General features: G+C 70.8%; 120 protein-coding genes (1 of these 120 cut by a window edge). 69 read left to right on the top strand and 51 right to left on the bottom strand.

The window, feature by feature from the left end; genetic code table 11:
- Positions 1–155 precede the first annotated feature (155 nt).
- The 13 genes from ACQPZX_RS46905 (at position 156) to ACQPZX_RS46845 (ending at position 11549) form a co-directional block, all read left to right on the top strand.
- Positions 156–440, top strand: coding sequence for a flagellar FlbD family protein (locus tag ACQPZX_RS46905; protein WP_433371164.1), 285 nt, complete (start codon positions 156–158; stop codon positions 438–440).
- A complete protein-coding gene (locus tag ACQPZX_RS46900; protein WP_433371162.1) occupies positions 440–1231 on the top strand; it encodes a flagellar motor protein in 792 nt (263 codons plus the stop codon). Before ACQPZX_RS46905 ends, ACQPZX_RS46900 begins: the two co-directional genes overlap by 1 nt.
- An 87-nt stretch (positions 1232–1318) precedes the next feature.
- Positions 1319–2281, top strand: a complete 963-nt coding sequence (locus tag ACQPZX_RS46895; protein WP_433371160.1) for an OmpA family protein — start codon at positions 1319–1321, stop codon at positions 2279–2281.
- Between the two features lie 14 nt (positions 2282–2295).
- Complete coding sequence (locus ACQPZX_RS46890) at positions 2296–2754, top strand: flagellar basal body-associated FliL family protein (RefSeq protein ID WP_433371158.1); 459 nt, start codon at positions 2296–2298, stop codon at positions 2752–2754.
- Positions 2755–2866: 112 nt separating this feature from the next.
- Complete coding sequence (locus ACQPZX_RS46885) at positions 2867–3814, top strand: flagellar motor switch protein FliM (RefSeq protein ID WP_433371155.1); 948 nt, start codon at positions 2867–2869, stop codon at positions 3812–3814.
- A complete protein-coding gene (gene fliN / locus ACQPZX_RS46880; protein WP_433371152.1) occupies positions 3811–4557 on the top strand; it encodes a flagellar motor switch protein FliN in 747 nt (248 codons plus the stop codon). The genes ACQPZX_RS46885 and fliN overlap by 4 nt, the downstream gene beginning before the upstream one ends.
- A gap of 11 nt (positions 4558–4568) precedes the next feature.
- Complete coding sequence (locus ACQPZX_RS46875) at positions 4569–4946, top strand: FliO/MopB family protein (RefSeq protein ID WP_433371149.1); 378 nt, start codon at positions 4569–4571, stop codon at positions 4944–4946.
- Positions 4947–4950: 4 nt separating this feature from the next.
- Positions 4951–5799 (top strand): flagellar type III secretion system pore protein FliP, encoded by an 849-nt coding sequence (gene fliP, locus ACQPZX_RS46870; protein ID WP_433371147.1) that lies wholly within the window; start codon positions 4951–4953, stop codon positions 5797–5799.
- Positions 5796–6560: a flagellar biosynthetic protein FliR gene (locus tag ACQPZX_RS46865; protein WP_433371145.1), complete on the top strand. Its 765-nt coding sequence runs from the start codon at positions 5796–5798 to the stop codon at positions 6558–6560. The genes fliP and ACQPZX_RS46865 overlap by 4 nt, the downstream gene beginning before the upstream one ends.
- A gap of 16 nt (positions 6561–6576) precedes the next feature.
- Positions 6577–7668 carry an EscU/YscU/HrcU family type III secretion system export apparatus switch protein gene (locus ACQPZX_RS46860; RefSeq protein WP_433371142.1) on the top strand — a complete coding sequence of 364 codons (1092 nt, stop codon included), beginning with the start codon at positions 6577–6579 and terminating at the stop codon, positions 7666–7668.
- A gap of 92 nt (positions 7669–7760) precedes the next feature.
- Positions 7761–9803: a flagellar biosynthesis protein FlhA gene (locus tag ACQPZX_RS46855; protein WP_433371139.1), complete on the top strand. Its 2043-nt coding sequence runs from the start codon at positions 7761–7763 to the stop codon at positions 9801–9803.
- Positions 9781–11301: a hypothetical protein gene (locus ACQPZX_RS46850; protein WP_433371136.1), complete on the top strand. Its 1521-nt coding sequence runs from the start codon at positions 9781–9783 to the stop codon at positions 11299–11301. Before ACQPZX_RS46855 ends, ACQPZX_RS46850 begins: the two co-directional genes overlap by 23 nt.
- Positions 11298–11549: a hypothetical protein gene (locus ACQPZX_RS46845; RefSeq protein WP_433371133.1), complete on the top strand. Its 252-nt coding sequence runs from the start codon at positions 11298–11300 to the stop codon at positions 11547–11549. Before ACQPZX_RS46850 ends, ACQPZX_RS46845 begins: the two co-directional genes overlap by 4 nt.
- A 45-nt stretch (positions 11550–11594) precedes the next feature.
- Here the strand turns inward: ACQPZX_RS46845 and ACQPZX_RS46840 are convergent, their stop codons facing one another.
- The 14 genes from ACQPZX_RS46840 to ACQPZX_RS46775 form a co-directional block, all read right to left on the bottom strand.
- Entirely contained in the window at positions 11595–13685 is a 2091-nt protein-coding gene (locus tag ACQPZX_RS46840; protein ID WP_433371130.1) for a flagellar hook-length control protein FliK, read from the bottom strand.
- A gap of 34 nt (positions 13686–13719) precedes the next feature.
- On the bottom strand, positions 13720–14727 hold the full coding sequence (locus ACQPZX_RS46835) for a transglycosylase SLT domain-containing protein (RefSeq protein WP_433371127.1): 1008 nt from the start codon (positions 14725–14727) through the stop codon (positions 13720–13722).
- Positions 14724–15176, bottom strand: a complete 453-nt coding sequence (locus ACQPZX_RS46830) for a cell envelope biogenesis protein TolA (RefSeq protein ID WP_433371125.1) — start codon at positions 15174–15176, stop codon at positions 14724–14726. The genes ACQPZX_RS46835 and ACQPZX_RS46830 overlap by 4 nt, the downstream gene beginning before the upstream one ends.
- A gap of 105 nt (positions 15177–15281) precedes the next feature.
- The gene (locus ACQPZX_RS46825; RefSeq protein WP_433371122.1) at positions 15282–16589 is read right to left on the bottom strand and encodes a FliI/YscN family ATPase; all 1308 of its coding nucleotides are present in this window, start codon (positions 16587–16589) and stop codon (positions 15282–15284) included.
- A 16-nt stretch (positions 16590–16605) separates the two neighbouring features.
- A complete protein-coding gene (locus ACQPZX_RS46820) occupies positions 16606–17286 on the bottom strand; it encodes a FliH/SctL family protein (RefSeq protein ID WP_433371119.1) in 681 nt (226 codons plus the stop codon).
- Complete coding sequence (gene fliG / locus ACQPZX_RS46815; protein ID WP_433371116.1) at positions 17270–18295, bottom strand: flagellar motor switch protein FliG; 1026 nt, start codon at positions 18293–18295, stop codon at positions 17270–17272. Before fliG ends, ACQPZX_RS46820 begins: the two co-directional genes overlap by 17 nt.
- Positions 18296–18386: 91 nt before the next feature.
- Complete coding sequence (gene fliF, locus ACQPZX_RS46810) at positions 18387–20003, bottom strand: flagellar basal-body MS-ring/collar protein FliF (RefSeq protein ID WP_433371113.1); 1617 nt, start codon at positions 20001–20003, stop codon at positions 18387–18389.
- A gap of 1 nt (position 20004) precedes the next feature.
- The gene (fliE, locus tag ACQPZX_RS46805) at positions 20005–20340 is read right to left on the bottom strand and encodes a flagellar hook-basal body complex protein FliE (RefSeq protein ID WP_433371110.1); all 336 of its coding nucleotides are present in this window, start codon (positions 20338–20340) and stop codon (positions 20005–20007) included.
- Between the two features lie 11 nt (positions 20341–20351).
- Positions 20352–20744 (bottom strand): flagellar basal body rod protein FlgC, encoded by a 393-nt coding sequence (locus tag ACQPZX_RS46800; RefSeq protein ID WP_433371107.1) that lies wholly within the window; start codon positions 20742–20744, stop codon positions 20352–20354.
- A 3-nt stretch (positions 20745–20747) separates the two neighbouring features.
- Positions 20748–21095, bottom strand: a complete 348-nt coding sequence (locus ACQPZX_RS46795; RefSeq protein WP_433371104.1) for a flagellar basal body rod protein FlgB — start codon at positions 21093–21095, stop codon at positions 20748–20750.
- Positions 21096–21273: 178 nt separating this feature from the next.
- Positions 21274–21594 carry a hypothetical protein gene (locus ACQPZX_RS46790; protein WP_433371102.1) on the bottom strand — a complete coding sequence of 107 codons (321 nt, stop codon included), beginning with the start codon at positions 21592–21594 and terminating at the stop codon, positions 21274–21276.
- A 4-nt stretch (positions 21595–21598) separates the two neighbouring features.
- Positions 21599–21979, bottom strand: a complete 381-nt coding sequence (gene fliS, locus ACQPZX_RS46785) for a flagellar export chaperone FliS (RefSeq protein ID WP_433371099.1) — start codon at positions 21977–21979, stop codon at positions 21599–21601.
- Between the two features lie 39 nt (positions 21980–22018).
- The gene (fliD, locus tag ACQPZX_RS46780; RefSeq protein WP_433371096.1) at positions 22019–23440 is read right to left on the bottom strand and encodes a flagellar filament capping protein FliD; all 1422 of its coding nucleotides are present in this window, start codon (positions 23438–23440) and stop codon (positions 22019–22021) included.
- A gap of 116 nt (positions 23441–23556) precedes the next feature.
- Entirely contained in the window at positions 23557–24843 is a 1287-nt protein-coding gene (locus ACQPZX_RS46775) for a flagellin (RefSeq protein ID WP_433371093.1), read from the bottom strand.
- Positions 24844–25098: 255 nt separating this feature from the next.
- Here ACQPZX_RS46775 and ACQPZX_RS46770 point away from each other — a divergent pair, with 255 nt between their 5' ends.
- The 8 genes from ACQPZX_RS46770 (at position 25099) to ACQPZX_RS46735 (ending at position 32029) form a co-directional block, all read left to right on the top strand.
- Positions 25099–25584 (top strand): flagellar protein FlgN, encoded by a 486-nt coding sequence (locus ACQPZX_RS46770; protein WP_433371090.1) that lies wholly within the window; start codon positions 25099–25101, stop codon positions 25582–25584.
- Positions 25584–26987, top strand: coding sequence for a flagellar hook-associated protein FlgK (gene flgK, locus ACQPZX_RS46765; protein ID WP_433371087.1), 1404 nt, complete (start codon positions 25584–25586; stop codon positions 26985–26987). Before ACQPZX_RS46770 ends, flgK begins: the two co-directional genes overlap by 1 nt.
- Before the next feature lie 14 nt (positions 26988–27001).
- Complete coding sequence (gene flgL / locus ACQPZX_RS46760; RefSeq protein ID WP_433371084.1) at positions 27002–27913, top strand: flagellar hook-associated protein FlgL; 912 nt, start codon at positions 27002–27004, stop codon at positions 27911–27913.
- Between the two features lie 2 nt (positions 27914–27915).
- Positions 27916–28353 carry a flagellar assembly protein FliW gene (gene fliW, locus ACQPZX_RS46755; protein WP_433371082.1) on the top strand — a complete coding sequence of 146 codons (438 nt, stop codon included), beginning with the start codon at positions 27916–27918 and terminating at the stop codon, positions 28351–28353.
- An 85-nt stretch (positions 28354–28438) separates the two neighbouring features.
- Entirely contained in the window at positions 28439–28675 is a 237-nt protein-coding gene (gene csrA, locus ACQPZX_RS46750) for a carbon storage regulator CsrA (protein ID WP_020513012.1), read from the top strand.
- A 31-nt stretch (positions 28676–28706) separates the two neighbouring features.
- Positions 28707–30266, top strand: a complete 1560-nt coding sequence (locus ACQPZX_RS46745) for a methyl-accepting chemotaxis protein (RefSeq protein WP_433371078.1) — start codon at positions 28707–28709, stop codon at positions 30264–30266.
- A gap of 102 nt (positions 30267–30368) precedes the next feature.
- Entirely contained in the window at positions 30369–31094 is a 726-nt protein-coding gene (locus tag ACQPZX_RS46740) for a hydrolase (RefSeq protein WP_433371075.1), read from the top strand.
- Positions 31095–31171: 77 nt separating this feature from the next.
- Positions 31172–32029: an SRPBCC family protein gene (locus tag ACQPZX_RS46735; RefSeq protein WP_433371073.1), complete on the top strand. Its 858-nt coding sequence runs from the start codon at positions 31172–31174 to the stop codon at positions 32027–32029.
- Here ACQPZX_RS46735 and ACQPZX_RS46730 read toward each other — a convergent pair.
- Entirely contained in the window at positions 32026–33771 is a 1746-nt protein-coding gene (locus ACQPZX_RS46730) for a PAS domain-containing sensor histidine kinase (RefSeq protein WP_433371070.1), read from the bottom strand. The genes ACQPZX_RS46735 and ACQPZX_RS46730 overlap by 4 nt on opposite strands.
- Before the next feature lie 77 nt (positions 33772–33848).
- The gene (locus ACQPZX_RS46725; protein WP_433371067.1) at positions 33849–34061 is read right to left on the bottom strand and encodes a DUF7455 domain-containing protein; all 213 of its coding nucleotides are present in this window, start codon (positions 34059–34061) and stop codon (positions 33849–33851) included.
- 248 nt (positions 34062–34309) lie between these two features.
- Between ACQPZX_RS46725 and ACQPZX_RS46720 the strand changes: the two genes are divergently transcribed.
- The 3 genes from ACQPZX_RS46720 to ACQPZX_RS46710 all read left to right on the top strand — a co-directional run bounded on the left by ACQPZX_RS46720 (position 34310) and on the right by ACQPZX_RS46710 (position 37795).
- A complete protein-coding gene (locus ACQPZX_RS46720) occupies positions 34310–35536 on the top strand; it encodes a S8 family peptidase (protein ID WP_433371064.1) in 1227 nt (408 codons plus the stop codon).
- An 81-nt stretch (positions 35537–35617) separates the two neighbouring features.
- Positions 35618–36022 (top strand): response regulator, encoded by a 405-nt coding sequence (locus ACQPZX_RS46715; protein ID WP_433371062.1) that lies wholly within the window; start codon positions 35618–35620, stop codon positions 36020–36022.
- A gap of 171 nt (positions 36023–36193) precedes the next feature.
- A complete protein-coding gene (locus tag ACQPZX_RS46710; protein ID WP_433371059.1) occupies positions 36194–37795 on the top strand; it encodes a DNRLRE domain-containing protein in 1602 nt (533 codons plus the stop codon).
- A 6-nt stretch (positions 37796–37801) separates the two neighbouring features.
- On the opposite strand, the gene ACQPZX_RS46705 is transcribed toward ACQPZX_RS46710, so the two are convergent.
- Together ACQPZX_RS46705 and ACQPZX_RS46700 are read right to left on the bottom strand one after the other, a co-directional pair.
- A complete protein-coding gene (locus ACQPZX_RS46705) occupies positions 37802–38602 on the bottom strand; it encodes a class I SAM-dependent methyltransferase (protein ID WP_433371056.1) in 801 nt (266 codons plus the stop codon).
- Positions 38599–39351, bottom strand: coding sequence for an SDR family oxidoreductase (locus ACQPZX_RS46700; protein ID WP_433371054.1), 753 nt, complete (start codon positions 39349–39351; stop codon positions 38599–38601). The genes ACQPZX_RS46705 and ACQPZX_RS46700 overlap by 4 nt, the downstream gene beginning before the upstream one ends.
- 130 nt (positions 39352–39481) lie before the next feature.
- Here ACQPZX_RS46700 and mshA point away from each other — a divergent pair, with 130 nt between their 5' ends.
- Together mshA and ACQPZX_RS46690 are read left to right on the top strand one after the other, a co-directional pair.
- On the top strand, positions 39482–40750 hold the full coding sequence (gene mshA, locus ACQPZX_RS46695) for a D-inositol-3-phosphate glycosyltransferase (protein WP_433371051.1): 1269 nt from the start codon (positions 39482–39484) through the stop codon (positions 40748–40750).
- Positions 40744–41223 (top strand): YbjN domain-containing protein, encoded by a 480-nt coding sequence (locus ACQPZX_RS46690; RefSeq protein WP_433371049.1) that lies wholly within the window; start codon positions 40744–40746, stop codon positions 41221–41223. The genes mshA and ACQPZX_RS46690 overlap by 7 nt, the downstream gene beginning before the upstream one ends.
- A 322-nt stretch (positions 41224–41545) precedes the next feature.
- Here the strand turns inward: ACQPZX_RS46690 and ACQPZX_RS46685 are convergent, their stop codons facing one another.
- Positions 41546–42781, bottom strand: coding sequence for an MDR family MFS transporter (locus ACQPZX_RS46685; RefSeq protein WP_433371046.1), 1236 nt, complete (start codon positions 42779–42781; stop codon positions 41546–41548).
- A 26-nt stretch (positions 42782–42807) separates the two neighbouring features.
- Entirely contained in the window at positions 42808–44073 is a 1266-nt protein-coding gene (locus ACQPZX_RS46680) for an MDR family MFS transporter (protein ID WP_433371044.1), read from the bottom strand.
- Positions 44074–44197: 124 nt separating this feature from the next.
- Here ACQPZX_RS46680 and ACQPZX_RS46675 point away from each other — a divergent pair, with 124 nt between their 5' ends.
- Complete coding sequence (locus tag ACQPZX_RS46675) at positions 44198–44953, top strand: phosphoglyceromutase (protein ID WP_433371042.1); 756 nt, start codon at positions 44198–44200, stop codon at positions 44951–44953.
- Positions 44954–45019: 66 nt separating this feature from the next.
- Here ACQPZX_RS46675 and phoU read toward each other — a convergent pair whose 3' ends face one another.
- The gene (phoU, locus tag ACQPZX_RS46670; protein ID WP_433371039.1) at positions 45020–45673 is read right to left on the bottom strand and encodes a phosphate signaling complex protein PhoU; all 654 of its coding nucleotides are present in this window, start codon (positions 45671–45673) and stop codon (positions 45020–45022) included.
- A gap of 175 nt (positions 45674–45848) precedes the next feature.
- Here phoU and ACQPZX_RS46665 point away from each other — a divergent pair, with 175 nt between their 5' ends.
- Both ACQPZX_RS46665 and ACQPZX_RS46660 read left to right on the top strand, forming a co-directional pair.
- The gene (locus ACQPZX_RS46665; protein ID WP_433371036.1) at positions 45849–47144 is read left to right on the top strand and encodes a sensor histidine kinase; all 1296 of its coding nucleotides are present in this window, start codon (positions 45849–45851) and stop codon (positions 47142–47144) included.
- A gap of 32 nt (positions 47145–47176) precedes the next feature.
- Positions 47177–47860: a response regulator transcription factor gene (locus tag ACQPZX_RS46660; RefSeq protein WP_020512993.1), complete on the top strand. Its 684-nt coding sequence runs from the start codon at positions 47177–47179 to the stop codon at positions 47858–47860.
- A gap of 4 nt (positions 47861–47864) precedes the next feature.
- On the opposite strand, the gene ACQPZX_RS46655 is transcribed toward ACQPZX_RS46660, so the two are convergent.
- Positions 47865–48704 (bottom strand): hypothetical protein, encoded by an 840-nt coding sequence (locus ACQPZX_RS46655; protein ID WP_433371033.1) that lies wholly within the window; start codon positions 48702–48704, stop codon positions 47865–47867.
- A 111-nt stretch (positions 48705–48815) separates the two neighbouring features.
- On the opposite strand from ACQPZX_RS46655, the gene ACQPZX_RS46650 reads away from it, so the two are divergent.
- Positions 48816–49637 (top strand): sugar phosphate isomerase/epimerase family protein, encoded by an 822-nt coding sequence (locus ACQPZX_RS46650; protein WP_433371030.1) that lies wholly within the window; start codon positions 48816–48818, stop codon positions 49635–49637.
- A 28-nt stretch (positions 49638–49665) separates the two neighbouring features.
- Here ACQPZX_RS46650 and ACQPZX_RS46645 read toward each other — a convergent pair whose 3' ends face one another.
- A complete protein-coding gene (locus ACQPZX_RS46645; protein ID WP_433371027.1) occupies positions 49666–50202 on the bottom strand; it encodes a CGNR zinc finger domain-containing protein in 537 nt (178 codons plus the stop codon).
- Between the two features lie 78 nt (positions 50203–50280).
- On the opposite strand from ACQPZX_RS46645, the gene ACQPZX_RS46640 reads away from it, so the two are divergent.
- The 5 genes from ACQPZX_RS46640 to ACQPZX_RS46620 all read left to right on the top strand — a co-directional run bounded on the left by ACQPZX_RS46640 (position 50281) and on the right by ACQPZX_RS46620 (position 53995).
- Entirely contained in the window at positions 50281–51201 is a 921-nt protein-coding gene (locus tag ACQPZX_RS46640) for a proline dehydrogenase family protein (RefSeq protein WP_433371024.1), read from the top strand.
- Positions 51202–51338: 137 nt separating this feature from the next.
- Positions 51339–51551, top strand: coding sequence for a helix-turn-helix domain-containing protein (locus ACQPZX_RS46635; RefSeq protein ID WP_433371021.1), 213 nt, complete (start codon positions 51339–51341; stop codon positions 51549–51551).
- A gap of 177 nt (positions 51552–51728) precedes the next feature.
- Entirely contained in the window at positions 51729–51830 is a 102-nt protein-coding gene (locus tag ACQPZX_RS46630; RefSeq protein ID WP_007465623.1) for a 30S ribosomal protein bS22, read from the top strand.
- 69 nt (positions 51831–51899) lie between these two features.
- Positions 51900–52982, top strand: a complete 1083-nt coding sequence (locus ACQPZX_RS46625) for an NAD-dependent epimerase/dehydratase family protein (protein WP_433371018.1) — start codon at positions 51900–51902, stop codon at positions 52980–52982.
- The gene (locus ACQPZX_RS46620; protein ID WP_433371016.1) at positions 52979–53995 is read left to right on the top strand and encodes a lysophospholipid acyltransferase family protein; all 1017 of its coding nucleotides are present in this window, start codon (positions 52979–52981) and stop codon (positions 53993–53995) included. Before ACQPZX_RS46625 ends, ACQPZX_RS46620 begins: the two co-directional genes overlap by 4 nt.
- Positions 53996–54069: 74 nt before the next feature.
- Here the strand turns inward: ACQPZX_RS46620 and ACQPZX_RS46615 are convergent, their stop codons facing one another.
- Both ACQPZX_RS46615 and ACQPZX_RS46610 read right to left on the bottom strand, forming a co-directional pair.
- Positions 54070–55233 (bottom strand): DUF5667 domain-containing protein, encoded by a 1164-nt coding sequence (locus ACQPZX_RS46615; protein WP_433371013.1) that lies wholly within the window; start codon positions 55231–55233, stop codon positions 54070–54072.
- Positions 55234–55414: 181 nt separating this feature from the next.
- On the bottom strand, positions 55415–56284 hold the full coding sequence (locus ACQPZX_RS46610) for an ECF subfamily RNA polymerase sigma factor, BldN family (protein WP_433385917.1): 870 nt from the start codon (positions 56282–56284) through the stop codon (positions 55415–55417).
- Between the two features lie 459 nt (positions 56285–56743).
- Here ACQPZX_RS46610 and ACQPZX_RS46605 point away from each other — a divergent pair, with 459 nt between their 5' ends.
- The 8 genes from ACQPZX_RS46605 to hemB all read left to right on the top strand — a co-directional run bounded on the left by ACQPZX_RS46605 (position 56744) and on the right by hemB (position 64888).
- Positions 56744–58231, top strand: a complete 1488-nt coding sequence (locus ACQPZX_RS46605) for an AMP-binding protein (RefSeq protein ID WP_433371010.1) — start codon at positions 56744–56746, stop codon at positions 58229–58231.
- Positions 58228–58476 carry a glutaredoxin family protein gene (locus ACQPZX_RS46600; protein ID WP_433371007.1) on the top strand — a complete coding sequence of 83 codons (249 nt, stop codon included), beginning with the start codon at positions 58228–58230 and terminating at the stop codon, positions 58474–58476. The genes ACQPZX_RS46605 and ACQPZX_RS46600 overlap by 4 nt, the downstream gene beginning before the upstream one ends.
- 10 nt (positions 58477–58486) lie before the next feature.
- Positions 58487–59128, top strand: a complete 642-nt coding sequence (locus tag ACQPZX_RS46595) for an HAD family hydrolase (protein ID WP_433371004.1) — start codon at positions 58487–58489, stop codon at positions 59126–59128.
- A 221-nt stretch (positions 59129–59349) separates the two neighbouring features.
- Positions 59350–60096: a redox-sensing transcriptional repressor Rex gene (locus tag ACQPZX_RS46590; protein WP_433371001.1), complete on the top strand. Its 747-nt coding sequence runs from the start codon at positions 59350–59352 to the stop codon at positions 60094–60096.
- On the top strand, positions 60093–61382 hold the full coding sequence (locus ACQPZX_RS46585; protein ID WP_433370998.1) for a glutamyl-tRNA reductase: 1290 nt from the start codon (positions 60093–60095) through the stop codon (positions 61380–61382). The genes ACQPZX_RS46590 and ACQPZX_RS46585 overlap by 4 nt, the downstream gene beginning before the upstream one ends.
- Positions 61379–62305, top strand: coding sequence for a hydroxymethylbilane synthase (hemC, locus tag ACQPZX_RS46580; RefSeq protein ID WP_433370995.1), 927 nt, complete (start codon positions 61379–61381; stop codon positions 62303–62305). Before ACQPZX_RS46585 ends, hemC begins: the two co-directional genes overlap by 4 nt.
- A complete protein-coding gene (locus ACQPZX_RS46575; RefSeq protein ID WP_433370992.1) occupies positions 62302–63888 on the top strand; it encodes a uroporphyrinogen-III synthase in 1587 nt (528 codons plus the stop codon). Before hemC ends, ACQPZX_RS46575 begins: the two co-directional genes overlap by 4 nt.
- Before the next feature lie 19 nt (positions 63889–63907).
- Positions 63908–64888, top strand: a complete 981-nt coding sequence (hemB, locus tag ACQPZX_RS46570) for a porphobilinogen synthase (RefSeq protein ID WP_433370989.1) — start codon at positions 63908–63910, stop codon at positions 64886–64888.
- Positions 64889–64891: 3 nt separating this feature from the next.
- On the opposite strand, the gene ACQPZX_RS46565 is transcribed toward hemB, so the two are convergent.
- Positions 64892–65911, bottom strand: coding sequence for a GNAT family N-acetyltransferase (locus ACQPZX_RS46565; protein ID WP_433370986.1), 1020 nt, complete (start codon positions 65909–65911; stop codon positions 64892–64894).
- Positions 65912–66002: 91 nt separating this feature from the next.
- Complete coding sequence (locus tag ACQPZX_RS46560; protein ID WP_433370983.1) at positions 66003–67415, bottom strand: lytic murein transglycosylase; 1413 nt, start codon at positions 67413–67415, stop codon at positions 66003–66005.
- A 121-nt stretch (positions 67416–67536) separates the two neighbouring features.
- On the opposite strand from ACQPZX_RS46560, the gene ACQPZX_RS46555 reads away from it, so the two are divergent.
- Positions 67537–67755, top strand: coding sequence for an FmdB family zinc ribbon protein (locus ACQPZX_RS46555; RefSeq protein WP_433370980.1), 219 nt, complete (start codon positions 67537–67539; stop codon positions 67753–67755).
- 863 nt (positions 67756–68618) lie between these two features.
- Entirely contained in the window at positions 68619–71420 is a 2802-nt protein-coding gene (locus ACQPZX_RS46550; protein ID WP_433370978.1) for an adenylate/guanylate cyclase domain-containing protein, read from the top strand.
- On the opposite strand, the gene ACQPZX_RS46545 is transcribed toward ACQPZX_RS46550, so the two are convergent.
- Positions 71386–71886 (bottom strand): phospholipase, encoded by a 501-nt coding sequence (locus tag ACQPZX_RS46545; protein WP_433370975.1) that lies wholly within the window; start codon positions 71884–71886, stop codon positions 71386–71388. The two genes, ACQPZX_RS46550 and ACQPZX_RS46545, sit on opposite strands and share 35 nt — an antisense overlap.
- Positions 71887–72052: 166 nt before the next feature.
- Between ACQPZX_RS46545 and ACQPZX_RS46540 the strand changes: the two genes are divergently transcribed.
- Positions 72053–73066: a potassium channel family protein gene (locus ACQPZX_RS46540; RefSeq protein ID WP_433370972.1), complete on the top strand. Its 1014-nt coding sequence runs from the start codon at positions 72053–72055 to the stop codon at positions 73064–73066.
- Positions 73067–73069: 3 nt separating this feature from the next.
- Here ACQPZX_RS46540 and ACQPZX_RS46535 read toward each other — a convergent pair whose 3' ends face one another.
- From ACQPZX_RS46535 to ACQPZX_RS46525, 3 genes are all read right to left on the bottom strand, one after another.
- A complete protein-coding gene (locus ACQPZX_RS46535; protein WP_433370969.1) occupies positions 73070–73876 on the bottom strand; it encodes an SAM-dependent methyltransferase in 807 nt (268 codons plus the stop codon).
- 86 nt (positions 73877–73962) lie between these two features.
- A complete protein-coding gene (locus tag ACQPZX_RS46530; protein ID WP_433370966.1) occupies positions 73963–75000 on the bottom strand; it encodes a 2-oxoacid:ferredoxin oxidoreductase subunit beta in 1038 nt (345 codons plus the stop codon).
- Positions 74993–76774, bottom strand: coding sequence for a 2-oxoacid:acceptor oxidoreductase subunit alpha (locus tag ACQPZX_RS46525; RefSeq protein ID WP_433385914.1), 1782 nt, complete (start codon positions 76772–76774; stop codon positions 74993–74995). The genes ACQPZX_RS46530 and ACQPZX_RS46525 overlap by 8 nt, the downstream gene beginning before the upstream one ends.
- Positions 76775–77056: 282 nt before the next feature.
- On the opposite strand from ACQPZX_RS46525, the gene ndhC reads away from it, so the two are divergent.
- The 5 genes from ndhC to ACQPZX_RS46500 are packed head-to-tail and all read left to right on the top strand — an operon-like array spanning position 77057 to position 79644.
- Positions 77057–77434, top strand: a complete 378-nt coding sequence (ndhC, locus tag ACQPZX_RS46520) for an NADH-quinone oxidoreductase subunit A (RefSeq protein WP_433370963.1) — start codon at positions 77057–77059, stop codon at positions 77432–77434.
- A gap of 58 nt (positions 77435–77492) precedes the next feature.
- A complete protein-coding gene (locus ACQPZX_RS46515; protein WP_433370960.1) occupies positions 77493–77972 on the top strand; it encodes a DivIVA domain-containing protein in 480 nt (159 codons plus the stop codon).
- A complete protein-coding gene (locus ACQPZX_RS46510) occupies positions 77969–78463 on the top strand; it encodes an SRPBCC family protein (RefSeq protein WP_433370957.1) in 495 nt (164 codons plus the stop codon). Before ACQPZX_RS46515 ends, ACQPZX_RS46510 begins: the two co-directional genes overlap by 4 nt.
- Before the next feature lie 40 nt (positions 78464–78503).
- The gene (locus tag ACQPZX_RS46505; RefSeq protein ID WP_433370954.1) at positions 78504–79103 is read left to right on the top strand and encodes a DNA-3-methyladenine glycosylase I; all 600 of its coding nucleotides are present in this window, start codon (positions 78504–78506) and stop codon (positions 79101–79103) included.
- A gap of 13 nt (positions 79104–79116) precedes the next feature.
- Positions 79117–79644, top strand: a complete 528-nt coding sequence (locus ACQPZX_RS46500; RefSeq protein WP_433370951.1) for a hypothetical protein — start codon at positions 79117–79119, stop codon at positions 79642–79644.
- A 102-nt stretch (positions 79645–79746) separates the two neighbouring features.
- On the opposite strand, the gene ACQPZX_RS46495 is transcribed toward ACQPZX_RS46500, so the two are convergent.
- The 3 genes from ACQPZX_RS46495 to ACQPZX_RS46485 form a co-directional block, all read right to left on the bottom strand.
- A complete protein-coding gene (locus tag ACQPZX_RS46495; protein ID WP_433370948.1) occupies positions 79747–80547 on the bottom strand; it encodes a serine protease in 801 nt (266 codons plus the stop codon).
- Positions 80548–80629: 82 nt separating this feature from the next.
- Positions 80630–81418 (bottom strand): enoyl-CoA hydratase-related protein, encoded by a 789-nt coding sequence (locus ACQPZX_RS46490; RefSeq protein ID WP_433370945.1) that lies wholly within the window; start codon positions 81416–81418, stop codon positions 80630–80632.
- On the bottom strand, positions 81415–82227 hold the full coding sequence (locus tag ACQPZX_RS46485; protein WP_433370942.1) for a PaaX family transcriptional regulator: 813 nt from the start codon (positions 82225–82227) through the stop codon (positions 81415–81417). Before ACQPZX_RS46485 ends, ACQPZX_RS46490 begins: the two co-directional genes overlap by 4 nt.
- A 256-nt stretch (positions 82228–82483) precedes the next feature.
- Between ACQPZX_RS46485 and ACQPZX_RS46480 the strand changes: the two genes are divergently transcribed.
- Together ACQPZX_RS46480 and ACQPZX_RS46475 are read left to right on the top strand one after the other, a co-directional pair.
- Positions 82484–82651 (top strand): DUF3117 domain-containing protein, encoded by a 168-nt coding sequence (locus ACQPZX_RS46480; protein WP_014447667.1) that lies wholly within the window; start codon positions 82484–82486, stop codon positions 82649–82651.
- Between the two features lie 77 nt (positions 82652–82728).
- The gene (locus ACQPZX_RS46475) at positions 82729–84147 is read left to right on the top strand and encodes a leucyl aminopeptidase family protein (protein WP_433370940.1); all 1419 of its coding nucleotides are present in this window, start codon (positions 82729–82731) and stop codon (positions 84145–84147) included.
- Here the strand turns inward: ACQPZX_RS46475 and ACQPZX_RS46470 are convergent.
- Positions 84137–84745 (bottom strand): O-methyltransferase, encoded by a 609-nt coding sequence (locus ACQPZX_RS46470; RefSeq protein WP_433385911.1) that lies wholly within the window; start codon positions 84743–84745, stop codon positions 84137–84139. The genes ACQPZX_RS46475 and ACQPZX_RS46470 overlap by 11 nt on opposite strands.
- Before the next feature lie 227 nt (positions 84746–84972).
- On the opposite strand from ACQPZX_RS46470, the gene ACQPZX_RS46465 reads away from it, so the two are divergent.
- Both ACQPZX_RS46465 and ACQPZX_RS46460 read left to right on the top strand, forming a co-directional pair.
- Entirely contained in the window at positions 84973–86226 is a 1254-nt protein-coding gene (locus ACQPZX_RS46465) for a S1C family serine protease (protein ID WP_433385908.1), read from the top strand.
- A gap of 45 nt (positions 86227–86271) precedes the next feature.
- Positions 86272–86679, top strand: a complete 408-nt coding sequence (locus ACQPZX_RS46460; RefSeq protein WP_433370937.1) for a preprotein translocase subunit TatB — start codon at positions 86272–86274, stop codon at positions 86677–86679.
- Here the strand turns inward: ACQPZX_RS46460 and ACQPZX_RS46455 are convergent.
- Genes ACQPZX_RS46455 through ACQPZX_RS46445 form a run of 3 tightly spaced genes read right to left on the bottom strand, consistent with a single transcriptional unit; the run spans position 86676 to position 89662 of the window.
- On the bottom strand, positions 86676–87824 hold the full coding sequence (locus ACQPZX_RS46455; RefSeq protein ID WP_433370934.1) for an Mrp/NBP35 family ATP-binding protein: 1149 nt from the start codon (positions 87822–87824) through the stop codon (positions 86676–86678). The two genes, ACQPZX_RS46460 and ACQPZX_RS46455, sit on opposite strands and share 4 nt — an antisense overlap.
- Before the next feature lie 21 nt (positions 87825–87845).
- Entirely contained in the window at positions 87846–88382 is a 537-nt protein-coding gene (locus ACQPZX_RS46450; protein ID WP_433370932.1) for a DUF1003 domain-containing protein, read from the bottom strand.
- Positions 88379–89662 carry a magnesium transporter MgtE N-terminal domain-containing protein gene (locus ACQPZX_RS46445; RefSeq protein ID WP_433370930.1) on the bottom strand — a complete coding sequence of 428 codons (1284 nt, stop codon included), beginning with the start codon at positions 89660–89662 and terminating at the stop codon, positions 88379–88381. Before ACQPZX_RS46445 ends, ACQPZX_RS46450 begins: the two co-directional genes overlap by 4 nt.
- A 27-nt stretch (positions 89663–89689) precedes the next feature.
- Between ACQPZX_RS46445 and ACQPZX_RS46440 the strand changes: the two genes are divergently transcribed.
- Complete coding sequence (locus tag ACQPZX_RS46440) at positions 89690–90559, top strand: PhzF family phenazine biosynthesis protein (protein WP_433370927.1); 870 nt, start codon at positions 89690–89692, stop codon at positions 90557–90559.
- A gap of 3 nt (positions 90560–90562) precedes the next feature.
- Here the strand turns inward: ACQPZX_RS46440 and ACQPZX_RS46435 are convergent, their stop codons facing one another.
- Positions 90563–91054, bottom strand: a complete 492-nt coding sequence (locus ACQPZX_RS46435) for a hypothetical protein (RefSeq protein WP_433370924.1) — start codon at positions 91052–91054, stop codon at positions 90563–90565.
- Positions 91051–91773: an HAD family hydrolase gene (locus ACQPZX_RS46430; RefSeq protein WP_433370921.1), complete on the bottom strand. Its 723-nt coding sequence runs from the start codon at positions 91771–91773 to the stop codon at positions 91051–91053. Before ACQPZX_RS46430 ends, ACQPZX_RS46435 begins: the two co-directional genes overlap by 4 nt.
- A 136-nt stretch (positions 91774–91909) precedes the next feature.
- On the opposite strand from ACQPZX_RS46430, the gene ACQPZX_RS46425 reads away from it, so the two are divergent.
- Both ACQPZX_RS46425 and ACQPZX_RS46420 read left to right on the top strand, forming a co-directional pair.
- Positions 91910–92833, top strand: coding sequence for a DMT family transporter (locus tag ACQPZX_RS46425; protein ID WP_433370918.1), 924 nt, complete (start codon positions 91910–91912; stop codon positions 92831–92833).
- Between the two features lie 132 nt (positions 92834–92965).
- Positions 92966–93625 carry a hypothetical protein gene (locus ACQPZX_RS46420; protein WP_433370916.1) on the top strand — a complete coding sequence of 220 codons (660 nt, stop codon included), beginning with the start codon at positions 92966–92968 and terminating at the stop codon, positions 93623–93625.
- On the opposite strand, the gene ACQPZX_RS46415 is transcribed toward ACQPZX_RS46420, so the two are convergent.
- Positions 93600–93983: a DUF4190 domain-containing protein gene (locus ACQPZX_RS46415; protein ID WP_433370913.1), complete on the bottom strand. Its 384-nt coding sequence runs from the start codon at positions 93981–93983 to the stop codon at positions 93600–93602. The two genes, ACQPZX_RS46420 and ACQPZX_RS46415, sit on opposite strands and share 26 nt — an antisense overlap.
- Positions 93984–94083: 100 nt before the next feature.
- Between ACQPZX_RS46415 and ACQPZX_RS46410 the strand changes: the two genes are divergently transcribed.
- Positions 94084–95004 carry an SDR family NAD(P)-dependent oxidoreductase gene (locus tag ACQPZX_RS46410; protein WP_433370910.1) on the top strand — a complete coding sequence of 307 codons (921 nt, stop codon included), beginning with the start codon at positions 94084–94086 and terminating at the stop codon, positions 95002–95004.
- Between the two features lie 241 nt (positions 95005–95245).
- Here ACQPZX_RS46410 and ACQPZX_RS46405 read toward each other — a convergent pair whose 3' ends face one another.
- The 4 genes from ACQPZX_RS46405 to trxA form a co-directional block, all read right to left on the bottom strand.
- Entirely contained in the window at positions 95246–95809 is a 564-nt protein-coding gene (locus ACQPZX_RS46405) for a DUF4190 domain-containing protein (RefSeq protein WP_433370906.1), read from the bottom strand.
- Positions 95810–95921: 112 nt separating this feature from the next.
- Positions 95922–96329 (bottom strand): CoA-binding protein, encoded by a 408-nt coding sequence (locus tag ACQPZX_RS46400; RefSeq protein ID WP_433370903.1) that lies wholly within the window; start codon positions 96327–96329, stop codon positions 95922–95924.
- Between the two features lie 210 nt (positions 96330–96539).
- A complete protein-coding gene (locus ACQPZX_RS46395; protein WP_433370900.1) occupies positions 96540–98666 on the bottom strand; it encodes an intein-containing Rv2578c family radical SAM protein in 2127 nt (708 codons plus the stop codon).
- Between the two features lie 138 nt (positions 98667–98804).
- On the bottom strand, positions 98805–99167 hold the full coding sequence (gene trxA / locus ACQPZX_RS46390) for a thioredoxin (protein WP_433370897.1): 363 nt from the start codon (positions 99165–99167) through the stop codon (positions 98805–98807).
- Between the two features lie 434 nt (positions 99168–99601).
- Between trxA and ACQPZX_RS46385 the strand changes: the two genes are divergently transcribed.
- The 7 genes from ACQPZX_RS46385 (at position 99602) to ACQPZX_RS46355 (ending at position 104678) form a co-directional block, all read left to right on the top strand.
- Positions 99602–100273, top strand: coding sequence for a TrmH family RNA methyltransferase (locus tag ACQPZX_RS46385; protein ID WP_433370894.1), 672 nt, complete (start codon positions 99602–99604; stop codon positions 100271–100273).
- A gap of 126 nt (positions 100274–100399) precedes the next feature.
- A complete protein-coding gene (locus tag ACQPZX_RS46380) occupies positions 100400–101017 on the top strand; it encodes a DUF6758 family protein (protein WP_433370891.1) in 618 nt (205 codons plus the stop codon).
- Positions 101018–101145: 128 nt separating this feature from the next.
- Positions 101146–101304, top strand: a complete 159-nt coding sequence (locus tag ACQPZX_RS46375) for a hypothetical protein (protein WP_203725175.1) — start codon at positions 101146–101148, stop codon at positions 101302–101304.
- Between the two features lie 9 nt (positions 101305–101313).
- Positions 101314–102159: a PH domain-containing protein gene (locus tag ACQPZX_RS46370; RefSeq protein ID WP_433370888.1), complete on the top strand. Its 846-nt coding sequence runs from the start codon at positions 101314–101316 to the stop codon at positions 102157–102159.
- 91 nt (positions 102160–102250) lie between these two features.
- On the top strand, positions 102251–103105 hold the full coding sequence (locus ACQPZX_RS46365) for a PHP domain-containing protein (RefSeq protein WP_433370886.1): 855 nt from the start codon (positions 102251–102253) through the stop codon (positions 103103–103105).
- Between the two features lie 52 nt (positions 103106–103157).
- Positions 103158–103778: a MarC family protein gene (locus ACQPZX_RS46360; protein ID WP_433370884.1), complete on the top strand. Its 621-nt coding sequence runs from the start codon at positions 103158–103160 to the stop codon at positions 103776–103778.
- 87 nt (positions 103779–103865) lie between these two features.
- Entirely contained in the window at positions 103866–104678 is an 813-nt protein-coding gene (locus ACQPZX_RS46355) for a RecB family exonuclease (protein ID WP_433385905.1), read from the top strand.
- A gap of 67 nt (positions 104679–104745) precedes the next feature.
- Here the strand turns inward: ACQPZX_RS46355 and ACQPZX_RS46350 are convergent, their stop codons facing one another.
- Together ACQPZX_RS46350 and ACQPZX_RS46345 are read right to left on the bottom strand one after the other, a co-directional pair.
- Entirely contained in the window at positions 104746–105612 is an 867-nt protein-coding gene (locus ACQPZX_RS46350; RefSeq protein ID WP_433370881.1) for an oxygenase MpaB family protein, read from the bottom strand.
- A gap of 78 nt (positions 105613–105690) precedes the next feature.
- Complete coding sequence (locus tag ACQPZX_RS46345) at positions 105691–106125, bottom strand: Fur family transcriptional regulator (RefSeq protein WP_433370878.1); 435 nt, start codon at positions 106123–106125, stop codon at positions 105691–105693.
- 158 nt (positions 106126–106283) lie between these two features.
- Here ACQPZX_RS46345 and ACQPZX_RS46340 point away from each other — a divergent pair, with 158 nt between their 5' ends.
- On the top strand, positions 106284–106757 hold the full coding sequence (locus ACQPZX_RS46340; RefSeq protein WP_433370875.1) for a DUF2231 domain-containing protein: 474 nt from the start codon (positions 106284–106286) through the stop codon (positions 106755–106757).
- A 39-nt stretch (positions 106758–106796) separates the two neighbouring features.
- Here ACQPZX_RS46340 and ACQPZX_RS46335 read toward each other — a convergent pair whose 3' ends face one another.
- A complete protein-coding gene (locus ACQPZX_RS46335) occupies positions 106797–107126 on the bottom strand; it encodes a translation initiation factor 2 (RefSeq protein ID WP_433370872.1) in 330 nt (109 codons plus the stop codon).
- Positions 107127–107189: 63 nt separating this feature from the next.
- On the opposite strand from ACQPZX_RS46335, the gene ACQPZX_RS46330 reads away from it, so the two are divergent.
- Complete coding sequence (locus ACQPZX_RS46330) at positions 107190–107369, top strand: hypothetical protein (protein ID WP_433370870.1); 180 nt, start codon at positions 107190–107192, stop codon at positions 107367–107369.
- Between the two features lie 56 nt (positions 107370–107425).
- Here the strand turns inward: ACQPZX_RS46330 and ACQPZX_RS46325 are convergent, their stop codons facing one another.
- The 3 genes from ACQPZX_RS46325 to ACQPZX_RS46315 form a co-directional block, all read right to left on the bottom strand.
- Positions 107426–107959, bottom strand: a complete 534-nt coding sequence (locus tag ACQPZX_RS46325) for a hypothetical protein (protein ID WP_433370868.1) — start codon at positions 107957–107959, stop codon at positions 107426–107428.
- A gap of 248 nt (positions 107960–108207) precedes the next feature.
- On the bottom strand, positions 108208–108582 hold the full coding sequence (locus tag ACQPZX_RS46320; protein WP_433370865.1) for an FmdB family zinc ribbon protein: 375 nt from the start codon (positions 108580–108582) through the stop codon (positions 108208–108210).
- Between the two features lie 68 nt (positions 108583–108650).
- Positions 108651–109271, bottom strand: a complete 621-nt coding sequence (locus tag ACQPZX_RS46315; RefSeq protein WP_433370863.1) for a 5-formyltetrahydrofolate cyclo-ligase — start codon at positions 109269–109271, stop codon at positions 108651–108653.
- Between the two features lie 81 nt (positions 109272–109352).
- Between ACQPZX_RS46315 and ACQPZX_RS46310 the strand changes: the two genes are divergently transcribed.
- Positions 109353–110113, top strand: the 5' portion of a protein-coding gene (locus ACQPZX_RS46310; protein WP_433370860.1) for a diguanylate cyclase. 1138 nt of this gene lie beyond the right edge of the window; the window shows 761 of its 1899 coding nt (coding positions 1–761); it begins with the start codon at positions 109353–109355; its stop codon lies off the right edge, out of view.

The following is a 110113-nucleotide window of genomic DNA, read 5'->3' as shown; positions in this document are numbered from 1 at the left end:
TGTCCCGGCCGTCGCTTTGTAGCCGTTCGGCTGCACCCGCAATGCGACCGGTCGGATCTCATCGGCAACCGTCAGGTCGCCGAAGGGACATGTGAAGACGGGCCACGGACGGCCCACCAGCCCAGGACCACACCACCACCCAAGGACGGATGTAAGTGATCCTCGTTACCCGCATCAACGGTGCCGTGTTCGCCCTGAACCCGGACCTGGTCGAGCGCGCCGAGTGCACGCCCGACACGGTCGTCACGCTGGTGGACGGCACCAAGTACGTCATCGCCGAGTCCGTGCCCGAGTTCATCGACTCGGTGCGCCACTACCGCGCCTCGCTGATCGCCCAGGCGAGCCGCATGGAGGCCGAGCCCACGGCCATCGCCCCGTCGTCCGAGGACGACCAAGACAACGACGCCAAGGTGCTTCCGCTGCACCGGAAGGAACGCTGATGGACATCTCCACCATCGTCGGTGTAGTCGTATCACTGGTAATCGTCTTCACCGTACAGATCCTCGAGGGCGGCTCGCCGGCCTCCATCATCCTGATCCCGTCGATGCTGCTGGTGTTCGGTGGCGCGTTCATGGCCGGTATGGCCGGTGGCGTGCTGAAGGACGCGACCGGCGCCGGCAAGCAGCTGCAGAAGGCGTTCCTCGCCAAGGTCACGCCGCCGACGCAGCTGGTCGAGAACATCGTCAAGCTGGCCGAGCGGGCCCGCCGCGAGGGCCTGCTGGCCCTCGAGGACGCGGTCAAGACCGTCGAGCACCCGTTCCTCAAGCGCGGCCTGCAGCTGGCGATCGACGGCACCGACCCGGAGGAGCTGCACGACATCCTCCACGCCGAGATCGCGGCCAAGAAGAAGTCCGACAAGGCCAGCTCGAAGCTGTTCGAGAACATGGGCGGTTACGCCCCGACGATCGGCATCATCGGCACGGTCATGGGCCTCGTGCACGTGCTCGAGAACCTGAACCAGCCGGAGACGCTCGGTCACTCGATCTCGGCGGCGTTCGTCGCGACCCTCTGGGGCGTGCTCAGCGCCAACCTGATCTGGCTTCCGGTCGCCGCCCGTCTGACCCGCCTCAGCGCGGTCGAGGCGGAGGAGATGGAACTGGTGGTCGACGGTGTGCTCGCCATCCAGGCCGGCTCCAACCCGCGTCTGGTTGCCCAGAAGCTCCGCAGCCTCCTCCCGCCGGACGAGGCCAAGAAGGCCGAGGCGGCCGCGAACACCAAGAAGGCGGCGTAACCGATGAGCTCAGGCGGCGGGGGCGCCAAGCGTAGGAAGGGCGGACACGAAGAACACGAGGAGCACGTCAATCACGAGCGCTGGCTCGTGTCGTACGCCGACATGCTCACCCTGCTGTTCGTTCTGTTCGTGGTGCTCTACTCGATGTCCGACGTCAACATGAAGAAGTTCGCCGAGCTGGCAGCCGGCCTGTCCGCGGGATTCGGCGCGCAGAGCGCGGCGTTCTCCGGCCAGACCTCGACGCTGGACGGCGCCGGTCAGGCGGCCGAGATCGTGAAGATCGACCCGGGCGCCAACCCGGGTGACGGCAAGACCGGCACCTCGAACATGACCGAGAAGGAGAAGGCGGCCGTCAAGGCGGCCGTGCAGGCCGAGGACCGCTACAAGGCCTCCCAGAGCGCCCAGGCGGCGGCCAAGGAGGCGGAGAACCTCAAGAAGATCGAGAACAAGCTGTCCGACGCGCTGGCCAAGGCGAAGCTCCTCGGCTCGGTGCAGTTCACGATCGACCGGCGCGGCCTGGTGGTCACCATCGTCACCAACGAGGTGGTGTTCGCCGGCAACCGGGCCGACCTGAAGCCGGGTGGCAAGACGATCCTCGACGCGCTGGCGCCGACGCTGGCCAAGCTGAAGAACAACATCGAGGTCGACGGCAACACCAACCAGCTCAAGGCGACCACCACGTACTACCCGAGCGGCTGGGAGCTCTCCGCCGCCCGTGCCTCGACCACCGTCCGGTACCTCACCGGGCACGGCGTCGCCAAGAACCGGCTGAGCGCGGTCGGCTTCTCGGACACCAAGCCGCTGATCGACCCGGCCGACCCGCGGTCGATCACCATGAACCGCCGGGTGGACGTCGTCGTCCTCACCACCCTCCCGGCCGACCAGGCGGCGCTGCTGCCGGCCGCGGCGGGCTCCGACGCCAAGCTGCACACGGGCCAGACCACGGCCCAGGCCGACGCGATCGAGAAGGCGGTCGCCGGCGCGAACAGCACGACCACGACCAGCTCCACCACGACCAGTTCCACCACTACCACGACCACAACCGACTGACGGGGGGATCCACGATGGCTGACGAGAAGGAAGGCGCCGCCGAGGCGCCGAAGAAGTCCAGCAAGAAGATGCTGATCATCATCGTGGCGGCCGTCGTGCTGCTCGGTGGCGGCGGCGGGGCGTTCTTCATGATGAAGGGCGACTCGGCCGAGGCGGAGGCGAAGACTCCGGAGAAGGGCTCGGTCACCGCGATCGACGACGCGCTGACCATCAACCTGGCCGACAGCCACTACCTCAAGCTCCAGTTCGCGCTGCAGCAGACGGCGGACGCCGGCTCCGAGTCGGTGGACACCAGCGAGGCGATCGAGCTGGCGATCGACGAGTACACGGGCAAGACCGTCGCCGAGCTCTCCACCGAGAAGGGCCGCGAGACGATCAAGGACGAGCTTCTCGCCAAGATCGTGAAGGCCTACACGGAGGAGAAGAAGGAGATGGTCATGGGCATCTACTACACGCAGTTCGTGACCCAGTAGTCCGGTAGGCAGGACGGGCGGGTTCACTCCGGTGAACCCGCCCATCCGGCGATTTACGGCAGAAAACGGCCCTCCCGCTCAGCGGTTCCGGAAATGAGCCGATGGGGACGACGTGACCTCCGCTACTCGATCCCCGGGCAAGATGTCGCGTCGCGGCCAAGGCGGAGGGCCGGCGCCGTACGACTTCCGTCGCCCGATCAAGCTCTCCCGGGAACATGTCCGCACGCTGCAGATCGCCTTCGAGACGTACGCGCGCAGCTGCGGCACCCTGCTCACCACCCGTCTGCGCGTGGTCAGCAGCGTCACGCTCGCCGCGATCGAGCAGCTGAACTACGACGAGTACGTCGCCTCGCTCGCGAACCCCACGGTGATCGCCGTGGTGAACATCGACCCGCTGCCCGGCACGGCGCTCATGGAGATGTCCTCCTCGGCCGTGATGACCGCGATTGATCACATGCTCGGCGGTCCCGGCGGCCCCCAGCCGGAGCGGCCGCTCACCGAGGTCGAGATGCCGCTGCTGCGCGGCCTGCTCGAGCGGATGCTGGGCGAGCTGCGCTACGGCTTCGAGACGCTGGTCGACATCCGCCCGAAGCTCAAAGAGATCGAGTACAACGCCCAGTTCCTGCGCGCGCACGCGCCGGGCGACGCCTGCGTGGTGGCCACCTTCGACCTCAAGATCGGGGCCGAGGAGTGCCTGGCCAGCATCTGCATGCCGTTCAACATGATCCTGCCGGTGCTCTCCCGCACCGAGGCGGTCGTGCTCAGCGACAGCGAGCGCGCCAGCCGCGACCTGGCGCTGCGCAACCTCACGGCCGGGCTTTTCTCGGCTCCGATCGACGTTGCGGTGCGATTCCAGCCCATTCGCATGCGCACCGATGACATCGTGGATCTGCGTCCTGGTGACGTCGTGCCGCTGGCTCACGCGACCAGCCGGCCGCTCGAGGTGACCGTCAACGAGACCGTTTTCGCTCACGCAGTTCCCGGTAATCAGGGCGCCCGCCTCGCATGCCTCGTGGTGCCGGCGCCCCCGGAGTCGTCCAAGGAGTCTGGCCGCCCATGACCGCGCCCACCATCACCGCGCCGCAGCTGGCGCTCGCCCGGAACGCCGCTGAGGCCGCCCTCGCGGTCCTGCCCACCAGCCGTGCGCTGGCCGTCGCCGCGCCGATCGCCGCGACGGCCGACGTCCTGCCCGAGGGCCAGGCGGTCACGGCCAAGTTCAGCGGCGCGGCCAACGGCGAGGTCGTCGTGGTGGTCGGCCAGGACCTCGCGGACGCGCTCAAGGAGAGCCCGCTCGGCGAGCTGGACCTGACCGCGGCCGTGCGGCCGGCCCTGGAGGCGGCGTCTCGGGTCTTCGGGCCGGTGGTGCTGGACCCCGGACAGATCATGGAGCCCGGCGTCGCGCTGAGCGCGCTCGCCGCCAAGGACGACGCCGTGCTGGTCCCGCTGGTCGAGGGCGAGGACGTACGCGCGGTGATCGCGCTCGCGCTGAGCCCCTGGCCGAACGAGGAGCCCGGGCAGGTCGACCTCGCCCGCCCGGCGCCCACGGCGGCGATGGTGCGCGGCGGCCTCGACATGCTGCACGACGTCGAGATGGAAGTCTCCGCCGAGCTGGGCCGCACCCGGATGAGCGTGCGCGAGCTGCTCTCCCTCACGCCGGGGGCGATCGTCGAGCTCGACCGGGCCGCCGGCAGCCCGGCCGACCTGCTGGTCAACGGCCGGTTGATCGCCCGCGGCGAGGTGGTCGTGGTCGACGAGAACTTCGGCATCCGGATCACCGAGATCGTCGCGCCGGGCGCCGAGTAGGGGTAGCGGCCTTGTTCGAGCTCGTCCTGCGGATCGGCTTCTCGCTGTTCGTCGTCCTCGGCCTGATGTGGGCGCTGGCGCGGGTGGTACGCCGGCCGCTGGGCGCGGGCCGGCCGCACGGCCAGCTCGCGGTGCTGAACCGGCAGCAGCTCACCCGCGGCGCGGCGGTCACGGTGGTGAAGGTGGCCGACCGGGCGATGATCCTCGGCATCACCGAGCAGCAGGTCAGCTTCCTGGGTGAGGCGGACATCGCCGACTTCGAGCACACCCCCGAGCACCGGGCGGCGGCGACCGACGAGCTGCCGGGCGCCCATCCCCAGTCCGGCGGGGCGATGCGTCTCGACAAGACATTGCTCGATTTCCTCCGCGACCGGACCTCGAGGCGATGATGTGATGCGACGCGCGATCCTGCTTCTGCTCGCGAGCGTCGGCCTGGCCCTCGTGCTGCTTCCGGGCGCGGCCTCGGCCGATCCCCGGCCGGCGCCCGCGCCGCCGGCGATCGTGCAGGTCGGCCTGCCGGATCGCGTGCCTCAGGCGCCGGCGCCGACCACGCCGGCCAAGCCCACCGCGCCGAGCATCAACCTGAACGTCAACGGCACCAACCCGGACGGCAGCCGCCCGGCCTCCTCGCTGGTGATCATGCTGGGCCTCACCGTGCTCTCGGTGGCCCCGGCCCTGCTGCTGCTCTGCACGTCGTTCACCAAGGTCTTCATGGTCCTCGGGATCACCCGCAACGCGCTCGGCCTCACCAGCATGCCGCCCAACCAGGTGCTCGCCGGGCTGGCGCTGTTCCTGAGCCTGTTCATCATGGGCCCCACCGTCTCGGCCATGAACCAGCAGGGCGTCCAGCCCTACCTGCGCGGCGACAAGACCCAGGCGGTGGCCTTCCACGACGGCGTGCAGCCGCTGCGCGACTTCATGTGGAAGACGACCCGCGAGGACGAGGTCGGCCTGATGATCAAGCTGTCCGGCTCGGAGAAGCCCCGGAACAAGGACGACGTCGAGCTCACCACGCTGATCCCCGCGTTCATCCTCTCCGAGCTGCGGGCCGCCTTCATCATCGGCTTCGTCATCTTCATCCCGTTCCTGCTGATCGACATGGTGGTGTCGGCGTCACTGATGTCGCTGGGCATGATGATGCTGCCCCCGGTGACCATCTCGCTGCCGTTCAAGCTCTTGCTCTTCGTGCTGGTCAACGGCTGGGGGCTGATTCTCACCGCGCTCGTGGCGTCCTACCGATGAACTGGGACGTCCCGATCGCCGACCTGCTCGCCATCCTGCTCGGCGCGGCCCGGACCGGCGCCTGGCTGATGATCAGCCCGCCGTTCAACTCGCGGTTCATCCCGGGCACGGTCAAGGCGTTGCTCTCGGTCGGGCTCACCCTGCCGCTCGCGCCGTACCTGCGGGGCACCGTCCCGTCGCTGGAGACCGCCGACATCGTGGCCAGCGCCGCGCTGCAGGTCTTCGTGGGCGCCGCGCTCGGCTTCATCACCGCGCTGCTGTTCGCGGCGATCCAGGCCGCCGGCGATCTGCTCGACCTCTTCGGCGGCTTCACCCTGGCCATGGGGTACGACCCGCTGTCGCTCAACCAGAGCTCGGTGTTCGGCCGCTTCTACAACCTGGTGGCGGTCACCATCCTGTTCGCGACCGACGGCCACCAGGTGATCCTGCGCGGCTTCCTCCAGTCGTTCCGGACCATGCCGCTCAACCTCAGCTTCGACCTCGCGACGTTCAGCCAGCTACTGCTCAAGGGCATCGGCGAGATGTTCCTGGCGGCTCTGCAGATCGCCGGGCCGCTGGTGGTCGTGCTGTTCCTCACCGATGTGGCGTTCGGCCTGCTCAACCGGGTCGCGCCCGCGCTCAACGCGTTCCAGCTCGGCTTCCCCGCCAAGATCTTCCTGGTGCTGCTTCTCTCCGGGATCGCCATCACCACCCTGCCGCCGGTGATCGAGACGCTGGTGGACCGCTCGGTCACCGCCGTTCTCAAGCTCACCGGCGGTTGAGACGGGGAGGTGACACGTGGCGGGTGAAAAGACCGAACAACCTACTCAACAGCGGCTCAAGAAGGCCAAGCGCGAGGGCCAGATCGGCCGCAGCCAGGACATCGGCGCCTGGTTCGGCATGCTGGCCGCCAGCATCATGCTGCCCAAGACCCTGGGCTCCGCGATCGGCCACGCCCGCGAGCTGCTGGCCAAGGTGCCGCAGGTGATCGAGAACCCGGAACCGGCGCTGGCGCTGCACATGCTCAAGGACGCCGGGTTCGCCGCCGCCTGGGCCGTGCTGCCGCTGTCGGCCACGCTGATGGCGGTCGGCATCGCGGCGGCGGGCGCTCAGGGCGGCATCCGGGTCGCGACCAAGCTGTTCATCCCCAAGTTCAATCGCCTCAACCCGCTGCCCGGGATCAAGAAGATGCTCGGGCCGCAGGCCCTCTGGGAGGGCACGAAGGCCCTGGTCAAGACCTCGGTGCTGGCCGCCGTGCTGTACACCACGACCAAGGACGTCATTCCCACCCTGATGACGGCCGGGCAGCTGCCGCTGGCCGCGCTCGTGTCCACGGTCACCGACGCCACGATCGGGCTGATCCGGGCCGCCTCGGTGGCCGGCATCGTGATGGCCGCGGCCGACTACTTCGTGGTGCGCCGGCGCACCAACAAGCAGCTGCGGATGACCAAGGAAGAGGTCAAGCAGGAGAACAAGAACGCCGAGGGCGACCCGCTGATCAAGGCGCAGATCCGGGCGCGGCAGATGGCGATGGCCCGCAACCGGCAGATGGCCGACGTGCCGCTGGCTGACGTGGTGCTGGTCAACCCGACGCACGTGGCGGTGGCGCTGCGCTACGAGCCCACCAAGGGCGCGCCGCGGGTGGTGGCCAAAGGCTCGGGCCCGGTCGCCACCAAGATCCGCGAGATCGCCGCCGAGCACCGCGTGGCGATGGTGCAGGACGTGCCGCTGGCCCGGGCGCTGCACGGCGGCTGCGAGGTGGGCGCCGAGATCCCGGCCGAGTTCTACGCCGCGGTAGCAAAGGTGCTGGCGTTCGTCATGAGCCTGAAAGCGAAAGGTTCGGCTGCTGGTTTGCACCGCAACCCCAACTCCGCCTCACAAGCCGCATAACTGAAAATTCGGGAGATTTCCTCACATGCGTCCCTCGAACGGGGGATGATCTGGCTGATGGGTGAGCCACACCCTGTTCTCGGGAAGGTGCCGTGAAGAACCGCAACGTCAGCCGGCTTGCCGTACCCATCGGGGTCATCGGCATCATCATCATGATGGTCGTCCCCTTGCCGACCTTCCTGCTGGACACGCTGATCGCGCTCAACATCACCGCCGCCCTGCTGATCCTGCTGACCAGCATGTTCGTGCAGCGGCCGCTGGACTTCTCGGTCTTCCCGGCGCTGCTTCTGGTCGCCACCCTCTTCCGCCTGGCGCTCAATATCAGCGCCACCCGGCTCGTGCTGCGCGACGGCGACGCCGGCAAGGTGATCCACGCGTTCGGCAGCTTCGTGGTCGGTGGCAACCTCGTCATCGGGCTGGTCATCTTCCTGATCCTGGTGATCGTCCAGATGGTCGTGGTGACCAAGGGCGCCGAGCGGGTCGCCGAGGTGGGCGCCCGGTTCACCCTCGACGCCATGCCCGGCAAGCAGATGGCGATCGACGCCGACCTCAACGCCGGCCTGATCGACGAGGCCGAGGCCAAGAAGCGCCGCGCCGAGGTGGCCGCCGAGGCCGACTTCTACGGCGCCATGGACGGTGGCTCCAAGTTCGTCAAGGGCGACGCGATCGCGGCCATCATCATCACGCTGATCAACCTGGTCGGCGGCTTCGCGGTCGGCATCGCCCAGCACGGGCTGTCGGCCACCGACGCCATGAACCAGTACAGCCTGCTGAGCATCGGCGACGGCCTGGTCTCCCAGGTCCCCGCGCTGCTGCTCTCGGTGGCCACCGGTCTGATCGTGACCCGCTCCGCCACCTCCGGCGACATGGGCTCCAGCGTTACCGCCCAGCTCAGCCAGAACAAGCTGGCGCTGCGCATCGGTGGCGGCGCGGCCCTCGCCCTCTGCGTCATCCCCGGCCTGCCCAAGGTGCCGTTCCTGCTGGTCGGGGTCGCGGTGCTGGTGATCGCGCAGCGGGTCAAGGACCCGGCCCCCGAGGCCGAGGCGGCGGTCAGCGAGGCCGTCGAGATGCCCGCGCCGGACTCGCCGGAACAGCTGCTCGGCGAGATGCGGGTCGACCCGCTCGAGCTCGCGCTCTCGCCCGACCTCGTCGACCTCGTCGACACCAGTAGCGGCGACCTGCTGGATCGCGTCCGCGCCCTGCGCCGCAAGATGGCGATGGAGCTCGGCGTGATCATGCCGCCGGTGCGGACGCGCGACGACCTGGATCTTCCGCTCTCGTCGTACGCGATCAGGATCTCCGGGGTTGACGCCGGCACCGGCGAGGCCCCGCCCGGCACGGTGCTGGCGATCGGCGAGGGGCTGCAAGGCCTGCCCGGCCGCGCCGGGATCGAGCCCGTCTTCGGCCTGCCCGGCAAGTGGGTGCCGGCCGAGCTGCACTATCAGGCCGAGCTCTCCGGAGCGACGGTCGTCGACCGGGCCAGCGTGATCATCACGCACCTGGCCGAGGTGGTCCGCAGCAACGCGAGCCGGCTGCTCGGCCGCGAGGACGTCCGGGCGCTGACCGAGATGGTCAAGCGCACCCATCCGGTCGTCGTGGAGGAGCTGACCCCATCGCTGCTCAGCCTGGGTCAGATCCAGAAGGTGCTGCAGGCCATGCTGGACGAGGGCGTGCCCGTGCGCGACCTGGTCCGAATCTTCGAGGCGCTCTCGCTGAGGGCGAAGATCTCCGTCGACCCCGACGGCCTGGTCGAGGCGGCCCGTGCCGCGCTCGGACCGGCCATCGCCGCCAACTACGTGTCCGGCGGCCGGCTCACGGTGATCACCCTCGATCCCATGCTCGAGCAACAACTGCTCGAATCGTTGAGGCCGAGCGAGACGGGAGCCTTCATGGCGATCGACGGCTTGCGTGCCGAGGCGATCGTCAGCGAAGCCGCCCGCTTGGCCGAGACCGCGGAACAGCAGGGCCTCTCGCCCGTGCTTGCCTGCTCGCCACAGCTGCGGCTGCCACTGATGCGACTGCTGCGCGCCGGCTCGCGCCGGGTGCAGGTGCTGTCGTACGGCGAAATCTCTGGTTCCACAGCACAGATCGAGACGATAGGGGTGGTGAACGGTGCCTACGCGGGTGCTGCTTGAGGGACCGGCCATCGAGCCTTTGCTGGCTCAGGTACGCGATGAGTACGGCTCCGGTGTCCGGATCATCTCCGCCGACAAGGTCCGCAGTGGCGGCGTCGGTGGCTTCTTCGCGAAGCAGCATTACGAGCTTTCCGTGGAGGTTCCGGACCCGAACGAGGACAGGACTGACATGGCGAAACGCACGCTGACCGAGAACGGTCACACGCTGGAGCGGCTGCTCGAGCGGGCCGAGTCGCAGGACCGGATGGACGAGCCGTTGCGGCCGCCCGCCCGTACCGTCACGCCCGCCACCTTCGGCACGGCCCGGCCCGGGGAGACCACGTTCTCCCGCCCGGCCGCGCAGGCCCGTCCGGCCACCGCGCCGCGGCCGGCCGAACCGCCACGCGCCGAGCCGCCGGCCGAAGTGCGCAGCCCGGACGCGGACATCAGCCGCGGCGCCGGGCTGAACGACACCAGCGCGGCCTTCGCCGAGCTCATGGCCGGTCTGGACGCCACCGCCGAGCCCGGCATCGAGCGGACGCCGCCCAAGCCGAAGACCGCAACGCCGGCGCGTGGGGAAGACGCGCCGACGGTGCGGCCGTTCCGGCCGGCCGCGACCACCGAGACACCGGTGAACACCCCGCCGAAGGCGGCGATGCCGAGCCTGGCCGAGCGGATCGGCGGCCTGGCCGGTGAGGTGGAGGTCGAGGAGGACGCGCCGATCCAGGTGCCCGAGGCCGAGGCCGAGCCGGAGCCGATCGTGATGCCCAAGGCGAAGCCGGTCGTCGCGGTGTCGCCCGCGCACGCCGCGCCGACGGCGGAGAACGAGCCGGTGGTTCGCAACCTCATGTCGGTCGGCATGCCCGAGCCGATGGCCCGGCAGATCACCGGCGCCGACACGTACGCCGGGGTGCTCAGCGTGCTCGCGGCGCGGCCCTCCGCGCCGAACATCCCGGACGGCCCGGGCGAGATCCTGGTGCTCGCCGGCGACCTCAACCTCGGCGTGCACATCGGCCGGCACCTGCTCGACCAGATCGGCGTGCCGGAGAACCACCTGCTGCTCGCCGCCGACTCGACGGCCGGCACCGGGCTGCACTCGTCCCGGCTGATCTCCAACCAGCTGGCGGCGGAGTCCCGGGCCGAGAAGCTGCACAACGCCGACCAGTCGTGGGTCGTGGTGATGGACGCCCCGGTGGGCGGCACCGACCCGCTGTGGGTCAACGAGATGTGCGACGCGATCGGGGCCACCGCGGTCTGGGCGATTGTCGACGCCACCCGCAAGACCGCCGACACGGCCCGCCACCTGCGGACCCTCGGCGAGGTCGAGGCGCTCGTCGTGCACAGCGTGGAGATCACCGCCGACCCGGCATCGGTGCTCGGGCTGGACCTGCCGATCTACTCGCTGGACGGCAAGTCGGCCACGCCGCACGTCTGGGCCGCGATGCTGTGCGCCCGGATCGCCACGGACGTGATGCCGGTGGCGGCGCCGCCTCGCCGGACGTCACGCACGCGGCAGTGATCCGTCCGTCGGTCCTGCTGTTCGCGCTCGTGATCAGCGCGCCGGCCCTGTACCGGTACGTGCTCGACCAGTTGGACCTCACCGACGTGCTGATCCGCTTCATCATCGCGGTGCCGATCGCGGCCCTGCTGCTGGCGGCGCTCCGCTTCGTGACGGCCGGCTACGGCCGCAACGACGAGGACGCGGCGGAGAGCACCGCGGTCACGCCCACCCCGGTGGACGTGCACGAGGTCGAGAAGCCCGCCTGACGACGCCGGTGGACACCTTTCGTGTCCACCGGCGTCGCTCTGCGCTCAGGCGTGAATGTCCAGGCGGCCGCTGCCCGGCGTGCGCCGGGTGCTGGGCTCGGCCGGCGTGGGCCCGGACGGGACGGCCGGTCCGGCATCGCGACGCCCGGCCGAGGCATAGCCGGCCGCGGCGAACTGCTGCCGCGCCTGCTCCTGCTGGGCCGTGCCCTGCCGGAGGTCGAGCGTGCAGTTGCCGAAGCCCGAGTCCTCGAGCTCGCGGCGCAGGTCGCCCAGCGCGTCGCGCAGCGCGTCGGTGCCGGCGTCGGTGGTGCCGGTCAGCTGGAGGTTGATGTCCCCGTTGCGGATCTCGGCCACCACCTGGATCGGGCCGAGGTCGACCGGGTGCAGGTGCATGGTCAGCCGGTGCACGCCGTCGGGCTCCAGCCGCAGCGGCGCGATCCGCATCGCCACCTGGGCGGCGGCGGGCGGCGTCGGGACCGGCGTGGTGGGTGGCGGCGGCGTGCCGGCCGCCGGGGCGGCCGGGGCGGTGGGTTGCGGTCCGGTGACTCCGGCGAGACCGGCCTGACCGAGTACGCCCGGAGCAGCGGCGGCGTCGGGCGCGACTCCCGCAGCGGTGGCCGGGGCCGGCGGAAGGCCGGTCGGCTGGGCGGTCGCGGTGTCGGGCGTGGCCCGCTCGCCGGCCGTGGCCGGCGCGGGAACGGGCTGGTCGCCGGCCGTCGGAGCGTTCGGCGCCGTGGCGTCGGCCGGCGGGGTGGCGCCCGTGCCCGTGCCTGCGGTGCCGGGAGCGGCCGCGGTGGCAGCCGGTGCGGCCGGGGCCGCGGTCGAGGCCGGGGCGGCGGCACCCTGGGCGTCCGCCGTCGCCGGGGTGGTCCCGGGCTGCGTGGCCTGGCCGGTTGCCGGGGCGGTGGCGGCGGCCGGGCCGGCCGGGGCGGCGGGCGTGGGCTGACCGGGGGCGGCCGGAGCTTGAGCCGGTGCCTGTCCCTGAGCCGGGGTCTGGCCGGCGGCCGGGGTCGACTGACCGGCCGGCGTGCCGGGGATCCCGGTGGGCCGGGCGGCGCCGGTGAGGTCGGCGCCGGTGGCCGGCTTGCCCGCGGCGTCCTTGACGGTGCCGGTGGGCGCGGCCGTCGCGGCGGCGTCGGCGGCCGGAGCGGACGATCCCGGAGCGGGGGCGGCGCCCGGCGTCGACGGACCCGCGGCGGCGGCGACGCCGGAAACGGAGGTGACGCCGGCGGCGGCGTTCGGCCGGCCCGTGGCGGGGGTGCCCGCGGCGGTCTGAGCGGTGGGCGCGGGCGCAACGGCGGCGGCGGCCGGGATCGTGCCGGGCACGGAGGCGCCCGGAACCGGAGTGGCGGCGGCCTTGGCGTCGCCCGCCTGGGCGCCGTCCTCGGTCGTGGCCCCGTCCTTGTCCTTGCCCTCGCCGTCCTTGACCTTGGCGGTCGCGTTGTCGGGCGAGGTGTCCTTCGCCTGGCCGGCTCCCGCCTGGTCGGTCCGTGTCTGGTCGGTGGCCGCGTCGTCCTTGTCGTTCGCGCGGCGGCTTCCGGCGCGGTCGTCGGTGCCACGCGTGGCGTCGGCCCGGTCGGCTTGAGTCCGGTCGGCGTCGGCCTGGTCGGCCTTGGCGCGAGCTGCGTCGGACCGGTCGGCCTGAGCGCGGGCGGCGTCCGCCCGGTCCGTCGCGGCACGAGTCGCGGCGTTCCGTTCGAGAGCGCTGCGGTCGGCGGCCTTGCCCGCGGTTCGGTCGGCCGCGGCCCGGTCGGCAGCAGCTCGGTCGGCCGCGGCCCGGTCAGCAGCAGCCCGGTCGGCGGCGGCCCGATCGGCGGCGGCACGGCTCGCGGCGGCGCGGTCGGACCGCTGCGCGGCGGCTCGGTCGGCGGCCGCGTCGGCCCGCTGTGCGGCCTCGGCCCGCTGCGCGGCGTCGGCCCGCTGTGCGTCGGCCCGGTCGGCCCGCTGTGCCGCGTCGGCCCGCTGGGCGTCGCGGGCCGCCTCGGCCGGCCCGTCCTGGTCGCGTCCGGGCTTGTCCAGCTCGGCCGAGAGCGCCGAGCCGAAGTCCTCGCCACCCTGCGACCGGTTGGCGGCCCGCCGTCCGGCGTCGGGGGCGCCGGCGCGCTCCGTTCCCGTCACGGAACTCGGCATCTTCATGCGGTTCTCCTGTTCAGGTCGAGGGGAGAGGAGGTCAGCCGCCGAGCGCGGCGAGGGCCTTCTGGACCTTCGGCACGTAGGCCTGGGTCTCGGCGTACGGCGGGATGCCGCCGTACTTCTTCACGGCGCCGCCGCCCGCGTTGTAGGCGGCCAGCGCCAGCGGCAGCGACTTGAACTCGCGCAGGTTGTGGGCGAGCAGCTTGGCCCCGCCGAAGATCGCCTGCTCCGGGTCGAAGGCGTTCTCGACGCCCAGGCCCTTCGCGGTCGACGGCATGAGCTGCATCAGGCCGCGGGCGCCGACCTTGCTCACCGCCTGCGGGTCGTAGCCGGACTCGACCTTGGCGACGGCCGCGAGCAGCTTCGGCGAGACGCCGTACTTCGTGCCGGCCTTGACGAACAGGTCGCCGTACGGGACGCCGGCCAGCGACCCGGTGCCGTTGAGGGCGGCCGGCCGGACCGCGGCCAGGTTCTGCGCCGCGACCTGGTCGGCGTCGGAGAGCACGCGACGGACGTGGGTGGGCTGCTCGTACACCTTCTGGATCTTGACGTGGTCGCCCGGCTTGGGCGCCGCGATCATCTGGTTGTTGCCGAGATAGATGGCGACGTGGTCGACCGGCTTGTCGAAGGCCAGGATGTCGCCCGGACGCGCCTCGGCGAGGCTCGCCACCGGCTGGCCGGCCTTGGCCTGCTGCCACGAGTTGCGCGGCAGCTGGATGCCCAGGTCCGCGTACGTCCGCTGGACCAGCGCCGAGCAGTCCAGGCCCTTGCCCGGGTCGGTGCTGCCGAAGACGTACGGCGTGCCGAGGTACTTCTTGGCGGCGGCCACGACGTCGTCGCCGGAGACGCCGCTGCCCGAGGCGAGCGGCTGTCCGCCGCTGGCGTCGGCGAGCAGCGAGGCGAAGGTGGGGTCGGCGCCGACGCCGGTCTTCATGGTGACCGTGCCGGCGGCGGTCGCGCCGTCCTTGGTGAGCGGGTCGAGGCCGAGCTGGCCCTGCAGCTGCTGGATCCGGGAGAGAACCCCGGTCACACCCATCATCGTCATGCGGGGCTCCCCTCGGCGAGGCCACGGGCTACGTTCCGGGCTTTGGAGGTCACCGCCAGCTCGTCCAGGGCGGCCTGGTCGACCCGCAGGTCGTGGGTGCGGACCATCTCGGCGTGCCGCTCGGCCATCAGCTCGACGGCGCGGCGGCGCTTGGCCGCGTCGGCCAGGGCGGCCATCCGCTCGCGCTCGACCTCCTGGGCGTCGGTCACCATGCGCTGCGCGTCGAAGAGGCTGGCCGCGAGCGACTGGCGGGCGACCAGCGAGGCGACCATGGCGCGGGCGGTGCCCTCGTTGGGCGCCTCGGCGCCGACCAGGTTGAGGTGGCGGCGCTTCACCAGGGCCTCGGCGTCGCGGATCTCGGCGCGGGAGTGGTTCAAGGAGCCTCGGGCGGCGTCCTCCTGCGCCTTGCGGGCGCGGAGCACGGGGCTGAGTCGGAAGAAGCGGTTCAAGGTTTCTCTGCCTCCTAGCGGGCCGGGGCTTTCCCTCACATGACCGGTTCGGCCTCTGCCTCGGATCACTGAGTGCCCGCACCCAACTAGCAACAGAGCGAATATTCAGGTCGCGGTGACGATCGCGTGTAGCGCTGCCCAGGCTTCGGCGGGAGTTACGCGCTCGTCGAGGTCCTGGCGGAGGAAGGCGTTGATCCGCGGCCAGATGGCGTTGGCGCGGTCGGCCTCCGGGTTGGTGCCGGGCACGTAGGCGCCGATCTCGACCAGCTCACGTACCTCCCGGTGGGCCGCCATCAGGCGGCGTAGCTCGGTGGCGTCGGCCCGCTGCTCGCGGGTGGTGATCTTGTTGGCCACCCGGGAGATGGAGTCGAGTGCCTGGATGGCCGGGAAGTGACCGGCGGTGGCCAGCTTGCGGTCGAGCACCACGTGGCCGTCGAGGATCGAGCGGGCCGCGTCGGCGATGGGCTCGTTGTGGTCGTCGCCTTCCACCAGCACCGTGTAGAGCCCGGTGATGCTGCCCCGTGCGCCCGGCCCGGCCCGCTCCAGCAGCGAGGCGAGCATGGCGAAGACCGACGGCGGGTATCCCCGGGTGGCCGGCGGCTCGCCCACCGACAGGCCGACCTCACGCTGTGCCATGGCCGCTCGCGTCACGCTGTCCATCAGCAGCAGCACGTCGGCGCCCTCGTCCCGGTAGTACTCGGCGATCCGGGTGGCCACGGCGCCCGCCCGCAGCCGCACCAGCGGCGCCGCGTCCGAGGTGGCGATGACCACGACCGAGCGGGCCAGGCCCTCGGGCCCGAGGTCGTGCTCGATGAACTCACGCACCTCGCGGCCGCGCTCGCCGACCAGCGCCACCACGTTGATCTCGGCCGAGGTGCCGCGCGTGATCATGCTCATCAGGCTGGACTTGCCGACGCCGGAGCCGGCGAAGATGCCGATCCGCTGACCCCGGCCGCACGGCACGAGCGTGTCCAGCACCCGTACGCCCAAGGGCATCGGCGCGTCGACCAGCTGGCGCTCCATCGCCGAGGGCGGGGCCGCCTCGATGCTCACCAGCTCGCCGCGCAGTGGCGGTCCGCCGTCCATCGGCCGGCCGAGGCCGTCCAGGATCCGGCCCCGCAGGTCGGGGCCGACCGCGACCCGCAACGGGCCGCCGGTGGTGGTCACGGGGGTGCCGCCGCCGATGCCGGCGAGCGGGCCGAGCGGCAGGCAGGAGAGCTTCTCGCCGTCGATCGCGGCCACCTCGGCCAGCACGGCGTCCGGGCCATCGCCCATCTGGAGCAGGTCGCCGACCCGGGCCTGGAGGCCACTCACGGTCACCCGCAGGCCGACGGCGCCGGTCACCTTGCCGCGGGCGAGCGGCCGGGCCGCCTTCAGCGCGGACTCCATCCGGTGGCGGAACAGATCCGTCATTCAGACCCCCAGCAAGTCAGAGGCGCAGCGCGTCCCGGGCGCGGGCCACCGCGGACGCGATGGTGGCGTCCACGGTCGCCATGCCGGTCTCAGCGACGGCGTCGCCCGGGCGCAGCGAGGCGTCCGGGCGCAGGCTCACGTGCCGCCCCTCGTGGTCGAAGTCGGCCGGCCCGTCCGGGCCGACCAGCGTCTGGTAGTCGTCGGGGGAGAGGTGCACGACCAGCGTGCCGGACTCGGGCGCCGCGGCCATGGCCCGGCGCAGCGCGTCCGCGGTACGCCGCTGCGGGTCGTCCAGTGAGCGCCCGACGATCGCCTCGGCCAGCTCGAAGGCGTGCGCGAGCAGCACCTCCTGAAGCTCGGTGAAGGTTGGCATGAGCTGGGTCTCGAGCTCGGTGACGGCCCGGCCGAGCGCGTTGACGGCCTGCCCGAGGGCGGCCGCGCGCCGCTGGTCGTACTGCTGCTCGGCGATCTTGGCGCGGGCGGCGGCCTCCTCGGCCACGACGGCCGCCTCGCGCTGACCCTGGGCCCAGCCCTCGGCGTACCCGGTGGTGCGGGCCTGTTCCTTCGCCCGCTCGGTCGCCGCGAGGCTGTCCCCGGGGGCCTCGGTGCGCAGGTTCTTGGCGAACTTGGCGGCGGCCGCGGTCTCCGCGACCGTTCCGCGGATCACCGGATTGCGCGGTTCAGGCGATGAGCTCATCGGCCTCGCCGCCGCGCTGGACCTCGATCTGGCCGGAGTCCTCGAGCGAGCGGATGACCGAGACGATCTTCGCCTGGGCCTCCTCGACCATCTTGACCTTGACCGGGCCGAGCAGGTCGATCTCCTCGAGCAGGTTCTCGCGGCCGCGCTCGGACAGGTTCTTGGTGACCTTGTCGCGTACGGTCTCGGGCACGCCCTTGAGGGCGGTGGCGAGGTCGGCCGGCTCGACCTGCCGCAGCACCAGCTGCACGGCGCGGTCCTCGAGGTTGACGATGTCCTCGAACATGAACATCCGGCGCCGGATCTCCTCGGCCAGCTCGGGGCTGCGGGCGTCCAGGGCCTCGAGGATGAGCCGCTCGGTGGTGCGGTCGGCGCGGTTGATGATGTCGACCAGCGGCTGGAGGCCGCCGACGGTGGAGAGCTCGTCCGGCTGGAGCACGGTGGAGAGCTTGCGCTGCAGCGCCGCCTCGACCTGCCGGATGATCTCGGGCGAGGTGCGGTCCATCACCGCGATCCGGTGGGCGACCTCGGTCTGCACCTCCAGCGAGAGGCCGGCCAGGATCGACGAGGCGAGCGCCGCGGGGATGTGCGCGAGCACCAGCGCGATCGTCTGCGGGTGCTCGTACTGCACGTACGAGAGCAGTTGCCGGGGGTCGGCGTGGCTGAGGAAGTTGAACGGTATGTCGTTCATCGAGGCTTCGAGGCGGTCCAGGATGAGCGCGGCGCGCTCCTTCCCGAGGGACGCCTCGAGCAGCTCGCGGGCGTAGTCCATGCCGCCGGAGCCGGCGTACCGCGTGGTCGCCATGGCGTAGAACTCGTCCATCACGTCGTCGACGGTGACGGGGTCGAGCTTGCCCAGGCGAGCGATCTCGGCCGAGATCATCTCGACCTCTTTCTCCGACATGCTGGCCAGGACCTGCGCCGAATGCTCCTTGCCGAACTGCACCATCATGATTGCCGCTTTGCGCACGCCCGTCATCGACAGCGTGGTGAGTTGCGGTGTCGTCAACGCGTACTCCCTCAGGCCCGGCCTAAGCCCATCTTAAAACGCAGAACGCAGCAAAACGGGCGGCCGGCAAAAGCCGGCCGCCCGTTCGGGCTCAGTGCGACGCGTCGGCGGCCAGCCAGCCGCGCAACAGCACCGCCATCTCCTCGGGCTGATCCTGAACCATCTGCTCGATCTCTCGCACGCGTTCGTCGCGAGCCTCGCTGTCCCCGTACGTCTCGGGCGCGGCCTCGAGCATCTGGGCCGGGATGGCCTCGTTCAGCTCGATCAGGCGCTGCTGCTCGAGCGCGGCCTGCATCTCCTCCAGGTGCTTGCGCTCCTCCGGGGTCAGCGACTTGCGCTTCTTCGACCGGCGGCTGGCCCGCCAGGCGAGGAAGATCAGCGCCAGCACCACGGCGCCGAGCGCTCCGGTCTTGATCAGGGTCATCTGCTTGGCCGACTGCTCGGCCGCGGTGGCGGCGCTCAGGGCCTGCTGGGCGGCCTGCGCCGCGCTGGTGTCGAACGGCATGGCGCTGACCGCGATGGTGTCGCCGCGGGTGGCGTCGACGCCGGCGGCCGCGCTGACCAGCTGCTGCACCTGGGCCGGGTCGATGGTGCCGGCGGTGGTGCTGTCCAGCAGGACGGCGACGTTCATCCGCTTGATGCTGCCCGGGGCGCTCTTACGGACCTCGTTGGTCTCGTTGATCGCGTTGTTCTTGACGGAGTTGCTGTTCTCGTACTGGCCGGTGCCGGTGGTGCCGGTGGTGCAGCCCGGTCCGGAGATGTTGTCCGGGCCGAGGACGCCGCCGGCGCAGTTGCCGGCGCCGTTGTACGCCTCCCGGCTGTTGCTCTCCGAGAGCGCCGGCAGCGACGGGTCGGAGTTGTACGTCTTGCTGGTCGTCTGGGTCTGGTCGAAGTCCATCTCGGCGGTGGTCGTGACCACCGCGTGCCCGGGTCCGACCACGCTGTCCAGCATGTTCTGCAGCGACGCGTTCATCCGGTTCTGGAACGCGACCGTCTGGGCCTCGTTGCCGCTGTCCCCACCGGTGCCGACGGCCGCGCCGCCGCCGGTGGACAGGATCTTGCCGTCCGCGCCGGCCACGGTGATCTCGGTCGGGTCGAGGCCCTCGACGCTCGACGCGACCAGGTGCACGATGGCCTGCACCTGCTGGCCGCTGAGCGGCTGGGTGCTCTTCGAGGCGACCAGGACCGAAGCGGTCGGCTTGTCCTGATCGTCGGCGAAGACGTCCTTCTGCGGGATCACGAGGTGCACGGTGGCGGCCTCGACGCCCTCGATCGACTTGATCGTGTTGGAGAGCTCGCCTTCCAGAGCCCGCTGGTAGTTCGTGTGCTGCATGAAGTCGCTCGTGGTGATGCCCTGCTGGTCGAGCAGCGCGTAGCCGGTGCCGGCGTCGCCGGGCAGCCCCTCGCCGCTCAGCGACAGTCGCAGGCTGTTCACCTGGTCCTGCGGGACCAGGATGGTCTGCCCGTCGTTGGCCAGCTCGTACTTCGTGTTCGACTTCTGCAGCGACTCGACGATCGCGCTGGCGTCCTTGGTCGACAGGTTGTTGAACAGGATCGAGTACGTCGGCTTCGACGCCCAGGTGGCGAAGAAGTAGGCGCCGACGACAAGAGCGATCACCGCCGCGATGGTGACGGCCTTCTGGCCCGGCGTGAAGGACCGGAAGGCATCCGTGATGCGGCGAACCGGAGCGGGAAGGCGGTCCGTCATGTCAGGCCTGCATCCTCATGATCTCCTGGAAGGCCTCGACGGCCTTGTTCCGGATGGCGAGCGTGAGCTGGAGTCCGAGGGACGCCTCGTTGGCGGCCATGGTGTACTGCGCCGGGTCCTGCAGGGTCCCGTCGGCGACCTGGACGGCCAGGTTGTCCGCCTTGGCCTGCGAGCCCTGCACGCTCTCCAGACCCTTGGAGAGCATGCTCACGAAGTCGTTGTTCGGGCCCGCGGCCGACTCGACACCGAGGTTCGGGGTGAGTTTGTCGACACCCTGGAGGGCGTCGATGCCGCCCACCGCCGAGAGACCGCTGATGGCGCTGATCGGAGAACTCATCTAGGTCGTCCTCACTTTCCGAGATTGATCGCGGCGGTGTAGGAGTCCTTGGCGCGGTCCACGACCGCGAGGTTCGCCTGGTAGGCGCGCTGGGCCATCATCATCTGGGCCATCTGGCCACCGAGGTCGATGTCCGGCCGGCGGATGTAGCCCTGGGCGTCGGCCAGCGGGTTCTCCGGGTCGTACGCGAGGACGCCGTTGGCGCTGCCGAAGGCGACCCCGCCGACCTGGGCCCCGTTGCCGTCCGCCGCTTCCTGGGCGACGACGTAGCGGGCCTGGAAGGCCTTCTCGGAAGTGCGGCTGACGTTGTCGATGTTGGCGATGTTGTCCGACACCGCGTCCAGCCACTTGCGGTAGACGGTGACGCCGGAGCCGGCGACGCCGATCGCGTTGAACGTGCTCATCTATCAGGCCCCCTTGATCGCGTCGCGCAGCATGCCGTACTTGCTGTCCAGGGCTCGCATGGTGAGCTGGTAGCGCATCGTGGTGTCGATGTGCGACAGCGTCTCCTCGTCGAGGTTGACGTTGCTGCCGTTGAGCCGCGTGGGCTCCAGCGAGTTCAGCGTCTCCGGGGAGACGCCGGCGGGCGACTCGCCCCGGGCGATCGCGCCGTGCAGCGCCTGCTCGAATTCCACCTTACGGGCCCGGTAGCCGGGGGTTTCGATGTTCGCGATGTTGTTGGCGATGGCGCTCTGCCGGGCGGCGAGACCCGCGGCGGCGACGCGAAGAGAGGATGACGAAATATCGTCGAACACAGCAGCTCCTTGGATGGTGGGTCCAGGGCGCCGATCCTTGGCTTATTTCCTCTGAGCAATCCGTGCTCGTACCATGCAGTTCGGCCTGACCCGCGATCCGCTGAGCGTGTAATGGTTGCCGCCTGGTTGCACGCAAAAGTCCCGGAGCCCCCTTGGAAAAGGGGACCCCGGGACGGTGTCACATGGCGCAGTCGACGTACACGGGCCGTTTCACCGATTCGCCGGTCTCGAGCCGCGAGGTCATCGCCATCTGCTGCCGGTTGCTGGTGAGGCGCCGGGCGATCTCCTCGGCCACCCGCAGCTGGCGGGTGAGGATCTCGTCGGCCCTCGGCTTGAGCTCCAGCGGCAGCGCGCCGAGCTCGGTCGGCGGGCGCCACAGGTCGGCCGGCGGCGTCCCGGCGTGCCGGTGCTCGTCGGCCAGCATCGTCTCGATGCGGGACACGTCGAGCTCGAGCTCGTCGAGAGCGGCGGTCCAGGCGCCGCGCCAGTCCTCGGTCATGGCCTCAGCCGGCGACCGCCGCGGCGGCCGCCTCTCGCCAGGCGTCGCGCAGCGGCTCCACCAGGGCACGGCAGGCGGCCACCCGGTCGGCGTCCCGGGCGATGTTCGCGCCGATCAGCTCGGTGAGCATCCAGCCGTAGAGGTTGGCCAGGGCGGGCGCGCCCGACCAGGCGTCGACGTCGAGGCTGGTGCGCAGTTCCAGGACGATCTCCTGGGCGTGGGTGAGCTGCTCGTGCGCCAGCTCGCGCTCGCCGGCGCGCAGCGCCTCCTCGCCCTTCATGAGGTCGAGGACGAGCCGGTCGTACAGCATGAGCAGGAGCTTGCCGGGCGAGGCGGTGTTGATCGAGTCCTGAAGGTAGCGGTCGCGCAGGTGCGGGGCGGTCATCGGTCTCCTCGGGCAGAAGGGGCGTAGGGGTCAGGCGGTTCAGCCGAGGCCGGCGAGCTGACCGGAGAGCCAGTTGGACTGGTCCTTCAGCTTGCCGAGCGCGACCTCGAGGTCGGAGTACTGCTTCTGCAGCGCTTCCCTCTTGCCGGCGAGACGGATGTCCCAGTTGCTGATCTGGTCGTTGAGGCCGGTGATCTCGTTGTTGCGGTTCAGCATGATCGACTTGAGGTTGGTGTTCATCGAGTCGCCCAGCGCCTCGACGGTGTCGCCGAAGCGCATGCCGGCCTTCTGGGCGCGGGCGGGGTCGGACGCGTACGTGTCCAGGAACGTGTCCCGGTTGAACTTCAGCTGCCCGGTCGAGCCGTCGAGCTCGATGCCCAGGTCCTTGAGCGTGTGGATCTCCGCGGTCGTGTCGACGGGCGGCGTGGCCTTCTTCTCCGCGCTCCAGTCGACGCCGCGGCTGATCACGCTGAGGATCTTCTGCGACATCTCGCGGACCGCGAAGTCGCCGGTGAGCGGCGAGCCCTTCTTGGTGGAGGCGTCGTACGCGGTCTGCGTGCCGATCTCGGACAGCGCGGCGTTGGCGGCATCCACCATCGCCTGGAACTTGTCGGCGATCGCGCTGGTGTCGCTGGCGACGTCGACCGTGACGTTGTTCTCCTCCTTCGACACGGTCAGGGTCACCCCGGCCATCAGCCCGGTGAACGTGTTGGTGCTGCTCTTGACGGTGTACGTGGTGCCACCGCCGCCGGTGACGTCGATCGCCGCGTCCTTCGCCCACGTGGTCGCCGGCGCGACGCCGCCCAGGCCGGCGGTCTCGAGTCCGGTGATCGCGAAGCCGTTGGCCGTGCCCGAGGCGGAGCTGGAGATCTGGAGGACGCCCTCGTTGTCGCCGGTCTTCATCACGTACGCGGACATCCCGATGTTGGCCGCGTTGATGGCCTTGGCGATGCCGGTCGCCGACTGGTCCGCGGAGATGTCGATCGTCGTGGGCGTGCCCGTCCCGACGAGCACGCCGTTGCTGTCGTACGTGCCCTTGGTGACGGTGATCGTGGGCGAGCTGGTGATCGGAACCCCGTCGTCGACCTTGCCGTCCGGGTCCTTGGCGTACAGCGTGGTGTTCACCGGCAGGGTGGTGGCCTGCTTGGTCGCCAGCGAGGTCACGTTGAAGGTGAGGCTGCCGGTGGTGGCGTTGATGTTGTTCGACGTGCTCGCGCTGACGGTGGACGAGCTCGAGGTCGCCTTGATCGATCGCCAGGTGCTGAGCTGGCTGAGGGTGTCGCCGGCGCTCTTGAACGCGGCGGTCTTGGAGTTGACCGACTGATACGAGGTCACGGCGGTCTGGGCCGTGGTCACCTTGGTCTTGAGCCGGGTCTGCGGCGCGGCCTCGACCGTCATGAGCTGGCTGATCAGGGACGAAGTGCTGAGGCCGCTGACGAGTCCGTCAACAGAGCTGGTCACAGTGGCCTGCCTTTCGGTGCGGAAAAGGAGCGGGGGTAGCCGGCGCCGTCTGCCAGCTACCCCCACCTATTCGGCCGTGAGCGTTACGTATTCAGTTCGGAAGGGTGGTAACTCGGTTAGCGGAGCAGCGAGAGCACGTTCTGCGCGGACTGGTTCGCCTGCGACAGCATCGACGTGCCGGCCTGGGTCAGGATCTGCGCCCGGGTGTACGACACCATCTCCTGCGCCATGTCGGTGTCACGGATACGCGACTCCGACGCGGACAGGTTCTCCACCGCGACGTTGAGGTTGTTGATGGTGTGGTCGAAGCGGTTCTGGTAGGCGCCGAGCGAGGCACGCGAGTCGGAGACCGACTGCAGCGCCTTGTCGATGACCGTGATCGCGCCGTCCGGGTCGTTGGACAGGTCGAGCGCCGCGGTGCCGAGGTTCGCGGAGTCCACGGCCCCGATCTGGATGTTGATCTTCTGGTTGGCGTTCGCGCCGACCTGGAACGCGCCCTTGTTGCCGCCGGTCGTCACCAGCGACGAGGTGGTGGCGGTGGACGACGTGTCGATCTTCAGGTCGGTGCCGAGGACGTTGGTGGTGTCGCCGACCTCGAAGTCACCGGCGCCGCTCATCGAGAACGTCGTGATGTTGTTGGCGTCGACCTTCGCCGACATGGTGACCTCGTTGCCCTGGTAGCCGGCGGCCTTCAGGGCGTCCTGGAGGCCGGCGTTGACCGCCTTGGCGATGTCCTGCGGGGACGCGTCGGAGGCCACCTTGGCGACGTTGACCGTGATCTCGCTGCCCGCCTGCGTGAGGTCGACGCCGTTGGGCGACGTGGTGGAACCGCCGACCTGCTTCAGCGTGAAGCTCCAGGCGGCCTGGGTGTTGGCCGGAGCCGTCGCGACGGCGCCGTTGACGGCGTCGATGTCGTTCGCGCCCGCGGTGCCCGGGGTCGTCGGAGCGGCGTGGGCGGTCTTCACCGTGGCGCCGAAGGTGCCGTCGAGCAGCTTCTGCTTGCCGAACGCGGTGGTGCTGCCGATGCGGTCCAGCTCGGCGTTGAGCTGCGTCATCTCCTTGTTGGCAGCGGCGGCCGCGTCGGAGTCGGTGGCGCCGGAGTTCGACGCCTGCACCGCCAGGTCACGCATGCGCTGCAGGATGGAGGTGACCTCGTTGAGCGAACCCTCGGCGGTCTGCGCGACGCTGACGCCGTCCTGGGTGTTGCGCACGGCGACCTTGAGACCGCCGATCTGCGCGCGGAGACCCTCGGAGATCGAGAGGCCGGCCGCGTCGTCGGCCGCCCGGTTGATGCGGAAACCGCTGGACAGCTTCTCCAGGGACTTCGACATCTGGCTGTCGGTGACCGACAGGTTCCGGTAGGCGTTCTGAGCGGCGATGTTCTGGTTGATGCGGAGACCCATTAGTTTGTCCTCCTTGAATAGGGTCTGACCGGCCCATCCGTGAGCCGTGGCGTTACGCCGGGTCCGATCGGCGTGCCGCCGACAGTCATGAGCAGTCTCCGAGATTTATTCGCCCTTTTCCGGCGAACCGGAAGAAAGCCCGGGAAGGCCCGATCGGGCGAAATCCCTCAGCGGAGCGGCGGACGTGCCGACCTGTCCGAATGAGCGGGCATGTCGAGGGGGCACGCCCTACCAGAAGCGAGACGGAGGACCAGGGTGAGCCTGACCGACCTGGCCAGCGTCCTGTGGCGATCACGTGAGCTGCTGGAGATGCTGCTTTTCAAGCTCGAGGAGGAGCAGCTGCTCCTCGCTTCCAATCGCTCACGCTGGCTCAGCCACGCCACCCGCGAGGTCGAGGTGGTGCTCGACCAGATCCGGCAGACCGAGGTCATCCGGGCCGCGTACTCGCAGGACGTCGCCGTCGAGCTCGGCCTCGACCCCGAGGCCTCGCTCGGCCAGCTCGCCGACGCCGCGCCCCCGCCCTGGTCGGACCTTCTTCACCAGCACCGCAAGGCGTTCCTCATGCTCACCTCGGAGATCGGCGCGCTCGCCGACGTCAACCGCGACCTGCTCACGGCCGGCCAGCGCGCAGCACGCGAAACCATGCTCGCGTTCGCCGAAACTGTGGAAACGTACGGACCGCAGGGCCAGACCGTTTCCGGCGGCGTCCGCCGCTCCAGCCTGGTTGATGAGGCGATCTGATGGCTAGCAGCTTCGGCAGTATCAACACGGCGCTCACCTCGCTCTACGCGCAGCGCCGCGGCCTGGATGTCACCGGGCAGAACATCGCGAACGCCAACACCGAGGGGTACACCCGGCAGCGGGTGCGGATGCAGGCGCAGACCGGCAGCCTCAACCCCGGCGTCTACTCCACGACCGAGCAGGTCGGCACCGGTGTCACGGTCGCCGGCGTCGAGCGCGGCCGGAACACGTACCTCGAGGAGCGCGGGCGCACCGAGCACGCGAACTCGGCGTACCTGTCCAGTCAGAAGGCCACGTACGACGGGATCGAGAGCGTGCTGGCCGAGCCGAGCGACACCGCGCTGCAGGCCCGCCTGCACGACATGTGGGACGGCTGGAACGACGTCGCCAACAACTGGCAGGACCCGTCCACCCGGACCGCGCTGATCGAGCGCAGCAAGACCGTGGCGATCACGCTCAACGACACGCACGCGGCGCTGTCCAACCAGTTCAAGTCGCAGAACGGCGAGATGGGCGCGTACGTCGATCAGGTCAACTCCATGGCCTCGTCGATCGCCGACATGAACCACGAGATCGTCATCGCGCAGCAGGCCGGCCTGCCCGCCAACGAGCTCCAGGACCAGCGCGACCGCAACATCATGCAGCTCTCCGAGCTGGTCGGCGCGAGCGCGCAGGCCACGCCGAACGGCGCCGTCAACGTGTTCGTCGGCAGCACCGCCCTGGTCGAGGGCTTCGATGCCCGCTCCCTCAAGCTCACCGGTCCCACCACCCTCGACGGCATCGACGCCAGCAACCAGGTGGCGCTGCAGTGGACCGACACCAAGGAGAACGCCACCCCCGGCGGCACCATGGGCGCCATGCTCGACACGATGAACACCATCATCCCGGGCATCCTCACCGACCTGGACGCGGTCGCCAAGAGCATCCACGACACCGTGAACGGGGCCCAGACGGGCGGGTTCACGATGGACGGAACCCCGGGCACGGACTTCTTCACCGGCACCACGGCGGCCACGATCGGCGTGGCGATCGGCGGGCCGGAAGAGGTCGCGTTCTCCAAGGGCGACCCCAACGACCCGACCGCGCCGGCCCTCGACCACAACGTCGCCGACGCGCTCGCCGACGTCGGGAACTCCGCGACCGGTCCGGACGCCACCTACCAGGCCATGATCGGCCGGCTCGGCGTCTCGGCGCAGGCGGCGGGGCGCCGCAGCGAGATCCAGGATTCCGTACGGGATCAGGTCGACGTTTCCCGCGAGGCCGAGTCGGGGGTCAACCTCGACGAGGAAATGACCAATCTGCTCACCTATCAGCGCGGTTATGAGGCGGCTTCGCGCGTGCTCACCACGATCGACTCCATGCTCGATCAGCTGATCAACCGAACGGGCCTGGTGGGCCGCTAATCGGGGAGTGAACCATGACAATTCCCAGCAGGGTCACCGACACCAGCATGGCCAACAAGGCGCTCGGCGACCTGCAACGGTCCCTCGCGCGCGGACAGAAGCTGCAGTCGCAGATCTCCGGCGGCAAGGTGCTGACCCGGCCGTCGGACTCGCCGACCGGCACGGTGACGTCGCTCCAGCTGCGTGGCGAGGTGCGGGCCACCCAGCAGTACGGGCGCAACGCCGACGACGGCCTCGGCTGGCTCGGCACCATTCAGGACACTCTCGGCGACGCGTCCACTTCGATCATTCGGGTACGCGATCTGACCGTGCAGGCCCTGAGCTCGTCCAACAGCGACGAGTCGCGGGAGGCGCTGGCCGTCGAGATCGACAACGTCCGGGAGACGCTGCTCGGCCAGGCCAACGCCAAGTACATGAACCGTCCGGTCTTCGGCGGCACCACCCCGGGCGGCGTCGCGTACGAGGCGGATCAGACGACCGGCGAGTACAAGTACGTCGGCAACGAGAATCCGACGACGCGCACGGTCGGCCCGAATGCCAAGGTGCGCATCGAGACATCCGGCCCGGAGGCGTTCGGCACGCCCGGTACGGACACCGAGTTGTTTACGGTGCTCGACACCATTTCGAAGAGCATCCGGAACAACGATCAGGACACCCTGAACAAGAGCCTGGAAAATCTCGATACCGCCCACGATTTCCTAAAATCCGCGCTTTCGGATGTAGGCGCCCGATATAATCGGGTTGAACAGATGAAGCAGTCCGCGGACGACCATTTGTTATCCGTGTCGTCGCAGCTGTCCGACATCGAGGATGTCGACCTGCCCAAGGCGATCATGGAGCTGCAGATCCAGCAGACCTCGTATCAGGCCGCCCTGGCCGCCACGGCCAAGGTGATCCAGCCCTCGCTCATCGATTTCCTGAGGTGACCATGAGTACTCGCACCGCGTCCCGTCCGATTGAGGCCACCGTGATCGACCCCTCGCTGGGTCTGCCGACCATCACCATGGCCGTTCCCATGCCCGGGTTCCCGGCACACCGGGATTTCGTCCTGGTGCGGCTCAACGACGACGGACTGCTCTACGCCTTCACGTCCATCCAGGACCCGGAGCTGCGCTTCCTCGTGGCCCCGCCGGAGCCGTTCTTCCCGGACTACGCCCCGGAGATCGAGAACGAGGTTTTCGCGGCCCTGAACACCAAGGACCCCGACCGCCTGCTCCTGATGACCGTCATCACGGCCGGCGTGGACGAGACCACGGCCAACCTGCTCGCTCCGATCGTGCTCGACCGGGACAGCATGCGGGCCATGCAGGTCGTGCTCAGCGGCTCCGGGTACCCGGTCCGCGCGATCATGCACCGGGCCTACTGACGTCCTGTCGCCGGCGCGGCCACCGTAATTGTGACCGCGCCCCTCGCGATGCTGTCCGTCCACGGATGGAGGGGGGCACCGGACGATGCTTGTGCTGACCCGGCGGGCGGGGGAGAGCGTGATGATCGGGAACGACGTGATCATCACGGTTCTCGAAGCGCGCGGGGACGTCATCCGCCTGGGAATTCAGGCCCCGCGCGACGTGCAGGTCCATCGCGAGGAAGTGTTCCGGGAATTGCAGGCGGCCAACCGCGAGGCGGCCTCGCCCACCGAAGATGCGGTCCGGGCGGTAACCGAGATGCTGCAGACGCCGGAGGAGTGAAGAGCTCCTCCGGCGTGTAGCGGGGAGATTCATGTCGCGGCTCGCGGAATTGGGCATTGCCAAACGGCTGACCTTGATCGTGGTGACCGGCGCTGTCGCGCTCGCGGCGCTCGCGATCATCACCGTGGCCAGCCAGAAGCAGCTGAGCAAGCAGAGCGCCACGGTGGCGGGCCTCGAGGCCGGCCTCGCCGCGCTCAACCACCTGGACACCCGGCAGAGCGAGCTCAAGGTCGACGCGTACCGCTCGGCTCTGGGCCAGGACGTCACGCAGGACGTCGCCGACGACGTGCAGTCCTCGACCGAGGCCGCGGACGCCGTGGATGCCGCCGGCCTGCCGTCCGCGATGGCGTCGAAGTTCGCCGGCTACCGGTCCGACTTCACCTCGTTCAGCGAGTTCATCACCAGCTTCGCCACCGACGCCAAGAACAACGTGTCGTCCGTGCGACCGCGGCTCGGCGAGATCTCCGACCGCAACCACGTGACCGACGACGAGCTGGGCGGCCTGGTCGACGAGGTGACCGCTGCCGTCGCGACCGAGCGCGCCGACATGCGCGGCACGGTCAAGTCCACCCGCTGGACGGTCATCGCCGTGGCCGCCGCGGGCCTCGCGCTGCTCGTCGGCCTGGCCGTCCCGATGGCCCGCTCGATCCTGGTCCCGGTGCGCCGGCTCGGCACGGTGATCGACCGGGTGTCCGCCGGCGACCTCACCGCCCGCAGCGGCATCACCGCGCGCGACGAGCTCGGCACGATGGCCGCCGGCCTGGACCGCGCGCTCGACTCGATCCACACCTCGCTGCAGACGATCGGCAAGGACGCCGACGAGCTCGCCAGCGCCGCGGGCCAGCTGTCCGCGGTCGCCGCGCAGATCGCCCAGGCGGCCGGCGACACCGACCGGCAGACGTCGGCGGCCTCCACCGAGGCCGAGGAGATCTCTCGCAACGTGCAGTCGGTCGCGGCGGGCTCCGAGCAGATGGGCCTGTCGATCCGCGAGATCTCCCGCAACACCAGCGAGGCCGCGCAGATCGCCGGCGTGGCGGTGGCCGAGGCGGCCCGGGCCACCGAGACGATCCGCCAGCTCGGCGCCTCGTCCGAGGAGATCGGCAACGTGATCAAGCTGATCACCGCGATCGCCGAGCAGACCAACCTGCTCGCGCTCAACGCCACCATCGAGGCCGCCCGGGCCGGCGAGGCGGGCAAGGGCTTCGCCGTGGTCGCCTCCGAGGTCAAGGATCTGGCGCAGGAGACGGCGAAGGCGACCGAGGACATCGGCACCCGGGTCACCGCGATCCAGCAGGACACCGGCGGCGCGGTCGAGGTGATCTCCCGCATCTCCGACGTCATCGCGCAGATCAACGACTTCCAGACCACCATCGCGTCGGCGGTCGAGCAGCAGACCGCGACCACCGGGGAGATGAGCCGCAGCATCGCCGAGGTGGCCAGCGGCTCGTCCCGGATCGCCGGCAACATCTCGGACGTGGCGGCCGCCAGCGCCACCGCCGTGCAGGGCGTCGAGCAGACCCGCCAGGCGTCGAGCGAGGTCGCGCGGACCGCCGATGAGCTGCGCGGACTTGTCGGGGCGTTCCGTTTGTAGATAACCGGACTGCACCGCCCGCAGACCGAGCTTGTCAACCCCTGGACCCCACTCTGTGTCAGGACGGGAAGAGCCCGTCGACTCGGAGCCGGGGAGCCACAGGTGGACGCAGAGCGGGAATCGGTGATCGATGCCCTGGACCTGACGATGGACGCGCATGTGCACACCGGCTTCGCGGCCGGTCGGGACAGCGTCGGCGTCGTGGTCTCGGCCGCCGACCAGGCCGGCCTCACCGCGCTCACCTTCGCCGACCAGGTCGGCCCGGACACCACGTGGCTCTCCGCGTACGCCGACGCCGTGCGCCGCGCCCGCCAGCGCACCGAGATGACGCTGCGGGTCGCCGCCGAGGTCGAGGTCGTCCAGCCGGACGGCTGGCTGGCCTGGCCGGCCGACCTGAGCCACCTCGAGGCGGTCTCGGTCGCGGTCTCCCGCCTTCCCCTGCCCGGCGGCCTGTACGGCCCGCGCGAGGTGCGCGCCATGCTGGCCGCCGGCGAGCTCAGCCCCGAGCGGGTCGCCGAGGGGCTGATCGGCGCCACGGTGCAGGGGATCGAGCGCGCCTCCCGGTACGCGCCCACCCAGCTCGCCCGCCCGTTGAGCCTGCTCGCCCAGGTCGGCCTGGACGACGCCGTGATCACCCCGGATCTGGTGTCCGCGCTCGCTGCCGCCTGCCGCGAGACCGGCACGGTCGTGGAGATCAGCGAGGCGTGGCGCAGCCCGTCCGCCCGGCTCGTCGCGTCGCTTCGCGCGGCGGGGGTGACGCTCGTGCCCGCGAGTGACGCCCGGTACGCGGCCGAGGTCGGCCACTGGCAGTACCTGCGCCGCGTGTGACCGAAAACGAACACGATCAGTAGCCGTCTCCGTACGCTCGATCATGCCAGGATCATCCGAGGCATGGGAGAGATGCGATGAGTATGGTTCAGCAGGCCATCGAGGTGAGTGCACCGCTGCACACGGTGTACGAGCAGCTCGCCGCGTTCGAGAACTACCCGCGGTTCATGAGCGGGGTCCGCGAGGTCACCGCGATCGGCGCCGACCAGACGCACTGGATCATGGACGTCGACGGCAAGCGACGCGAGTTCGACGCGCAGATCACCGAGCGCTCCCTCGACGAGCGGGTCTCCTGGTCGACCACGGAGGGGCCGCTGCTCGCGGAAACGCTGACGCTGCGCCCGCTGGGCGAGACGAAGACGCAGGTCGTGGCCCAGCTCGAGGCGGACATCGCCTTTCTCATGCCGAGCGACCGGCATGGCCAGGCCTCGCTGACCAGGCGGCTCAAGGAGGACCTGACCACCTTCAAGGGCCTGGTGGAGAGCGGCGTGCTGGGCGGGCGCCCCAAGCCGGTGGGCTCCCGGCCCTCGCCGAAGCGCCCGACCGCCGGCGCGAGCACGAAGCGGCTGTCGACCATGAACAACGCCGCCGCCAGCCCGGCCGCGGTGGCGGCCCGGATCCGCAACCGCAACCCGCATCCGGGCGCCGGCTGGGGCACGAGCGCGGCCGAGCAGAGCAACGCGAGCCGGGCCAATTTGCCCCGTCATGACCTCGCGACCAACGCCGGCACGAACGTCGACATCACCTCCGCGCCGGGCATCCGGAGCGAGCACGATCTGGACGACGTGCTGGCGCCGGGCCGCCGGATCGCCAAGTCCGGCCCGATCAGCGGCGGCGCGGCCGGCAGTGCCCCGATGGGCGGCCGCACCACCCACAAGGACAGCTGGGGCGACGGCATGATCAACGAAGAGGACCGAGGTTCCGGCGGCGCCTAGATAGGCGCTGCCTCCAAGGTGACTATGAGGCGTGCTCCTCGCGGCTCGGCCCGCTCGTAGCGGACCGAGCCGCCGTTCGCCTCGACCAGGTGCCGCACGATGAACAGCCCGAGCCCCGCCCCCCGCATGAACCGGCCGAACAGGCTCGGCACCAGCTCTTCCGGAACTCCCGGGCCGCTGTCCTGCACGACGAGGTCGACCAGCTCGCCCCGGCGGCGGGCGGCGATCCGCACCGGCGGGTCGCCGTAGGCGAGGGCGTTGGTGACCAGGTTCTGCGTGACCACGCGTACGTGTCCCGAGTCGGCCAGCACGGCGACGTCCTCGTCGATGGCGATCTCGACGTCGTGGCCGGCCGCGGCCTGCGAGGCGACCTCGAGCAGCGGCACCGGCGCGCGCCGGGCGGTCACCGACCCGGTGTCCAGGCGGAACAGCAGCTGCAGGTCGTTCATCATCTTGATCAGCCGTTGGGTGTTCTTGTCGATCTTCGTGGCCAGCTCGAGCCGGATGTCGTCGGGCAGGTCGGCCCAGTCGGCCCGCAGCAGCTCGGCGAGGCTCGCGATCGAGCTGATCGGCTGCGCGACGTCGTGGGTGAGCATCGAGGTCAGGTCGTTCTTGAAGGCCAGCGCCGCCTCGAGCCGGGAGTTGGCCTCGCGCAGCTCGGCGTTCTGCGCCCCGAGCGACTCCTCGGCCTGCTTGCGGGCGCCGATGTCGACGTAGGTCGCCACGTACGCGCGCGGCGCGCCCTCCTCGTCCGGAATGGCCGCGACGGTGGCCAGCACCGGGACGGCCGTCCCGTCGACACGGGGCATCAGCCAGTCGCCGCCCCCGGCCGGCGGCAGCTCGGGGTCGAGGCGGATCGGCTCGTCCGGCCCGTGCCCGGTCAGCTCCCGCCAGCGCCGGTTGACGTCGATCAGCCGGTGGTTGGCGTCGAGCACCATCACGGCCTCGTTCATCGACTGCAGCAGGGTGGCCGCGAACTCCTGCCGGTCGTGCAGCTCGCCGACCAGCCGGCGCTGCCGCCGGTCGGCGCTGTCGAGCGTGCGCACCAGATAGCCGACCAGCCCGAGCAGGGCGAGCGCGGCGAGCACCGCCCCGGTGCTGATCGCGGCGGCCGGGCGGCCGATCCCGCTGCGCGCGGCGAGCGCGCTGACCAGCGCCGCGATGGCCGGCACCGCGATCAGGACCGGCAGCATCCGGCGCACGGTGGTGCCCGGGCCGGCGACCGTGTCGGCGGTGCGCAGCGGGCCGGTCTCGGGGCGGGCCAGCACGGTGCCGAGGGCGAGGGCGAGCAGCCCGCCGGCCGCCGCCGGGGCCATCACGCCGCCGGGACCGCGGCCGGACGGAAAGGTCGGATCGAACATCCGGGGCACGAGCGCGACCAGCGCGATGATCGCGGCCCCGGCGACCAGCGGGTCGGCGACGCGAAAGCGGGACCGCGCGACCCGGACGTCGAGGCAGGCCAGGCCGAGCCCGGCGAGGAGGGTGGCCGCCGCCGCGGCCGGGTGGTCGCCGAGCGAGGCCGCGCCGGTGGCGGCGGCGAGCAGGGCGAGCAGAAGCGCGAGCACGCGGACGGCCCGGTGGGTGCGGGGCAGCGCCTGCAGCAGCAGCGCCAGCCCGGCCGGAACGAGCGCGGCCGCCGGGTCGGAGAGAACTCCACCCGGCGGCCTCGGTGTTGCGAAAAGTCCGATCACGGCGACCGCGACGCCGGCGCACCCGGCGGTCAGCCGGGAGAGCCTGCCCACGTCACGCGCCGCTATTTGCACACAATTCCCCTCATATAAGAGGAATCGAGCATATCGCGGCGTATGGGGTCAAGCGGTTACTTGCCCGCCCACTCGAAGCCCTCCTCGAGCACGACGCGCTCGGCGACCCGGAGGATGTCGTCGCGGTGCCGGTTGGCGTGGTGGCCGCAGAAGGACAGCTCGCCGCCGCTGGTCAGGCTCACGACCAGCTTCGCGGCCGCGCTGCAACGGTCACAGCGGTCGGTCAGCTCGTCGGACGTGGTGATCTCGGGCGACAGCAGGCTGGTCATATCGCTCTCCTTGCTCGGTGGCGGTGTGCAGCGGTACAGCGGGTAGATCGGCCCTCCGATGCACAGCCTTAGCTCTTTACCTCCGGTGTTCCGGCCCGTCCGCGCTGGGCGGAAAACGCTGCACCGCAGCTGCCACCGGGAGGATCCCGGTCCGGCACGGCGCCTTCTCCACCATTTCCCTCAGCCGACTCCGGCATGCCTGTCTCCCCGGTGAGGTGAGGCACCCAAACCCGAGAGGACCCATCAGTTTGCGTATCGACACCGGCCGTCTCGCCACCCGCGTCGCGCTGATCACCGGCGCCGCCGCTGCCACGCTCTGCGGAGCAGCCGGCGCCGCCTTTGCCGCTCCGCCCGTGGCGCCCACCGGCGTCATCATCGACGCCGGCTCCGCCGACGCCATCGCGAACAGCTACATCGTGGTGCTCGAGCCGGGTGACTCCGGCGTCGGCGCCGTCTCGCGCCAGCTCATTCAACGGTACGGCGGCCAGATCGCCGACACCTATACAACCGCCGTACGCGGCTTCCACGCGACCATGACCGCGACCCGGGCCGCCCGGCTCGCCGCCGACCCGGCCGTCCGCTATGTCGAGCAGGACGCCATGGTCGCCACCGCCGCCGGACCCACTCCCGCCTGGGGCCTGGACCGCATCGACCAGCGCACCCTGCCGCTGTCGAAGTCGTACACCGCGCCCTCGGCCGCCGGCGTCACCGCGTACGTGATCGACACCGGCGTCCGGACCACCCACAAGGAGTTCGGCGGCCGGGCCGTGAGCGGCTGGGACTTCGTCGACAAGGACGCCAAGGCCGACGACTGCAAGGGACACGGCACCCACGTGGCCGGCACGATCGGCGGCGCCACCTACGGCGTTGCGAAGGACATCAAGCTGGTCTCGGTACGCGTGCTCGACTGCAACGGCAGCGGGTCGTACTCGAACATCATCGCCGGCATCGACTGGGTCACCGCGCACGCGGTGAAGCCGGCCGTGGCCAACATGAGCCTCGGCGGCACGGTCAGCAAGGCGCTCGACGACGCGGTCGACCGCTCGATCGCCAAGGGCGTGACCTACGTCGTCGCGGCCGGCAACGACCACCAGGACGCGTGCAAGCAGTCCCCGGCCCACGACCCGAACGCGATCACAGTGGGCGCGACCGACCAGAACGACACCCGCGCCACCTTCTCGAACTACGGGTCGTGTCTCGACATCTTCGCGCCCGGCGTCCGGATCGAGTCCGCGGCGAGCGACTCCAACACCGGCACCAAGCTGATGAGCGGCACCTCGATGGCGAGCCCGCACGTGGCCGGCGCGGCCGCGCTGGTGCTCGCCGCCCACCCGGACTGGACGCCGGCCCAGGTGCGCAACGACCTGGTCGGCCGCGCGGGATCCGGCCTGGTGCGCAACCCGGGCACCGGCTCGCCGAACAAGCTCCTGTTCACCGGCCCGCTCACCGGCGCGGCGCAGGCGAAGGGCCGCTGACGGCGGGATGTCGCAAAGGCCGGTTGGTGCAACCTGGCGCCGTTAGCGTGAGGGAACTCGACGCGTACCGGAGGAGGACCCATGTCGCAGGCGCCCGACACGGATGACCGACCGACCGTCCTCGTCGTCGACGACGAGGAGGACCTGCGCGACATCATGCGGCGGATGCTCGAACGCCGTGGTTTCTCGACCCTGGTCGCCGGCGATCCGCAGCAGGCCATCGCGGTCTGCCGGGACCACCCGGGCGAGATCGACATCCTGGTCACGGACCTGGGCCTGCCCGGGGTGTCCGGTGGCGAGCTGTCCCGTTCCGCCACCGAGCTGCGGCCCGCCATGCGGGTCGTCTACATCTCCGGCCTGCCCAAGGAGATGGCCGTCGCCGACGGCCTGATCGAGCCGGACGCTCTCCTGGTCAAGAAGCCGTTCAGCACCGAGCTGCTCATCGAGGCGCTGCGCTCGGTGCTGACGGAGAACGCCACACCCTAGATATAGAGGTACGGGAAGCGCCGCCGTCGACCTGACGGCGGCGCTTTTCTGTGCCGCGACCGTCCACATCGGCCGCACCCCATCTGCACCCCCGCATACAACTGGCCGGCACCCGCACCGGCCGACCGTGGAGTTCGAACGAGGGATTCGACTATTCACGGGGGTAACGACGTGGGGGCCAGAAAGACAGCGATCGGCGCGGCGGCGATCGGAGCGGCGGTGTGCGCCGGCTTCGGTATCTCGGGAACGGCGGACGCGGCGACCACGCCGGCGATCCGCACTGTCTTCGCCGGCGATGACGCGTACGTCTCCAGCGCGCGCACGAACACTAATTACGGCGCCGCCGAGAAGCTCGTCGCGGGCACCGTCGACGGCGAGACCAAGACGTCGTTCGTGCGGTTCGCGACCGGTTCGTTCCCGGCCGGGGCGACCATCACCAACGCCCGTTTGATCCTCCCGTACGACGGTCAGCCGGAGGCGGCCCGGATCAGCGCGTACCCGGTGACCGGCGCCTGGTCGGAGGACACGATCACCGGCGGCAACCTGCCGGCGATCGGCGCGACGGCGGCCGGCTCGGCCGTGCCGCGGACCACCGACTCCTCCGTGACCATCGACCTCACCGGCGCGGTCACCAAGGCGGGGACGTACGCGTTCGCGCTGCGCTCGGCGTCGGCCACCGCGATGACCCGGTTCCTGTCGGCCGAGTCCGGCGACCAGAGGACGGCCGGCCCGCGCCTGGTGATCAACTACGCCCCGGCCACCGAGGCGACCCCGACCACCCCGCCGGCGACCACCGAGCCGGCTGAGGTCCCCACGGCGGCGCCCGACTCCTGCGCCACCGGTGACCTGCTCGTGCCGAGCTGCGGCGTCCTGTGGGGCGCGGCGGCCGGCGGCTTCACCGACACCCCGCGCGACACCGCGCTCAAGAACTGGGAGGCCCTCACCGGCCGCACCTCGGCGATCTACCACACCTACCACAAGGGTGACGAGAAGTTCCCGACCAAGGCCGAGATCGCGATGACCCGCGACCCCGCGCACCCGCGGGTCCTGCTGCTCAACTGGAAGGTCGCCTACGGCACCACCTGGGCCAAGGTCGCGGCCGGCGACAAGGACGCGCGGATCGACGCGTGGGCCGCGTACGTCAAGGCCAACTACGGCGCCCAGAAGTTCTTCCTGGCCCTGCACCACGAGCCGGAGAACGACGTCAAGACCGCCGCCGGCTCGGGCATGACCGCCAAGGATTACGCGGCCATGTACCGGCACGTCATCGAGCGGCTCCGCGCCGACGGTGTGACCAATGTGGTCAACGTGCTCGCGCTCATGGGCAACGAGAAGTGGATGGCGCAGTCGTGGTGGAAGGACCTCTACCCCGGTGACGACGTCGTCGACTGGATCGGCCTCGACTCGTACGTAAGCGTCGAGAAGGGCTATTACCACTTCGGCGACTTCGGCAGCCTGCTCGACCGCAAGCCCACCGGCGGCGGCCTCGGCTTCTACGACTGGTCGGCCACCAACCACCCGAGCAAGCCGATCATGGTGGCCGAGTGGGGCATGTACCACCGCGTCGCGTACCCGACGAGCAAGGCCGCGGCGTTCGCCACCGTGGTGCCCGAGCTGGCGAAGCACCCGAAGGTCAAGGCGGTCGTCTACTTCGACACCGCCAAGGACGACGAGGGCGACCGCAACATCGCGGTGGACTCGACGGCCGACAGCCTCGCCGCGTTCAAGAAGGTCGCGGCGTCGCCGATCTTCGACGTCGAGATCGACAACTAGAGAGCTTTACTCACCCCCCTGGGGTCGGGCCGGTCCGCTGCGGAGGACCGGCCCGACCTTGTTCCAGGGCACGGTCAGCTCGCCGCGACCCCACCGGGCCGGCCCGTCGAGCACCGGCCACTCCGAGCGCATCCGCCGGCAGGTGGCCAGCCAGCGTTGCCGCGGACCGAACGGCGTCGCCGACGAATCCCAGGCCCGGCCGAGCGCGTGCAGCAGCTCGTGGATCGGCTCGCCCGCGACGTTGTGGTGGATCAGGGCCTTGGGCAGCCGCTCGGCGAACGTCGCCGGATGGTCCAGATCGGACAGCCGGGCCGAGAACGTCAGCGTCGACGGCTCGCCGTCCTCGACCACCGCCCAGGTCGCTATCCGGCCCAGCTCGTCGCAGGTGCCCTCGACCAGCAGCGCCCCGGTCGCCGTCATCTGCCGCCAGGCCGCCGCCACCTCGTCTTCGGCATACTGCCGCAGCACGTTGAACGCGCGCACGACGACCGGGCGCAGACCCGCCAGCTCGAACCCGCCCCGGCGGAAGTCGAGACGGGGTGGGTCGGCGAACAAAAGCGCCGCTTTGACACGTACGGGATCAATCTCCAGACCCACGACCGCGACGTCCTCGCGCACGGCCGTCGCCAGACGGCCGCGCAACTCCACGGCCGTGACCGGCGTCGCGCCGTAACCCAGGTCGATCACCAGCGGATCGGGAGCCGCGCGGAGCAGGTCGCCGCAGCGGTACGCGATGTAGTTGTCGACGCGGCGCAACCGGTTGGGATTCGTCGTCCCCCGGGTGATCGCGCCGAGCGGTTTGTTCACTTCTCGCGGGCGACCTTGTGCTGCGCCGCCTGCGCGATCGGGCGCACGACGAGCCGGTCGATGTTGACGTGGTGCGCGCGAGTGGCCATGAACGTGATGCAGTCGGCGATGTCCTCGGCCGTCAGCGGCTCGCGGACGCCCTGGTAGACCGCGTCGGCCTTGGCCTGGTCGCCACCCATGCGCTTGAGCGCGAACTCGTCGGTGCGCACCATCCCAGGATCAATTTCCATCACGCGTACGGGTTTGCCGGCGAGCTCCAGCCGCAGCGTCCCCATCAGGGCGTTCTCCGCGTGCTTGGCCGCCGTGTACCCGCCGCCGCCCTCATAGACCACGAAGCCCGCGGTCGAGCCGACCGTCACGATCGTCCCGCGGCCGCTCGCCTCGAGAGCCGGCAGCAGCGCCTTGGTGACCCGCAGCGTGCCGAGCACGTTCACCTCGTACATCCACTGCCAGTCGTCGACCGACGCGGTGGCCACCTCGTCAGCCCCGCGCGCGCCGCCGGCGTTGTTGACCAGCAGGGTGAGCGTGCCGTCGAGCCCGTCCACCGCCTGCTTCAGCCGGGCCACCGAGGCGTCGTCGGTGATGTCGCACTCGACCGCGGTCGCCGTGCCGATCTCCTTGACCAGCGCCTCGAGCCGCTCGGCGCGCCGGGCCGCGACGACCACGTGGAAGCCCTCCCCGGCCAGGCGGCGGGCCGTCGCCGCGCCGATTCCGCTGGATGCGCCCGTCACCACTGCGATGTTCACCATGCACCCATCCTTCCCGATGACTTGAGTCACCCCCGGCCGCCTGCATGGTGGTTCGGAGTACTTGCATGGGGAAGATTGACATGGACGTAACAAGTGAACGTTACGTTTGACCGCTTCGGGAGGAAATATCGTGGTTGACTGGCCGACCCCGCGGCGCATCGCCACCCTTTCGGTGCATACATCCCCCCTGGAACAGCCCGGTACCGGCGACGCCGGCGGCATGAATGTCTACATCGTCGAGGTGTCGAAGCGGCTGGCCCGCCTCGGCGTCGAGGTGGAGATCTTCACCCGGGCCACCCGCAGTGAGCTGCCCCCGGTCGTCGAGATGGCGCCCGGCGTGAGCGTCCGGCACGTCACCGCCGGCCCGTTCGAAGGGCTCGCCAAGGAGGATCTGCCCTCACAGCTGTGCGCGTTCGCCAACGGCGTGCTGCGTGCCGAGGCAGCGCACCCGCCGGGCCGATACGACCTGATCCACTCCCACTACTGGCTCTCCGGCCAGGTGGGCTGGCTGGCCCGGGAGCGCTGGGGCGTGCCGCACGTGCACACCGCGCACACCCTCGCCAAGGTCAAGAACAGGCTGATCGCGGCCGGCGACCGGCCCGAGCCCAAGGCCCGGGTGATCGGCGAGGACCAGGTGATCGCGGAGTCCGATCGGCTCGTCGCCAACACCCGCTTCGAGGCGCAGGACCTGGTGGCCTACTACGACGCCCCGCCGGCGCACACCGTGGTGGTGCAACCCGGTGTGGATCTCGATCGCTTTCGGCCCGGACCGTCTGATCGAGCGCGCCTGGGTCTCCCGCCGAGCGGGCGAATTGTCGCTTTCGTGGGGCGGATCCAGCCCCTGAAAGCGCCCGATGTCCTGATCTCGGCTCTGCCCTTTTTGGACAATCCCGACACGACCCTGGTGATCTGCGGCGGCCCGAGCGGAAGCGGGCTCGACCGGCCCAGCTCGCTGATCGAGCTGGCGGCCTCGCTCGGGGTCACCGACCGGGTGCTGTTCCTGCCCCCGCAGACCGGGGACGACCTCGCCGCGCTCTACCGATGTGCCGACGTGGTGGCGGTGCCGTCGTACAACGAGTCGTTCGGGCTGGTCGCGCTGGAGGCGCAGGCCTGCGGCACGCCGGTGGTGGCGGCCGCGGTGGGCGGGCTGGTCACGGCGGTGCGCGACGGGGTGAGCGGCCTGCTGGTCGACGGGCACGACCCGCGCGACTGGGCGCATGCGCTCGACTCGCTGCTCGCCGCCCCGCGGCTGCGCGCCTCGCTGTCCGCGGGTGCGGTCGCGCACGCTTCCGGATTCTCGTGGGACCGTACGGCCGAGGGGCTGCTCCGGGTCTACCGTGAGGCCGTGGTGCAGCACCGCGCGATGATCGCGGCGCGTCTGGAGGCGTACGCGTGGTAAATGCTCTTATCGAGACGGCCCTCACCGAGCGCGAGCTGGAATGGGAGAAGACCGGCGAGTCCTCCTATGTCGTGACTCTTCCGGGCACGCACAAGCTCAAGACCGCCTGCAATCTGATCGTCGGCGAGCATGCGTTGCGCATCGAGGCCTTCGTGATGCGGCACCCCGACGAGAATCACGAAGAGCTGTGGGCGTGGCTTCTACGCAGAAATGCCCGGATGTACGGCGTTTCGTTCTCGATCGACGCGTCCGGCGATGTCTATCTGACCGGCCGCGTGTCGCTGAAGGCGCTGGACGAGGACGAGCTGGATCGCCTGCTGGGTGCGGTTCTCACCTACGCCGACGAGTCCTTCGACACGATGCTCGAGATCGGTTTCGGTTCCTCGATCCGCCGCGAATGGGAGTGGCGCGTGAAGCGCGGCGAGTCGCTCGCGAATCTTCAGGCCTTCAAGCACCTGGCTCCGCCGACATAGGTTCGCCTGCATAATCATGCGAGACCGAGGGCCGGACGTCGGACGGGTCGATCCGCCGATCGGCCATTTGTCGTTGACTGTGACGGTCCAGACAGATGGCAGACAGCCAACTGGCTTGTAAGCCTTGACCGCCCCAACTAGCGTAATCAATGGACGCCGAACCGTTAGTTCGGGGAACTGGTTGATCAGCAATGATCACCGCGGTCGGCGTTTGGGGACGGGTGGCATATGCCGTTGGGGGACGGCGCGACCCGAGACCGGCGGTTAGTGCGGGCGACGCCTATGGGGATGGGCGTCGTCCGCCGCCGCCGGTGCATTGTTTTCAGAGCTTTTCGGCCGGCAGCGTTGTCGCCGCGGTCTCCTCGCGAACAGCCTCCACGTGGCGCTCCCGGCTCGGGCCCGCCACGAGATGCAGCGCCGCCGCCATCAGGCCCACGCCGGCCACAACCGCCCAGTGCGCGCTTCCCAGATACTGCAAGCCTGCGCCGCCCAGCGCCGGGGCCAGGAACGACGCCGCCGGGAAGGTCAGGTAGAACACCGCCTGGTAGCGGCCGCGCAGCGCGGGCGGGGCCAGCTCGGAGTTGATCTCGGCGTTCGGGGGAGCGGCGAGCATGGTGCCCACGGTCCAGACCACGGCCGCGGCCAGGTAGGCCGGCAGCCGGTCGGCGAAGACCAGCACGCCGAAGCCGAGGGCCATCGCGGCCTGGGCGAAGGCCAGCACCCGATCCTTGCGGTGGCGGTCGATCAGCCTCGGCACGAAGAGCTGCCCGATCACGATCAGCGCCCCGCTCAACGCCACCACCGAGCCGTACGCGGTCGCGCGCAGGCCGTCCTCGCGCATGGCGAGCGGCACGATCGTGCTGCCCTGCGTGTAGACCAGCGCCTGCAGCAGGGTCAGCCCGGCGAAGACCAGGAAGATGCGGTCGGCCAGGACGGTGCGTAGCCCTCCGCGGTGTTCCTTCCGCACGGGAGCGGTCCTCGGCAGCGTCTCCGGCACCTTGAGGGCGATCACCACCGCCGCGATCAGCGACGATGCGCCGTCCAGCAGGAAGAGGGCGACGTAGCTCCACTCGGCGAACAGGCCCGCCAGCAGCGACGCCCCGGCCGTGCCCAGGTTGAAGGCCCAGAACTCCAGGTTGAAGGCGCGGGACCGCCGCTCCGCCGGAACCATGTCGATGATCGCCGCGACGAACGCCGGCGCGGGCGCCGAGAGGAACACCCCGAGCAGCGCGCACAGCGCCGCGATCAGCCACAGGTCGGTGCAGAACGCCAGCCCGGTGAGGACCGCGGCGCAGGCCAGGTGGGAGGAGACCAGCGTGCGCCGGCGGCCCCACCGGTCGGTGAGGACGCCGCCGGCCAGGGTGCCGATCACCCCGCCGATCCCGTACGTGCCGACGACCAGCCCGGTCAGCGCCGGGCTCGCGCCCCGCTGGGACGACAGGTAGAGCGAGAGGAACAGGACCGCGAAGCCGCCGACCCGGTTGATGAGCAGGCCGGCCCAGAGGTACCAGTACGTCGTGGGCAGACCGCCGGCGGTGTCGCGCAGCCAGCTCCGCACCCTGCCCCCCCATCAGGAAAGACTCCTTACAGTCTCAGCTTATCGTCGTCGACGACCGGCTCGGCCACCACAGGGGGCAGGCCCGGGCCGGCCAGCAGCTGCTCGATCCGCCGCTCGCGGCGCGGCCCGGTGATCAGGTGACCGACCGCCACCAGCACGCACAGCCCGAAACATCCGATCCACAGGGCCGCGTCGCCGAGGTGCTCCTGGGTGAAGCCGCCGACCACCGGCGCCAGCGCCGTGCCGGCCGACCAGTTCAGCGAGTTGAGCCCCTGGTAACGCCCGCGCAGGGTGGCCGGGGACAACGCCGCGACGGTGGCCGCGTTGGACGGGGACTGCAGCATCTCGCCGAGCGTCCAGATCACCACGGTCAGCGCGAAGAACCACGCCGCGTCGGCGAAGGCGACCAGCCCGAAGCCGACCCCGATGATCAGCGCCGCCAGGGCGAGCACCCGGGACCGGTCGTAGCCCTCGATCAGCCGCGGCACGAACAGCTGCCCGAGCACGATCAGCACGCCGTTGACGGCGATCACCCAGCCGTACGTCGCCGCGGACAGCCCGTCGGCCGCCATCGCGATCGGCAGCGTCGACAGGTGCTGCATCATCACGATCACGCCGCCCAGGCTGATGATCAGATACACGACGTACGTGCGGTCGCGCAGCGCCATCACCAGGCCGCCGCTGGGCTGCTTGCGGGCGCCGTGGGTGGTCGCGGGCTTCGTCTCCTTCAGGAAGGCCAGGCTGATCAGCGCGGTGACCAGCGTGCTGCCGGCGTCGACGACGAACAGCAGCAGGTAGTCGGCCTTGGCAGCCAGGCCGGCGCCGACCGCGGAGAGGGCGAAGCCGAGGTTGATCGCCCAGTAGTTCAGCGAGAAGGCGCGCACCCGATCGCGGTCGGGCACGACGTCGACCATCATGGCCGAGAACGCGGGGCGGACGGCCTCGGTCACGACCCCGAGCGCGAACGTCACGGTGAGGATCTGCCAGTAGTCGTACGCGAAACCCAGCGTGAGCATCAACGCCGCCGCACCGAACTGGGCGGTCAGCATGGTGGGCCGCCGGCCCCAGCGATCGGCCAGCACCCCGCCGACGGTCGTGCCGATGGCCCCGCCGACGCCGTAGAGGCCGATCACGAGGCCGGCCTGGCTCTGGCTGAAGTGCCGGTCCGAGGTGAGGTAGATCGCCAGGAAGATCACCACGAACGACCCGAGGCGGTTGATCAGCGTGCCGACCCACAGGAACCAGAACTGCCGGGGCAATCCACCCGCCGCCTGCCCTAACCAACCCCGCACGCCATCTCCCCGTAAGCCCTGATCATCCGTTCCCCGCTTACAACCTAGGGGCCGCGGCAAGCCGTTTTCCATGTGGTGGTCGCCACGTAGGGTCCGCGTCCGGTGCGAAAAGGGCTGGGGCAGGATGGAGCCCATGACAGGGACTTTGGTGCTGCTGCGACACGGCAACAGCGAGTGGAACGCCAAGAACCTCTTCACCGGCTGGGTCGACGTGGACCTGGACGCCAAGGGCGAGGACGAGGCCCGCCGCGGCGGCGAGCAGCTGAAGGAATACGGCGTGCTGCCCGACGTCGTGCACACCAGCGTGCTGCGCCGCGCGATCCGGACCAGCGAGATCGCCCTGCACATCGCCGACCGGCACTGGATTCCGGTGAAGCGCTCGTGGCGGCTCAACGAGCGCCACTACGGCGCCCTGCAGGGCAAGGACAAGAAACAGACCCTCGACGCGTACGGCGAGGAGCAGTTCATGCTCTGGCGGCGGTCCTACGACGTGCCCCCGCCGCCGATCGAGGACGGCTCGGAGTTCTCCCAGGCCGGCGACACGCGGTACGCGATGCTCCCGCCCGAGCTGCTGCCGAAGGCGGAATGCCTCAAGGACGTGCTCGAGCGCGCGCTGCCGTACTGGTACGACGCGATCGTGCCGGACCTCGCGGCCGGCAAGACCGTGCTCGTCGCCGCGCATGGCAACTCGCTGCGCGCGATCGTGAAGCACCTCGACGGCGTCTCCGACGAGGCGATCGCGAAGCTGAACATCCCGACCGGCTTCCCGCTGCGTTACGACCTCGACGAGAGCTTCCGCCCGACCAACCCGGGCGGCACCTACCTCGACCCCGAGGCCGCGAAGGACGCCGCCGCCGCGGTCGCCAACCAGGGCCGATAGGTCTTACGAACGCAGAAAGGCCGGGACGCCCCCGTGGCGTCCCGGCCTTTCGCGCGAACCCGGCTGTCAGCTCGGGTCGCTCACCGGCTCACCGGTGATCAGGTAGACCAGCTGCTCGCCCACGTTCACGATGTGGTCGGCGTACCGCTCGTAGAAGCGGCCCAGCAGCGCGCCGTCGATCGCGGTCTCCGCGCCGTACGGCCAGTCGTCGTCGAGCAGGACCTGGAACAGCCGCCGCTCGAGCGCGTCCATCTCGTCGTCCGCGCTTTCCAGCTTGGCGGCCAGCTCGGCGTCGGGGTTGCCGAGCAGGGTGGCGATCCGCTCCGCCATCTGGTCGGCGACCTCGGCCATGCCCTTGAAGACCGGGCGCAGCTCGGCCGGGACCGCCGGCGACGGGTGCCGCCGCTGCGCGGTCTTGGCCACGTGCTCCGCCAGATCGCCCATCCGTTCGATGTCGGCCGAGATGTGCAGGGCGGTGATCACCATGCGCAGGTCGCCGGCGACCGGCGCCTGCCGCGCGATGGTGTCGGCCACCTTCGCCTCGACCTGTCCGTAGATCGCGTCGACCTCGGCGTCCCGCTCGATGACCGACTCGGCGGCCTTGAGGTCGGCGGTGAGCAGAGCCGTGGTTGCCTTGCGCATAGCGGCCCGCACGGCCTCGGCCATGGTCACCAGCAGGCGACTGATCTCGTCGAGATCTGCCTGGAACTCCTCGCGCATGTCCTCGTCCCGGGGGTTGGGGTCCTTGGTTGTTGCCTAACCTAAGTCGGTCCGACGGCGTCAACATGAACACCGATGAACGACGCCGGGCGTAGTGGTGAACATTATTCGACGCGCGCCCGATATGTCCGGTTCAACGTAGGGGTCAGGTAAACAATGACCCTACGATCGCAGCGTGGACTTGGTGTACAGCATCTTCCTCGCCCTCGTCGCGCTCGCCGTGGGCGTGGTCGGGGGCTTGCTGTACACCCGTGCCCGCAGGTCGCCGGAACAGGCGCAGGCCGCCGGTTCCCGGTCGGACGAGGGGGGACGCACCATCGAAACGGACGACGGGCCGCACGCCGCCAAGCAAGCGATGAAGGGGCTCGGTCGCAAGAGCCTCGACTCGTTGCGCGTGGGCGTGGTCGTTCTCGACGCCGAGGACCACCCGGTGCTGGTCAACCCGGCCGCCCGGGCCATGGGCCTGCTCCGCTCCGGTGGCGCGCCCGGCACGATCGCGGCCCACCCCATCCTGCGTACGCTGGCCGGCCAGGTGCGACGCACCGGCGTGCGTCGCGAGGTCGAGCTCGACCTGCCGCGAGGCCGCGCCGGCAACGCGCACGCGCCGCTCGGCCTGCACCTGCGGGCCGTCGCCCTGAACTCGACGCACGTCGCCATCGAGGCCGCCGACGTCACCGAGGCGCACCGGCTCGCCCGGGTGCGGCGCGACTTCGTGGCCAACGTGAGCCACGAGCTCAAGACCCCGATCGGCGCGCTGCAGCTGCTGGCCGAGGCGTTGCTCGACGCCACCGAGTCGGCCGCCGAGGTCGAGCCCGACGACGAGAAGAACGAGGATCTCATCGCCGCCCGCCGCTTCGCCGAGCGGATCCACCACGAGTCGGCCCGCATGGGACGCCTGGTGAACGAGTTGCTGGAGCTGACCCGCCTGCAGGGCGCCGAGCCGCTGCCCACGCCCGAGCCGGTCGCCGTCGACTGGGTGATCGCCGAGGTCATCGACCGCACCCGCACCACCGCCTCGGCCAAGAGCATCGAGGTCACGTACGCCGGTCCCAAGGGCGCGACCGTGTACGGCAGCGACAGCCAGGTGGCGACCGCGGTGACCAACCTCGTGGAGAACGCGATCGCGTACTCCGGCGAGGACACCAAGGTGTCGCTCACGTTGCGTCATGACGACGACTGGGTCGAGATCGACGTCGCCGACCAGGGCATCGGCATCGCCCCGCACGACGTCGACCGGATCTTCGAGCGGTTCTACCGAGCTGACCAGGCTCGGTCTCGGTCAACCGGCGGAACCGGCCTCGGTCTGGCCATCGTCAAGCACATCGCCACCAACCACGGTGGCCGCGTCGACGTCACCAGCACGCTTGGTGATGGCTCGACGTTCACCCTGCGCCTACCGGCGCGCCCCCCTGAAGCCCCTTTGCCGTTACCAGCGGCAATTGAGATCGAGTCCGGTGCGGCCGGGCGCTAGTTCCCCGGAACCGGAAGATGGAAGGAACCACATTGGCCCGCGTGCTCGTGGTCGAGGATGAGGAGTCGTTCTCCGACGCCCTGTCGTACATGCTGCGCAAGGAGGGCTTCGAGGTGTCGGTCGCCCCGACCGGGACCTCGGCGCTGACGCAGTTCGACCGGACCGGTGCCGACATCGTGTTGCTCGACCTCATGCTTCCGGAGATGTCCGGCACCGAGGTCTGCCGTCAGCTGCGGCAGCGCTCCGCCGTCCCGATCATCATGGTCACCGCCCGGGACAGCGAGATCGACAAGGTGGTCGGCCTGGAGATCGGCGCCGACGACTACGTCACCAAGCCGTACTCCCCGCGCGAGCTGGTCGCCCGCATCCGCGCCGTGCTGCGCCGGCAGGGCACCGAGGCGGCCGAGGTGTCGACCCCGACGCTCGCCGCCGGCCCGGTCCGGATGGACGTGGAACGCCACGTCGTCACGGTCGACGGCGCCGGCGTGCAGCTGCCGCTGAAGGAGTTCGAGCTGCTCGAGCTGCTGCTGCGCAACGCCGGCCGGGTGCTGACCCGGGGCCAGCTGATCGACCGCGTCTGGGGTGCCGACTACGTCGGCGACACCAAGACCCTCGACGTCCATGTCAAGCGCCTGCGCTCCAAGGTGGAGCCCGAGCCGTCCGCGCCGCGCTACATCGTCACCGTGCGCGGCCTCGGCTACAAGTTCGAGCCGTAGGAAGTCAGCTCTTCGACGCGCGCGGAGAGGCGGGCTCGCGTCCGCCTCTCTCGCTCGGTTGGCCGGCCGCGGCGGTGGCGGGGTGGATGGCTATCAGGCCGGACTTCTCGCGGGCGGCGCACAGCTCGACCAGCTTGTCGTAGGCCGCCTTGCCGACCAGGGCCGCGAGCTCGGGACCGTAGCTGACGTACATCGGCTCGGTGCCGACGTGGGCCTCCGGCGACGAGGTGCACCACCAGTCGAGGTCGGCGCCGCCGGGGCCCCAGCCCCGGCGGTCGAACTCGGTCAGGGTGGACTGCAGGAGCTTGGTGCCGTCGGGGCGCTTGATCCAGTCCTGTTCACGGCGGACCGGGAGCTGCCAGCAGACGTCCGGCTTGTAGACCAGCGGGTGCACGCCGTCGCGCAGCGCCTGGGCGTGCAGGGCGCAACCGCCGCCGCCGGGGAAGTCGCCGTCGTTGAGGAAGACGCACGGGCCGTCCTCGGTGCGGATCGCGGTGCGGCGGGCCGGGTTCGAGCCGTCGACCGTGTCCATCTCGGTCCAGTTCTTGAAGCCCTTGCGGTGGTGCTGCCACGTCTGCGGGGTGAGCTTCGCGACCGCGGCCTTCACCCTGTTCTCGTCGTCGGCGTCGGTGAAGAAAGCGCCGTGTGTGCAGCAGCCCTCGTGCGCGCGGCCGGCCACGATGCCGTGGCAGGCGGAGCCGAAGACACACGTCCAGCGGGACAGCAACCAGGTCAGGTCGGCGCGGATCAGGTGCTGTTCGTCGGCCGGGTCGAGGAATTCGATCCATTCGCGAGGGAAATCGAGGCCGACCTCGCTGGGGCGGTTCTGGTCACGGCGGGTCACTCGCGACAGCGTACGCGTGCAGGTGACTAATGCCGCGTTGCCGCCCGGTATCACCCCATTTACCCGCCCGCGAGGAGGGCTTACGAGACAATCGGGTCTACCCTTTACCTCGTGAAGTCCCGCGTCCCCGTCCTCCTGTCCAGCTCCTCCGTTTTCCCCGAGCCCACCGCCGCCGCGTTCGAGATGGCCGCCACGGTGGGCTACGACGGTCTCGAGGTCATGGTCTGGACGGACCGTGTCAGCCAGGACGCCGGCGCCCTCAAGGGCCTCGCCGAGCACTACGACGTTCCCGTCCTGTCGGTGCACGCGCCGTGCCTGCTGGTGACGCAGCGGGTGTGGAGCTCAGACCCGTGGGAGAGGCTGACCCGGGCGGCCGAGCTGGCCGAGACGCTCGACGCGCCGACCGTGGTGGTGCACCCGCCGTTCAGCTGGCAGCGCGACTACGCGAAGAACTTCGCCGAGGGCCTGGCCAAGGTGCAGCAGAGGCATCCGCACCTGAGTTTCGCGATCGAGAACATGTTCCCGGTGAAGATGGCGGGCCGCTGGTTCGTGCCTTACACGCCGGGCTGGGATCCGACCGAGCCCGGCTTCGACGCGTACACGCTCGACGTCTCGCATTGCGCGGCATCGCGTATCGACGCGCTGGACATGCTCGACAAGATGGGCGGCGGCCTCCGGCACGTGCATCTGGGCGACGGCACCGGCGAGGGCCGCGACGAGCACCTGGTGCCGGGCCGGGGCAATCAGCCCTGCGCCGAGGTGCTGCGGACGCTGGTGGCGCGCGGGTTCACCGGGTCGGTGGCGCTGGAGGTCTCGACCCGTCGTGCGGCGAGCCGGGCCGCGCGCGAGGCCGATCTGCGCGAGTCGCTGGAGTTCGCGCGTCGTCACCTCGCACCGGCCTCGTCCGCCGCGCCAGCGGTCACCCGCGCGTAAGAGTGTCGATCACGCGCGAGTAAGAAGGTCAGGCCGGCGTGAGGTTGGCCGCCCTCTTGCGGGCCCGATGCGCGGCCACGTGCGAGCGGGTCGCGCAGCGCTCCGAGCAGAATCGCCGGCAGTTGTTGGACGACGTGTCGAGGTAGACGTTTCCGCAGCGCTCGTCGGCGCAGATGCCGAAGCGCGCGCTGCCGTACTCGCACAGCCAGACCGACAGGCCCCAGACGGCGCCCGCCAGGTATTCCGCGCTGACCGAGGCGCCGCGGCTGGTCACGTGCATGTGCCAGTCGCTCGCGTCGTGCCCGGAGATGCGCGGCTGCACGGGGAAGTTCTCGAGGAGAGTGTTCAGCTCGTTGACCGCGTCGGCGTCCCGGCCGGTGGTGCCGAGCTCGAAGACGTCGCGCAGCCGGCGCTGGGCGCGACGGAACACGCCGAGGTCTTTCTCGGTGAGGTGCTCGCGCATCCAGCCCTGGTCGTTGGCGAACAGGGCGTGCATGCCCGCGAGGTCGCCCAGGTCCGCGTTGACGAGGTCCACGGCGGTCCGCGCGTACTCATCGAAGTTCACTCGACAACGGTAGCCGCACCGCGCCCCGACGGACACGGTTGCCGCGACCGGCGCGGTTTCGGGCGATACCCTCGGCGCATGCTCCGTTCCGTCATCCTGGCCGCCGCGGACTCGTCCCGTCTGGGGCGGCTGGTCTCCTCGGCGTCTCTCAGCAAGAACGTGGCCAGCCGTTTCGTGGCCGGCGACGACGTCGACGCCGCGCTGGCCGCGGCGCGCGAGCTGGCCGACGACGGGCTGTCGATCACGTTGGACCATCTGGCATCCGACACAGCCACGGCGGAGGATGCCCGCGCCACCCGCGACGAGTACGTCACCCTTCTGGGTCGGCTCCGGACGGCCGGGCTGACGCCGGCCGCCGAGGTGAGCGTGAAGCTTTCGGCCCTGGGTCAGAGGCTCGACGAGAAGCTTTCGTACGAGCACGCGCTCGCCGTCTGCGCGGCGGCGGCCGAGGCGGGCACCTCGGTGACGCTGGACGCCGAGGACCACACGACCACCGACTCGACGCTGGAGATCCTGTCCGACCTTCGCAAGGAGTACCCGTCCACGGGCGCGGTGCTCCAGGCGTACCTGCGGCGCACCGAGGGTGACTGCCGCGAGCTGGCGACGGCGGGCTCGCGGGTGCGGCTGTGCAAGGGCGCCTACGCGGAGCCCGAGTCGGTGGCGTTCACCGACGCGCTCGACATCGACAAGTCGTTCGTCCGCTGCCTGAACATCCTGATGTCGGGTGAGGGCTATCCGATGGTGGCGACCCACGACCCGCGGCTGATCGCGATCGCGGAGGACCGGGCCCGCTGGTTCGACCGCTCCGCCGACGAGTACGAGTTCCAGATGCTCTACGGCATGCGCACCGAGGAGCAGGCCCGGCTCGCGGCGAGCGGCAACATCGTGCGGGTCTATCTGCCCTACGGCACCGAGTGGTACGGCTACCTGCTGCGCAGGCTGGCGGAACGACCCACGACGGTGGTGCGGTTCGGCCGCAGAATCCCCAAAAAGGGCTAAAACCGCACAGATCCGGCGTGTCGGCCTTGACTTTTTATAGGCATTTCACGGAACGCATCGCGTCGGTCACAGCCGTATCGATAACGTTCTGATGACACGCACGTAAGCCGTGCTTGCGAAAGGATCGGAGCGTAGGGATGACGGGTCCAGCCCAGACCGAGGAACGCCTCTCGGAGGTGCGCTTCCTGACCGTGGCCGAGGTGGCCGCGCTGATGCGGGTCTCGAAGATGACCGTCTACCGGCTGGTGCACGGCGGTGATCTGACCGCCGTCCGGGTCGGCCGTTCGTTCCGCGTGCCGGAGCACGCGGTACACGACTACCTGCGGGGCGCCTTCTCCCAAAGCGCGTAATGCATAGGCCCATTTGGGCCTGCCGCGGATGGGCCGGTAGGCTGGACCGGTTGGTTCCCGGTCCGCCACTCGCCGCTGCATCGCGCGGCGACCAGGCCGGGACGCCGTCCAGTTCGGATGCGGTGTGTGCCGGTCGGCACCCCGGGTCCGCCCACATGGTTTCGAGAGGCAATTCGTATGGGCTCCGTGGTCAAGAAGCGCCGCAAGCGTATGGCGAAGAAGAAGCACCGTAAGCTGCTGCGCAAGACCCGCGTCCAGCGTCGCCGTCTCGGCAAGTGATCCCCGGCCGGGCGTGATGTCGCCCGGCCCGCTCACTTGCCGCACTCCGCCGCGTCGGAAGGTGCGCCTGTGGTGACCTCACCGCCTCGCGTCGTCGTGGTGACCGGTGTCAGCCGGCCCCTCGGCGCCCGGGTGGCAGCCCGCCTCGCCGCCGATCCCCGCATCGAACGCGTCGTCGGCCTGGATCCGCACGAACCCCCCTCGGCCCTGCGGGCCGAGCTGGAGGACGTCGAGCTGATCCGGGCCGACGCCCGCGCGGCGACCGGCGCCTTCGCCGACCTCGGAGCCGAGGCGGTCGTGCACATGGCGGTCGGCAGCACGCCCGACGCGCAGCACGGCGGCCGCCAGGCGATGAAAGAGCAGAACGTCATCGGCACGATGCAGCTGCTCGCCGCCGCCCAGGGCGCGCCCGGCCTGCGCAAGGTCGTCGTGCGCTCGTCCACGGCGGCCTACGGCGCGTCGTTCCGCGACCCGGCGGTCTTCACCGAGGACACCGAGCCCCGAGCGGTGCCGCGTGGCTCGTTCGCCCGCGACATCCTCGACATCGAGGGGTACGTCCGCGGGTTCCGCCGCCGTCGCCCCGACGTGTCGGCGACCGTGCTCCGGTTCGCGCCGTTCATCGGCTCCGAGGCGCACACGACGCTGACCCGCTTGTTCGCGCAGCCGTTCGTGCCGACGGTCTTCGGCCGCGACGCCCGGCTGCAGTTCGTGCACGTCGACGACGCCCTCGAGATCCTGCACCGGTCGGTGATCGAGGACCACCCGGGCACGTTCAACGTGGCCGGCGCCGGAGTGCTGGCGCTCTCCCAGGCCGTGCGCCGGGCCGGCCGCATCGCCGTGCCGCTGCCCGAGGGCACGCTCTCCACCGTGCTCGCGCTCGCCCGCAACGTCGGGATCGGCGAGATCGGCCTCGACCAGATCGACCTGTTCGTGCACGGCCGCGTGGTCGACACGACCCGGCTGGTCCGCGAGTTCGGCTTCACGCCCCGCGACACCGCGGCCGCCTTCGACGACTTCATCACCGCCCACGCGAACGGCTCCTCGCTCACCGCCGGCCGGCTGGCCGCCGCCGAGCAGGCCATTCTGGACGGCATCCGCCGGACCCGCGCCGCGATGAGCGAAAAGCCGTCCGTCGGGGGCGATGTGCGATGAGCCAGCACGAGTACCGTGACATGCTGCCCGGCCACGCCGATTTCACGCTGCCCAAGCCGGCCGCTCCGGTCAAGGTGAACGGCCGGCGGCCGATCCCGGAGGTGCCGCAGATGAACGGCCATCTCGAGGAAGAAGAGCCCGCGGAGGCCGGCGCCAAGGAGCCCGGCCCGGTCGACATCTGGGATCAGCGCGTCGCGAACGGGCTGGCCTTCCTGCGGCGCCGGCTCGCCGGCACGTACGAGGTGGACGACTTCGGCTTCGACCGGGAGCTCACCGACACGGTCTTCCAGCCGCTGCTGCGCGTGCTCTACCACGACTGGTTCCGCACCGAGGTGTACGGCGTCGAGCACCTGCCCGCCGACGGCGGCGGCCTGGTCGTGGGCAACCACTCCGGCACCCTCGCGCTGGACGCGCTGATGCTCTCGGTGGCGATCCGCGACCGTACGCCCGGCGGCCGTCACCTCCGCCTGCTCGGCGCCGACCTGGTGTTCCGGGTGCCGTTCCTGAGCGAGCTCGCCCGCAAGTCGGGCGCGACGGTGGCCTGCAACCCCGACGCCGAGCGCCTGATGAGCGGCGGCCAGTTGGTGGGCGTCTTCCCCGAGGGCTTCAAGGGCATCGGCAAGCGCTTCGCCGACCGGTACAAGCTGCAGCGCTTCGGCCGTGGTGGCTTCGTCTCGGCGGCGCTGCGCACGGGCACCCCGATCGTCCCGGTGGCGATCGTCGGCGCCGAGGAGATCTATCCGATCCTCGCCGACGTGAAGCCGCTGGCCCGCCTGCTCGGCCTTCCGTACTTCCCGGTCACGCCGACGTTCCCGTGGCTGGGGCCGCTCGGGCTGGTGCCGCTGCCGAGCAAGTGGCTCATCCAGTTCTGCCCGCCGATCCCGACCGCGCACCTGACCGAGCACGCCGACGACCCGATGGTCGTCTACAACTTGGCCGACCAGGTGCGCGAGACAATCCAGGCCACGCTGCTCGAGCTGCTGGAGAAAAGGCAGGACCCGTTCGGAATCTAGCTGGGTATCATCACAGATGAGGGGCGGTCCGGTAACTCCCGGCAACCGCCCCTCGCCATGTGTTTGCCCGTTTGCTAGTGGATCCCGAAGAGCTCTCCGAGCAGCCCGCCCACCGGGTCGCTGCCGTCGTCCGTTCCGCTGCCGGTGTCGGGCGACTGCGACGTGAGCGGCGTGCCGCCCAGCGGCAGCGCCGGCGCCGTCGACTTGGCCGGCGCCTCCGGGTCGGCGACGTCCGTGGTCGCCGAGGGCGTGGCCGACGGGTTGGCCCGGTCCGGCTTCGCCTTCGACTGCTTCGGGTCCCGGGTGGTCGCCTTGCCGCTGTGCCCGGACGGCCGGGTGGCCGTGTTCGCGCCCTGCGTCGTCGTCGCGCAGTCGCGCAGCTTGGGCCCGAGCGTGTCGGCGCCGGCCGACTGCACCGTCGAGCAGTTCAGCCCGGCTCGCAGGTCGCCGGTGCGCCGGGTGACCGCGTCGAGCAGCGCCAGCGACGCCGCGGCCCGTTCCTGGTTGGCCGGGCTCAGCCGGTCCAGCACCGGCGCCAGGGTCTGGCGTTGCCGGTCGGCGAAGTCGTCGACCGTGGCCAGGGGCTTGACGTCGCGGCGGGCGACCGCCGAGGTGTCCAGCAGGCGTACGCCCCGGCGGGTGCTGGCGTCCATGTCGTCGAGCACCCCGGCGAACCCGGGGGCGTTGCCCGGCATGGCGGCCGCCTCGGCGAGCCGGGTGCGGGCGAAGTCCAGGGAAAGCTGGCCCCGGCTGACGTCGGAGCCGGCCATCGCCAGCTGGGCGCGCTCGGTGGAGCGCTTGACCCCGTACAGGGCGTCGCCGGGCGACGCGTTCTCACTCGCCGCGGAGATGCCGGAGACCGCCAGCGCGCCGGCGGCCACGCCGATCACGATCGCGCCGCGCGCCCGGGTCCGCCGGCCACCGCCGCCGAGGAGCAGGCCGCGTACGCGACTGCTTCCCTGCGGAAAGGTGGCCGCGGGTTCCGCGGCGTTGTCGGCGAGGCCGTTTCCGACGCCGTCCCGCTCGACGGTGGCGACCAGCATCGCCCGCAGACCGTCGCGGAACTCGGAATCGACCTGGATCTCAGGCTTGGCCGCCTTGACCGTGGTGGCGACGGCGACCAGTTCGGCGAGACTCTCATCGGCCGGGCCGTGGCTGTGCCGCCGGCCGCCGAAGGGCTCGTCGAGAAGCTCCGCGAAGCGCTCGGCGCGCCGCCGGTCCAGGAAATCGAAACTCATCGCGGGCACCTCCCCTCGCTCGTGAATGTCTCGTCGGCAGAGTCGCCGACGGTCGCGACGATGCCGGTGGCCGCGGGGGCCTGCCGGGGTCGCACCCGGACAAACGCGTGAGACTCATCCCCGGTTACGGGAACGAACGGCTGATATCGGGCTGTGTAGATCGACATGTTCGGGCGCCGGATCACCACTGGAACCCTTCGGGCAACAGCCGGGCGAGCGCCCGGACGGCCCGGTACTGGAGTGCCTTGATGGCGCCCTCGTTCTTGCCCATGGTCTGCGCGGTCTCGGCCACCGAGAAGCCCTGGAGGAAGCGGAGCACGATGCACTCCTGCTGTTCCGGGTTGAGCTGCTTGACCGCCGTGAGCAGGGCCACGTTGGTGATGTGGTCGACCACGGCCGACTCGGGGCTGCCCTCGGGCCCGCGGTCCTCGCGGTCGGCGTCCAGCACGTCGCCGGTGGTGACCTCGAGGCGGTAGCGGCCCGACTTGAAGTGGTCGGCGACCAGGTTGCGGGCGATCGTGACGAGCCAGGCGCCCAGGTCGCGGCCCTGCCAGGTGAAGCTGCCGATCCGCTTGAGGGCGCGCAGGAACGTGTCCGAGGTCAGGTCCTCGGCGAGCTGGCGGTTGCCGACCCGGAAGTAGACGAACCGGAAGACGGTGTCCACGTACCGGTCGTAGATCAGGCCGAACGCCTCGGCCTCGCCGGCCTGGGCCCGCTCGACCAGCGCCCACACCTCGGCCGCGGCGTCGCCCGGGTCGGGGCGGGCCGGGTACTTGGGAGGCTCGGTCGGGGTCGGCGGCCCGGAGGTGCTCTGCGCCGGAACCACCACGGTGAGGTCGTTGGACGGGCTTTCCGGCAGGTTGCTGCGCTGCCCGGCGGTGGGCTGGGCCGGCATGGCCGGACGGCCCGGCACCGCGACCCGGCCGCCACCTGTGTTGGGCAGCGGTTTGGCGTTTCCGGCCGGGGGGATCCGGACGCCCGGTGATTCGTTGACGTGGCGGCGGTTGCTGGTGCGCTTGGCGCCCTCGCCCCGGATCGTGTTGGTGATCATCGAGTCGACGGACTGTTTGAGGGCACTCAAGCCTTCCTGGAAGGCCAGGTGGTACGGCTCCCCGGCGTAGACATGACTCACTGCGCCTCCTCAACCCGGCGGTTCTGGTCCGGCCGCGCATCCGTCCCGCCAGGCGTGGATGAGCAGAAATTCCGTGCGTTTTGTGGCACAGCGGCCTCCTCGGGATGAGGGGTGATCACTCATAGCAAAAGGGGTGGGTCGGCCCACAATTCGTCAGACCAACCTCACCCAGGGCTGTGGAGTCCGTTACACAGACGCGAAGTATCACGGACTCCGAACACACGGAGTCGCACACCGTGTGCGCTGCGCGAAAATAGTACGAAGTGGCGCAGACAAGACACAAGGAACGTCTGACACGATGGTGGACACCCGGAGCCGGCCAACGGACAGGTTGTCCGGCATCCCCCTGACGGCGCGGCTGTGGAAGACTCGTCCGTCGTGGATGAGATCGCTGCCGCCGCCACGTCGCGACCGAGCCACCCGGCGCTGATCACGCCGACCACCACGCTGACCTGGGCCGAGTTGGATGCCCGGGTCGAGGCCGCCGCGCGCCGGCTGGTGATGCTGGCCCGGCCGGGCGAGCGGGTCGCGATCGTGCTCGGCAACTCGATCGAGTTCGTGGTCACCTATTACGGGGTGTTGCGCGCCGGCCGGGTGGCCGTGCCGCTCAATCCCGGCTACACCTCCGACGAGCTCGACTTCGCGATCGGGGACTGCCAGGCCGCGGTCGTGGTGGCCGAGCAAGCGGCCCGCGCCAAGCTGCGGTCGTCGACTCCCCCCTGCGTACCCGCTGATCTCGCCGGCCCGAGCGGCGACCTGCCGCAAGTGTCGGCAGATGATCTCGCGGTCCTGCTCTATACGTCCGGTACCAGCGGGCGCCCGAAGGGTGCGATGCTCACGCGGGCCGCGCTCGCCGCGAACCATGAGCAGCTGGACGCCATCGACCCGCCGGTGGTCGGCGCCGACGACGTGGTGCTGCTGGCGATGCCGCTATTTCACGCATATGGGTTGAACACCGGCCTCGGAACGGTCGTGCATCACGCGGCGACCGGGGTGCTGATCGACCGCTTCGACCCGGCCGCGTCGCTCTCCGTGATTGCGGAGCGTGCCGTCACCGTGACGGTCGGCGTTCCCGGCATGTACTCCGAGTGGTCCCGCCAGCCGTCCGTCGGCGCCGCGTTCGGCAGCGTGCGCACGGCGGTCTGCGGTGCGGCGCCGCTCGCGCCCACCGAGGCGGCCCATTTCGCCGCGGCAACCGGAAAGACAATTCTCATCGGGTACGGGTTGACCGAGACCGCCCCGGTGCTGACCACGACGGCGGTCAGCGAGCGCGGCAAGTCCGGCTCGATCGGCCGGCCGCTGCCCGGCATCTCGCTGCGGCTGCGCTCGCCGGGCGGCGACGTGCTGTGGGAGGACGGCACCGCCTCCGCCGACGAAGACCTCGCCGAGTTGGACATCTCGGTGGCCGACTCGGAGGGCACCGACCCCGGCGAGATCGTCGTGCGCGGCGCCAACCTCTTCTCCGGCTACTGGCCGGACGGCCGGGACGGGCCCGACGCCGACGGCTGGTGGGCGACCGGCGACGTGGCCTACGCCGACGGCGACGGCGATCTGCATCTGGTCGACCGGATCGGCGAGCTGATCCTGGTGAACGGCTTCAACGTCTACCCGGCCGAGATCGAGCGGGTCCTCGACGCGCATCCGGCGGTGGCCGAGTCGGCGGTGGTCGCGGTGCCCGACGACGAGTCCGGGCAAAAGCCGCACGCGTACGTCGTCTCCGCGCTCGACCCCGCGCCCACGCCCGCCGAGCTGCAGGTCTACTGCGCCGGGCAGCTGGCCCGGTTCAAGCTCCCGAGCATCGAGCTGGTCCGTGAGCTGCCCCACTCGATCATCGGCAAGGTGCGGAAACGGGAGATCGCCTCATGAGCCGGGTCACGCTGATCAGCCGGGACGGCTGCCACCTGTGCGCCGACGCCGAGGCCACGCTCGACCGGATCCTGCCCGGTCAGTGGACCCGCGTCGACGTGGATTCGGACGTCGAGCTGGAGCGGGACTACGGCGACCGGGTGCCGGTGGTGCTGCTCGACGGCGTCGAGCACGGCTACTGGCGGGTCGAGGAGGCGCGCCTGCTTCGGGATTTGGCGAGACAGCCGGGGGAGCCCCGCATATAGGTTGTCTGCCGTGACACGCACTCACCTTGTCTGGGACTGGAACGGCACCCTTCTCGACGATCTCAGCCTCGTGGTCTCGGCCACCAACCACGCCTTCGCGGCGGTGGGCGGTCGCGAAGTCGACAGCGACGAGCACCGCGCGCGGTTCCGCCGCCCGGTCGCCGAGTTCTACGCCGAGATCCTCGGGCGGGCGGTCGACGAGGAGGAGTTCGGCCGGCTCGACAAGATCTTCCACGACGCGTACCGGCTGGGGCTGACCAGCATGACGCTCGCCGCCGATGCCAAGACCGCTCTCACCTCGTGGCCGGGCTCCCAGTCGCTGCTGTCCATGTGGTTCCACAGCGAGCTGGTGCCGGCCGTCGAGACGTACGGTCTCAACGGTGTCTTCACCCGGGTGGACGGCCTGCGCACCGAGGTCGGCGGTCACCTCAAGGCCGGGCACCTGGCGGCCCACCTGGCCGAGCTCGGGGTCCCCGGCGACGCGGCGGTGCTGATCGGCGACTCGCTCGACGACGCGGCCGCGGCCGACTCGGTGGGCGCCGAGGTGGTGCTGTACACCGGCGGCTTCACGCATCCCGACCGGCTGCGCGCGTCGGGGCGTCCGGTTGCCGACACCCTGGTCGAGGCGGTCGAGATCGCCAGGTCGCTGTAGCGAGTGGTCGTTACGCTGCCGAGCGGGGCATACTTTTGACGGACGGATCCACTAGCACGCTAATGGATCTTTGTCCACTCGTAACCTCAAGATCGCGATTTGTGCACGCCTTCACAAGCGCCTACTCTGTGACTTCGAAGAGCCCCGCTATCACAGCCGGTCGAGCCGGGCGTCAGAGGGCTCGCACCCGCAGGTTCGACACCTCGTCGGCACGGAGTCAGATGAGTCAGCAGCGTCACGGAAGCCCGCCCGGCAATGGCTCGGGCAACGTCCCGGCCTTCCCGGATCTCCCGGAGGCGACGATCGCCCGGCTGCCCGAGTACCTTCGCGCACTGCACAACCTGGGCGAGGGCGGGGCCGACACGATCTCCAGCGAGGGTCTCGCGGCCGCCGCGGGTGTGAACTCCGCCAAGCTCCGCAAGGACCTCTCGCACCTCGGGTCGTACGGCACCCGCGGGGTCGGCTACGACGTCGCCCTGCTCATCGAGCAGATCGAGTACGTACTGGGCCTCGACCAGCGCCGGGCCGTGTGCCTGGTCGGCGTCGGTAACCTCGGCCACGCGCTCGCCGGGTACGACGGATTCGCCAGCCGCGGGTTCAAGATCGTGGCCCTGTTCGACGCCGACGAGGCCAAGGTCGGCGAGCGCATACACGGGCTGATCGTGCGGCACATCGACGAGCTGGGCCAGGTCGCGGTCGAGGAGAGCATCGCCATCGGGGTCATCGCCACCCCGGCCGGCGCCGCCCAGGCCGTCGCCGACGAGCTGGTCGCCGCGGGCGTCACCAGCATCCTCAACTTCGCGCCGTGCGTGCTGTCGGTGCCGGCCAACGTCGACGTCCGCAAGGTCGACCTCGCCATCGAGCTGCAGATCCTCTCATTCCACGAGCACCGCAAGGCGACGCTCACCGCGCTGCCCGGCGGACGATCCGCCACGGGGGCGGGAAGTCAGGAGGCGGTCGGGTCGTGAACCTGCTCAGCGTCGGTGCGTCCTATCGCACCGCCGACGTCAGCACGCTGGAACGGCTCACCATCGCGGAACAGGCCGTTCCCGCGCTCCTGCAGAAGCTCGTCAGCCAGCCGTACATCGGCGAGGCCGTGGTGCTGTCCACCTGCAACCGGGTGGAGATCTACGCCGCGGTCAGCGGGTTCCACGGCGGCCTCGGCGACGTCTGCAACGTGCTCTCCGAGGCGTCCGGCATCCCGGCCACCGAGCTGGCCGGCCACCTGTACGTGCACTACGACGAGGCGGCGGTGCTGCACTCGTTCAAGGTGTCGTCCGGGCTCGACTCGATGGTCGTGGGCGAGGCCCAGATCCTCGGTCAGCTGCGGGACGCCTACCACGCGGCCAGTGAGGCCGACACGGCCGGCCGCCTGCTGCACGAGCTCATGCAGCAGGCGCTGCGGGTCGGCAAGCGGGCGCACGCCGAGACCGGCATCGACAAGGCCGGCCAGAGCGTGGTCACGGCCGCGCTCGAGGTCGCGGCCTCGCACCTGGGCGACCTCGAGGGCAGGACCGCGCTGGTCATCGGCGCGGGCGCGATGGGCGCCCTCTCGGTGGCCACGCTCACCCGGGCCGGCGTCGGCCCGGTGCGGATCAGCAACCGCAGCGCCGCGCGGGCCGACCGGCTCGCCGAGGCGTACGGCGCGGTCGCCGTCCCGTTCGAGGAGCTGGACGCGGCCCTGCGCGAGGCCGACCTGGTGATCACCGCGACCGCCGCGACCGAGCCGGTGCTGACCCGGGCCCGCCTGCAGGCGGCCGGTCCGCTGGTCGTGCTCGACCTGGCGGTCCCCCGCGACGTCGCCCCCGACGCGGCCGGGCTGCCCGGCCTCACCGTGATCGACATCGACAGCCTCGCGGCCTCGCGGCGCGCGCTGCCGGCCGCCGCCGAGACCGCCGCCGTCGAGCAGATCGTCAGCGGTGAGGTCGAGCACTTCCTCGGCTGGCTGCGCGGCGCCGACATCGCGCCGACCGTGGCCGCCCTGCGCACCCGCGCCGAGGACGTGGTCGCGGCCGAGCTGCGCAAGCTCTACTCCAAGCGGGCCGAATTCACGGATGAGCAGCGAGCGGATGTTTCCCGTACGCTGCATCGGGTCGTTCAGCAGCTACTGCACTCGCCGACCGTGCGGGTGCGCCAGCTTGCCGCCGAACCGGGCGGAGATCAGTACGCGGCGCTGCTGCGTGAGCTGTTCGACCTCGATGTCCCGCATGCCACGCAGGCTGACGCCGTACCGGAGATCGGAGGAAAAGCGTGACCGCCCCACTGCGTCTTGGGACGCGCGGCAGCGCGCTGGCCCTCGCCCAGTCCCAGCTGACCGCCGACGCGCTCACCGCGGCCACCGGCCGCCCGGTCGAGCTGGTGCGCATCGTCACCTCCGGCGACCGCTCCAACGCGCCGGTCGCCCAGCTCGGCGTGGGTGTCTTCGTCTCGGCTTTGCGCGACGCGCTGCTGGCCGGCGAGATCGACTTCGCCGTGCACTCGTACAAGGACCTGCCCACCGCCGCGCCCGCCGGGCTCTGCATCGCGGCCGTCCCGCCGCGGGAGGACCCCCGCGACGTGCTGATCGCCAAGGGCGACCGCAAGCTCGCCGAGCTCCCGCCGGGCTCCACGATCGGCACCGGCGCGGTGCGCCGAATCGCGCAACTGCACGCTTTGGGCCTAGAGTTGCAGGTCACGCCGATCCGCGGGAACGTCGACAGCCGGATCGCCCGGGTCCACGGGCCCGAGGCCGATCTGGACGCCGTCGTCCTCGCCCGGGCCGGAGTGGCCCGTCTCGGCCGCACTGCCGAGATCACCGAGACGCTCGACCCGATGCTCATGCTGCCCGCCCCGGCCCAGGGCGCGCTGGCGGTGGAGTGCCGGGCCGACTCAGACCTGGTCGAGCTGCTGGCCGCACTCGACCATGCACCGTCCCGCGCCGCCGTCGTGGCGGAACGGGCGATGCTGGCCACGCTCGAGGCCGGGTGCTCCGCCCCGGTCGCGGCACACGCCGAGCTCGCCGAGGGCGAGGACGGTGACGAGATCTACCTGCGCGGTGCGGTGATCAGTCCGGATGGGACCCGAGCCATCCGCCTGTCGCGCACCGGAACGCCCGCCGACGCGGCGGAGATCGGCAAGGCACTCGCCGCCGACCTCCTCGAGAACGGCGCCGATACCCTGATGGGGAGCACAGAATGACCACCCGCACCGCCCGCAAGCCGGCAGGCCGCATCGCTTTCGTCGGGGCCGGACCCGGCGACCCGGAACTGCTGACCCGTCGCGCGCACGCCGCGCTCACCGACGCCGACCAGGTGGTGTACGACCGGGGAGTCCCCGACTCCCTGCTGTCCGCGATCAAGGCGGAGGCCAAGGCGGACGCCCAGTTCAGCCCGGCCGAGGGAGCGCCGGGCGACGTCGCCAAGGTGCTGCTCTCCGCGGCCAAGTCCGGCCTGTCCGCCGTGCACCTGGTCGCCGGCGACCCGTTCGGCCACGACGCCGTCGTCAAGGAGGTGCAGGCGGTCGCTCGCACCGCCGTGCACTTCGAGGTCGTGCCCGGCATCGGCCAGGCCGAGGGCGTCGCCACCTACGCTGGCGTCCCGCTGCCGGCCGTGCGCACCACGGCCGACGTCGGCGACGTGGCCGCGCTCGACTTCGACGCGCTGGCCGCCTCGTCCCGCAAGGGCTCGTTCGCCGTGGCGGTCGACGCCGGCGACCTGGCCGCCGTGCGGGACGGCCTGCTCGCAGCCGGTGTCGAGCCCGGCACCCCGGTCGCGGTGACCGGCGACGGCACCGGCGAGACCCAGTACACGACGACCTCCACCGTCGACAGCTTCGTCGCGGCCGCGCTCGGCTTCACCGGCCGGGTCGTGTTGACCGTCGGTGCCGAGGTGGCCGAGCGTGACGCCCTGAGCTGGTGGGAGAACCGCCCGCTCTACGGGTGGAAGGTGCTCGTGCCGCGCACCAAGGAGCAGGCCGGCGCCATGAGCGCGCGCCTGCGTGCGTACGGCGCGATCCCGTGCGAGGTGCCGACCATCGCGGTCGAGCCCCCGCGTACCCCCGCCCAGATGGAGCGCGCGGTCAAGGGCCTGGTCGACGGCCGGTACGCGTGGGTCGTCTTCACCTCGGTGAACGCGGTCCGCGCCGTCTGGGAGAAGTTCGACGAGCACGGCCTCGACGCCCGGCACTTCGGCGGCGTCAAGATCGCGTGCATCGGCGAGGCCACCGCCGAGGCGGTCCGCTCGTTCGGCATCCAGCCCGAGCTGATCCCGGCCGGCGACCAGTCGAGCGAGGGGCTGCTCGCCGAGTTCTCCCCGCACGACGAGATCCTCGACCCGGTCGGGCGGGTGCTGCTGCCCCGCGCCGACATCGCCACCGAGACGCTCGCGGCCGGGCTCATCGAGCGCGGCTGGGAGGTCGACGACGTGACGGCGTACCGCACGGTCCGCGCCGCCCCGCCGCCGGCCGAGATCCGCGACTCGATCAAGTCGGGTGGCTTCGACGCGGTGCTGTTCACCTCGTCCAGCACGGTACGCAACCTGGTCGGCATCGCCGGCAAGCCGCACGCCCGGACGGTCGTCGCGGTGATCGGCCCGAAGACCGCCGAGACCGCGACCGAGTTCGGCCTGCGCGTCGACGTCCAGCCCCAGCACGCTTCCGTGCCGGACCTGGTGGAGGCGCTCGCGTCGTACGCGATCGAGCTGCGCGAGAAGCTGGCCGCCATGCCGGCCAAGCAGCGCCGCGGCTCCAAGGTTCAGGGACCTACCGCTCTGCGCTTCCGCTGATTCGTTCTTAGGAGCCGCCATGTCGTTCCCGGATGTGCGCCCGCGTCGCCTTCGGCGCACCCCGGCCCTCCGCCGCCTGGTGGAGGAGACCCGCGTCGCCCCCTCCGAGCTCGTGCTGCCGCTCTTCCTCAAGGAGGGGCTGACCGAGCCCCGGGCGATCAGCTCGATGCCGGGCGTCGTGCAGCACTCGCGGGAGTCGCTGCGCAAGGCCGCGCACGAGGCGGTCAGCGCCGGCGTCGGCGGCCTGATGCTGTTCGGCGTGCCCACCGACGAGCACAAGGACGCGACCGGCTCGGCCGGTCTCGACCCCTCCGGGATCCTCAACGTGGGCATCCGGGACCTCGTGGCCGAGGTGGGCGACTCGACGGTCATCATGAGCGACCTGTGTCTCGACGAGTTCACCTCGCACGGCCACTGCGGGGTGTTGGCCACCGACGGCTCGGTGGACAACGACGCCACATTGGCCATTTATGCGGATATGGCGGTCGCGCAGGCCGACGCCGGAGCGCACATGGTCGGCCCCTCCGGGATGATGGACGGCCAGGTCGGCGTCGTGCGGCACGCCCTGGACAAAGCGGGTTACCAGGACACTTCGATCCTGGCGTACTCCGCGAAATACGCCGGCGCGTTCTACGGCCCGTTCCGCGAGGCCGTCGAGTCCACCCTGCAGGGCGACCGCCGCCAGTACCAGCAGGACCCGCCGAACCTCCGCGAGGCCCTGCGCGAGGTCGACCTCGACGTGGCCGAGGGCGCCGACATCGTCATGGTCAAGCCGGCCCTCGCCTACCTCGACGTGATCGCCGCGATCCGCGACCGCGTCACCGTCCCGGTCGCCGCCTACCAGGTCTCCGGCGAGTACGCGATGGTCGAGGCGGCCGCCGCCAACGGCTGGATCGACCGCGACCGCGTCATCGCGGAGTCGCTGACCTCCATCAAGCGGGCCGGCGCCCAGATCATCCTGACGTACTGGGCCACCGAGGTAGCCCAGCGCCTGCGCTGACCCTTACTCGACCGGCTCGAGGATCTGGACGAGCTGGGCGACGTCGGCGCCGTACTCGAACCAGTCGCGGTCGGGCTGGTAGCCCAGCTCGGCGTTCACCTTGAGCATCGACTCGTTGTTGTGCGCGTTCCACGTCTGGACCTCGCGCAGGCCCGGCTCGGCCGCGCGCAGCTCGAACAGCATCCGCGCCTTGATCGACCGGTCGATGCCGTAGCCGCGGTGCGCCCGCACGACGATCGTGTCGTACTGGTCGGCGCGCTCGGGATGCTGCGCCGGCACGACCACCTCGGTCAGGCCGGCCACGTCGCCGCTCGCCTGGTGGATGGCCAGCACGATGTACGGCTTCAGCCCGCGCTTGTGCAGCGTCTCCAGTGAGTCCTTGAGGCGCTGCGGGTCGGACGAGCGGGGTGCCAGGTCGAGATCATCGTCGTCGTCCTGCGCTTCCAGCTTGGCCTGCGCGTACGCCTCCAGCAGCTCCTCGGGCGGGCCGCCGGGGTGGTACTCCACCCGGAAACCGGCCGCGATGCCGTCGGCCATCTCGCTCAGCGCCGGCCAGTCGACCGAGGCCAGGTTGAGCACGCTGCGGGTCTCGACGTACTCCTTCTCGAAGCCCAGCGACTCGTAGAACGGGATCGCCGGGGTGCCGCCGATCGCCTCCACGCCGATCGACGAGAAACCCTCGAGATAGGCCCGGCGGGCGGCCACCGCCACCAGCTGCCGGCCCAGGCCACGGCGGCGCAGCGACGGTTTGACCATCACCTCGAGCACGCCGATGTCACCGAGCAGCAGGATGCTGACGTGCGCGAAGATCTCGCTCTCACCCTCGGGGAGGCGGTCGTCCTCGGCAACCCAGCAGATCCGGCGCTCCCCGGGGACGGTCTCGGCCAGATACTCCCTGACCTGGACGTCCTGCCACGGTGGATCGTCCGGGAGATCCGTGGCCAGCACCGCATTGACCGTCTCCACGAGCGATCGGATCTCCCCGGCCGACGCTGACCGGGGGTCCCATTCACGCACCCTCACCCGTACAGCTTGCCGTGCAGCGGACCTTCAGGGAAGTGCCGCGAACGTAAATGTGCGGGTGCCGTCACTGTGCGTCTACGTTCGATGCCCATCATCGACTGCGCTGACCATAGTCGTTCGCCGCTTCGAAGACCTTCTGGGCGTACGGCTGAACGGCGTTGTACGAGAGAATCGCGTCCCACCAGGATTCCGCCTTGGACAGGTCGCGCCCGCCCTGGCACAGGTAGGTCGCGGCGGTCAGTGACGCATCGTCGATATCGTTCGGGTCGGCCACGCCGTTGTTGTCGGCGTCCACCTTGTAGCTGTTCCACGTCGCCGGGATGAACTGCAGTGGACCGACAGCCCGGTCGAAGGTGGTGTCGCCGTCCATCGTGCCCTGATCGGTGTCCTGGACCAGCTGCCGGCCGCCCTTGCCGTCCAGCGGCAGCCCGTAGATCGGCGGTTGCACCGAGCCGTCCGCGCCGAGAACAGCGCCGTTCGCGCTGCCGTGCGAGGACTCGACCTTGCCGAGCGCGGCGATCGTGGTCCAACTCAGGTGACACGAGGGCATGGTCTTGCCGACGACGAGCTCGGCGTACCCGTAGGCCTGAACGGCCACGACCGGGATGCCAACCTTGGTGCCGACCTGCTCGGCCCAGCCGGCCAGCGCGTCGGCCGGCCGCGCGCCGGTCTGCCCGCCGACCTGGCCCTGGGTGGTCTGGCCCGGAAGCGGCGCGGTCGTGCCGCCGGGCAAGCCGCCGGTCCCGCCGACCGGGGCGGAGGCGGTGGAGAGGTCGGTGGGAAGGCTCGCCGCCGGCGCGGACGCCGCGCCATTGGCGGCTTCGCCCGGGAAGGCAGGGGTCGCGCTGGGCGTCGGTGCAGCTTCAAGAGCTTGCGGTACGAGGTAGACGCCGGCCGTTCCCGCAGCGCCGAGGAGCAGCAGGGCGATGATTCCGGGCAGAACGAGGCGGCCGCTGGGACGCTTGGCCCAGGCGGAGGTGTTGCGCCCCGCCGTCCGAACGGCCTGCACAGGGCGCGCGTTGCGCAGCCCACTAGGCACAGCCTTCTTTCCCGGCTCCGCGGCCTTCTGCGGCTCTGCTGCCTTCCCCGGCTCTGCTGCCTTTCCCGGCTCTGCGGCTGTCTGCGACTCTGCCGACTTTCCCGGCTGCTCGGCCTTCTGCGGCTCTCCGGGCTGCCCGGCCTTCGGCGCCTCGGCGGCCATTCCGGTCGGCGCGGCCTTGCCCGGGCTCGGCTGGCCAGTTTCGGGCGTGGCGGCGCTGTCCTTGGCCGGCTCGGCCGCTTTATCGCCCATTTCCGATTTGTCGCTCGGAGCTGACGGCGAGTTGGTCTCCGCGACCGGCTTGGCTCCCGATCCGTTGGCTGGGGCGTCCGCGCTGACCCGCTCGGGCTCTTTCGCAGCGTCCGCCTCGGGAGCCGCGCCGGAACTGCCGAGCGGCCCACCCTGGTGCGGCGCCGCCGCGCGCAGTTCAGGTCGCCCCACCGGTGTGTCCCGCCCGTTCGCCACGGCCCGACCATACCCGCCGAAGGCTCGCCACAAGAGGCCGCGTCGACGGGAACGAATGACGTTACGGCTGGGTAGGACCGCCGAGTGCATTTCTGTCGTACCAGGGGCCTACTCTTTGCCAATGCCGCGTTACGAGTTCCGGTGCCGCGCCTGTGGCGACACGTTCGAGGTCAGCCGCCCGATGGTCGAGGCGTCCGCGCCCGCCGCCTGCCCCCAGGGCCACAACGACACGGTCAAACTGCTTTCCACAGTCGCGGTCGCCCGCGGCGCCGCCGCCCCCGGCCCATCGGCTCAGCCCTCCTCCGGCGGCGGTTGTTGCGGTGGCGCCTGCGGCTGCTGACCCACCCGCCCACAGCGGCCCACGGCGCGGTGGGCCGCACGGCGCGGTGGGCCGCACGGCGTGGTGGGCCGCACGGCGTGGTGGGCCGCACGGCGTGGTGGGCCGCACGGCGTGGTGGGCCGCACGGCGCGGTGGGCCGCACGGCGCGGTGGGCCGCACGGCGCGGTGGGCCGCACGGCGCGGTGGGCCGCACGGCGCGGTGACCCGCACGGCGCGGTGGGCCGCACGGCGCGGTGACCCGCACGGCGTGGTGGGGCGAGTCGCCGTGTGCGACTGACGGCCGCTCCCGGCCGCGAGGGCTTCGCTTGGCTGCGACGGCGTTGCCTGGCTAGGTCACGCTGCTCGGCTGGGTCACGGCGGCCCGTGGGCGGGGTGGCGAGCCGTAGTCAGGTGCGGCTCCCGGTCGAGAGCCGACCCCGACCGAGTCCGTCCGAGGTCTGGCGATCCAGGCCGGGCGTTGACCCCGACCGCGTGGCGGCCACCGGTCGGGGGTGGGGTGTCCAGAAGGGGTGGCCTTCGGGGGCGGCCGGGCATATGGTGCCCGGCGGTCGATCTTCGGGGGTCGAGTGTGGTGGTCACGGAGCGGAGTTACTGTGCGACGTGGAGAGACGGCGCGCTTGAGTACTCCTGCGGGTACGTCCGAACGGTCTGCCGGAACTGGCCAACCGCGGCGTGTCCTGGCTCGATCCATTTCGTTACGTCACGCGTAGTGCATAGGGAACGTCGATGACTACGCCCGGCGAGTGTCCTTCGTCCGGGGTCGGCCGTGGCGGGAGATCGTTACCGTCCGTTTCTACGATGCACAGTAACGCTGTGATACGGCAGCATGAGTCACGACTTCCCAGAGGAGGCGGAGGTTCACCGTGTCGGGACGGACCGAGCTGCCGAGCGGCCTCGTGACCTTTATGTTCACCGACATAGAGGGCTCGACTCGCCTGGCCCGCATGCTCGGCGACGACTACGGACCCGTCCTCGGCGCTCACCGAACGTTACTGCGGAGGGTGATCAGGGACTTCGACGGTGTCGAGCTCTTCACTGAGGGTGATTCGTTCTTCGTGGCGTTCCGTGAGGCCGGTGCCGCGTTGGCGGCCTGTGTGGAGGCGCAGCGGCGACTGTCCGCACACGAGTGGCCGGGGCGCGACGCTATGCCGCGGGTGCGGATGGGCATGCACACGGGGTTTGCCAAGCCGATCGGCGACGAGTACGCCAGCGTCGAGGTTCACCGCGCGGCCCGGGTCGCGGCCGCGGCGCACGGCGGTCAGATCCTCTGCTCGGGCGCGACCGCGCTGGCCGTCCTCACCGCGGGCGTCCAGGTCCCCTTCGGACCACCGGTACCGAAGGCAGCACCGGTACCGAAGGCAGCACCGGTACCGAAGGCAGCACCGGTACCGAAGGCAGCACCGGTACCGAAGGCAGCACCGGTACCGAAGGCAGCACCGGTACCGAAAGCGAAGAGAGCACAAGCCGGAACGCTGACCGCGGAACGCCCGATCGTCGACACCCTGGCCGGCGTGGACCTGCTCGACCTCGGCCCGCACCGGCTGCGCGGCTTCGACGACGACGAGCGCCTCTTCCAAGTGGCCGCGGCCGGCCTCGACCGCGAGTTTCCCCGCCCCCGCACCCCAGCGGCCGCCCGCCACAACCTGCCGGCGCCGCTGACCTCGTTCGTGGGCCGCCGCGCCGAGGTGGCCGAGCTCGCCGACCAGCTAGCCCGCAACCGCATTGTCACGATCGCGGGACCGGGCGGCGCCGGGAAGACGCGACTGTCGCACGCTGTGGGGGAGCACGTGCTCGACGCGTACGAGCAAGGAATCTGGAACCTCGATGCCGTCAGCGCGGCAACCGGCCTGGCCCCCGCCCTGGCCGCGGCCCTCGGCCTGCGCCCCGAGCCGGGCCGCCCGGTGCTCGACACCCTGCTCGAGCACTGCGCCGGCCGGCGGATGCTGCTGCTCCTGCAGACCTGCGACGCCGCGCCCGCCGCCTGTGCCGGCCTGGTGCGCCGCCTTCTCTCCGCCTGCCCGGGCGTCGACGTGCTGGTCACCGGCCGGGAGCCGCTCGGCGTGCACGGCGAGGTGGTGTGGCGGATCCCGCCGCTCTCGCCGGCCGACGCGTTCACGCTGCTCACCGAGCGTGCCGAGGCCGCGCGCGGCGGGCGGCCCGCCCCGGTCGACGAGACCACCGACCTGGCCCGGATCGCGGCCCGGTTGGAGGGTTCGCCCCTCGCCGCGGAGCTCGCCGCCGCCCGGCTGCGCCTGTTCTCGGCCAATCAGCTGCTCGCACGGCTCGACGACCCGATCGCCGCGCTCGACCCGGTGACCGCCGGCCGGGACAACGGCGACGACCGGCACGACAGCCTCACCGCCTGCCTCGACTGGTCCTACCGGACGCTCAGCGTGCGGTCCGCCGCCCTGCTCCGCCGACTGAGCGTCTTCACCGGTCCGGTGGACCTCGCCGCGATCGAGTGGTGCGGCGCCGACGCGCTCGGCTCGCTCGCCGAGCTGACCGAGAAGTCGCTGATCGAAGTGGTGCCGGGCGCGACCTACCGGATGTCCGAGCAGGTCCGGGCGTACGCGGGCCGCCAGCTCACCGCCGCCGGCGACGAGCGTGCCGCCCGGGAACGGCACGTGGCCTGGTCGCTGCACACGCTCGGCGCGGTCACCGTGGACACCGACGGCCAGCCGCGCACGGTCTCCCTCACGGAGCTGGCCCCTTTTGTCGGCGAGTGGCGGGCGGCTCTGCGCTGGGCCGCCACCGACGGCAGCGTGGCGGCGGGCCTGCGGCTGGCCGGCGCTCTCGATCCCTGGTGGCGCGAGCACGGGGGCGCACGGGAAGGCCGTGACCTGCTGTTCCGTCTCTACCGGCGGCTGGACGAGGCGGCCGTCGAACCCGCCGAGCTGGCGAGCGCCTACCTCGTGCACGCCGGGCTCGCCGACAACCGGGACGAGCGGGTGCGCTTCCTCCAGCGCGCCCAGGACGCTGCCGACGACGAGAGCCTGCTGATCCGGGCGCGCGCCGGCCACCGGATCACGCTGCTGGAGGACCAGGACTTCGAGGGGGCCGAGCAGGTCTGCCGGGAGATCGCGGCGCGTGCCGAGCAGTCGGGTGTGCCCGGGGTGGCGCTCCCGGCCGTGGTCACGCTGGCCGGGCTGCTGTGGCGGCGGGACGCCATCGACGAGGCCGCCGAGCTGCTCGGCGGCGCGCGGCAGTTGGAGGCCGGCCGCCCCGAGGACCGCGGCCGGCGCACCGTCGACTGGATGCTGGGGATGGTGGCGCTCCGGCGCCGCGACCTGGTCGCCGCCCACGACCATCTGGTGGTGGCGCTGCGGTCCCGGCTGCGTCACGGCTTCCGGGGTGCGGCGGCGGACGCGGTCGCGGCGATCGCGGTGCGCTGCTCGCTGGGCGGCGACGCGGCGATGGCGGCCGTCCTGTTCGGCGGGGCCGAGGCGGCCCGCGGCGCCCGGCGTACCGACATGTTCGGGCGGTTCTGGTCGGAACAGCAGTTGGCGCTGCGGGCCTCGCTCGGCGATGCGGCGTTCGATGCCGCGTACGCCGATGGTGTGGGTCTCGGTTTTGATCGGATCGTGGCGATGGCGTTGGCGGTGGAGCATCCGGACCTGGAGGACGGCGCCGCTAGGTTTGCCGCATCAGGGCTGACGCTCGATTGATGTCGGCCTGCTTGACCGCGGACAGCGAGCCGAAGTTGTGCACCGCCTGGTAGTACGTCCAGGCCAGGCTGTAGCAGGCCGAGCGGACGAGCACGCTGTAGGTGGCGCATTTCCGCTTGAGGTCGGCGTAGAACGTGTCGTCGATCCGGTCCTTGTTGGCGGGGAACGCGCCGATGTCCTTGTAGTTGCGGTAGCCGAAGTCGTGGTGCCAGCAGGACAACGTGAAGTCGAAGCCGAGCGGCTTGTCCGGGCTGGCCGAGCAGTAGTCGGTGGACCAGTCGAAGTTGTAGGACTGCCAGGGCGTGCGGTCGAGGCGGGCCGCGTTCCAGGCGTTGGTGCTGCCCGCGCTGGGCTGGGTCCATCCGAGGAGAACCGTGGCCTTGTCGGCGGTGCTTGCGAACGCCGCGCCGGCGGGGACCAGCGCGGCCATGGTGAGGACCAGAACGAGGAGGAGGCGTCGGGTCATGCGGGCAGTCTCGGCCCGGCCGGCGGCGCGCATATAGATCTGTCGATCCGCTTTGCCGTCTGCCGCCCGAAGCTACCGGCGGGTATTCCTTAACGGCCGTTAATGTGATGTCCTGGAGGGCGGGCCTGTACCCCGCCAACTATGGTGTGCGTGTGCGGGACGAGAAATGATCCATCTGCCCCTGGTCCGCCAGGGCCCTCTGCGCGCGCTCGCCGTCCGTGTGGCGCTGGCCGTGCTCCTGGTCCTGGTCACGGTTGCGATCATCTACGCCGACCGCGACGGGTACCGGGACGTCAACGACGACGGTCTGAGCGTCCTCGACTGCTTCTACTACGCGGTCGTGACGCTCTCGACGACCGGATACGGCGACATCACCCCGGTCACTCCGGAAGCCCGGCTGGTGAACGTCCTGGTGATCACCCCCGCGAGGGTGCTCTTTCTGATCATTTTGGTCGGCACGACCCTCGAGGTGCTCACCGACCAGTACCGCAACAGCCTGCGGATCGGCCGGTGGAGGCGAAAGTTGAAGGACCACGTCATCGTCTGTGGCTACGGCACGAAGGGCCGGGCCGCGGTCACCGCGCTGCTGGAGAACGGGTACGACAAGTCCCGCATCGTCGTCGTCGAGAGCCGGGAGGCCGGCATCCGCCAGGCCGCGGCCAACGGCCTGGTCGCCATCGAGGGCAACGCGACCCGTTCCACGGTCCTCAACGAGGCCGACGTCAAGAACTGCAAGGCCGTCATCATCGCCACCGACAGCGACGAGGCGTCCGTGCTGATCACGCTGACGGTCCGCCAGCTCACCGCCGGCCAGGTGCGCATCATTGCCGCCGTCCGCGAGCAGGAGAACGCGGCGTTGCTCAAGCAGAGCGGCGCCCACCACGTGATCGTCTCGTCGGCGACCGCCGGCCGCCTGCTGGGCCTGACCACGACGGCGCCGCCGCTGATCGACGTCGTGGAGGACCTGCTCACCCCGGGCCAGGGCATGGCGCTGGCGATGCGCAGCGCGGAGCGCAGCGAGGTCGGTCAGAACCCCCGCGAGTTGGTGACGCTGGTGGTGGCGCTGATCCGCCGGGGCAAGGTGCTGCCGCTGGGCGGCGAGCAGGCGGTGACCATCGAGACCGGCGACATGCTGGTCTACATCCGCGCTGAGGACTCGAGCGTCGGCGTCAGCGTCTGACCGTCACGGTTTGCGGGCGACGACCGCGAACTCGGACACCGTCTCGGTGATGCCGGGGTGTTCCGGGTCGGGGCGCCACGCCGTGCACGTCACCACGCCCGGCGGCAGGATCTCCAGGCCGTCGCAGAAGGCGGCGATCCCATCCCGGGTACGGGCGGTGATCGGCGCGGCGCCGCTCTCGTTCCACTGGCGCATCGACTCGCGGACGGCGGGGCCGTTGACCTCCTCGGTCGGGTGCGAGATGACCACGTAGCTGCCCGGCGGGACGGCGGCGATCAGCCGCGCGACGATGGCGTCGGCCGCGGCGTCGTCGACGACGAAGTTGAGGATCCCGGAGAGGATCACGGCGATCGGCTGCTGGAAGTCGAGCGTCTTTTCCGCGTCGGACAGGATCTTGGCGGTGTCGCGCAGGTCGGCGTCGATGTAGTCGGTGGCGCCCTCGGGGGTGCTGGTCAGCAGGGCCCGGGCGTGCACGAGCACCATCGGGTCGTTGTCGACGTAGACGATGCGGCTGTCGGGGGCGGCCGCCTGCGCGATCTCGTGCGTGTTGCCGGCGGTGGGCAGGCCGGTGCCGATGTCGAGGAACTGCCGGATGCCCGCCTCGCCGGCCAGGAAGCGGACGGCGCGCCCGAGGAACTCGCGGTTGGCGCGGGCCGACTGGACGAGCTCCGGCATGAGGGACAACGCGTACTCCGCGGCCTCGCGGTCGGCGGCGAAGTTGTCCTTGCCGCCGAGCAAGTAATTCCACAACCGGGCGGAATGCGGCACGTCGGTGTTGAGCAGAGCATGCAGATCCGGCGCGTCGCTCATGACGACCCCCCTGACGACGGTGGCGAGGAAGCGAGCCTACCGCTTCCTCGCCACCGGCCGTGAACGGGTGACTCCCTGGTGGACAGTTACATGATCGTCCAGGTGTCGGCCGCGTTGAGCAGCGAGTCGAGCATCTCGTCGGGGGTGCCGTCGGCCTGGGCCTTGGCGTCCACGAGCTGCTTCTGCAGCAGTTGGTCGTAGGTGGGGCGCTTGACGTCGCGGAACACGCCGATCGGGGTCGTGTTCAGGTCGGAGCCGGACAGCCGGGACAGGGCGAAGGCGTAGGCGGGGTCGTCGACCGTCGCGTCGTGCACGAGGGCCTCGCCGCCCTCCTGCACCTGCAGGCCGAAGCCGCCGGCCGGGTGGATCACCGAGAACTGGCCCTCGCTGCCGAACGTGATCGGCTGGCCCTGCTCGAGGCGGATCAGGTGGTCGTCCCGGGTGTTCGGGTCCTTGATCAGCTCGAACGCGCCGTCGTTGAAGATGTTGCAGTTCTGGTAGATCTCGACGAACGCGCTGCCCTCGTGCTGGGCGGCCGCGCGCAGCACCGACTGGAGGTGCTTGTTGTCCGAGTCGATCGTGCGGGCCACGAACGTGGCCTCGGCGCCCAGGGCCAGCGAGAGCGGGTTGAACGGCGAGTCGGCCGAGCCGGCCGGCGTCGACTTCGTGATCTTGCCGAGCTCGGAAGTGGGCGAGTACTGACCCTTCGTCAGGCCGTAGATCCGGTTGTTGAACAGCAGGATCTTGAGGTTGACGTTGCGCCGCAGGGCGTGGATCAGGTGGTTGCCGCCGATCGAGAGCGCGTCGCCGTCGCCGGTCACGACCCACACCGACAGGTCGGGGCGGGAGGAGGACAGGCCGGTCGCGATCGCCGGCGCACGGCCGTGGATCGAGTGCATACCGTACGTGTTCATGTAGTACGGGAAGCGCGACGAGCAGCCGATTCCGGAGATGAAGACGGTCTTCTCGCGGGGGATGCCCAGCTCCGGCATGAACCGCTGCATGGCCGCGAGGATCGAGTAGTCACCGCAGCCCGGGCACCACCGAACCTCCTGGTCGGACTTGAAGTCCTTCGCAGTCAGCTTCAACTCACCAGGTTTGACAAGCACAGTGGGGCTATCCATTTTTCACAACGTCCTCGAGCATGCTTTCCAGCGTCGCGGCGGTGAACGGCAGGCCGCTGATCTGGTTGAACGGAACGGCGTCGACCAGGTATTTCGCCCGGATCACGTGGGCGAGCTGGCCCAGGTTCATCTCGGGGATGACGACCTTGTCGTACGCCTTGAGCACCTCACCCAGGTTTGCCGGCAGCGGGGCGAGGTGGCGCAGGTGAGCCTGCGCGATCGGCAGCCCGCGCTGGCGCAGCGCCCGGCAGGCCGCGCCGATGGGGCCGTAGGTGGAACCCCAGCCGAGCACGAGCACGCGGGCGGTCTCGTCGTCGGCGTCCTCGACCTCGACGTCGGGCACCTCGATGGCCTCGATGCGGGCCGCCCGGGTGCGCACCATGAACTCGTGGTTGGCCGGGTCGTACGAGATGTCGCCGGTCTTGTCGGCCTTCTCCAGGCCGCCGATGCGGTGCTCGAGGCCGGGGGTGCCCGGGATCGCCCACGGGCGGGCCAGCGTGGCGGGATCGCGCAGGTACGGCAGGAAGCGGCCGTCCTCGCCGTTCGGCTCGGACGCGTACGACACCGTCAGGTCGGGCAGCTCGCCGGCCTCGGGCAGCAGCCACGGCTCGGAGCCGTTGGCCACGTAGTTGTCGGAGAGCAGGATGACCGGCGTGCGATAGGTCAGCGCGATCCGCGCCGCCTCGATCGCCGCGTGGAAGCAGTCGGACGGCGACTTGGGCGCGATCACCGCGAGCGGCGCCTCGCCGTGCCGGCCGTACAGCGCCATGTTGAGGTCGGCCTGCTCGGTCTTGGTCGGCATGCCGGTGGACGGCCCGGCGCGCTGCACGTCGACGATGACCAGCGGCAGCTCCAGCGCGATGGCCAGCGAGATCGTCTCGCCCTTGAGCGCCACGCCCGGGCCGCTCGTCGTCGTGACGCCGAGCGCGCCGCCGTACGCGGCGCCCAGCGCCGCGCCGATCGCCGCGATCTCGTCCTCGGCCTGCATCGTCGTGATGCCGAACTTCTTGTGCTTCGACAGCTCGTGCAGGATGTCGGAGGCCGGGGTGATCGGGTACGCGCCCAGGAACACCGGCAGCTTGGACCGGACGCCGGCGGCCACGAGGCCGAGCGCGAGCGCCTGGTTGCCGGTGATGTTCCGGTACGTCCCCGGGCGCATCTTGGCCGGTTTGATCTCGTACCGGACCGCGAAGGTCTCGGTCGTCTCGCCGAAGTTCCACCCGGCCTGGAAGGCCGCCTTGTTGGCCGCCACCAGGTCGGGGCGCTTGGCGAACTTGCGCTCGAGGAACCGCAGGGTCGACTCGAACGGCCGCGAGTACATCCAGCAGACCAGGCCCAGGGCGAACATGTTCTTGGCCCGCTCGGCGTCCTTCTTGGAGACGCCGTGCTCGCTCAGCGCGCCGACGGTCATCGAGGTCAGCCCGACCGGGTGCACGGCGTAGGCGCCCAGCGAGCCGTCCTCCAGCGGGCTGGTCGCATATCCGACCTTGGCGAGGTTTCGCTTGGTGAACTCGTCGGTGTTGACGATGATGTCGGCGCCCTGCGGCAGGTCGGACAGGTTGGCCTTCAGCGCCGCCGGGTTCATCGCGACCAGCACGTTCGGCGCGTCGCCGGGCGTGAGGATGTCGTAGTCGGCGAAGTGCACCTGGAAGCTCGACACGCCGGGCAGCGTGCCTGCTGGAGCGCGGATCTCGGCCGGGAAGTTCGGCAGGGTGGAGATGTCGTTGCCAAGCTGAGCGGTCTCGGACGTGAACCGGTCACCCGTCAGCTGCATGCCGTCGCCCGAGTCGCCCGCGAACCGGATGACCACCCGGTCCAACTGTTCGACTCGCTTTGCTCCAGCTGCCACGATCTCAACCTCCAAGGGGCGCCGGCCAGGGCGGGTTATGCACGTCGATGAGCCGGCCCGCGATAAGTCAGTTCCAGCCTACGTCGGCGGTCCTTACGACCGGCGGCAGGCCGTTGCCCACAGTACTTAGGCAATGCTTGCTCGATCCAGAAGAGTCCACCATGCGGCGGGTCATTCATCTCACTGGGTTTACTAGGCTGTCGATTCGTGGACGGTTATCTCGGCTCGTACGCCACGCTCGGGCTGGTGATCGGAGCGGGCGTGCTCGTCTTCGTGGGCGCTTTCTCCGCCAACCGGCTACTTCGCCCTGGCAGTCCGGCGGAGCCGCCGGGCAAGTTCATCGCGTACGAGAGCGGGATCGACCCGGTGGGCGGCGACTGGGCCCAGGCGCAGATCCGTTACTACGTATATGCGTACCTTTACGTCCTTTTCGCCGTAGAAGCCGTTTTTCTCTTCCCCTGGGCCGTCGTGTTCGACCTGCCGGGTTTCGGAACGGCCACGGTCATCGAGATGGCGATCTTCGTCGCGGTGCTCGCGCTGGGCATCCTCTACGCCTGGCGCAAGAAGATCCTGACCTGGACCTGACCGCCCACCCGGGGTGGCGGGCTCGCCACAAAACGGCGGGCATGCCAACATCGTGCGCATGGGTCAGCTTCTCCTCTTCATCGTGGTCGCCTTGGTGGTCGCCGCGATCGTCTTCGGCGTGACCGTGATGCTGAGCGGGGGCGACTCGGGATTGACGCCCGTCGAACCCGATGGGACCGCGGTACCGCTGCCGACCGACCGCCCGCTGGGCGAGGATGACCTGGCCGGCACCCGCTTCGACACCGTCTTCCGGGGCTACCGGATGGCCCAGGTCGACCAGGCGCTCGAGCGCGCCGCCTACGACATCGGGTACAAGGGCGAGCTGATCAGCGTGCTCGAGGCCGAGGTCGTCGCGCTGCGCGAGGGCCGTACCGCCGACGCCGACGCCCTGCGCCGGGCCCGTGAGGCGGCGATCGCCCCGGTCGCCACGCCTCCCGCCAAGGAAGCGCCGCTGATCGACCTCGCCGTCCCGCCGCCGCCCCCCGACGACGTGCCCGGCGCCGACGCGAAGGAGTCCGAGCCGGCGGAGCCGCGGTGAGCGGGGCCGAGCCGGTCGACGGGCTCGGCGACGCGTCCCGTCCCGGCACCGGCGAGGTGACCGCCACCGTCATCGTCAACGCTCCCGCCGCGCGGGTGTTCGCCGCCTTCCTCAATTGGGAGGGCCAGTCCCAGTGGATCCCGTTCACCAAGGTGCGCGTGGTCGAGGGCGACGGCGGCGAGGGCAGCCTGGTCGAGGCCATCACCGCGATCGGTCCGGCGTCGCTGCGCGACGAGCTGCGCGTGGTCAAGGTCAACCCCCCTTTCGAGGTACGGGTCGTGCACTGCGGAAAGGTGCTGCGGGGACCGGGCTCGGTCCGCTGCACGGCGATGTCCGGCGACCGCACCCAGGTCGTCCTGCACGAGTGGTTCCACCTGCCGGCCGGCCCCGCCGGGAAGGTCGCCTGGCCGGTGCTCTGGCCGGGGTCGAAACTGGGCTTCACGGGCGCGCTGAAGAAGTTCGGCCGCCTGGTCGAGCAGGGCAGGCTCTAGCCTCCGATTTTTGTCGGAGGGTGGCCCTACGGTGGTCGCCATGACAGACGAATCCGGGCTGGTGCTCGGGCCCGACGGGCACGCCCGCTGTTTCTGGGGCGGCAGCACCCCCGACTACGTGGGCTATCACGACACCGAGTGGGGCCGGCCGCTGCGCGGCGACGACGCGCTCTTCGAGCGGATGAGCCTCGAGGCCTTCCAGTCCGGCCTCTCCTGGATCACGATCCTGCGCAAGCGGCCGGCCTTCCGGGCCGCCTTCGACAACTTCTCGATCGGCAAGGTCGCGGCGTTCTCCGAGGCCGACGCGACCCGCCTGATGGCCGACACCGGCATCGTCCGCAACCGGATGAAGGTCGACGCCACCCTGCACAACGCGCGGGTCGCCGCCGACCTCCCCGACGGCCTGTCCGCGCTGCTGTGGTCGTTCGCACCCTCCCCGCGCCCGCCGCGCCCCCGCACCCGGGCCGACGTCCCGGCCATCACGCCCGAGTCGACCGCGATGGCCAAGGCGCTCAAAAAGCGGGGCTTCAAGTTCGTGGGCCCCACCACGGCGTACGCGTTGATGCAGGCCACCGGCATGGTCGACGACCACCTCGCGGGCTGTTGGGTCCCACCGATCTCGCCCGAGCCGGCCGCGTGATGAGATGGACCGCATGGCTCAATGGGCGGTGATCATTCCGGCGGATCAGTGGGCGACCGAGCGGCTCTACCACAACGAGACCGTGACGGTGGCCGGCGGCGCGGGCGCGGTGGCGCCCGACGAGGAAGTGCTGCTGGTCGCCGACGACCACGTGGTGGCGCTGACCCGGGCCGCCAAGACCGACGGTGACGACCTGATCCTGACCTACCTGCGCCGCTGTTTCGACGACCCGGCGCCGGCGGCCGGCCTCGTGGCCGGCAACGCCCCCGTCGAGGTCGACGCCCAGGAGTTCCGCCGCCTCGCGGCCGCGATCGCCGGCGAGCCCGGCCCCGGCACGCCGACCTGGCTGGTCAGCCTGGCCATGCCGATCGAGGCGGCGACCCCGGCCGACGCGGTGCGCCAGTTCTGGACCCACGTGGCCGAGCTCGGCCCCAAGGAGCTGCCGACCTACGTCTGGCCCTCCGGCGACGAGCTGGCCATGCAGGCGTTCGTCCTCGGCGAGGAGGCCAACCAGGACCCCGAGGAAGAAGACGAAGAGTAAGGAGCACGCCACGGCCCCGCGGCGCGAGGCTGCGAGGCCGTGGGTGCGACGCCGGCCGGGCCGGGCGAGGGGCGGGGCCGGCGTCGCGATCGGGGGCCCGGTTCAGCCGCCCAGGCTGGCCGCTGCCGACTTGATGGCCGACGAGAAGTAGCTGACCTGGGTGTAGACGCCCGGCTTGTTGGGCCGCGCGCAGCCGTCGCCCCAGCTGACGATCCCCACTTGGACCCACGCGCCGGCCGCGTCGGTGCGGAACATCGGGCCGCCCGAGTCGCCCTGGCAGGTGTCGACCCCACCCGACGTGTACCCGGCGCAGATCTCATCGGTCGCGATGATCTCCCCGCCGTACATGGCCGCCGAGTTGCAGGTCGCGTCGCTGACGAACGGCACCTGAGCCTTCAGCAGGTAACGCTGCTGCGAGCCGCCCTCGCTCGCCGCACCCCAGCCGGCAATCGTGAACGTGCCCGAGTCGTACGCCGTGCCGGCGGCGATCGGCAGCGTCGCCAGGCCGGTCACCGGGCTGGCCAGCCGGATCAGCGCCCAGTCCTTCCCGGCCCCGTTGTAGCCCGGCGCCCGGTACACATAGTTGGACTTCCGGGTGATCTTGCTGCTCGAGTTGAGGTCGACCACGCCGAGCGTCGCCGTGATCGACGTGTTCGTGCCGGTGCGGCCCACGCAGTGCGCCGCGGTGAGCACGATCGTCGAGCTGTACAGCGCCCCGCCGCAGCCCATCGAGAGCCGCACCATGAACGGGAACTCGCCCTGCGCTGCTCGCGTGCCGCCGACGACGTTCGTCGAAGGTGCGGCACCCGCCGGCGCCGCCGCGGCGGGAGACGCGGTAGCGCCCAACGCCGCAGCGGTGAGCACGGCCACCGCCGTACCCAAGAAAATCCGCCACCTGACCATCTAGACCCTCCCCATCGAAAAGAGTGAGGAGAGCCTATTGATAAACCTCTATGGATGTGACGATCCCAAAACGGTCATAACGTCAGCGACCCTCGAAGACCGGCTTCTCCTTCGCCAGGAACGACGTGACCGCGGCCTTGTGGTCGGCCGTCCCGCCGCAGATCGCCTGCGCCTGGGCCTCGGCCGCCAGCGCGTCGGAGAGCGTCCCCGCGTCCCCGACCGACAATTCCCGCTTTATCGCGCCATAGGCGACAGTTGGTCCGGCCGCGAGCCGCGATGCCAGCGCGACCGCGGCCGGCAGCACCTCGTCGTCGCTCTCCAGCAACCGGGAGAGCAGCCCGATCCGGTGGGCGTCGACAGCGGACACCGGCTCGGCGAGCAGCAGCAGCTCGAGGGCCCGCGCGTGCCCGACGATCCGCGGCAGCGACCAGGAGACCCCGCTGTCCCCGGCCAGCCCCACGTTCGCGAACGCCATCAGGAACTTCGTCGACGGCCCGCCGATCCGGAAGTCGGCGAGCAGCGCGAACGACGCGCCCGCGCCGGCCGCCATGCCCCGCACCGCGGCCACCACCGGCTTCGGCATGTTCGCCAGGCGCTGGGCGATCGGGTTGTAGTGCGCCCGTACGGTGTCGAGGTCGGTCTTCCCGGACTCCAGCTGCTCGGCGTGCTCGCGCAGGTCCTGGCCCACGCAAAAGCCGCGGCCCGCGCCGGCCAGGACGATCGCCCGGCAGCTCCGGTCGGTCTCGAGCTGCGCGAGCGTGTCCCGCAGCGCCTCCTTGAGGTCGACGTCGAGCGCGTTCATCGCTTCGGGCCGGTTGAGCGTGAGCGTGACGACCGCGTCAGTGCGATCGACGAGCAGAGAGTCGGTCATGTATCTGAGAATCCCACACGGCCGCCCCTGGAGACCGACTGCAAGCAGCGCTCGACGTACCGGTCGGCGGCCGGCCGCAACCGGGTCGCATGCCGGTCGAAGAACCCGGCCGCGCTCGCCCCCGGCCAGCGCGGCGGCAGCAACGAGGGCGGCAGTTGCGGATCGCGGAACAGGAACGACCGCCAGGCGTGCACGAGCCGGAACCGGGCCGCGTACGCCTCCTCGTCGCTGCTGCGGGCGTTGACCGCGCTCACCACCGGCCGCAGGTCGGCGACGAAGGTCTCGTAGGACGACGCGAGCGACGGCAGATCCCAGGCCTTGCCCACCACCTCGCTGGCGCCCGGCGACCCCGCCGCGTGCGCCGCGCTGAACCGCTCGTACCCCACCCCGGCGTCGACCAGGACGGTGTCGACCTCGTCGGCCGACCGCGGCGCCACCCAGGCGTGATCACCCAGCGTGCCGTAGCCGAGGAAGGAAAGCCGGTTGGCATCCTTCTTGGCCAGGGGGCCGTGCAGCAGAATGAGGTCGAACCGGCCGTCCCACCCGGAGCGCCCGGTGCGGTAGATCCGGGCCGCCGCCTCGTCCAACCGGCGCGCGGCCTTCGGGGTGAGCAGATAGCCCGGTCCGGAGACCAGCCGGAGGGGGTGCAGCCAGCCCTGGCGCACCATCCGGGACACCGCGGTGCGTACCGCGGGCGGCGCTATTCCGAGCGGCGCGAGCAGCTTGACCAGGGCGGCGACCGGCGCTCGCCCGCCCCGGGGGCGGAGGTAATCGCCGTACAGGTCGAAGAGTGCCGACCGCGCCTGCATGACCGCACATTGTGACAGCCCGAAAGGCGATATGCTAGATGCTGTCACATCCGCCCGGGCTGGGTTTGGGTTCGCCGGTGTTCATCAGGGAAAATGTTTGATCGGCACGGTGGGCCGGGTCGCGTGAACACGCGCGATGGCCCTCTGCCGCCGGTCGGATACGAGTACCACGCCGCGTGGGGCTGAGCACGCGGCGTAGACAAGTGGCAGTGGGGAAACCCACCGACACCCTGATGTAGGTCTGAGGGGAGACGAAATGGCGGCGATGAAGCCGCGGACGGGCGATGGTCCGCTGGAGGTCACCAAGGAGGGGCGGGGCATCGTCATGCGCGTCCCGCTGGAAGGTGGTGGCCGTCTCGTCGTTGAGATGACTCCGGACGAGGCCAACGCGCTGGGCGACGCGTTGAAGTCGATCGCCGGCTGACGTTTCGCGCGAGCCCGCCGGTACGGTACCGCCCGTACCGGCGGGCTTTCCACGTCTTCGAGAAAGGTCACGCTCTCGTGTTTCCGATCAGGCTGACCGACCATCTCGACGACGACCGCACCTGGATCGTGCCGGTCGCTGCCTCGGGCCCACTGTCGCACGAGGCGGACGAGCTTTCGGCCGAAACAGCCGCGCTGGCCGAGGGCTTCGGCGCGGCCGGCGAGGTGAGACTGCTGCCCCGGCCGTTGCGGCGGCCGAGGAACGTCGTGCTCGCGGGGATCGGCGCGGGCGACGAGGCGGGCTGGCGCGCGGCCGGCGCCGCCGCGGTCCGCGAGCTGAAGCCGGACGAACGCGCGCAGGTCAAGCTCGCCGGTGAGGTCCCGCCCGAGGCGGTGCGCGGCCTGGCCGAGGGTCTCTGGCTGGGCGGCTATCGCTATCGCGACGGCCGCGAGGACCGCCGGTCGGCCGAGGTCGAGCTGATCTCTCCCGCTTTTTCCGCGTACGCCGGAAGCCTGGCCCTCGCGACAGCCTCCGCACGCGCCGCCTGGCTGGCCCGCGACCTCACCAACACTCCGTCGTCCCTGAAGAACCCCGCCTGGCTGGCCGAGGAGCTCGTGGGCGCCGCCGCCGGCCGTACGGGAGTGGAGGTCCACATCCGGGCCGGCGCCGAGCTGGACCGCTTCGGCGGCCTCCGGGCCGTCGGCGGCGGCTCGGTGAGCCCGCCCTGCCTGGTCGAGATGTCCTGGTCGCCGGCCGGCGCCGGCACGCACGTGGCCCTGGTCGGCAAGGGGATCACCTTCGACTCCGGCGGGATCTCGATCAAGACCCGCGAGGGCATGAAGCGGATGAAGGTCGACATGGGTGGCGCGGCCGCGGTGGCGGCGGCGACGCTGGGCGCCGCCGAGCTGGAGCTTCCGGTACGCGTCACCGCCCTGCTCCCACTGGCCGAGAACGCGGTGGGCGCCGCCGCCTACCGGCCCGGCGACGTGATCACCCACTACGACGGCACCACCAGCGAGTCCACCAACAGCGACGCCGAGGGCCGCCTCGTGCTGGCCGACGCGCTCGGTTACGCGGTCGCCGAGCTCGACCCCGACGTGATCGTCGACGTGGCCACGCTGACCGGCGCGAACCTCATCGCGCTCGGCCACCGCACCGCCGCGCTCTACAGCCACAACGACGACCTGGCCGCCGCGCTGAGCAAGGCCGCACACCGGTCGGGCGAGCAGGTGTGGCGACTCCCGCTGCCCGACGACTACCGCGAGTACCTGCGCAGCGACCTGGCCGACCGGCACAGCTCGCCCGTGCGCGGGGCCGGCTCGGTGGTGGCCGCGCTCTACCTCTCGGAGTTCCTCGGCGCCAAGGCCGGCGTCTGGGCGCACCTCGACATAGCCGGGCCGGCCTGGGCCGAGACCACCGAGCTCGAGATCACCCGCGGCGCCACCGGCTGGGGCGCCCGCACCCTGCTGCGCTACCTGGAGAGCCTCAGCGCTTGACCGCGGTCAGCAGCCCCGCCCCCGACGGGATCACCGCCGGGATCCACTCCTCGGCCTCCCGGACGCTCCGCACCGTCTCGCGGATGGTCAGCGTGTCGACGTCGCGGGCCGCCGGGTCGCTGATCCGGCCGCCGGCCATCGCGCCGTTGACCACCAGCACCCCGCCCGGCCGCAGCAGCCGCAGCGCCGCTTCCGCGCAGGCGCCGAACTCGGTCGCGTCCGCGTCCACGAACACCAGGTCGTAGACACCGTCGGCGAGCCGGGGCAGCACGTCCAGCGCGCGCCCGGTGATGATCCGGGTCCGCGAGGACGCGAAGCCGGCCTCCACGAAGATCCGGCGGGCGATCCGCTGGTGCTCGTTCTCCACGTCGATGGTGGTGAGCACCCCGTCGGCCCGCATGCCGCGCAGCAGCCAGACGCCGCTCACACCCGTACCCGTGCCGATCTCCACCACCGCCTTGGCGTTGCCCGCGGCAGCGAGCAGGCGCAGCACGGACCCCGCGGCCGGGGTGACGCACTCCAGGCCCAGCTCATGGGAGAGGCCGCGCGCGGTCTGCAGGACGATGTCCTCGGCCGCGTAGGCCTCGGCGAACTGCAGGGACTGGGCCGTCTGTGGGCCGATCGGACGTGCTGGCGGGACGATGACGACCTCCGGGTGGGTGTGCGGAATCGGCGCACATCGGCTATGAGAGTAGAGCGATGCTCTCCCGGACCGCATCGGGCCGTCGATGGGATAAACGGGCCGGGGCCGGGCGGGCTTCGGGATCCGTGTCATTCTGGAGGGGGAGCCGGGCTCCTTGGGGACCACGAGTGGGAGGCACCGACGTGACCGACGGCTGGAACGCGCGCAACGCTCCGCCGCCCTCCGGTCAGCCCGTGCCGCAAAACGCGAACTGGTGGTCCGACGCCCTCGCCGATCCCTGGCGTGACCCGTACGCCCCCGCCCAGGTCGTGCTGCCGCCCCCGCCCGGGGGCGGAGGCCCCGCGCCCGAGCCGGTCGCCGACCCCGACGCGCCCCGCCGCTCGCTCACCCCGGTCCTGCTGATCTGCCTGATCACGGCCCTGCTCGCCGGCGGTCTCGGCGGCACGCTGGGCTTCGTCTTCGCGGTCCGCGGCGGCCTGGCCAACACCTCCGGCAGTCGGCTCGGCGCGCCTCAGGCCGAGCCGTCCGCCGCGGTCAACCGGGCGCCCGACTCGCTCGCCGGCGTCGCCAAGAAGGTCCTGCCGAGCGTCGTGACGGTCCGGGTCACCGGCGCGATCGGCTCCGGCTTCGTGGTCTCCGCCGACGGGTACGTGATCACCAACGACCACGTGGTGGAGACCGGCAACGACAACATGTCGGTCTCGTTCAGCGACGGCTCCACGGCCAAGGCGACCCTGGTCGGCCGCGACCCCGAGTCCGACATCGCTGTGATCAAGGTCGCGAAATCGGGCCTCACCCCGGTCGCGCTCGGCAACTCCGACGCGATCGCGGTCGGCGACCCGGTGCTGGCCTTCGGCTCGCCGCTGGCCCTGGTCAACACCGTGACCGCGGGCATCGTGAGCGCCCTCGACCGCACGATCCAGTCCGGCGACCCGGGCGGCACGACCCGCTACTACGCGGCCATCCAGACCGACGCCGCGGTCAACCAGGGCAACTCGGGCGGCCCGCTGGTCAACGCGGCCGGCCAGGTCATCGGGGTCAACTCGGTGATCCGGTCGCTGGGCACCACCGAGACCGACGCCGGCAACATCGGCCTCGCCTTCGCCATCCCGATCAACCAGGCCAAGCGCCTGGCCGGCGACATCATCGACCACGGCAAGGCCCGCCGCACGGTGATCGGCGCCGAGGTGGTCACCGGCACCGCCACGGTCACCGGCGCCCGCCTGCGCTCGGTCGAGCCGGCCGGCCCGGCCGCCACCGCGGGGCTCAAGGCCGGCGACGTGATCACCAAGCTCGACAACCACGTCCTCGAGGACGGCACCGACCTGATCGCCCTGGTCCGCAAGTACGCGCCGGGCACGGTGGTCCCGGTCGAGTACCGCCGCGGCAGCAAGACCGCGACCGCCTCCGTGACGCTCGTCGCCGACAGCAACTGAAATCCAGGGGTGTGGCCGGGCCGATCTCGTGCGTAGTCTTGGCTCGTGTTCGAAAACCTGAACTGGTGGGAGATCGGAGCGCTGCTGCTCCTCGCGCTCCTGATCTTCGGTGAGCGCCTGCCCAAGGTGATCGGCGACGGCATGCGCATGCTGCGCGGCTTGCGCGCCATGGCGCAGAACGCCACCTCCGACCTGAACAAGGAGCTCGGCACCGACCTCCAGCTTCAGGATCTGCACCCCAAGGCGTTCATCCGCAAGCACATCCTCAGCGAGGAAGAAGAGGATGCGCTGCGCAAGCCGCTGCAGGGCCTCTTCGACGACGTGAAGTCAGACCTCAACGGCGTCAAATCGGATTTGTCCGACGTCGCCGCAGCGGCCGACATCAAGAACCCTGCCGCCGCTCCCGGCAGTGCAGTGGAGAAGCGGCAGAGCTTCGACCTCGACGCGACCTAACGCTTGGCGTTGACCATCAGGCCGAGCGGCTTGCCCACCAGCGAGTCCCGCCGGACGGCCAGCTTGGCCGCCACGTCGTCCAGCGCCTTCGCCGCCGGGGCCTCCGGGGACGCCAGCACGATCGGCTCACCGGCGTCGCCGGCCTCGCGCACGCGGGTGTCCAGCGGCACCTGACCCAGCAGCGGCACCGAGGCGCCCACCGTCTTGGTCAGCGAGTCGGCCACGGTCTGGCCGCCGCCGGCCCCGAAGACCTCCATGCGCGATCCGTCCGGCAGCTCGAGCCAGGACATGTTCTCCACCACGCCGAGCAGCCGCTGGTGGGTCTGCAGCGCGATCGCCCCGGCCCGCTCGGCCACCTCGGCCGCGGCCATCTGCGGCGTGGTCACGACCAGGATCTCCGCGTTGGGCAGCAGCTGAGCCAGCGAGATCGCCACGTCGCCGGTGCCCGGCGGCAGGTCGAGGAGCAGCACGTCCAGGTCGCCCCAGTAGACGTCGGCGAGGAACTGCTGCAGCGCGCGGTGCAGCATCGGCCCGCGCCAGACCACCGCCGCGTTCCCGGCGGTGAACATGCCGATCGAGATCACCTTCACGCCGTGCGACTGCGGCGGCATGATCATGTCTTCGACCCGGGTGGGCCGGCCCTCGACGCCGAGCATGCGGGGCACCGAGTGGCCGTAGATGTCCGCGTCGATCACGCCGACCGAGAGCCCGCGCTTGGCCAGGGCCGCCGCCAGGTTGACCGTCACGCTCGACTTGCCGACGCCGCCCTTGCCGCTGGCCACGGCGTACACCCTGGTCCTCGAGCCTGGTTGGGCGAACGGGATGACGGGCTCGGCAGCGGCGGAACCACCGCGCAGCGTGCTCTGCAGCGCCTTGCGCTGCTCCTCGCTCATCACGCCGAAGTCGATGCTCACCGACGTGATCCCGGGGACCTTGGTGAGGGCGGCGGTGATGTCCGAGTTGAGCTTGTCGCGCAGCGGGCAGCCGGCCACGGTGAGCAGCAGCTCGACCTTGACGTGCTGGCCGGCGACGGTGAAGCCCTTGACCATGCCGAGGTCGGTGATCGGGCGGCGGATCTCGGGATCGTCGACGGTCGCCAGGGCGGCCTGGATCGCTTCCTCGAGAGTGGGGGCGGGAGCGGACATGACTTCGAGGTTACTCGGTGGTCAGGAGCGGTCCTCTTCCCACTCCGAGCGGGCTCTCTTCTCCCGCCGGAGGGCCGCTTCGTCCAGCTCGTCGGCAAGTCGGGCCAGCTCGGAGCGCAGGAAGTCGCGGGTCGCCACCTCGCCCAGCGCGATGCGCAGCGAGGCGATCTCGCGGGCCAGGTACTCCGTGTCGGCCTTCTGCATCGCGGCGCGCCGTCGATCCTCTTCCATGGCCAGCCGGTCGCGGTCGGCCTGCCTGTTCTGTGCCAGCAGGATCAGCGGCGCCGCGTAGGACGCCTGCAACGACAAGATCAAGGTCAGGAACGTGAACGTGTACGGGTCGAAGCGCAGATTCGACGGCGCCAGTGTGTTCCACGCGAACCAGGCCCCGATCACCACCGTCATCCAGACGATGAACTGCGCCGTCCCCATGCCCCGGGCGATCCCCTCCGACCAGCGGCCGAACGTCTCCGGGTTGAGCCGGGGCAGGCGTACCCGGCCCGGCTCGACCGGCTGGTCCAGCCGGTCCAGGCGTTCGCGGCGCTGCTCGGCTGTCACGGCGTGGCCTGCTGTTCGTCGGCGCCCACGGCGTCCCGGTCACGCCAGTCCCGGGGCAGCGAGTGGTCGAGGACGTCGTCGACCGTGACCGCACCGAGCAGCCGATGCGAGTTGTCCACCACCGGCATCGCCACCAGGTCGTACGTCGCCATCCGCTTGGTGATCTCGGCGAGCGTCACCTCGGGCCGCAGCGGATCGAGGTCGCTGTCGACGATGCCGCCCAGGATCGTGGCCGGTGGCTCGCGCAGCAGCCGCTGGAAATGCACCATGCCGAGATACTTACCCGTCGGCGTGGCCGCGGGCGCTCGTGCCACGAAGACCTGTGCCGCCACCACCGGGGAGAGCTCCGGTTCCCGGATGCGGGCCAGCGCCTCGGCGACCGTGGCGTCCGGCGTCATGATCACGGGTTCCGAGGTCATCACGCTGCCCGCGGTGCCCTGCTGGTAGATCATCAGCTGGCGGACCGGGGCCGCCTCCTCGGGCTCCATCAGGTCGAGCAGCACCGCCTGCTCGGTCTTGGGCAGCTCGGCGAGCAGGTCGGCGGCGTCGTCCGGGTCCATCCGCTCGAGCACGTCCGCGGCCCGCTCCCGGTCGAGGCGTACCAGAATCTCGACCTGATCGTGCTCGGGCAGCTCCTCGAGGACGTCGGCCAGGGTGCGGTCGCTCAGGGCCGCCGCGACCTCGTTGCGCCGGGCGTCGGGCAGGTCCTGCAGCGCGTTCGCCATGTCGGCCGGGCGCATCTGCTCGAGCAGGGCCAGCAGGTTGGAGGTGCCCTGGGTGTCGGTGGGGCCGAACAGGTTGCGGAGCCGCTCGTACTCGGCCTGGTAGACGTGCCCCCGGCGGGCGAGCCGCCCGGTGTGCTCGCGCACGGCGACCCGGGTGACCAGCCACTCGTTGCTGCGGTTCTGCTCCATGCCGATGTCGACGACGTTGCCCTGGGTGCCGGGCCCGTCGCCGGTCTCCGGCATCACCGTGACCCGGCGGTCGAGCAGGTCCTCCACCACCAGCAGCTCGTTGGGCCGCTTCTCGAAGCGGCGCAGGTTGAGTGTGCCGGTGCTGAGCACGACCGCCTCGGCGTCCATCGAGGTGACCCGCCCGATCGGCAGGAAGATGCGCCGCCGCAGCGCCATCTCGGCGACCAGACCGACGATCTGCGGCGGCCGGTTGGTGGTGCGCAGCCGCACCACCGCGTCGCGCACCCGGCCCACCCGGTCGCCGTTCGGATCGAAGACGCCCAGCCCGGCGAGCCGGGCCAGATAAACCCGCGTCCCCATGGTCACAGCTCAAGCCTAGGTTAGGGTCCGGACATGTCCACCGTGGCGTACGAGATCGTCGACGTGTTCACCGACCGGCCCTTCGCCGGGAATCCGCTGGCCGTGGTCTACGGCGCCGACGATCTGGCCGCTGACCAGATGCACACGCTGGCCCGCGAGTTCAACCTGGCGGAGACCGTTTTCATCCTTCCGCCGACCTCCTCGGCCACCTATCGGGCGCGGATCTTCACCCCCGAGCGTGAGCTGCCGTTCGCCGGTCACCCGAGCGTCGGCGCCGCGGTGACCTCGATGCGCCGCGGTCTCTTCCCGCCCGGCGAGATCGTCCAGGAGTGCGGCGCGGGCCTGCTGAGGGTTTTGGTCAGGGAGTCCGGCTCGGCGACGCTCACGGGTGGTGAGCCGACGCTGGGCGAGCCGCTCGATCCCGCCCCGCTGCTGGCCCTGGCCGGCCTCACGGCCGAGGATCAGGAGCTTGCTGCCCCACGTTCCGCCGGGTGCGGTCTGGCCTGGGTGTTTCTTCCCGTACGGCGGGAAGCGCTCGCGAAGATCCGGATCGACGACGCGGCCGCGGGGAAGCTCGGGGTGACCGAGCTCAGCATCTTCTCCTGGTCCTCTTCCCTGGGCGAGGCTCACGCCCGGGTCTTCTGCCCCGGCGCGGCCGTCCCCGAAGACCCCGCGACCGGCTCGGCGGCCCTGGGCCTCGGCGTCTACCTGGTCGACGCGGGCGTCCTGCCGGCCGACGGCACGTCCTCCTACAAGGTCCACCAGGGCATCGAGATGAAGCGTCCGTCGCTGCTGGACTGCACCGTCACCGCCGACGCCGGCCGGGCCACCGTCGCCACGGTGACCGGCCACGTCTGTCCGATCGCGAAGGGCGAGATCGCCGTCCCGCCCTTCATCGGCTGACTTTCAGGACTTCCGCACCCGGTGGAGCTTGAACGGCCGGCGGGTCTCCACCCGGGCCGGCGTCTCGCGCGGGACCGCCGCGCCCGAGCCCGAGGGCAGGTCGGGCGCCGTCGTGTCCTGCTCGGACGGGGTGAGGCGGACGATCGCGCAGCCGTCGGCGGCCCAGCGGGCCGCCAGCTCGTCGAAGGTGCCGGAGGCGTTCAGGCGCTTCTGGGCCAGCTGCGGGGCGATCTCGTTCCACTCCTCGCCGCCCGGGGTCAGCCGGGTCACGGCCATCTCGGCCACCACGATCAGGCCGCCGTTGTCGCCGCGCAGCCGGACCGTCGCCGCCGACGCCTCGGCCAGCCCGGGCGCGTGCTGCTCGCCGGGGCCGCTGACCACGATCAGCGAGCCGTCCAGCGGCATGCACCAGACACCGAGGGCCGGGCCGTCGCCGACCGAGACCCAGGCCAGCGCCGCCTTCTTGACCGCCTCATCGAGGACCGCAGACGTCATCGGGTCATCCTCGCACCTTCCGGCTCCGGCATCTGGGCGTGGTCGATCAGGCTCACCACCTCGGTCAGCGAGCGGACCGTGCGCCCGGCGAAGTTGGTGTCCGCGTCGTACACCAGGTGGTGGGCGAGGTCGGGGGCGGCCAGCCGCACCGGGGTCATCCCGATCGCGGCGGCGCCGGTGAGCTCGTTGCTGCCGCCGTCACCGACGTACAGGCACTCCGAAGGCAGGACATCGAGCTCGTCGCAGGCGGCCAGGTAGATGTTCGGATCCGGTTTGCAGACCCCCAGGCGTACGGAATAGATCGTCGCATCCAACAGCGGCGCGACCGGCAGGCTCGGCAGGAAGGCCGGCAGCTCGTGCGTGCAATCGCTGATCACCGCGGTCGCCAGGCCGCGCCGCCGGATGGCCGCTAGCACGCTGACCGCGTCGGACCGCAGCCGGGTGTCGGCCTTGAGCGCGTTGATCCGGGCCGGCACGCCCGCGCGCACCTGCGACGGGCGGGGGCGGCCGCCCGCCTGCTCGATGACCCATCGTAGGGTGGCTTCGGCGGAGCCGTACCGGCCCCGGGCCCGCGCCCGGAAGGTGCGGTCGAGCACACCGGTCACCGCGTCGGGGTCAGCGCCGAGAGATCGGGCGATCTCGGCGTGCTGAGGTCCGCGTTGGACCGCGCGGGTAAGGGTGCCAAAAAAGTCAAACACGACCGCACGGTATGCGGACACGGTAAATCAGCCTCCCGGGCATGGGGTGGTTCAAAAGGGGCGGGGCAACCTCGGTGACTGTAGCCGCGTCGTTACTTTCCGTTCAATAGCGATCGGTAAACGTGCTCAACAACTGTGCAAGAAGCGACGGGCGGGGATGAATACGCGCTCACCTCGCCAACGGCCTGGATTGACCACCGTCGCCGCCCTCGTCGTCGCGGTCCTCGCCGTCTCCTCGTCGGCCCCGCTGATCGCGTTCGCGGCCGCTCCGGCCCTGGCCATCGCGTTCTGGCGCAACGGGCTGGCCGCCGTGGCGCTCACCCCCGTGACTCTCGGCCCCCGCCGCCCCGAGCTGCTCGGCGCCGGCCGCCGCGCATTGATCTTCTGCCTGCTGGCCGGAGTCGCCCTGGCCGCACATTTCGCGACATGGATGCCCAGCGTCCAACTCGGCACGGTGGCCACCGCGACGGCCCTGGTCGCCACCCAGCCCGTCTGGCAGGGGTTGATCGCCGCCGCCCAGGGCCGCCGCCCGTCGGCCGCCGGCTGGCTCGGCATCGGCCTGGCCGTGGCGGGCGCCGCGTGGGCGACGGGCGCCGACGTGGGGGTGTCTGGCAAGGCGGTGCTGGCCGACGTCCTGGCCCTGCTGGGCGCGATCGCCGCGGCCGTCTACACCGCCCTGGGCGAGCAGGCCCGTACGACGCTGAGCACGACGACGTACACCTGGATCTGCTACGGCACCTGCGCGGCGGTCCTGCTGGTGGTCTGCCTGATCGCCCGGGTGGACCTGGCCGGCTACGACCCGCGCACGTGGGCGGCGATCCTGGCGCTGGTGGCCGGGGCCCAGCTCCTCGGCCACTCGATGTTCAACTACGCGCTCCAGCACACCTCGGCCACCACGGTCAGCGTGCTGGCCCTGCTCGAGGTGCCCGGCGCCGCCCTGCTGGCCTGGGTGTGGCTGGGCCAGCAGCCCCGGCTCGCCGCCCTCCCCGGCCTGCTGCTCCTGCTAGCCGGAGTGGCCGTCGTGATCTTCGGCGCCACCCGGGCCGGCCGCCCCACGGTCGACCCCGCCCTCGCCGACTAGCCCTCTCCCCAGTCCGCTTCGGGCGGGTCGCTGTCCTTGCCCCGGGTCCGCTTTGGGTGGGTTCGCTCGTTGAGCCGTCGGGGGCGCCGGGTTGGCGTCGGCCGATCAGGGCGGGTAGAGAGGGGGAATGCGATGTACCGCGGTCGATTCCGGACGGGCCTCGCGCTCGGGATGGTCCTCATGATCGGCGGGTGCGGCGAACCCGGGGACGACTCGCCCGGCCTGACCGGCGGCTGGAGCACGGCGGGCTGTGGCGTGCCTCGCACACCCGGGCACGTCACCGTCGGCGGCGTCCGGATGCCCGTCACGCCGCCCGCGCTCGAGGCGGTGATGAGCCGGATCGACCAGGCCGGCCGGGGCGAGTTCGCGGAGAGCTTCGCCGGGATCGAGGTCGACCAGGAGAGGGTGCGCGCGATCGTCTACCGCGTGCCGTCGGCCGCCTTCGACGACTTCCTCCGCAAGTCGGCCGAGGACGCCTGCGTGGTCGTGCGCGACGCCGGCCACTCCACCAAGGACCTCGCCGTCTGGCACGACCGGGTGCTCGCCGACCTGCCGTACTGGTCCGAGCAGGGCGTCCGCGTCGTCAGCATCGGCGCCCGGCACGACGGCAGCGGCGTCGAGCTCGGCGTCCGCGACGTCGAGGAGGCCCGCCGCCAGCTGCTGGCCCGCTACGGCCCGACGGCGCCACTGATCTTCGTCGAGGCCGACCCCGTGCGTCCGCTACCGGCCCCGACCAGCCGCATCGCCCCGCCGCCCGACAGCCACGTCACCAATTCGGATCGTTCTCGCTGAGCACGACCAGGACGATGACCAGCGCGATTCCCAGCACCAGCAGGGCCGTCGTCACCCAGCCCACGATGATGCCGGCCAGGGCCATCCCGGCGCCGTCCGAGCCGTTCGCCGCGATCCGCCGCCGGGCGACGTGCCCCATGATCGCGCCGACAACGCCGAGAAGACCGCCGATTCCGTACGCGCAGAGGGCCGGCACCGCGGCGCACGAGACGGCCAGCGACGCGATCGCGAGCCCCTCGGTCTCCCGCGGCCGGAAGACGTACGGGTAGACCGGCTGCGGGTAGTAGTAGGCCGCGTCGTCCGGGGGCGGCGCCGGCTCGGGCGGATGCGGATAGCTCAATATCGCCTCCGGTGGCACGTCGGGGACCTCACTTTAGATAGCGAGGTCACGTACCCCGGTTGTGCGCCACAGGGGTGCGATGTTTGCCCTGGCCCATGTGACGGGGCAGGATCGCCGCATGGTCTTCGACGCCCGCTCCGCCAGCGGTAGCCGTTCCCGGCGTGACGCCACCCGACCCGCGGCCGGCCGCCGGCCGCGGACCCCCGTTCCTGACGTCCCCGACGCGTCCGACGCGACCGATGCTCCGGTCGAGGCCGCCGAGCCCGGCGAGGCGCCCGTGACGCTGCGCTTGGACGGGAAGGTCGCGCTGGTCACCGGTGCGGGCAGCCCCGACGGCATCGGGTACGCGACCGCCCGTCGCCTGCGCGACCTGGGCGCCCGGGTGGCGATCGTCTCCACGACGAGGCGCATCCACGACCGGGCCGCCGAGCTGGGCGTCACCGGTTTCGTGGCCGACCTGACCGACGAGGCCGAGGTCGGCGCCCTGGCCGACGCGATCACCGACCAGCTGGGCGACGTCGAGGTCCTGGTAAACAACGCCGGTTTGGCGAGCCGCGCCTCGCCCGAGGTCCTGCGCCCGGTCGCCCAGCTGACGTACGACGAGTGGAAGGCCGAGATCGACCGCAACTTGAGCACCGCGTTCCTGTGCAGCCGCGCCTTCCAGGGCGCGATGGCCGAGCGGGGCTGGGGCCGCATCGTCAACTTGGCCGCGACCGCGGGCCCGGTGAACGCCCTCCCCACCGAGGCGGCGTACGCGGCCGCCAAGGCCGGCGTGGTGGGCTTGACCCGAGCTTTGGCGATGGAACTGGTGGCCGACGGCGTGAACGTGAACTGCGTCGCCCCCGGCACGATCTACACCGCCGCGTCCACGGTGACCGAGATCAAGCAGGGCCTGGGCACCCCCATAGGCCGCCCCGGCACCCCCGACGAGGTAGCCGCCGCGATCGCCTTCCTGTGCTCGCCCGCAGCGTCCTACATAACCGGCCAGATGCTGGTGGTAGACGGCGGCAACAGCGTCCGAGAGGCCGAATTCCGCTGACCCAGGCCGGCGGCGCCCCGCCTCGGCGTGCAGTGGTCCGCGCTCCCTCGGATAGCGGCGAGGCGCGCCGGGTGGCGGTGGCTTCGGGCGAGGCGCGCCGGGTGGCGGTGGCCCCGGGCGAGGCGCGCCGGGTGGCGGTGGGCTGCGGGCGCGCGGTGTCTCGCCTCCGGCCTGGCGGGGCTGGAGCGCGAACGTTCAAGATGTCGGTTGGTCGGCCGGGGGTGCCGGCCGACCGTGCCGATCAGTAGGTGGTGTCCATGCCGTTGTTGACGGCGAAGATGATCGCGACCACGTAGAAGGCGCAGACCAGCACGCCCAGGCCGGTGAAGATGTAGCCGAGCCAGAGGCCGGCCGTGGCCAGGCCCTCGCCCTGCTCGCCGGACTGGCGGATCTGCTTCTTGGCCATGTGACCGAGGATGATCGCGACCGGCGCGAAGATGAACGCGAACACCAGGGCCAGGATCGCCATCGTGTTCGTGCCCGCCACCGGCACGTAGACCGGCTGCGGATAGCCGGGCTGGCCGCCGTAGGGCTGCTGCCCGTAGCCGGGCTGCTGACCGTACTGCTGCCCGTAGGGCTGGTCGCTCGCGGGCGGCTGCCCGTAGGGCTGGCCGCTGGACGGCGGCTGGCCATAAGGCTGGCCGCTGGACGGCGGCTGACCGTAAGGCTGCCCGTAGGGCTGGCCGCTGGACGGCGGCTGTCCGTAGGGCTGGCCGCTCGACGGCTGGTTGGGGTCGCTGGGCTGCCCGTAGGGCTGCTGCGGCTGATATGGATCCGGCGTACCGCCGGACGTCGGATAAGTCATGAGGTCCTCCTCGTTCCCCGGCACCGTACTAGCCGGGACAAACGTGGGGACACGATAGGCGTACTCCGTCCCAGGAAGCGACGCCTATCGGACTCAAATTGCCCGATGTCTGTCAGGAAAGTTTCGTCAGACTGCCCACGGCGCGCTCGACCGCGAGGCACCGGTCCTCCACGTAGTCGATCCCGGCCTCCTCGGCGAGCCGCCGCGCCTGGGCCGACACGATGCCGCTCTGGAGCCACACCGCAGGCGCCTTGATCGCGATCGCCTGCCGCACGATCTCGACCGCGTCGCGGGACGGCCGGAAGATGTCGACCAGGTCGACCGGCTCGCCGATGTCGGCGAGCGTCGGGAACGCCTTGATCCCGAACACCTCGTCGGCGAACGGGTTGACCGGGATGATCCGCCACCCGTGCCGGAGCATCTGCAGCGGAACGGTGTGTGCCGGCTTGAACGAATCCCGCGAGGCCCCCACCACGGCGATGACGTTGGCCTCCGCCAGGATCTGCTGTGCGCTCCTCATGCGATCGACTGTAGTCACGCCGACCGCCCACGACCGCTCCGTAGATCACAGGAGCGCCCCACGAGCGCGCAGCCGCTGGGTGGCGGGCGGGGATCGCGCCGTTCGCGGTCGCAGCAGGGTCGGCTGGTGGGTGGCGGGCGGGGATCACGCCGTTCGCGGTCGCAGCAGGGTCGGCTGGTGGGTGGCGGGCGGGGATCGCGCCGTTCGCAGTCACAGCAGGGTCAACTGGTGGGGCTGGGGCTCGGCGGACGGCTCGGGGCCTACGTCGCGGATCTGGACCGGGTCGGGGCGGTGCAAGCCGTGGCGGCGGGCGGCCATGCGGACCCGGGCGCCGATCTCGGACTGATACGTCTCCGGAAGGTAGGAGCCGTCGCCGTAGAGCTCGCGATAGCGCGGCGCCAGGGCCGGGTGGGTGCGGGTCAGCCAGGACGCATACCACTCCTTGGCGCCGCGGCGCAGGTGCAGCGGGATCGGGGTGACGCTGACGGCGCCGGCGGCCGCGATGGCGGCGACCGTCTGCTCGATGGACTCGTCGCTGTCGGTCAGTCCGGGCAGGATCGGCGCCATCAGCACGCCGACGGGGAAGCCGGCGTCGGTCAGCCGGCGCACCACGTCGAGCCGGCGGCGAGGGCTGGGGGTGCCGGACTCGACCGAGCGCCAGACGGTCTCGTCGACGAAGCCGACCGAGACCGCGAGGCCGACGCGGGTCACCTCGGCCGCCTGCCGGAGCAGCTCGAGGTCGCGCAGGATCAGCGTGCCCTTGGTGAGGATCGAGAACGGGTTGGCGTGATCGCGCAGCGCGGCCAGGATCTCGGGCATCAAGCGGTAGCGGCCCTCGGCGCGCTGGTAGACGTCGACGTTGGTGCCCATGGCGATCGGTGCGCCGGACCAGCGGGGCGCGGCCAGCTCGCGGCGGATGACCTCACCCGCGTTGACCTTGACGACGACCTTGGTGTCGAAGTCGTGGCCGGAGTCGAGGTCGAGATAGGTATGGGTGTGCCGGGCGAAGCAGTTGTGGCTGACCACGCCGTCGGCGATGAAGTCGCTCGTGCCGGTGGAGATGTCGAAGAGCGGGAGCGTGAGCCCGAGATCCTCGATGTCGGCGACCGCGAGCTCCCGGCTCTTGCGCACGCCGACCCCGGACGCGTCGAGCGGCGCGCCGTCGATGCCGGTGAGGTGCCGGAAGCGCAGCGCCGCCCACAGGTCACGGTCGATCTCGACGGTCGCGGGCGCGCCGGGCCGGGCGTCGGCCAAGGCACCGACGCGGTCAGTGACGGAGGCGTGGGCGGTGGCAGAGGCGTCGCCGGTGGCGGAGGCGTGGGCGCTGGTGGAGGCATAGGCGGTGACCGCGGCGCCACGCGTGACGGCGCCGCTGGTGGCGGCGCTGCCGGCGGTGGGGGAGCCGTGGGGGACGGGGGCGCGGCCGGGGACGTGGACGCGGCTGGGGAGTCCGAGCCGGGTGAGCGCGTCGGTGACGCGGTTGAGGAAGAGCTGGTCGCCGCTGGTGAAGGTGATCGCGAGCCGGTCGGCGCGACCGGTCGAGCCGAAGGCGCCGGCCAGGAAGCCTCTGAACCACCCCGGGGTGGGCTGCTCGGGCCAGCGCAGGGCCTCGTGCAGGGGGAGATCCTCCAGGTAGCGGTCGGCGCGGGCCCACGCGTCGCCCTCGCGGGCCGGGCGGCCGCCCGGGACCGAGTTGCTCAGCGAGGCGTCGCCGCGGATCAGGCCGCACAGGTAGCCGGACTGGTAGTCGGGGGTCTCCTTGGGCGGCTCGGCGAAGTGGCCGACCCCGAACATCAGGTCGCCGACGGCCAGCGCGGGCTGGTGTGGCTCAGCCGGGGCGACGTGGCGCCAGCCGCGGTCGGTCAGGAAGCGGTGGTCGCCGCTGGCCACCAGCCGGGTGCCGTCGGCCAGCGTGACGCGGAAGGCCGGCTTTTGCGTCTGCCAGTGGTCGAGGACCGTGGTGGGCACGTAGCGCCGGGTGGCGCCGGCGCCCATCGTGCCCATGATGGCGTCGCCGGGGCGCAGCTCGGCGAGGGGACGGGTGGTGCCGTCGGCCATCAGGATCGGGGTGTCGCCGGCCAAACAGTACGAGCAGGCGTGGGAGCAGCCGCGATAGGGATTGACTGTCCACTCGAAGGGCACCCGTGACTGGCCCGGCACCTTGTTGATCAGGCTCTTTGCCCGCACCTCGTAGAACGTCATGCCGGCGAAGCCGGGGGTGTCGAAGGTGCGGACGGTGGCGCCGGGCAGCGCCAGCGGCAGGGGTGGAGCCGCCGGCGCTGCCCTGTCGAGGAGCGAGTCGCCGTCGTGGGGAGCCGACAGGTTGGACCATCGCATGGGGGAGATTCGAACACATGTTCGATCTCGTTGTCCACTCGGCTGCGGCGTGTCGTCCGGCCCGGAAACCGGGCGCGCCGGAATGGCGAAATGGCCCGCGGACCGAACCGGTCCGCGGGCCAGGCGCTTACGTCGAGGTCAGTGGCTGTGCGCGGCGAGCTGCTTGCGCACGTCGTCCATGTCGAGCTTCTCGACCTGCTCGATCAGGTTCTCCAGGGCCGACTCCGGAAGGGCGCCGGGCTGCGAGAAGACGATGACGCCGTCGCGGACGGCCATGATCGTCGGGATCGAGCGGATGTCGAACTTCGCGGCGATAGCCTGCTCGGCCTCGGTGTCGACCTTGCCGAAAGTGATCTCCGGGTGCTTCTCCGAGGACCGCTCGTACGTCGGCGCGAACCGGACGCACGGGCCGCACCAGCTGGCCCAGAAGTCGACCAGGACGATGCCGTCCTTGTTGGTGACCTCGTCGAAGTTCTCAGCGGTCAGCGCAACCGTCGCCATGATGTCTCCGTCCACGGGAAAATTGGCTTGCGTGCGTTGAAACCCATCGTCACTCCGCCCCATTCCCGCTCCCCGGGGCGGCGACACGTGTCCTGCGGCACGATTTCCGAACGCGGTGTTGGCCTTAGACCACCCATCGTAACGATAAGTAGGGAGAGCGCTCTCATTTCCGCAGCAACTTGTGACGACCGTTTTGCAGCGAGATACCGGTACATGGCCGCCCTGGTCGGGCGGCACCGCTGCTTAGCTGCATAACACCTGGTATCGAAGATAACGGTTAACAAACTTAAATGTGATTTGGCTCACATCTGAAAGTCCTTCACATCGATACGCACGGTAAGGCAGACTTCAACTCATCAGAGCGTGGGCGGCGGGTGCCGGGGAGGGCCCCGCCGCTCATTGCGTCTCCACACCGCTCGGTAGCGTAACCGCCCATGATTGCGGATGAGGGAGAGTCTTCAGTCCGGTCAGGGGCGGCGGGGTGGTTGGACGGGTCCGCCGAGGTCGGCGTGGGTCCCTGGGTCGGAGAATGGCCGACCGATCCCCGGTTCGACCCCGAATTGCTCGCGCAGGGTGACCGCCGCAACGTCGTGGATCGCTATCGGTACTGGCGGCGTGAGGCCGTCGTGGCCGATCTCGACACCCACCGGCACGACTTCCACGTGGCGATCGAGAACTGGCAGCACGATCTCAACATCGGCACCGTGGTGCGCAACGCCAACGCGTTCCTCGCGGCCGAGGTGCACATCGTCGGGCTGCGGAAGTGGAACCGGCGCGGCGCCATGGTCACCGACCGGTATCAGCACGTCCGGCACCACCCGACCATCGACGAGTTCGTGGCCTGGGCCGCCGGGCAGGACCTCCCGGTGATCGGGATCGACAACCTGCCCGGGTCGCGCCCGATGGAGACCGTCACCCTGCCCCGCCGCTGCGTCCTGCTCTTCGGCCAGGAGGGTCCCGGGCTATCCGACACGGCCCGCGCGGCGTGCAGCCAGTTGTTCTCGATCGCGCAGTACGGCTCGACCCGGTCGATCAACGCCGGGGTCGCCAGCGGCATCGCCATGCACGCCTGGATCCGCACCCACGCGGGACCCCCGCCGGAGTGAATCTTTCTGATACGTCCGGGTTCTGCGGATCCGCTTGACGAGGGCTTCCCCGCCCCGCACCGTAGGTGTGTGGGTGTCACGGTGAGTTGCCCCAGGTGCGGTGCGCAGGTCCGGAAGCCGGATCTGATGCACAGCGACTGGCGTTGTGACAACTGTGGCGACGTCCCGCCCTTCCACGTGGCCGAGCACATCAGCGCCGAGATCGTCGACAGCATGATGCGGCAGCGGACCCCGAAATCGGAACGGGTTCCCTTCTGGTGTCCGTGGCCGCTGCCGGCCGGCTGGATGGTGACCGGTGTCGGCTGGGCGGGTGACGACCGATTGGGCGTACGGGCGAGCGCGATCTCCTGCAGCGGCCCGGAGCCCCTCGGCGGCGGACCGGCCGATGTGGTCCTGATCGCCGAGCTTCCCGGCGTCGGGCTGGGCACGCGGTTCGCCGGTATCCCCGGCATAGACCCCGGATATCTGATCACCGAGGCCCTCGCCGACCCCAATGGACACCAGGGGCCGCACGCCAAGATCAAGGCGGCCGGCCACCCCACTCCACTGTGGTGTGTCAAGTCCCCGGAAGATCGAAGTGCCTACGTGAGTGAGGCAAAAGGAATGTGGCTCTATGCGGTAGCGTGGCCGGCAAGCGCGGGTTACTTTCTCGCGGAGCACGTCGTACTGCACGACCTCTCCGAGGGGGTGCCACCCGAGCTCGTGTACGGAGCGCCGTCGCCGTACCTGCACGGCCGGGCCTGATTGCGGGGGCCTGACCTGCGGTTACGGTATCGGCTTTTCGGTCACATTGTTCACACGGAGCGACGAAGCTGATACCGTCAGTACTGCCGGCGCTGACCGTCACCCGCACCTACAGGAGAAGGCCCGCCATGATCAAGAAGGTTCTCACCTGGCTTGGTATCGCGTTCTTGATCTTTTTCATCGCCTTCAACCCGAACTCGGCGGCGGACGTGTTCTCCTCCCTCGGAGGGACGATCGCCGATATTGCCCGGGGCTTCGGCCAGTTCTTCACGAACCTCGTCGCTTAGCATCTCTACATGGGTGGTCCTGCTGAGCCGCACGAGCCTCGAGGCGAGGGTGCTGGGCGCCCTCGGGACGACGACGAGAGCTTCGGGTACGAAGATCCCGCGTTCGACGATCCTGCCTACGGCCGCCGGCATCCCTATTCGGACGGTCCTGGATTCAATCCCGACGCGGGCTACAACCCGGACGCGGGCTACAACCCCGACGCCGGTTACGGCACCGACGCCGGCGAGTACGAACCGCCGATCATCACGCAGGAGGAGCTGGCCGGCCTCGGCGAGGGCGGTGGCGGCGGCCCGAGGCGGGTGCTCCCGCTCGAGGATGAGCCGACCACTCTGGTCGCGCGCTACCTCTTCCCGACCGAGCGCTATCGCGGCGAGTGGAAGAGGCACTGGATCCACCTCTCCACCCCCTTGCTGATCGGCGCCGGCGCGACGCTCGCGCTGGGCTATCTGGCCGGCTTCCTGACCCGCCAGCACATCGACGGCCTGGTGACGGTGGCCGTGCTGATCTGGCTCGGCGTCATCGGCTGGGTCGCGTGGCGGGTCTTCGACTGGTACTTCGACCGCTTCATCCTGACCAACAAGCGGGTGATGGTGGTCAACGGGATCGTCACCCGGCGGGTGGCGATGATGCCCCTCCTCCGGGTGACCGACATGAAGTACGAGCAGTCCGCGCTGGGCCGCATGCTCAGCTATGGCACGTTCGTCCTCGAGTCGGCCGGCCAGGACCAGGCGCTCCGCGAGGTCAAGCACCTGCCCAACCCCAACGAGCTCTACCTGAGGGTCGTCGAGGAGATGTACGAGCCGCAGGCCGTCGAGGCGCGGCTGGGCAAGGACGGCGACGGCGACGACGCCTGAGAATGGTCGGGCGAATTCCCTGGCAGGCATGTGACGAAGGGATCTCGCATCCGCGCGGTCGCTGGTTGTGCGCGGCCGGTAGCGTTTTCGGGTGACCAGAATCGACCTGCACTGCCACTCGACCGCCAGCGACGGCACCCTGACACCCGCGCAACTGGTCATGGCGGGTGTGCGTGCGGGTCTCGACGTCATGGCGATCACCGATCACGACACCACCGGCGGGTGGGCCGAGGCCGCCGCGGCGCGCCCCGAAGGGCTGACTCTGGTGCGCGGCGCCGAGCTGTCCTGCCGGTGGTTCGGCGGCGACGAGTGGCCGATTCCGCTGCATCTGCTCGCCTATCTCTTCGATCCGTCCGAGCCGCGGCTGGCGGCCGACCTGTTCGCCCTGCGCACCGACCGCGAGCAGCGCGCGGAGAAGATCGTGACGAAGCTGCGGGCCGACGGGGTGCCGATCACCTGGGACGAGGTGCGGGGCTACGCGGCGGGCGGGTCGGTCGGACGGCCGCACATCGCCCAGGCGCTGATCCGGGCCGGGCTGGTGGGCACGACCAACGAGGCGTTCGCCTCCCGATGGCTGGGCTCGCGGTATTTCGTACCCAAAGCTGATCTTGATGTTTTTGAAGGTGTGCGTGCGGTGCGTGCGGCGGGTGGTGTGCCGGTTTTCGCGCACCCGCGGGCGACGTCACGCGGGCGAGTGGTTCCCGACCAGCTGATCGTCGATCTCGCCGAGGTGGGCCTGTTCGGACTCGAGGCCGACCACGAAGATCATTCGCCCGCCGAGCGGGCGCACGTGCGGGCTCTGGCCGAAGATCTGGGCCTGGTGGTGACGGGATCTTCCGACTTTCACGGTACGCACAAGACGGTCCAGCTAGGTGCGTTCACGACCGCGCCCGAGGCGTACGAGAAAATCGTCTCCGCCGCGACGGGCGTGCCGGTCCTGGGGTGACCCTCACCGCACCGGCCTGCGTGAACAGGGCGTCAACCCCTACCTTGATCGGGTGAATCTGAAGTTCCTCGGCGAGGTCTACGTGACCCTGTTGGTCATCGTCGACCCGCCCGGCATGGTGCCGGTGTTCCTGGCGCTGACCGGGACGATGCCGTCCAGGGCCCGGATGAAGGCCGGCACGCAGGCGGTGCTGCTCGCCCTCGGGGTCATCGTGGGCTTCGCGGTCGCCGGGCAGACGCTGCTCGACTACCTGCACGTCAAGCTGCCCGCGCTGCAGGGCGCCGGTGGCCTGCTGCTCGTGCTCGTCGCGTTGCAGCTGCTCACGGGCAAGACCGACGAGCCCGCCGAGCAGGGCGGCACCAGCAACGTGGCGCTCGTGCCGATCGGCACCCCGCTGCTCGCCGGGCCCGGCGCGATCGTCGCCACGATGCTGTTCGTCCAGCGTGCCGACGGTCTGAACGACTACACCGTGATCGGCATCGGCATTCTGCTGGTCATGCTCACCGTCTGGGTCGTGCTGCGGTTCTCCGGGGTGATCGTCAAACTGCTCCGGCCGGCCGGCATCGAGGTGCTGACCCGGATCGCCGGCCTGCTGCTGGCGGCCATCGCCGTGCAGTTGATCGCCGACGCCGTGGACGCCTTCGTGGAGCTGTACGCCGCCGCGTACGCCTGAGTTTTTGTCGGGGGGTGCTGGCAGGATTACGGCGTGGCTTTCACCAGATCCGCCCGGTCGGTTCCCGAGCAGCTCGGCTTCGACGGCATGCCCGAGCGGCTGTTCGTCTGCACCCCGAGCAAGCTGGGCACGTTCGTCGACTGCCCCCGGCGGTACAGGTATTCCTACGTCGACCGTCCCACCCCGCCCAAGGGCGCGCCCTGGGCACACAACTCGCTGGGCGCGAGCGTCCACACCGCGCTGAAAAATTGGTATGCGCTGCCCACCGACCGGCGCGCGCCCGGGGCGCTGCCCAGCCTGCTCCGGCCGACCTGGGTGCGCGAGGGCTATCGCGACGTCGACCAGGAACGAGCGACGTATCGAGCCGCCATGGGCTGGCTGGAGACATACGTGGCGGGCCTCGACCCGCTGGAGGAGCCGCTCGGGGTGGAGCGGGTGGTGGCGACCAAGACGTCGGTGCTGGCCTTCAACGGCCGGGCCGACCGCATCGACTCCCGCGACGGTGAGGCGGTGATCGTCGACTACAAGACGGGCCGCTCGGGGCTCGACGCCGATGACGCCCGGGGTTCGCAGGCGCTGGCGCTGTACGCGTGGGCCGCGGAGAAGGTCTTCCGGCGGCCGTGTCACCGGGTCGAGCTGCACCACCTGCCGAGCGGGACGGTCGCGGCCCACGAGCACACCGAGGAGTCGCTGGCCCGGCAGGTGCGGCGCGCGGAAGAGACGGCGCAGGACATCCTGGCGGCCGAGCGGGCGGTCGCGGGCGGGGCCGATCCCGACGCGGAGTTCCCGGTCAATCCGGGGTCGCTGTGCAGTTGGTGCGACTTCCGCAAGGTGTGCCCGGCCGGGCAGGAGGCGCCGGCCCGGGAGCCGTGGGCGGCGGTGGAGCATTTGAGCAGCTGATAGCCGCGCGCTTCGGGCGGTGGGCCGCGTGCCGTGGGCGGTGGGTGAGCCGTTGCCGTGCCGCTGGTCAGGACGGGCTGGAAGCGGCGGCTGCTCGGGCCAGGGCGGCCTCGCGCATGGGGGCCACTCGGAGGCTTCGGGGGATGGTCGACAGGACCGAGGAAAGGAGCAGGCGCAGGCCGCGGGCCGAGAGGTCGGCGGTGCGGTCGGTGGTGGGCCAGCCGAGGCCGCCGTACATGCGGCGGGCCCAGGGCGGGAGCATGGCCATCGCTGTTGCCGCTATGCCGAAGTATGCCCAGCGGGTGGGGCCCAGGGTCAGGCCCAGGCGGAAGGCTCGGCCGCCCCAGTTCTCCGGGACGGGCGGGACGGTCAGGAACATCGCCGTCTCCACGCTGTCCCTGGTCAGGCTCAGGCGGGGCTGCATCTCGTCGTAGTAGGCGGACACCTCGTCGGCGGTCGCGGGGACCGTGGCGGGGTCGAGGCCCATCAGCTCGGCGGCCAGCAGCTGCTCGGTGTAGTAGCCGTCGATCTCCTCGGGGGTCAGGCGCACGCCGGCCCGGGTCGCGGTGGTCAGGAACGACTCGACCTCGGCCACGTGCACCCAGCGCAGCAGCTCCGGCTCGTCCAGGGCGAAACGCTCGCCGGTGCGCGGATCGACCGCGGTCATCCGGGAGTGCAGGCGGCGCACCCGGGACGCGATCTTGTGGACCTCCTCGGTCGTGCCCCAAACGACCGTGCCGACGTAGGCGGAGGTGCGGGTCAGGCGGCCCCACGGGTCGGCGCGATAGCTCGAGTTCTGCGAGACCGCGGCCACCGCGCGGGGGTGCAATGCCTGAAGGTAGAGCGAGCGCAGCCCGCCGAGCAGCAAAATCGGTTCGCGATGCAGTTTCCAGGTGACGGAATCCGGCCCGAACAGCCCCAAGTCCCCACTCATGCGAACAAGGTTGCCACGGAAAGCCGCGAAACTTGAACCTGTTCAGAAATGGCGACCCGCGCGGGTCTCAGCCGAGCCTCAGACTGCCTCGTCCGCCTGGCGCCGGGCCTGGCAATCGGGACACAAACCCCAGAAGGTGACCTCGGCCTCGTCGACCTCGAAACCCCGCGCCTCGTTCGGCGTCAGGCAGGGACGCTCGCCGACCGCGCAGTCGACGTCGGCGATCGCGCCGCAGCCCCGGCAGACGATGTGGTGGTGGTTGTCGCCCACGCGCGCCTCGAAACGGGCCGGGCTGCCGGCCGGCTCGATGCGCCGGGCCAGGCCGGCCCGGGACAGCGCGCCCAGCACGTCGTACACGGCCTGGGTGGAAACCGAGTCGAGGCGGGTGCGGGCGCGGCCCGCGATGTCTTCCACCTCGAGGTGTCCACCCTCGGCGAGGACCTCCAGCACGGCGAGGCGCGGCCTGGTGACGCGGAGGCCGTGCGTGCGTAGAAGATCTTCATTGCTGGACACTCGTCCATGACAACACGCATTTCGGCAAACCCCAACTCGTGACCTTGCGAGCTGCCCCGTTCTGGTGGGATATCACGGGATCGGTCTGCCGGTGAACCGGAGCGGCCGGAACGGCGTAAGCGCACACAGCGGATGTATTACATGATCGAGGAGGCGTCTTGTTCGACCAGATCAACGGCCTGCCCGTGCACGCGCTCGTGCTGCACGCGGCGGTCGTCTTCGTTCCGCTCCTGGCCCTCGGCGCCATCGTGTACGCGCTCGTGGCCCCGTGGCGCTCGAAGATCGGCTGGGCCGTCCTGCTGCTCGGGATAGTCGCGCCGATCACCACCTTCGTCGCCAAGGAGTCCGGCGAGAAGCTCTACGACCGGCTGATCGGTCAGGGCCTCAAGGGCAAAGGCAAGGAGATTCTCGACGACCACATGCACTTCGGCACGATGACCTTCTGGTTCTCGCTGGCGCTGGGCGTGGTCAGCATCGTGGCGGTCATCCTCACCCGCCGCGGCTCGGGCTCGGTCAACAAGATCGTCGAGTGGGTCCTGTCGGCGGCCATGGTGGTGCTGGCCGTGATCACGGGCTACTACGTCTTCCGCACCGGCGACTCGGGCGCCACCGCGGTGTGGGGTTCTTACTGATACGCCTCGCGCCGGCCGCGCCGACCGGGGCGCGGCCGGTCAGAAGATGGCCCGGGCGCAGAGCAGGCAGACGAGGATCACCGCGACGGCGCCGGCCACGAGACCCACACCGTAGGTGACCGTGCGGGCCGAGCCCTCGGCGTCGTCGAGGGCGTCCATGTCCTGGGCGGGCAGGGCGCGTGGGGACGGGGGCTGGGCGATCGTGGGCGGGCGCCAATCCGGCGGGGGCGGGGCCGCTCGGGGCGGGCCCTGGTAGCCGGGACCCTGGGCGGGCGGGGGCGCCGGCGCGGGCGGCGGACCGGGCGGGGTGGACGCGGGGTCGGGGCGCTGCCAGTACGCGTCGTCCGGGACGCCGGTGGGGGAGCTCACGTTCACCGACGGTACAGCCGAAGGGGGAAGACGGTCGCAGCGGCGCGGCCTACCCTCGTAGCCGTGGACATCCTGGATGAGCCTGAGCGCGACAACGACGCCGAGCGCGAGGTCGACTTCGAGTCGGAAGAGGCGGCCCTGCTGCCCGACCAGACCCGCGACGACACCGAGCGGGGTTGGGGCGAGCGCGACGACAACAACGACGAGCGGCTCTGGGAGGACCGCCCGCCGCACTGGGGCTGAGCCGCGCGGCACGACCGGCCGGGCGCCGGGACGGGGCGCGCGGGCACGCGGTGGTGTCAGTCGGGGCGGATCAGGATCGCGAAACCGTGGCCGGGGGTGGCCACGGCGCGCTGGGCCTCGGCGGGGGTCAGGGCCAGCAGCAAGCCGCCGGCGGTGGGATCGCCGGCGCCGGTGACTCGTAGGACCAGGGCGGCGGCCGCGATGGCGGTGGGGCCGCCCTCGTCGTTCAGGCGGAGCAGGTCGACGCGGGCGCCCGGGCGGACCAGGCCCAGGGCCGTGGGATCGGCCAGGCGGATGGGAACGCCGAGGCTGCCGGAAGGAATCGGCGCCGGAACGGCGGGTGCCATGCCATTGGCGGCGGGCGCTGGAGGATTGCCGGTGGGGGTCGTGGCGGTGCCGGCTGGGGGCGTGCGGTTGCCGGCGGAGGGTGGCGCCGCGGCCGTGGGGGAACCCTGCGAAGGATCGGCCGCGGCGCCCTCCCCGCTGGTGCAGGACCGGCGGGGTGACCACGACGCAAGGGCGGCGGCTGCCAGCAGCACCGCGACCGCTACGAGGCGCAGCAGCGTGCCGAGGGACGGCCGGCGACGCACGGGGTCGAGGCGTTCCCGGCGGTCCGATGGCCCGTATCGCGACCTTGCCGGTCTGCCCATCGCCCTTTCCTCCCGTCCGCCGATGCGTCGTGGTCGGGGCAGACGTTAGGGCGGATCGGAGATCGTTCGCTCCGGGCCTGTGGACAGGGGCGAACTGTGGATAACCCACGGCGGTGGCGATGATTGTGCTAAGCGCAAAGCAGCGCGCCAGGCCGAGGGCCTGGCGCGCTGTCGTGTCTTGGCGTGGGTCAGGACGCGGCGGCGGCCTTCGCGCTCCCGGACGTGCCCGACGACGACGACGAGGAAGAAGACGACGTCGACGAGGTCGAGGACGACGACGAACCCGAGGACGACGAATCCGAGGACGAGGTCGAAGAAGACGACGAGGTCGACGCGTCCGACGACTTCTTCTCGGAGCCGTTGGACGCCTCGGCGCTCACCGCGCCCGAGCGGGAGTCGTTGCGGTAGAAGCCCGAGCCCTTGAAGACGATGCCGACCGAGTTGAAGACCTTGCGGAGCTTGCCGTGGCAGTTCGGGCACTCGGTGAGCGCCGCGTCGGAGAACGACTGAACCGCCTCGAGCTGGTGACCGCACTCGGTGCAGGCGTACTGGTAGGTAGGCACGTGCTCCTCCGGATCTGTCGGCTGCTGGCACTCGCCAACTCCGAGTGCCAATGTTGCGCCATCGGAGGTCATTTCGTCCACTCGGCTGCGCGGTTGAGAGTCAAGCCACCACGAGGTGTGATCACCCCGTGCACCGCCCGGTCGTGCGGCTCGGCCGGGACCGAGTCGAGCAACTCGCCGTCGTGCAGCAGCGCGATCACCCACGGCGGCGGCGCGAGGGGCAGCCGGGCCAGCGCCCGATCGTAGGACCCGCCGCCGCGGCCCATCCGGATTCCCGACCGGGAGACGGCCAGCGCCGGGACCAGAACCAGGCCGGCGGACGCGACGGCATCCACTCCGAGCCGTGGTCCGGGCGGTTCGAGCAGGCCCAGCGGCCCCGGCGACAGCGAGCCGGCGAAGACGGCCCAGTCGAGGTCGCGGGAGGGCAGCAGGACCGGCAGCAGGACCCGTGCGTGGGCGGCCAGCACAGAGGGCAGGTTGGCGCCTCCGGGTTCGGCGCCGATCGGGACATACGCCGCAATCGTGGGCGGGTGCTCACGCCGTACGAGATCAAGAATTTGACCTTGAAGTTGCGACGCCGCGAGGGACTGGTCGCGGGGAGTGAGCGCCCGTCGTGCTGTAATCAGGTGACTGCGCAGCGCGATCTTGGCTGCTCGTGATCCTTCTTCGTCACCGGTTAAATCGGACATGCAACACCCCCTTTCAAAAAGCGGCAAACGGTGCACACTATGTCAGCATCGCTCCAAAGAGGGCCACTCCCGGGAGGATGCGTGACGCTACGTGGCCGGCTGACCGCCGCGTTCCTGGTGGTCGTTCTCGGTCCGGTCTTGCTCGGGTCCATCTTCGTCGCCCTGACCGTGGCCACCGTGAGCCGCGAGCGGGCGGCCGAGCGACTCGATCATGCCGCGACCACCGTGCGTACCGGAATCTCCGCCATCTGCCGACAGCTTCAGGCCGCGGCGGACGCGGTCGCGGTCGTGTCCGCCGATGATCGATCGGCGGTGGCGCGTCAGCTGGTCGCGCGCGGTCTGGCCAGCGATATCCAGATATTTCCGAGCGGGTCCGGCGAGGAGTCCAAACCGTCCCGAACGGGTGACTGCGCCGCGCCGGCCGGCACCGACACTTCCGCGATCGTCGCCACCGCCACCGTCGCGGCCCAGCAGATCACCGCGGCTCAGGCCGTCGACGACGCCTTCCTCGCCCGCCTCGCCGCCGCTAGCGGCGCACGCATCACCCTCGGCGGCAATCCCGGCGCCGGCGGGCGCGAGCTGAGCGCGGGGCCGGGCCAGCCGCTACCGCTCACGCTCACCGTTTCCCGGAGCAAACCCCTTTTCCTGTACGGCGTGCTGCTCGCCGTCGTCATCGCCGCCGGATTCGCCTCGGTGCTGGTGGCGCGCTGGCTGGCGCACACCACCACCCGGCCGCTCGGCGATCTCGCGTGGGCCGCCGACCAGGTGGCGGGCGGCGACCTGGACACCCGGGTGCCGATCGTGCGGCCCGACGAGCTGGGACGGCTGGCCGCCACGTTCAA

Origin of the sequence: Actinoplanes sp. CA-142083 (genome assembly GCF_050942195.1) — a bacterium.
Classification (GTDB): domain Bacteria; phylum Actinomycetota; class Actinomycetes; order Mycobacteriales; family Micromonosporaceae; genus Actinoplanes.
The sequence above is the reverse complement of the archived record's forward strand: the minus strand, read 5'-3'. Positions and strand labels throughout refer to the sequence as shown.

What these genes read in the sequence shown, in the direction of transcription:
- ACQPZX_RS46900 (WP_433371162.1), top strand. Translation starts at nt 440, where the DNA reads ATGGACATCTCCACCATCGTCGGTGTAGTCGTATCACTGGTAATCGTC.
- ACQPZX_RS46890 (WP_433371158.1), top strand. Translation starts at nt 2,296, where the DNA reads ATGGCTGACGAGAAGGAAGGCGCCGCCGAGGCGCCGAAGAAGTCCAGC.
- fliN (WP_433371152.1), top strand. Translation starts at nt 3,811, where the DNA reads ATGACCGCGCCCACCATCACCGCGCCGCAGCTGGCGCTCGCCCGGAAC.
- fliP (WP_433371147.1), top strand. Translation starts at nt 4,951, where the DNA reads ATGCGACGCGCGATCCTGCTTCTGCTCGCGAGCGTCGGCCTGGCCCTC.
- ACQPZX_RS46865 (WP_433371145.1), top strand. Translation starts at nt 5,796, where the DNA reads ATGAACTGGGACGTCCCGATCGCCGACCTGCTCGCCATCCTGCTCGGC.
- ACQPZX_RS46840 (WP_433371130.1), bottom strand. Translation starts at nt 13,685, where the DNA reads ATGAAGATGCCGAGTTCCGTGACGGGAACGGAGCGCGCCGGCGCCCCC.
- ACQPZX_RS46835 (WP_433371127.1), bottom strand. Translation starts at nt 14,727, where the DNA reads ATGACGATGATGGGTGTGACCGGGGTTCTCTCCCGGATCCAGCAGCTG.
- ACQPZX_RS46825 (WP_433371122.1), bottom strand. Translation starts at nt 16,589, where the DNA reads ATGACGGATCTGTTCCGCCACCGGATGGAGTCCGCGCTGAAGGCGGCC.
- ACQPZX_RS46820 (WP_433371119.1), bottom strand. Translation starts at nt 17,286, where the DNA reads ATGAGCTCATCGCCTGAACCGCGCAATCCGGTGATCCGCGGAACGGTC.
- fliF (WP_433371113.1), bottom strand. Translation starts at nt 20,003, where the DNA reads ATGACGGACCGCCTTCCCGCTCCGGTTCGCCGCATCACGGATGCCTTC.
- fliE (WP_433371110.1), bottom strand. Translation starts at nt 20,340, where the DNA reads ATGAGTTCTCCGATCAGCGCCATCAGCGGTCTCTCGGCGGTGGGCGGC.
- ACQPZX_RS46800 (WP_433371107.1), bottom strand. Translation starts at nt 20,744, where the DNA reads ATGAGCACGTTCAACGCGATCGGCGTCGCCGGCTCCGGCGTCACCGTC.
- ACQPZX_RS46790 (WP_433371102.1), bottom strand. Translation starts at nt 21,594, where the DNA reads ATGACCGAGGACTGGCGCGGCGCCTGGACCGCCGCTCTCGACGAGCTC.
- fliS (WP_433371099.1), bottom strand. Translation starts at nt 21,979, where the DNA reads ATGACCGCCCCGCACCTGCGCGACCGCTACCTTCAGGACTCGATCAAC.
- ACQPZX_RS46775 (WP_433371093.1), bottom strand. Translation starts at nt 24,843, where the DNA reads ATGGGTCTCCGCATCAACCAGAACATCGCCGCTCAGAACGCCTACCGG.
- flgK (WP_433371087.1), top strand. Translation starts at nt 25,584, where the DNA reads ATGGCTAGCAGCTTCGGCAGTATCAACACGGCGCTCACCTCGCTCTAC.
- flgL (WP_433371084.1), top strand. Translation starts at nt 27,002, where the DNA reads ATGACAATTCCCAGCAGGGTCACCGACACCAGCATGGCCAACAAGGCG.
- fliW (WP_433371082.1), top strand. Translation starts at nt 27,916, where the DNA reads ATGAGTACTCGCACCGCGTCCCGTCCGATTGAGGCCACCGTGATCGAC.
- csrA (WP_020513012.1), top strand. Translation starts at nt 28,439, where the DNA reads ATGCTTGTGCTGACCCGGCGGGCGGGGGAGAGCGTGATGATCGGGAAC.
- ACQPZX_RS46745 (WP_433371078.1), top strand. Translation starts at nt 28,707, where the DNA reads ATGTCGCGGCTCGCGGAATTGGGCATTGCCAAACGGCTGACCTTGATC.
- ACQPZX_RS46735 (WP_433371073.1), top strand. Translation starts at nt 31,172, where the DNA reads ATGAGTATGGTTCAGCAGGCCATCGAGGTGAGTGCACCGCTGCACACG.
- ACQPZX_RS46725 (WP_433371067.1), bottom strand. Translation starts at nt 34,061, where the DNA reads ATGACCAGCCTGCTGTCGCCCGAGATCACCACGTCCGACGAGCTGACC.
- ACQPZX_RS46715 (WP_433371062.1), top strand. Translation starts at nt 35,618, where the DNA reads ATGTCGCAGGCGCCCGACACGGATGACCGACCGACCGTCCTCGTCGTC.
- ACQPZX_RS46700 (WP_433371054.1), bottom strand. Translation starts at nt 39,351, where the DNA reads ATGGTGAACATCGCAGTGGTGACGGGCGCATCCAGCGGAATCGGCGCG.
- ACQPZX_RS46675 (WP_433371042.1), top strand. Translation starts at nt 44,198, where the DNA reads ATGGAGCCCATGACAGGGACTTTGGTGCTGCTGCGACACGGCAACAGC.
- phoU (WP_433371039.1), bottom strand. Translation starts at nt 45,673, where the DNA reads ATGCGCGAGGAGTTCCAGGCAGATCTCGACGAGATCAGTCGCCTGCTG.
- ACQPZX_RS46640 (WP_433371024.1), top strand. Translation starts at nt 50,281, where the DNA reads ATGCTCCGTTCCGTCATCCTGGCCGCCGCGGACTCGTCCCGTCTGGGG.
- ACQPZX_RS46635 (WP_433371021.1), top strand. Translation starts at nt 51,339, where the DNA reads ATGACGGGTCCAGCCCAGACCGAGGAACGCCTCTCGGAGGTGCGCTTC.
- ACQPZX_RS46630 (WP_007465623.1), top strand. Translation starts at nt 51,729, where the DNA reads ATGGGCTCCGTGGTCAAGAAGCGCCGCAAGCGTATGGCGAAGAAGAAG.
- ACQPZX_RS46620 (WP_433371016.1), top strand. Translation starts at nt 52,979, where the DNA reads ATGAGCCAGCACGAGTACCGTGACATGCTGCCCGGCCACGCCGATTTC.
- ACQPZX_RS46615 (WP_433371013.1), bottom strand. Translation starts at nt 55,233, where the DNA reads ATGAGTTTCGATTTCCTGGACCGGCGGCGCGCCGAGCGCTTCGCGGAG.
- ACQPZX_RS46610 (WP_433385917.1), bottom strand. Translation starts at nt 56,284, where the DNA reads ATGATCACCAACACGATCCGGGGCGAGGGCGCCAAGCGCACCAGCAAC.
- ACQPZX_RS46600 (WP_433371007.1), top strand. Translation starts at nt 58,228, where the DNA reads ATGAGCCGGGTCACGCTGATCAGCCGGGACGGCTGCCACCTGTGCGCC.
- ACQPZX_RS46590 (WP_433371001.1), top strand. Translation starts at nt 59,350, where the DNA reads ATGAGTCAGCAGCGTCACGGAAGCCCGCCCGGCAATGGCTCGGGCAAC.
- ACQPZX_RS46575 (WP_433370992.1), top strand. Translation starts at nt 62,302, where the DNA reads ATGACCACCCGCACCGCCCGCAAGCCGGCAGGCCGCATCGCTTTCGTC.
- hemB (WP_433370989.1), top strand. Translation starts at nt 63,908, where the DNA reads ATGTCGTTCCCGGATGTGCGCCCGCGTCGCCTTCGGCGCACCCCGGCC.
- ACQPZX_RS46555 (WP_433370980.1), top strand. Translation starts at nt 67,537, where the DNA reads ATGCCGCGTTACGAGTTCCGGTGCCGCGCCTGTGGCGACACGTTCGAG.
- ACQPZX_RS46545 (WP_433370975.1), bottom strand. Translation starts at nt 71,886, where the DNA reads ATGACCCGACGCCTCCTCCTCGTTCTGGTCCTCACCATGGCCGCGCTG.
- ACQPZX_RS46540 (WP_433370972.1), top strand. Translation starts at nt 72,053, where the DNA reads ATGATCCATCTGCCCCTGGTCCGCCAGGGCCCTCTGCGCGCGCTCGCC.
- ACQPZX_RS46535 (WP_433370969.1), bottom strand. Translation starts at nt 73,876, where the DNA reads ATGAGCGACGCGCCGGATCTGCATGCTCTGCTCAACACCGACGTGCCG.
- ACQPZX_RS46530 (WP_433370966.1), bottom strand. Translation starts at nt 75,000, where the DNA reads ATGGATAGCCCCACTGTGCTTGTCAAACCTGGTGAGTTGAAGCTGACT.
- ACQPZX_RS46525 (WP_433385914.1), bottom strand. Translation starts at nt 76,774, where the DNA reads ATGCAGCTGACGGGTGACCGGTTCACGTCCGAGACCGCTCAGCTTGGC.
- ACQPZX_RS46515 (WP_433370960.1), top strand. Translation starts at nt 77,493, where the DNA reads ATGGGTCAGCTTCTCCTCTTCATCGTGGTCGCCTTGGTGGTCGCCGCG.
- ACQPZX_RS46505 (WP_433370954.1), top strand. Translation starts at nt 78,504, where the DNA reads ATGACAGACGAATCCGGGCTGGTGCTCGGGCCCGACGGGCACGCCCGC.
- ACQPZX_RS46500 (WP_433370951.1), top strand. Translation starts at nt 79,117, where the DNA reads ATGGCTCAATGGGCGGTGATCATTCCGGCGGATCAGTGGGCGACCGAG.
- ACQPZX_RS46495 (WP_433370948.1), bottom strand. Translation starts at nt 80,547, where the DNA reads ATGGTCAGGTGGCGGATTTTCTTGGGTACGGCGGTGGCCGTGCTCACC.
- ACQPZX_RS46490 (WP_433370945.1), bottom strand. Translation starts at nt 81,418, where the DNA reads ATGACCGACTCTCTGCTCGTCGATCGCACTGACGCGGTCGTCACGCTC.
- ACQPZX_RS46485 (WP_433370942.1), bottom strand. Translation starts at nt 82,227, where the DNA reads ATGCAGGCGCGGTCGGCACTCTTCGACCTGTACGGCGATTACCTCCGC.
- ACQPZX_RS46480 (WP_014447667.1), top strand. Translation starts at nt 82,484, where the DNA reads ATGGCGGCGATGAAGCCGCGGACGGGCGATGGTCCGCTGGAGGTCACC.
- ACQPZX_RS46455 (WP_433370934.1), bottom strand. Translation starts at nt 87,824, where the DNA reads ATGTCCGCTCCCGCCCCCACTCTCGAGGAAGCGATCCAGGCCGCCCTG.
- ACQPZX_RS46440 (WP_433370927.1), top strand. Translation starts at nt 89,690, where the DNA reads ATGTCCACCGTGGCGTACGAGATCGTCGACGTGTTCACCGACCGGCCC.
- ACQPZX_RS46435 (WP_433370924.1), bottom strand. Translation starts at nt 91,054, where the DNA reads ATGACGTCTGCGGTCCTCGATGAGGCGGTCAAGAAGGCGGCGCTGGCC.
- ACQPZX_RS46425 (WP_433370918.1), top strand. Translation starts at nt 91,910, where the DNA reads ATGAATACGCGCTCACCTCGCCAACGGCCTGGATTGACCACCGTCGCC.
- ACQPZX_RS46420 (WP_433370916.1), top strand. Translation starts at nt 92,966, where the DNA reads ATGTACCGCGGTCGATTCCGGACGGGCCTCGCGCTCGGGATGGTCCTC.
- ACQPZX_RS46410 (WP_433370910.1), top strand. Translation starts at nt 94,084, where the DNA reads ATGGTCTTCGACGCCCGCTCCGCCAGCGGTAGCCGTTCCCGGCGTGAC.
- ACQPZX_RS46405 (WP_433370906.1), bottom strand. Translation starts at nt 95,809, where the DNA reads ATGACTTATCCGACGTCCGGCGGTACGCCGGATCCATATCAGCCGCAG.
- ACQPZX_RS46400 (WP_433370903.1), bottom strand. Translation starts at nt 96,329, where the DNA reads ATGAGGAGCGCACAGCAGATCCTGGCGGAGGCCAACGTCATCGCCGTG.
- ACQPZX_RS46395 (WP_433370900.1), bottom strand. Translation starts at nt 98,666, where the DNA reads ATGCGATGGTCCAACCTGTCGGCTCCCCACGACGGCGACTCGCTCCTC.
- trxA (WP_433370897.1), bottom strand. Translation starts at nt 99,167, where the DNA reads ATGGCGACGGTTGCGCTGACCGCTGAGAACTTCGACGAGGTCACCAAC.
- ACQPZX_RS46385 (WP_433370894.1), top strand. Translation starts at nt 99,602, where the DNA reads ATGATTGCGGATGAGGGAGAGTCTTCAGTCCGGTCAGGGGCGGCGGGG.
- ACQPZX_RS46380 (WP_433370891.1), top strand. Translation starts at nt 100,400, where the DNA reads ATGCACAGCGACTGGCGTTGTGACAACTGTGGCGACGTCCCGCCCTTC.
- ACQPZX_RS46375 (WP_203725175.1), top strand. Translation starts at nt 101,146, where the DNA reads ATGATCAAGAAGGTTCTCACCTGGCTTGGTATCGCGTTCTTGATCTTT.
- ACQPZX_RS46370 (WP_433370888.1), top strand. Translation starts at nt 101,314, where the DNA reads ATGGGTGGTCCTGCTGAGCCGCACGAGCCTCGAGGCGAGGGTGCTGGG.
- ACQPZX_RS46355 (WP_433385905.1), top strand. Translation starts at nt 103,866, where the DNA reads ATGCCCGAGCGGCTGTTCGTCTGCACCCCGAGCAAGCTGGGCACGTTC.
- ACQPZX_RS46350 (WP_433370881.1), bottom strand. Translation starts at nt 105,612, where the DNA reads ATGAGTGGGGACTTGGGGCTGTTCGGGCCGGATTCCGTCACCTGGAAA.
- ACQPZX_RS46315 (WP_433370863.1), bottom strand. Translation starts at nt 109,271, where the DNA reads ATGTCCGATTTAACCGGTGACGAAGAAGGATCACGAGCAGCCAAGATC.